We start from the raw sequence: 115,343 nt of genomic DNA, 5'->3' as shown, positions 1-115,343 counted from the left end.
TCGGGTTCGATGCGCGCAGCATGCGATAGACGTCGATCGGCGCTGCATCGGTGTCCATCTCGAACCGCTGCGACAGCACGACCTGGAAGGCCTCGCCCGCCTCGATCTCCTCGACGAGACGACGGACGTCCTTGCCGAAGCCTTCGGAGGTGCGCTGACGCCGATAGTTCGGGGTCGGGCGCGACATCGTCGAGACGGTCGACGGTGCAGGTGCGGCCAGGTCCGCGCACATCCGGTCGAGGCGTGCCACCGCGTCGTCGTACGCCGCGTCGACGCGCTCGTCCGTGCCGTCCCAGTTGACAGCGTTCGCGATCAAGGTGATCGCACCCTCGTGATGATCCACCGCCGCCAGATCCGTGGCGAGGAGCATCAGCATCTCGGGGACCCGAAGGTCGTCCTCCGCATGCTCGGGCAGGCGTTCGATGCGACGGACCGCGTCGTACCCCATGTACCCGACCATTCCGCCGGTCAGCGGGGGCAGCCCGGGGAGGCGCTCGGACCGCAGAAACTCCAGCGTGCGGCCCAGCACGTCGAGCGGATTTCCACCCGACGGCACGCCTGCCGGCACGTTTCCGCGCCAGACGGCGTCTCCGTTCTCCACGGTCAGCGCCGCCGGTGTGCCCGCACCGATGAACGACCAGCGCGACCAGGAGCGGCCGTTCTCCGCGGATTCGAACAGGAACGTCCCAGGGCGGTCGCCGCCGAGCTTGCGGTACGCCGACAACGGCGTCTCCGAATCCGCCAGCACCTTGCGAACGACGGGCACGACGCGATGTTCGGCGGCAAGTGCCCGAAACACCTCCCGCGTGGTCGTCGAGGACGAGTCGGCAGGTTGCGTCGCACCGGGCAGTGTCGTGGTCTCGCCATGCATGACTTCATCATCCCAGGTGCCGCACGCACGCCGCGTCGCGCGGTAGCCTGCGTGGCATGAAACCAGGTGACAGCGTCCCGGACTTCACGCTTCCCGACCAGACGGGCACCCCGCAGTCCCTCGACGGGCTGTTGCGGAACGGCCCGGTCGTCCTGTTCTTCTATCCCGCCGCCTTCACCCCCGGCTGCACCGCCGAGGCATGTCACTTCCGAGATCTGGCAGCCGAGTTCGCCGAAGTGGGCGCGACTCGGGTCGGAATCAGCACCGACGCCGTCGCCAAGCAGTCGGACTTCTCCGCGGACAAGGGGTTCGACTACCCGCTGCTGTCCGACTCCGACGGTGCCGTGGCCACGGCGTTCGGCGTCAAGCGCGGGTTGCTCGGGAAGTTGTCACCGGTCAAGCGGGCGACGTTCGTGATCGACACCGACCGCACCGTCCTCGAAGCCTTCAGCAGCGAATTCCGGTTCGAGGCGCACGCCGATCATGCGCTCGAGTTCCTGCGGAGTCGATCGACGCGGTAGTTCCGTACGGCGTGTGTGTGAAGCTTCAATCGAGTGGAACACTGTGACTGAGCACAACACAGTGTCTGCGTTCGATCAGGAGGGCTCACCGCGATGGACAAGTCGACGACCGAGGTCGAAGCTCGCTGGCTCAGCGACAGCCAGCAAGCCGCGTGGCGATCGTTGGTAGCCATCGTCACCCGACTACCCGCAGCGCTGGACACCCAGCTGCAGCGCGACTCCGGTCTGACTCACTTCGACTACTTCGTGCTGTCTAGCCTGTCCGAACACGCCGACCGGCGCATCCAGCTCCGTGATCTCGCCAAGATCGCGAACGCCTCGCTGTCGCGGCTGTCTCACGTCGTCACGAAACTCGAGAAGGCCGGATGGGTTCGACGCGAAAGCATCGAAGGCAGTCGGGGTTCGTATGCGGTGCTGACCGACGCAGGCATGGAGAAGGTCGTCGGCGCCGCGCCGAGCCACGTCAACACCGTGCAGGCGCTGCTTTTCGAGGGCCTCGGGCCCGATCACGTCGAACAGCTGGCCTCGCTCAGCGCCGTCATGCTCGAGCAGCTGGACAAGGGCATCGCGGAGGGGACGGGGAAGGCCTGACGGTCTGCCCCGGTTTTCCCTTCCCTTTCCCGACCGAAGGTGACATCCGGTCACTCGGAGTGACCACGGGGCGCCCTCGGTCCCAACCGCGCCGCAACCCGATCCGACCGAGGGTGACATTCGGTCACTCAGAGTGACCATGGGACGCCCTCGGTCCGCGAACGAGGGCTCAGCCCAGCAGAACGTCCGAATCGAAGCAAGTGTGCGTTCCGGTATGGCAAGCGGCGCCGACCTGGTCGACGACGAGAAGCACGGTGTCACCGTCGCAGTCGAGGCGCACCTCGTGGACGTACTGGGTGTGCCCCGAAGTCTCGCCTTTGACCCAGTACTGCTTCCGCGATCGCGAATAGTACGTTCCCCGACGCGTCTCGAGTGTGCGGGCCAGTGCCTCGTCGTCCATCCAGGCGACCATGAGTACGTTGCCGGTGCTGCGCTCCTGCGCGACGGCGCTGAAAAGCCCCGCGTCGTTACGCTTCAGCCGGGCGGCAATGGCCGGGTCCAGACTCATGCTCTCGCTCTACCTTTCGAGTTGCCGTGGACTGTCAGCGTACGACGATGCCGTCGACGCGCATCGCGTCCTTGACCTGTGGGATGGTCAGATCGCCGAAGTGGAAGACGCTCGCCGCGAGGACGGCGTCGGCTCCCGCGGTGACGGCAGGCGGAAAGTGTTCGACGGCACCCGCACCACCACTCGCGATGACGGGAACGTGGACGGCGGATCGGACTGCCGTGATCATCGGGAGGTCGAAGCCTGCCTTCGTGCCGTCGGCGTCCATCGAGTTGAGCAGAATCTCGCCGACCCCGAGCTCGGCGCCGCGCACGGCCCACTCGACCGCGTCGATTCCGGTGCCGCGCTTGCCGCCGTGGGTGGTGACCTCCCACCCCGACGGTGTGTCTTCCTGGCCGTCCGGAACCGTTCGGGCATCGACGGACAGCACGATGCACTGCGATCCGAAGCGCTCGCTCAGTTCACGCAGCAGTTCGGGTCGCGCGATGGCTGCGGTGTTCACGCTTACCTTGTCGGCGCCGGCACGCAGCAGCTTGTCGACGTCGTCGACCGTGCGCACTCCCCCGCCGACGGTCAGAGGAATGAAGACCTGTTCCGCGGTTCGACTGACGACGTCGAGCATCGTGCCTCGTGCAGCGGTCGACGCGGTGACGTCGAGGAACGTCAGCTCGTCGGCCCCCTGCGCGTCGTACGCACGGGCAAGTTCGACGGGATCGCCTGCGTCGCGCAGGTTTTCGAAGTTGACGCCCTTGACCACTCGGCCGGCATCCACGTCGAGGCACGGGATGACACGTACTGCGACGCTCATCGAACACGTCCTTCCAGGAAATCTTTCGGATCGCCGAGCGAGGCGACGACCTTCGACAGTTCTTCGTGCACCCCGGGCGATCCGGCCAACACCGAGGTGGAGTCGACGGTCCACGGGGCGCCCGCGAGGTCGGTGACGACACCGCCTGCCGCCTGCACCATCAGGGCGCCTGCGGCGTTGTCCCACGCGCGATGGCCGAACACGACACAGCCGCCGAGGACACCGCTCGCGGTGTACGCGAGGTCCACCCCGGTGGCTCCGTGCATACGCAGACGAGAGGACACCTTCGACAGTTCTTCGAGTATGCGCACGCGGTAGAGGCCGGGGATTCGTCCACGACTCGCGATGTTGAATGCGCCGAACCCGATCATCGAGTCCCCGAGCGCCCGGTGCTCGAGCCGCGGCAACGCCTCACCGTCGAGCCTCAGCGGCCCGCCTGCGATGGCCGTGAATCGCTGACGCACCAGTGGGAGCCACGTCAACGCCAGCACCGGGACGCCGCCGTCGAGCAGTGCGAGCAAGGTGCCTGCGGAGGGCAGACCGGCCGAATAGTTGAACGTCCCGTCGATCGGGTCGAGCACCCACACCGGATCGCCGTGTAGGTCGGGACCACCGAATTCTTCGCCGTGCACTTCGATTCCGGTGTGCTCGAACAGCTCCGACGTCAGCCGCTTCTCCAGTTCGAGGTCGACAGCCGTCGCGAAGTCGTCCGGGCCCTTCTGCACGGCACTCGGCGCACCGACGCCCGCGACGAATCGCTCGTGCACGCCGTCGAGCAACCCACTTGCGATGTCCAGCAGGCGCTGCGGATCCTCGGGCAGACTCATGTGCGGCTACCCGGACACCGCGGCGAGCGCGTCGGGAAGGGTGAACCGACCGGCGTAGAGGGCCTTTCCGACGATGGAACCCTCGACTCCTTGGTCGACGAGGGTGGCGATCGCACGGAGATCGTCGATCGTCGAGACACCACCGGACGCGACGACGGGCTTGTCGGTCTTGGCGCACACCTGACTCAGCAGGTCGAGGTTCGGCCCCGTCAAGGTGCCGTCCTTGGACACGTCGGTCACGACGTACCGCGAACATCCGTCGCGCTCGAGCCGTTCGAGGATCTCCCAGAGATCCCCACCGTCGCTGACCCACCCGCGTCCCTTGACGCGCGGGATGCCGTCTTCGATACGCACGTCGAGGCCGACCGCGATGCGGTCGCCGAATTCGCCGATCGCACGCGCGCACCATTCCGGGTTCTCGATCGCGGCGGTGCCCAGATTGACTCGCGCACAACCGGTTGCGAGCGCTGCGCGCAGCGATTCGTCGTCGCGGATGCCGCCGGACAGCTCGACCTTGACGTCCAGCTCACCGACGACGTCGGCCAGCAGTTCACGGTTGGAGCCACGACCGAATGCTGCGTCGAGGTCGACGAGATGCACCCACTCGGCGCCGTCGTTCTGCCACGCCAGCGCGGCATCACGCGGGGATCCGTACTTCGTTTCGCTCCCCGCCTCTCCCTGAACGAGACGGACAGCTTCGCCGCCTGCGACGTCGACAGCAGGCAATAAGACCAGGCTCACGTGCGTTCATGCTACTGCCCGCATCCGACAATCGAGCTGCTGGGTCACTCGTCGTCGCCGAGTCCACGACGCGTCATGCGTGTGGAGACGACGCCCATCGAGGTGACGGCCGCGGCGACACCGATCGCGACGATCACCAGACCCCAGCCCGGACCAGGTCGAACCACTGCAACGACGACGGTGGTGAGCAACAGCGCGAGAGCGGCACTGCCGAGAGAGGCGACCACGAGGCGCCCGAACGAGAACTCTCGCGCGCTCATCCCGTCGTACCGATCACAACGAGTCGACCCAGTTCTTCAGCAGCGCCGCGCCTGCGTCACCGGACTTCTCCGGGTGGAATTGGGTAGCGGACAACGGACCGTTCTCGACGGCGGCCAGGAAGTCGCCGCCGTGGTCTGCCCACGTCAACAGCGGAGCTGCGATGGTGTCACCGACATCCATCGTCCACTTCTGCACCGCGTAGGAGTGCACGAAGTAGAACCGTGTGTCGGCGTCGATACCGTCGAACAGAACGCTCTTCTCCGGCGCGCGGACGGTGTTCCAGCCCATGTGCGGAAGCACCGGTGCGGCCAACCGTTCGACGGTGCCGGGCCACTCGCCGCAGCCGTCGGCCTCCACGCCGAATTCGACGCCCCTCTCGAACATGATCTGCATCCCGACGCAGATGCCGAGCACGGGACGGCCGCCGGCGAGGCGCTGGCCGATGATGCGGTCTCCCTTGACCCCGAGAAGACCTTCCATGCACGCCGCGAACGCGCCGACGCCGGGAACGACGAGACCGTCCGCAGCCAGAGCGGCCTTGGGGTCGTTCGTCACCTCGACGTCCGCTCCGACGCGGTCGAGTGCGCGCTTGGCCGAGTGAAGATTGCCCGAGCCGTAGTCGAGCAGGGCCACAGATTTCATGGCCCGAGTCTATCCGCCTGCATTCGTCGCGACGTCGCCACCACCACGGCCATCAGGAACGCGACCACGGCGACCATCGCGAATCCGCCGGTGTAGCCGGTTGTTCCGACGACGAGGCCGAGCGTCATCGCGCCCGCGCCGGTGCCTGCGTCGAATCCGATGTTCCAGGCGGCGCTGGCCTGGCTGTAGCGCTCGCGGCCCGCGGCGTCGAACGCCATCACCAAGCTGTCGTTCTGCGTCGCGCCGTACCCGAGTCCGAACAGCACCGCCGCGGCCATGAACACGACCGCAGGGTTGGTCTCGAACACGGCGAACGCGAACACCGCGACACCGCCACCGACGAGCGCCAGGGCTGGTGCCAGTGCCCGACCGATTCCGATGTGGTCGGCGATCACGCCGGCACCGTAGCGTCCGACGAGCATCGCGACACTGACGACCGACAGCGCGACGCCGATCATCGACTCGCGCCCCGGTTCCGCGATCGGCAGCAGACTCGACAGCCCGCCGAACGACGCCGACGCGGCCGCGATGGCGAGACACGGGATCAGCAGCCGTCCGAATCCGCGACGCGGTGTCCGCGGCTCGCCGCGTGCGGGCACCACAGGGCGAATCGGGGGCAGAAACACGATGGCCACGAGTCCGAGCAGCGGAACCGCCGCGCCGATCAGGAACACCGAAGTCGGGGACACCGCGAACAACGCCAACCCGGCAGGAAGCGTCACGGCTTGGGACAGCGCGACGGCTATGCCCTGGGCGCCGGTCGCACGACCGAGTTGCGCAGGAGGCGCCAGTTCCGCGACGAGCGCCGACGCCGCCACCGTCAACATGCCGAACCCGATGCCTCGCACCGCCGACACACTCAGCGCAGGAATCACGTCCACCGACAGCGCGAACGACGCCGCGGGCGCACCGAGCAAGATGCACCCGGCCGCCAGGACGAGACGGTGACCGAATCGAGCCAACATGCGCGGCACGAACAGCTGTGTCGCGACCGTCGTCGCCATGAAGATCGCGGTACTCGCGCCGGCGACGGCGTCGGACCCGCCTGCGACGGACACGGCCAACGGAACGACGGGAAGGAGAAGGCCCCATCCCCCGAACGCGGCGGCACCCATCGCCATCGCGGCGGGCAGACCGCGAATGGACAGCAGCGACGTCAAGCGGACGTCACAGACTTCCCTTGGTCGACGGAATCCCGCTGACCCGAGGGTCGAATTCGACGGCCTGCCGCAGCGCACGCGCGACGGCCTTGAACTCCGCTTCGGTGATGTGGTGCGGATCGCGTCCGTAGAGAACTCGAACATGCAGTGCGATACGGGCATTCATCGCGAGCGACTCGAACACGTGCCGGTTGATGACCGTCGAGTAGGGCACGCCGGGGTAGCCGCCGATGACCGAGTGCACGAGGTAGTCCGGCTCACCGGTGTGCACGCAGTACGGCCGACCCGAGACGTCGACGGATGCGTGGACCTGCGTCTCGTCCATCGGAATGAACGCGTCGCCGAAGCGAGTGATACCCGACTTGTCGCCGAGCGCCTGGCCGAGCGCCTGACCGAGCACGATGGCGGTGTCCTCGACGGTGTGGTGTGCGTCGATCTCGACGTCGCCCTTCGCGTGCACGGTGAGATCGAACCGAGCGTGCGTACCCAGCGCCGTCAGCATGTGATCGAAGAACGCGACACCCGTCGAGATGTCGACCGTGCCCGTGCCGTCGAGGTTCAGTTCGACGGTGATGTCGGACTCCTTGGTCGCGCGCTCGATGCGGGCGATCCTGGGTGATGCTGCCGTGGTCATCGGCTGGCCTCCGGTTGCGTTGTGGTCGTGGCGAGTTCGTCTCGAACCAGTTGTGCACTGACGTCGAGGAACCGGTCGTTCTCGGTGTCGAGTCCGATGGTGGTGCGTAGATATCCGGGAATGCCGACGTCGCGGATCAGCACGCCCTCGTCGAGGTAGCGCTTCCAGGTGGCAGCAGCGTTCGAGAACCGGCCGAACAGAACGAAATTGGCGTCGCTCGGTACGACGTCGAAACCGTAGCTCGTCAATGCTGCCATCACGCGGTCACGCTCGGACGACAGCTGCGCGACGCTACCGAGCGTCTCCGACGCGTGCCGCAGCGCCGCGAGTGCGGCGGCCTGAGTGACGACCGACAGGTGATACGGCAAGCGCACCAACAACATCGCGTCGACGACGGCAGGAGCTGCCACGAGGTAGCCGAGCCTCCCGCCCGCGAACGCGAACGCCTTGCTCATCGTGCGGCTCACGACGAGTTTGGTCGGGTAGTCGTCGATCAGCCCGATCGCGCTGCGCAGCGACGAGAACTCGGCGTACGCCTCGTCCACGATGACGATTCCGCCCGCCGCATCGAGAATTCGTCGCAGGTCGGACTCGGCGATGCTGTGGCCGGTCGGGTTGTTGGGGCTCGTCACGAACACGACGTCGGGCTGACGCGCCTCGATCGCCGAGACCGCGTAGTCGACGTCGAGCGAGAAGTCGTCGCGACGCATCGCCTCGATCCACTCGGTCTGGGTGCCCGACGAGATGATCGGGTGCATCGAGTACGACGGCACGAAACCGAGCGACGAGCGTCCCGGTCCACCGAATGCCTGCAGCAGCTGCTGCAGAATCTCGTTGGAGCCGTTGGCCGCCCACACGTTGGCGACGTCGACGGCGAATCCGGTCTGTCCCGTCAGGTAGTCGGCCAGCGCAGTGCGCAATTCGACGGCGTCTCTATCCGGGTACCGGTGCAACTGAGTCGCGGCGACGCGCACCGACTCGGCGACATCGTCGACGAGTGCCTGCGTCGGCGGGTGCGGGTTCTCGTTCGTGTTGAGCTGTACCGGAACCGTCAGCTGCGGCGCACCGTATGCGGACTTACCGCGCAAGCTGTCTCGGATCGGCAGGTCGTCGAGCGAAACAGACCGGCCGGCAACGGAACTCACGAGGTCAGTCCTTCGAATCGGAGGCGGACGGCTTCGCCGTGGGCGGGCAGGTCCTCGGCGTTCGCCAGGGCGATCACGTGACCTGCAACATCTTTCAGGGCCGCTTCCGAATAGTCGACGACGTGGATGCCGCGCAGGAAGGTCTGCACGCTGAGCCCCGACGAGTGCCGTGCGCACCCGGCGGTCGGCAGCACGTGATTGGACCCTGCGCAGTAGTCACCGAGACTGACAGGCGACCAGGCGCCGACGAACACCGCTCCGGCGCTTCGTACCCGAGCAGCCACCGCCGACGCGTCCTCGGTCTGAATCTCGAGGTGTTCGGCGGCATAGGCGTCGACGACGCGCAACCCCTGGTCGATGCCGTCGACCAGCACGATGCCCGACTGCGCACCCGAGAGCGCCGTCGTCACTCGCTCGGCATGCTTGGTGAACTCCAGCTGGGCCCACAACGCCGCGTCGACCGCGTCCGCGAGTTCGGTGCTCGTGGTCACCAGCACACTTGCCGCCATGACGTCGTGCTCGGCTTGGCTGATCATGTCCGCTGCCACGTGCACCGGATCGGCCGACGCGTCGGCCAGGATCGCGATCTCCGTCGGGCCCGCCTCGGCGTCGATACCGACCACGCCGCGGCACAACCGTTTCGCGGCAGTGACGTAGATGTTGCCGGGGCCGGTGATCAGATCCACCGGGGCCAGCTCGGCGCCGTCGGTGTCGGTGCCGCCGTAGGTCAGCAGAGCGACGCCCTGGCCACCGCCGACAGCCCACACCTCGTCGACACCCAACAGCTGCGCGGCAGCAAGGATCGTCGGGTGCGGCAGACCGCCGAACTCCGCCTGCGGGGGCGACGCGACGACGAGCGAGCCGACGCCCGCGGTCTGCGCGGGCACCACGTTCATGACCACCGACGACGGGTAGACGGCGTTACCACCGGGCACGTACAGCCCGACACGGTCGACGGGAATCCAACGCTCGGTCACAGTGCCCCCGGGGACGACCTCGGTCGTCGTGTCCGTCCGGCGCTGATCTGCATGCACGACGCGGGTACGCGTGATCGCGACCTCCAGCGCCTCACGCACCGCAGGATCGAGCTCGTCGAGCGCCTTGACCAGCGCCTCGGCCGGCACCCGCACCCGATCGGGGCGGACACCGTCGAACTGCTCGCTGTACTCGAGGGCCGCGTCGACACCACGATCGCGGACCGCGTCGACGACCGGGCGAACATGATGCAGCACCGCGTCGACATCCACTCCGCCTCGTGGGAGAGCGCCGCGTAGTTCGGCGGTGGATGGAGTTCGGCCGCGTAGATCCACGCGGGCGAGCTCGATGCGGGCAGGCATAGTGACCCCTTCGGAAAGTCGTATGGTGTAACTCAAGGATAGTTCGCGTGATTTTCGGCTATCGCCGCACGTCCCACAGATGATGGACCGGGTCGTGGATGTAGTACTGCGCCAGTGTCCGGATGGTGAACCGCGCGCCGTCACTCCGCCGACCGGTTCGCGACAGATCGGCATCCGGCACCGCGTCGAACGCGTCCGCGAGGGCGCGTGCTGCGTCGGCGAGTTCGACCGCCACCGTGGCCGGGTCCTGCGCGTTGTAGTCGTCCTCGATCGCCGTCGCGTCCTGGTCCCAGTTCTCGAACAGAGGGTCGTCCTCGGTACGCACCAGATCGAGGCGCGTCAGAAACTTCCGGTGGACGTCGCGGACGTGCGCGCCGTACTCCAGTCGCGACCAGGTCTGCTCGTTCGGTCGCTGTGCGACGTGCGGGGACGACAGGACGTTCGCCCAGGCGTCGACGTCGGCTCTGATCAATGCGGGGATGTCGCGAAACGAGACGTCGCCGGCGAAGAAGCCGCAGTCGGGACACTGCCGCTCGAGGACCCAGGTCCAGTTCTTCGTGTCGGGAACGATTGCCATGCCGAAAAGTCTAGATCCCGGCGGCCCCTCAGATTCCCATCGAGCGCGCGAGCATCGGCCACGACGCGTGCAGATCGTCCTGCCAGTAACCCCACGAGTGCGTCCCGACGGGACGGAAGTCGACCTGGGCCGGGATGCCGAGGCGGTAGAGCTCCTTGGCCATGTTCGACGTGCAGAAGTTGACGACGGCTTCGATTCCGCCGCCGACGATCAGCTGGTCGGGGAACAACCGGGCCTTGCCCTCGGCGAAGCGCGGGTTCAGTGGGGTGTCGTGCGGGATGCCGGGAAGGCCGGTACCGGTGCTCATGTAGATCTCGGTGCCGCGCAGCTGCTCGGCGTGCAGAATCGGGTCGTTCTCGCGCCACACCGGTCCGTCGAGCGGACCCCACATGTTCTCGACGTTGCCGCCGCCGTACGTCTCCACCACGAGCTTGACGAACTGCTGCGAGAGCGGGTCCGACGTCTGAGCGCAGCCGCTGTACGCCGCGACGCCCCGGTACTGGCCGGGGTAGGCGATCGCCAGGTTCAGCACGGAGGTCCCCGACATCGACAGTGCGGCGATCGACTGAACACCGTTGGTGTCGAACTGCGCGTCGATCAGCGGCGGCAGCTCTTCGCCGATGAAGGTCTGCCACTTGTTGCGGCCGAGAACCGGGTCGTCGGCGATCCAGTCCGTGTAGTACGACCACTTGCCTTCCTGCGGGGTGACGACGAAGGCGTTCTTGTCCTGGAAGAACTGCACACTGTCTGTCTGCGACTGCCAGGACGCCGAGTCCTCGCCGCCGCCTGCGCCGTTGAGCAGATAAAGCACCGGCCGGGACACCGAGCCGTCGGCCGGTGTCATGACCTGGACAGGGATCGTGCGGTCCATCGCGGCGGAGTAGATCTCGAGCTTCAGTTGACGGTCGTCGATGCGCGTCGCGGAGGTGATGTACGACCCGTCGGCGGACGACGCGGCAGCGACCGGAAGGTCTTCGGCAGCAGCGGCGCTCACTCCGGCGACCGAGGGAGTCAGCACACACAGCAGTGCTGCGGTACACGTCGCGATGGCTCGCCTGGTGTTCACATGAATCCCTTCCGCCACATCCTGCAACCGGGTCCACTGATTGGTGCGGCGAACAGTACCACCGAAAAAGGGCGAAACCGACGGGAACAACATTCGAGACGAATCCGTCACCGCCGGACCACCGCACCGACTTTCAGGCGTACTGCCGCGCCAGCTTCTCCAGGGTCGAACTGATTCCCTTGGCGTTCTGCTGCGGCATCTTGAAGATCTCCAGCACCTTCGGCGCCTTCGCGGTGCCGTACTGGAACGACTCGGTCACAGTGGTGACGCCGGGCTGTTTCTCGTCGAACTCCCACCGCCACGTGTGGCCCATGGGGTGTCGCCATTCGACGACCTTCGAGGTGCTCTCGTCGACGAAATCGGTCACCGTGCTCGTGATCTTGTAGGGCACCCCGTACTGCTTCATGCCGACCGAGAACTTCGCACCACGGCTGAGCCGATCGGGGCCGCTCACCGTGTCCTTCACGGTTCCGGATCCATCGAGCTCTCCATGCCGGTGCGGGTTCGCCACCTTCGCGAACAGTTCTTCGGCCGACGCGTTGACGTCCACCTGGCGAGCCACGACGCGGTCGCCTCTGTCGATCGTGCGTATCGAAACCATGTCTCCGCGCGTACCCCACCGCGGAGAACTTCACTCTCGGGCGATTCGACCGGCACGGCACACACGTAGTTCAATAGGGCGATGACCTGGCATGTGTGGCTGGCTTTCCTCGGCGCGAGCGTCGTCATCAGTCTCTCCCCCGGGGCGGGAGCGATCGCGTCGATGTCGACCGGCCTTCGCCACGGACTCCGACGCGGATACTGGAACATCTTCGGCCTGCAGATCGGGCTGCTCCTGCAGATCGCCATAGTCGCCGTCGGTCTCGGCGCGGTTCTCGCCAACTCGGCCCTCGCGTTCACCGTCATCAAATGGTTCGGCGTCGCCTACCTCGTCTACCTCGGCATTCGCCAGTGGCGCGCGGCCCCCACCGAGATCGACGGCGCGACGCCCGTCGCCGATCGTGGTGTCACGATGCTGGTGCGCGGGTTCCTCGTCAACGCGAGCAACCCGAAAGCCGTCGTGTTCATGCTCGCGGTGCTCCCCCAGTTCCTCGACCCGTCGAGTCCCCTGCTGCCGCAGTACCTCGTCATTGCCGCGACGATGGTCGCCGTCGACATGCTGGTGATGACGGGTTACACGTCGCTGGCCTCACGCGTGCTGCGCGTGATGCGGTCGCGTCGTCAGCAGGTCGGAGTCAACCGCACGTTCGCCGGGTTGTTCTTCGTCGCGGCGTCGTTCCTGGCCACGATCCGACGCGCCGCACCCGCGGCCTGATCGGGAGGACGTCGTGAGCACCGTCTGCCCCTGCCTACGCGGCGAGCCGTTCGACGCATGCTGCGGTCCGTACCTGCGCGGGGAGTCGACGCCGCCGACCGCGGAACATCTGATGCGGTCGCGGTACAGCGCCTTCGCCGTCGGCGACGAGGAGTACCTGCGTCGCACCTGGCACCCGACGACGGCGCCGCACGACCTCGCACTCGATCCACAGCAGCGGTGGTACCGCCTGGACATACACGACACCCGGGCAGGCGGCCTGCTCGACGACGAAGGCATCGTGGAGTTCAGCGCCTATTACAAGCACCCCGACGGCAACGGTGTACTGCGCGAACGCAGCCGTTTCGTACGTGTCGACGGGGCGTGGTCGTACCTGGACGGCGTCCTGTCCTGACACCCCGCCCGGACTACCTACGGTTCTTCGCGGGCCGGTTCGTCGCGGCGCGTCGCGCCTCTTCTTTGGCCTTCACTCGCTCGGCTTCGGCACGCACCTCGGCTTGGGTGCGGCGTTCCTTGACCAACCAGTCCGGCTGATCCTCGAGCAGTTCGGCGATCTGCGACGCGGTCAGCGCGTCGGTGATCTCGGCGCGGGCCAGTCCCGCGATCGACACACCCAGCTTGCGGGCGACGACGTCCTTCGGGAACGGGCCATTCGTCTGCAACTCGGTCAGCCATGCGGGCGGATCCTTGCGGAGCGCCTCCAGATCCGACCGGGTCAGCGGTGTGTTCTGGAATTCGTCGGGGGCTGCCTGCAGGTAGATACCGAGCTTGTTCGCCGCGGTCAGGGGCTTCATGTACTGCGGGTTCTTCTCCGGGCTCACCGGTACAGCTTATCGGTAGAAAACTGCCCCGAATGCCACCGACTCCGAGCAGCACCTCGGCCCTCGCCTACTGTGACGACTGTGAACTTCGACGTCCGTGACCTCCGCTGGTACATCGCCGTCGCCGAGGAACTGCACTTCGCGCGGGCGGCGAAGTCGCTGAACATCGCTCGAACTCGGCTCAGCCGCACCGTCATCGATCTCGAGGAAAGCCTGGGTTTTTCGCTGTTCGTCCCCGGGGCGTCGCCGACACAGCTCACCGAACAGGGGGCCGAATTCCTCCTCGAGGCGCGTCGCCTCGTGGCCGAGGACGAAGAGCGCGTCGCCGCCGAGGCCGCGGCGCGAACCGATCCAACCTTCACGATCGGATACACCGAGGGCGTGACGCTGACGAAGTGGACGCGGATCTGGGCCGAGCGCATCCCCGGCGTCGAACTGCGGTTGGTCCCGACGACCGTCGAGACTCAACTCCTCCCGCTCGCCGACGAGTCCGCGGACGTCTGTTTCGTACGGTTGCCCATCGACCGCGACGGCCGGAGCGTCATCACGCTGTACGAGGAACAGCTCGTCGTCGTCGTGCCCAAAGATCACCCGGTGGCGGCGTACGACCGTGTGCCGGTGACGGATCTGGCCGACGAGCACCTCCTGCAGGACGCGGACGAAGTTCCCGAATGGGCCTCCGTCGCAACGGAAATCGCCGACGGTTCCCGCCTGGCCCCGATCGAGGTCGAGTCGAACGCGCAGCTGTTCGAATACGTGGCTGCCGGGCTGGGCATCGCGGTCGTACCGCAGTCCATCGCACGGCTGCACAGTCGACGCGACCTGGTCTACCGGCCGGTCGACGGTGTGGCGTCGTCACCGATCGCCGTTGCGTGGCCGACGGATCGGACGACCGAACTGGTGGAGGAATTCGTCGGCATCGTGCGCGGGAGGTCGGTTCGCAGTTCGCGTGGGTCGACGACACCGGCAGCGCAGACCCGCAAGAAGGCGGCGCCGAAGAAGAAGCCGCAGCCGACTGCCTCCAAGGGACGCAAGGGCTCACCGCCCAGCAAGCGCGGCAAGCGGGGCTAACTAAAACCCCCGCAGCTTGTCGATCTCGCGTCGTTCTCGCTTGGTGGGCCTTCCCGCACCTCGATCGCGTCGCGGAACGGACGCGAGGATCTCCTTGGACGGCGGAGGCGGACTACGGTCGATCAGGCATTGCGGGACGACGGACGCGCCGACGCGTTTCGCGATCGGCCGCGTCACCACGACGATCTTCTCCAGCCCGCCGACGCGGAGACGGATCTCGTCGTCGGGGCCGATACGCAGACCGGGTTTCGCGGGAGTGCCGTTCACGCGAACATGACCCGCCCGGCACGCGCTCGCCGCGTCCGAACGGGTCTTGAACAACCGCACCGCCCATACCCAGCTGTCCAGCCTTACGCTCTGATTTTCGACCATCACTCTCGAATTTAGCCGACGCTCTCGGCATCGACGGTCCGCGGCATCCGATAGCCGGCTGCCGCGGACCAACGATGCGGGAAAGGGGTGAATTTACATGTCCAACCCGAGGTCGAGGACCGTCACCGAATGCGTGAGGCCGCCGACGGCCAGGTAGTCGACGCCGGTCTTCGCGTAGTCGTGCGCGACATCGATCGTCAGGCCTCCCGACGACTCCAGCTTGGTCTGCGGTGCCACCTTGTCGCGGCGCTGCACCGCCATCTGCGTCTGCCACAGCGGAAAATTGTCCAGCAGAACCAGCGCCACATCCTCGGCGAGCACCTCATCGAGCTGTTCGAGACTGTCGACCTCGACCTCGCATTCGAGGTCCGGCGCGAGAGCCCGCACGGCGTTCAATGCTGCGACGACCGATCCCGCCGCGGCGACGTGGTTGTCCTTGATGAGCGCCGCGTCGCCGAGGCCCATGCGATGGTTGACGCCGCCTCCCGCGCGAACCGCGTACTTCTGCAGCGCGCGAAGGCCCGGCAACGTCTTGCGGCTGTCGCGGATCTTCGTGTCGGTGTCGGCCACTTCCGCCACCCACGCTGCGGTTGCAGTCGCGATTCCGGACAGGTGACAGATCAGGTTGAGCATCGTCCGCTCGGCCGTCAGCAAGCCGCGCGTCGGCGCGGTGATGGTCAGAACCGATTGTCCCGGAACGACTGTCGACCCGTCCGAGACTCGGTCCGTCACTTCGTACGCTCCGAGCACCTCGTCGAGAACCACGAGACCGACGTCGATGCCGGCGACGGTGCCCGGCTGGCGAGCGACGACCGAGGCGGTCGCGACGGCGTCGGCGCTCACGGTAGCTGTCGTCGTCACGTCCGGTCCGAATCGCAGATCCTCGTTCAGAGCTACACGTACGAGCGCACGGATCTCCTGCGGATCGAGTCCCTGCTTCGCCAGTTCGGTCACCGTCTGTTCCTTCACTGTCGACCTACTCCCGTCAATTCTTCGACACCGCGTATCTCGATGTCGCCTGCTTCGTCTCGACGAACGCGGCTGCTCCGCGCCGACGACATGTCCGGATAGTCACGCCGCGTATGGCAGCCGCGGCTTTCTTCGCGGGCCGACGCCGCCAGCGCGAGAACCGACGCGGCCGTCGTCAATGCTGCGTCCTCCCACACCTTCTCGTGTATCTCGACGGCACGTGCGCCGCCCAGAGCACGCACGACGGTCTCGAGACCCTCGGGATCCCGTACGACGCCTGCGTTCTCGGTCATGAGTGCCTGCAGAGTCGCCCGAGGCATACTCGCGGTCGACGGCAGCGAGACGTCCCCGATCTCGGCACGCCGTCCGCGGCGTTCCGCTGCGGCGATTCCCGCACGTTCACCGACGACCAACCCCTCCAGCAAGCTGTTCGACGCGAGCCGATTCGCGCCGTGCAGGCCTGTTCGCGCGACCTCGCCGGCCGCGAAAAGGCCTGGAACACTGGTTCGTCCCCACACGTCCGTCGCGACGCCTCCGCACGAGTAGTGCGCAGCGGGCGCGATCGGAATCAGGTCGTCCAGCGGATCGATGCCTGCCGCCAGGCACGACGCGGTGACCGTCGGGAACCGCGTGTGGAAGTGACGGATGGCGCGAGCGTCGAGCAGCACGTGGTCGCTGCCGGTGAGGCGCATCCGCTCGGCGATCGCCCGCGAGACGACGTCACGCGGCGCGAGATCCCCCAGCGGATGACTGTCCGCCATGAAGCGGGTGCCGGTGAGATCGACCAGATGTGCGCCCTCTCCCCGAACCGCCTCGCTCACGAGAGGTCTGCGGCCGGTCGACCCGGGGGCGAACAACACCGTCGGATGGAACTGAACGAATTCCAGGTCCGAGATCTCCGCGCCCGCGTCGAGCGCCAACGCGATACCGTCCGCGGTCGCGTCCGGCGGATTGGTGCTGCACGAGAACAGCTGGCCGAGCCCGCCCGTCGCCAACAGCACGGCAGGGGCCTGCACGACGCCGTACCCGGCTGCCGAGTGCGCCAGCACTCCGACGACGTCGCCGCGATCGACGAGCACGCGGATCACCGAGGTCCCGTGGAGAACCGACGGCATCGAATCGCTCAGTGCACGTTGCACTTCCGCGCCGGTGGCGTCGCCGCCTGCATGGACGATGCGTCGGACGCGGTGGCCGCCCTCTCTCGTGCGGGCGCGGGCGCCGTCGACACCACGATCGAAGACGGCACCGAGCGACTCGAGCATCGACAGCGCCGCGGGTCCCGCCTCGACGATCGATCGAACCGCGTCCTCGTCGCACAGACCGACGCCGGCTTCGCACGTGTCGTGCACATGCGAATCGACGGAGTCGCCCTCGGCAGCCGTGCCAGGAACAGCGATGCCGCCTTGTGCGTACTGCGTCGAGGTGCCCGACGCGTCGCCCTTGGCGAGGGTCACGACGCGCAGTCCACGCCGTGTCGCCGAGATCGCCGCGCTGAGTCCGGCCACGCCACCGCCGACGACCACCAGGTCCGCCGAAGCTTCCCAACCGATCGACGGCTCGGCTCCCCCGACGGACGGTGTCACTCGCCGCCGCCGGGTGTGCCGATCTCGATCATCCGCTGCACCGACTTGCTCGCGACGTGAGCGGTGTCGAGATCCACGTGCACCTCGTCCTTGCCTTCGACGAGGCACCGCAACAGGGCTGCGGGGGTGATCATCTTCATGTAGCTGCACGACGCACGGTCGTTCACCGGTTGGAAGTCGACGTTCGGTGCGGCACGCCGAAGCTGGTGCAGCATGCCGATCTCGGTCGCGACGAGCACTTGCCGCGCACCGGTGTCGCGGGCCGCGTCGAGCATGCCGCCGGTCGAGAGGATCTTGACCTTGTCGGGCGCCACGAAACCCTCGCCCGCGAGATACAGAGCCGACGTCGCGCAGCCGCACTCGGGGTGCACGTACAGTTCGGCGTCGGGCAGGCTGCGGCTCTTGGCGGCGAGCTCGTCACCGTTGATGCCGGCGTGCACGTGGCACTCGCCCGCCCAGATGTGCAGGTTCTCGCGGCCGGTCACGCGCTTGACGTGTGCGCCGAGGAACTGGTCCGGCAGGAACAGGATGTCGAGACTCGGGTCGATCGACTCGACGACCTCGACTGCGTTGCTCGACGTGCAGCAGATGTCGGTGAGGGCTTTGATCTCGGCCGTCGTGTTGACGTACGAGACGACGACCGCGTGTGGGAACTCGTCCTTCCACTCGCGCAGCTGATCGGCGCTGATCGAATCGGCGAGCGAGCATCCGGCGCGCTGATCCGGGATCAATACGGTCTTGGACGGGCTGAGGATCTTCGCGGTTTCGGCCATGAAGTGCACGCCGCAGAACACGATCTCGTTCTCGGGCACCTCGGCGGCGACACGCGACAGTGCGAGAGAGTCACCGACGAAGTCCGCGACGTCCTGGATCGCCGGAAGCTGGTAGTTGTGCGCCAGAAGCGTCGCGCCGCGCAACCTCGCCAACCGCTTGACCTCCGCGGCCCACTCCTCGGTCGGTTCGACTCCCCCGTATCCCGCCGGGCCGTCGACGATCTCGCCCAGGTCGACAGCAGTGTCGAGACGGAATGCAGTGCTCGTCATTTCGGTACTCCTTCACCGATCACCCGGCTGCGCAATGTCGTCGTGGTGACGTCACCTTCGTCCGGATTTCCTCCGTAGGGGTTTTCGACTTACAATCGAAAACATGACTCATCGTAGCACTGTGCACGAAGTGCTCATCGCGGTGTTCCAGGTGCGAACCTTTTCCGCAGGCCACGGCCCCGAACTCGCCGTCCTCCTCTGGCAACGAGCGCAAGAGCCCGACCTGGGATCTTGGTCACTCCCCGGCGGGGTTCTCGGCGACGACGAAGACCTCCCGACGTCGGCGCGTCGGCAGCTCGCCGAAAAGGTGGACGTGCGGACGGTCGCGCATCTCGAGCAGCTGTCGATCTTCTCCGACCCCGACCGCGTCCCCGGCGACCGCCGAATCGCGTCGAACTTTCTCGGCCTCGTCCCCATCTCGTCGGATCCCACACTGCCGCCTGACACGGCGTGGCATCCGGTTGCTCGCCTACCCGAGACGGCGTTCGATCACGGCACGGTCGTGCGGCACGCGCGCGCTCGTCTCGTCGCGAAGCTGTCGTACACCAACATCGCGTTCGCACTCGCTCCCGTCGAGTTCGCGATGTCGACGCTGCGCGAAATCTACGCGGCAGCTCTGGACTATCAGGTCGACGCGACCAATCTGCAGCGCGTGCTGGCGCGACGGAAAGTGCTCGAAGCGACGGGAAAGACTGCGCCGCCGGGCAAGGCCGGTGGCCGCCCGCCTGCGCTCTACCGATTCGCCGACGCGTCGTTGCGCGTCACCGACGAGTTCGCCGCTCTGAGACCGCCCGGTCAGGCGTGATCCTTCTCGAGTGCGACGTCGTCCGGCTCGATCGACTCGTCGACGGGTGTGTACATCAGGTTGTCGTGCGGATTCATCGCGGCGAGCAGCACGACGACGAGCGACGTCACGAGCGGCTGGATCACGAGGGCCAACAGGGATCCGATCCCCGGTGCCACCTCGACGACCGACCCGACGGCCGGATCCTGCGGCCGCGCGTGCAGTAGCCCGGCGACCCATACTCCGACACCGAGCATCGCCAGCGCGCCGAGAACGGCACCCGCCAGCATTGCCAGGAACAGGACCGGACCGCGGGCGGCCTTGCGCGTCCAGAACGCGACGGGGAGCAGCACGCCGCACACGAACGAGATGCAGCCGAACAACGCGAGGGAATCGAATCGGTGCAGGCTTTCTCCCGTCAGGGCTGCACCCTGACCGGGAACGACGACCACGAACTGTTCCGTCGGCGCGAGTATCGACCACAGGAGGCCGGCGAGGGCGCCCACCACCACGGATGCGACGACGGCGACGAGCGACGTCCTGACCGTCGTCCGTGCTCCGACTCCCTCGTTCGACACGCGTCTATCTCCGTTCGAGCGACGTCGAGTCGACGACGCCGTGCCGCGAGCACGTGGACGACCAGCCGTCGGGGACGATCTGCACGACCATGCGGCGGCCGCAGTCGCGACAGAATCGAGCAGGTTCGAGGCCGAGACGGGCCGCGGCGGGCATCGAGTCGATGACGCCGGGTACGACGGGCTGACCGGTGAAGGGGTTGTAGCGAAGCTCGCTGGTCACCGAACCCACTTTAGATGGTCGAATTCAGCGCTTTGATCGGCATCCGCAGGGAATCCAGAAGGTCCAGGTCCTGTTCTGCGGGCCGACCGAGCGTCGTCAGGTAGTTGCCGACGATGACGGCGTTGATGCCACCGAGAATTCCCTGCTGCGCGCCGAGGTCTCCGAGCGTGATCTCGCGGCCGCCTGCGAATCGCAGAATGGTGCGCGGCAGAGCAAGGCGAAACGCTGCGACCGCGCGCAACGCCTCCGATGCCGACAGAACCTCGAGTTCGCCGAACGGTGTGCCGGGGCGTGGGTTGAGGAAGTTCAGCGGCACTTCGTCCGGTTCGAGCGAGGCCAGGTCCGCCGCGAACTCGGCGCGCTGCTCGAGCGACTCCCCCATACCGAGGATTCCGCCGCAGCACACCTCCATGCCCGCGTCGCGCACCATTCGCAGCGTGCCCATCCGCTCTTCCCAGGTATGGGTCGTCACGACGTTCGGGAAATAGGACCGCGAGGTCTCCAGATTGTGGTTGTACCGGTGGACCCCCATCTCGACCAGGCGGTCGACCTGCTCCTGGGTCAGCATGCCGAGCGAGCACGCGATGTCGATCTCGACCTCGTTGCGAATCGCCTCGATGCCCGCGGCGACCTGTGCGAGCAGACGCTCGTCGGGACCGCGAACCGCGGCGACGATACAGAACTCCGTGGCGCCCGTCTTCGCCGTCTGCTTGGCCGCCTCGACGAGGCTCGGAATATCGAGCCGCGCAGCCCGAACCGGAGATTCGAACAGCCCCGACTGCGAACAGAAATGGCAGTCCTCCGGGCATCCGCCGGTCTTCAGACTGACGATGCCCTCGACCTCGATCTCGGGACCGCACCACGCCATGCGCACCTCGTGCGCCAGCGCCAGCAGCTCGTCCAGGCGTTCGTCGGGCAGGTTCAGTACCTCGAGCACCTGCGCCTCGGTCAGGCCGACCCCGTCGCGCAGCACCTGCATCCGCGCGGTTTCGAGAACGTCGGTCGATACCTGAGTCATGGGCTGCTCCTCATCTAGGCGCTCTTGAACACTGTTCAAGTTGAACGCCGTTCAAGCTATGCTGGGCGTCGGTTAATGTCAAAGGCCGACACACGGACAGGAGTCAGGGAGTGCAACTGCGCAGAGCGGACGTTCTCGACGGCGCGATCGCGATCCTCGACGAGTACGGCCTGGGCGACCTGACGATGCGCCGGCTTGCGACGTCGTTGCACGTGCAGCCCGGCGCGCTCTACTGGCACTTCAAGGACAAGCAGACGTTGCTGGGCGCCATCGCCGATCATCTGCTGGCAGGCGTCGACACCCCGGTCGAGGCCGCACAGTGGGACGAGCAACTATTGGAACTCGCCCACCGCCTACGCAACGCATTGCTGTCGCACCGTGACGGCGCCGAGCTCGTCGCCGCGACCTACGCGTCGCGGCTGACGACCAACCGAGTGCGCGAACGCATTGCGGCCGTGTGCATTCGCGCCGGAATGGCCCGCGGCCACGCCGAACTGACGGCGGACACACTGCTGTACTACATCCTCGGGCAGACGGTCGACGAACAGTCGCGCATGCAGATGGATTCGGTCGGCGCACTTGCCGACGACGCGTCGCCCCTCTTCGAAAGTCCGGATCCGACAAGCAAATTCGAGTTCGGACTCGGCTTGTTCGTCGACGGCGTGCGGCATGCACTCGGGGCGGACGAGCGGGTCTAGATATCGCTGGTTCATCGCGCACTTTTCAGCGAATGCGCACGTTGCAACGCGCGCACTCACTGCAACCTGCGCGGTCAGGCGTGACTAGCCGCCGAAGATCACACCGAGGCCGGAACGGTTCGCCGCAGTGCCCGCGAACGGGTTGTCGTGCACCATGTAGGTCCACGTCGACGTCGGACGGTGCAGACCTTCGGTATCGAGATCGATTCCCTCCGAGGTGATCTCGGCGTTCTCGAACGTCGAGACCGCTTGCTCGATCGCCTTCGACGAGACGGTCTTGAATGCGTCGACCGCGATGCGGTGATACTCGTCCAACGGATTCTCGCGACCCAACGCACGGAGGTGAATACTCTCCCGGACGTCGGCGAGGTGCGCGAGGTAATCGGACCACGCACGATCCAAGTGATACAACACGATTCGACGGGCGGCAACGACGAGAACGTCCTCGTCCAGCGTACGACGAAGCTCTGCCGCCCGGTCGGGAGCAGCCGACGCGAGCAGTTCCAGCGCCTCGTCGGTGGTCAGCAACGACGCACGCCTGCTGTCGAGAATTTCTCGGTGCTGCGCGGTCAGTTCGTTGTACTTCCATGTGCGCGAGTGCACGTCGAGCATGGCGCCCTCGGCGATGCGTTGCGCGTGATCGATCTTGTCGGCGACACGTCCCGCAGTGATCAAGCCGGTCTCGTCGTGTTGCTTGGGCTGTTCCTTCGGGCCGAGGTTCGCCGTGACGACGTCGTCCTCCCAGCTCGAGAAGAACACCGATCGGCCGGGATCACCCTGTCTGCCTGCACGTCCGCGGAGCTGATCGTCGAGACGCTCTGTCGTGTGCCGACCCGTTCCCACGACGAGCAGCCCGCCCAGTTCGACGACTGCAGCCTTCACCGATGCGTCCTCGACGCCCTCGGGACCGCCGAGCTTGATGTCCGTGCCGCGTCCGGCGATCTGCGTCGACACCGTGACTGCGCCGCGGACACCCGCCTTCGCGATGACCGTCGCTTCCTCGGCGTCGTTCTTGGCGTTGAGCACGACGGCAGACACGCCCGCGTCGTCGAGAAGCGATGCCAGAGACTCCGATTCGGCGACGTCATGGGTGCCGATCAGAACGGGCTGGCCCGTCGCGTGTGCTTCCTTCACGAATTCGACCACGGCCGCATTCTTGTTGGCGACCGTGTCGTAGACCCGATCCGGTTCGTCGACGCGAACGTTCGGTTGATTCGGCGGAATGACCGACACGCCGAGGCCGTAGAAGGTGCGAAGCTGTTCGCCCGCTGCCAATGCCGTGCCGGTCATGCCGCACACCGTCGCGTATCGGCCGATCAGTGCCTGCACGGTGATGGTGTCCAGAATTTCGCCGGTCTCGGTCTGCGTCAGTCGTTCCTTCGTCTCGACGGCAGCCTGCAAACCGTCCGGCCACCGTTGCAATTCGGCGACGCGGCCGCGGGAGGCGTTGATCAACTGGACGCGTCCGTCGCGCACGATGTAGTGCACGTCGCGCTTGACCAGAACCTGCGCGTGCAGGGCCACGTTCACTGCGACGAGCGTCGTCCCGACGTGGTCCTCGGAGTACAGGTCGATGCCGCCGAGTTCCTTCTCGACGCGCGTCGCACCGACGTCGGTGAGGAACACGTTGCGCCCATCGGCGTCGGTGTCGTAGTCGATTCCCTCGTCCAGCAACCGAATTGCGTCGAACACCTTCTCGGCAGGCACATCGGTCGACACCGAACCGGCAAGCACCAGAGGCACGAGTGCCTCGTCGACGAGAACGGAGTCGGCCTCGTCGATCAGCGCGACGTCGGGCGTCGGCGTCACCAGCTGTGCGACGTCGTCGACGAGATGGTCACGCAAGACGTCGAATCCGATCTCGTTGACCGACGCGTAGGTGACGTCGCACCCGTAGGCGTCGCGTCGATGCTCGGGCGTCGACGATTCGGCGATCCACCCGACGCTGATGCCGAGGATCTCGAACAGCGGGCCCATCCACGTTGCGTCGCGCTGCGCGAGGAAGTCGTTGATCGAGATCACATCGACGTGACGACCGGACAGCACGTACCCGACGGCGGCCACGGCTCCGGCGAGGGTCTTGCCCTCACCGGTGGCCATCTCGACGACGTCGCCCTCCAGCATGCGGACTGCCCCGAGCAACTGGACGTCGAACGGTCGCATGTCGATGGATCGGTCGGCGGCTTCGCGAACGACGGCCAAGTAGCGAGGTACGTCCAACTTGCCCGCATCGGCGACGCGCAGACTCGTGGCCGTGTCGGCGATCTCGGCGTCGGTCAGGTCCGTCGCCCAGGACGCGAGGTCGGACGCTTGATCGACCGTGCTCCGAGAACGCGACTGGTTCTTCTGTGCCGATCGTCCGAGAGCCCGCCACAGTCGATCCGAAACCAATGCCATTCGGTCAGCCTACGCAGCGCGTCGAATCCCGATGCCCCTCCGGCGTCGCGAACTGGGAATATCAGCGCCTGCGCGACGTTTACCTCGATGGGACTTCGATGCCCCACCCAGCAGGAAGGACGGCACATGTCGCGCACCTACGCGAAGGATTCGAGCGCCATCGAACGGCTGACGCCGGAGCAGTACCGCGTCACGCAGCAGAACGGCACCGAGCGAGCCTTCGACAACGAGTACTGGGACAACCACGAGCCCGGCCTGTACGTCGACGTCGTCACCGGTGAGCCACTGTTCTCGTCGGCCGACAAATACGACAGCCACTCGGGCTGGCCGAGTTTCACCCGACCACTCGACGCGCGGAGCGTCGTGGAGAAGCGAGACTACAGCCACCTGATGATGCGTACCGAGGTCCGATCCGCAACAGGCGATTCGCACCTGGGCCACGTGTTCACGGACGGGCCGAAGGACGAGGGCGGACTTCGCTACTGCATGAACTCGGCGGCCCTGCGGTTCGTGCCGGTGGATCGGTTGAAGGCCGAGGGCTACGGTGAATACCGCGCGCAGTTCGAGACAACTGACGATGCACAGCCAGACGAAGGAGCGCAGAAGTGACTGCAACGACCGAAACCGCCATCCTCGCCGGAGGATGCTTCTGGGGAGCCCAGGAATTGATCAGGCACCAGCCCGGGGTCGTGTCGACACGCGTCGGATACTCGGGCGGCGACGTTCCGAACGCCACCTACCGCAACCACGGCACGCACGCCGAAGCGGTCGAGATCGTGTTCGACCCGTCGGTCATCTCGTTCCGTGACCTGCTCGAGTTCTTCTTCCAGATCCACGATCCGTCGACGAAGAACCGTCAGGGCAACGACGTCGGCATGAGCTACCGCTCCGCGATCTTCTACACCAGCGACGAGCAGAGGCAGGTGGCTCTCGACACGATCGCCGACGTCGACGCGTCGGGCCTGTGGCCGGGCAAGGTCGTCACCGAGGTCACCGCTGCGGGCCCGTTCTGGGAGGCCGAGCCGGAACACCAGGACTACCTGCAGAACTACCCCACCGGGTACACGTGCCATTTCGTGCGCCCCGGCTGGAAGCTGCCGCGTCGTGAGGCCGCGTCCAACTGATTCACACCACCGAAGGGCCCCGAGCGCACGCTCGGGGCCCTTCGTCGTATCTGGACTTGTTCTCCTGAAAGGATCCGGGTGTGGACATTTTGATCGTGATGGTCGCAGGCCTGCTCGCGATCGCCGCGGCATCGATGCTCGGCGAGCGAATCGGCGTCGCCGCTCCCCTGCTCCTGGTACTCCTCGGCATCGGAATCAGCTTGATGCCGTTCGTGCCCGACGTGGAGATCGACCCCGAGTGGATTCTCGCGGGGGTGCTTCCGCCGCTTCTCTATTCGGCGTCGGTGTCGATGCCGACGATGGATTTCAGACGCGAGTTCGGTGCGATCGGTGGCTTGTCGGTGCTGCTCGTCGTCGTCAGCGCCATCGTGCTCGGCTCGTTCTTCAGCTGGGTCATCCCGGATCTGAACATCTGGTGGGGTATCGCGCTCGGCGCCATCGTCAGTCCGACCGACGCCGTCGCGACGTCCATAGTCCGCGGCCTACCGGTCTCCAAACGGGTCGTGTCGATACTTGAGGGCGAGGGTCTGTTGAACGACGCCACCGCACTCGTGCTGCTGCGCACCGCGATCGCCGGTGCCGCCGCGTCGGTGTCGCTGCTGGGAGTCATCGGCGACTTCGTGTTCGCCGTCGCCGTTGCAGCCGTCATCGGGCTCGTCGTCGGGCATCTCAATCTGAAGATTCGTTCGAAAGTCACCGATTCGACGGTCAACACCGTCATCTCCTTCACCGTTCCCTTCCTCGCGGCCGTTCCTGCCGAGGAACTGGGCGCGTCCGGGCTCGTCGCAGCCGTCGTCGCCGGTCTCGTCACCGGCCACGGCGCGCCTCGATCGCTGTCCCCGCGACACCGGCTGTCGGACACCCAGAACTGGCGGGCAGTCGAATTGGTGCTGGAAGGCGCCGTGTTCCTGACGATGGGACTCGAACTGTCCACGATCGTCGCCGACGTCAACGACGACCACCGCGGCATCGGAACAGCGGCACTCGTGGCCGCAGGTGCCCTGGTCGTCACCATCCTCGTGCGCGCCGCGTTCGTCGCACCACTGATTCGCCTGCTTCGCCGACGTGCAGCTCGCTTCGAACGCTTGAAGCCCAAGCTGTACGACGCCGCAGGCCGCCTCGACGGACACGGTGAGACCTACCTGTTTCGCGGACGTCGTCAGGCGTCGGAAAGTCAGATTGCTCGCTTTCGCACTCGGATACGCCGCGGACTCGCCGACATCGACTACTTCCTCGCCGCGCCTCTGGATTGGCGCGACGGCACCGTCGTCGTGTGGGCCGGGATGCGTGGTGCCGTCACGTTGGCTGCCGCGCAGACTCTTCCCGAGGACACGCCTGCGCGATCGCTGCTCGTTCTCGTCGCATTCCTCGTCGCCGTCGGTTCACTTCTCCTGCAGGGCGGCACACTGAAACGCGTCGTGGGTTGGGTGACGCCGACGGGCGCCGAGGAGACGGAGGAGGACGACGCGCAACGCGAGGGAATTCGACGCCTGCTGGCCGAAGCGGCAGCACCGTTGGACGGGCAGAGCAGGTGGGAGCAGATCTCAGCGCAGCGGACGGCGCTGTTGGACGCCCGCGACGACGGCTTGTTCGACGCGGAATCGTTGGAGAAGGCGCTCAACGTGTTGGATGCCGAGCAGATCGGATTGGAGCTCAGAAGGCATCCGGAAGGGTGACACGGGGTCGACGGGGTATGCCGCGGAAACGTCAGTTATCGAGTACGCGCCCGTGGTTCACGAACCGGTCTTCGCGCAGGATCGGCACAGAGCGGCTTCGACCCACTTCGGCCGCGATGGCGACATCCGACGGATACCCGTCGAGAACGAGTTCGCGCCCCGACGCACAGCTCTGCAGCTTTGCCTCGACCGTGCCCGTAATCGAGTTCCACGTCGCTACAGCGACTTCGGCCTCAGGTGACACCTCGAGATTCGGCCTGCGGTCGACTAACTCGGCGAGTACTGCACCTGCTCCCCACAGATCTTCGACCGAGGGTCGCAGGGATCCGTCGGGCCAGCGCTCCCCCGCTGCGATGACGGACACGACCGATCCATCGCGGTAGTTCGCAGAGATCCATTCGGCGACCGACGACGCGTTGCGTAGGGAGGCGCCGATACACACGCCGGACGAGGCGGACAACGAATGCGCAATCGACGATCCGTTCGGCGATGGGAGCACCAATCTCGCCAGCCCCTGCGCGGACCGGACCGTGCCTGGCGAAAGGCTTATATCGGATGCCCGCGCTTCGCGTCGACCGACAGCAAGGACGGCGCCACGGTCCGCGGCGAATCGCGCGGCTCCGTCGTCTCGCCAACGGTATGGGAACACCTCGACGCCCCGGTCGACGGCAACAGAGAGTGTCGTGGTGAAAGACAACACATCCACGACGACCGCCACGTCGGCATCGGCCCCGATCGCAGAAGCTCCGGTGGATCCCCAATCGAAGCGGACGGAATACGAGCGCTGTCGATGTGCGGTATGCATCGCCTCAGTGTTGCACGATCAATGCTGTTGCACCGCGGCTGAATTCGGGATGCTGAGACTGATGTCCCACTTGTCCCACGCCCATCCGGATTTCCGGCTCAGACGCGCGCAACAGGGACAACACGCCCACCCTGCCTACCGCTGCGCCAGATATGTCGAGGTCTGCCGTTCGACGAGGTCGGTGAGATCGCCGAGCGCCAGGTTGACGTCCTGAAGATGCAGTCCCCAGCCCGCGGTCGGCAAAGCCCTCAGCTCCGCGGAGTCGCCACCCTCGATACGGAGGACCCGCGCATCCCCGTCGGATTCGCACCGCGCCGTGTAGTTCTGTGCCGGAATCACGAACGGTGCGGGCGCCACGAGAGCGTTCGCGTTCACGACGACCGCGGGGGCACCGGGAACGACCGCGGCAGACCGTAACACCGTCTGTAGTGGAGCTCGTGAATTGTCCTGCAGCGACGCAGGATTGGTGCACATCACCTCGTAGTCCGGACCGTACGGCAGGTCGAGAGCGGAACCGTAGTTGTCGGCGGACGGCGAACGCCCGAACCGGGCGTCGGCCGGCGGCACGTCGTCGAACGCGGAATACGCCACGACGCAGCCGATGTGGTCCGCAGACGTGCACCCCGGCAGATTCTCGAAATCTCCGCCGACATTGCTCCCCCGCTCGACCAGCACGTTGCCGCCGATGAGCAGCGCCGAGACGATCCGGGAACGCGCGTCGTCGTCGTGGTCGATGTGCTGACGAATCAGCGCCCGAAGCATGTAGGTCCCCTGAGAATGGCCGATCAACACGACGCCCCGACCGTCGTTGTACCGCGTCGAGTATTCGTCCCAAGCACGCTCGATGTCCCCGTACGCCTCCGACAGAGCGGCAGCTCGCGCATCGCCCGCCGAGGTCGCGAGCCCCAATAGTGTGCTCTGGCGATAGACCGGTGCGAAGACCCGGCAGTGCGGAGAGAACCGCTCGACCTGCTGCTGCGCGATGAATCGCTCCTCCACACCGACGGACCGGTCCGCGTTGAGGGCGGGGTCGAGCGACACCGTCGGATAGACGTAGAAGCAATCGACGGACGGATCGGACGGGGCGGGGCCGGCCTCGACCGACTTCGACGCGGCGACGTACGTCTCCTGGCTGCCGTCACACGGATTCGGAACCGAACCGGGCTTGCAGAGCCACACCGTCGGCGACTCGTCTGCGGACGCACTGCCGGTCGTCACAGCCGCTATCGCTGCCAGGGTTGCAACCACGATTCCCAACGACCGAACGATCCCCATCGAACCCCTCCCCGAGTCAGGGCGTCACTGTAGCAACCTGGGCGCTGGGCAGCTCCGGTTCGAGCACCTACGCGGCCACCAGCTCCCGATTCCGTTGCAGCGCAGTCGCGACGACCAGAACGCCGACAGCAGCGGCGGTGATCACCGCGCCCGCCCAGATGGGTGACGTGTAACCGAGACCTGCGGTGATCGTGACTCCACCGATCCACGCACCCAGGGCATTGCCCAGGTTGAACGCCGCGATGTTCGCTCCCGACGCCATGGTCGGCGCCTCCGACGCGAACGACATCACCCGCATCTGCAGAGCGGGAACCGTCGCGAAACCGAACGCACCCATCAGGAACAGGGACACGACGGTGGCGATCTGGCTCTCCGCGGTCGACGCGAAGAACACGAGCACGACCGTCAACACGGCGAGGACGACGAGCAGCGTGCCGGTGAGACTGCGGTCGGCTGCCTTGCCGCCCACGTAGTTTCCGACGAACAAACCGACGCCGAACAGCACGAGCAGCCACGGCACCGACGTCGTCGAGAACCCTGCGACATCGGTCAGCGTGAACGCGATGTACGTGAACGCTCCGAACATGCCGCCGTACCCCAGGACCGTCAGCGCGATGGACAGCCAGACCTGGACCTCGCGGAACGCGCGCAGCTCGTGACGCAGATTCGCGTCGGCCTGCGATCCCTGCTGCGCCGGGACGAGAGCGAGAATGCCGACGAGCGCGACGACCCCGATGACCGTGATGGCCCAGAACGTCGACCGCCAGCCGTACGTCTGGCCGAGAAACGTGCCGAAGGGCACGCCCAACACGTTGGCAGCGGTGAGCCCGGCGAACATCATCGCGATGGCGCCCGCCTGCTTGCTCGGTGCAACCATGCCTGCGGCAACGACCGAGCCGATGCCGAAGAACGCACCGTGACACAGCGCCGCGACGACGCGTCCCCCCATCATCACCTCGTACGTCGGCGCGAGGGCCGACAGGAAATTACCTGCGATGAACAGGCCCATGAGTCCGACCAGCACGTTCTTGCGCGGAAACCGGCTGACGAGTGCGGTGACCACGAGCGCTCCGACGACGACGCTCAATGCGTAGCCGGTGATCAGCCAGCCCGCGACGGGCTCGGTGACGCCGAAGTCCGCGGCGACGTCGGGCAGCAGTCCCATGATGACGAACTCGGTGAGCCCGATGCCGAACCCTCCGACGGCGAGAGCAAGTAGCCCTAGTGGCATGAGAAGACCCCTCGATCGATGCGTGAGTAGATATAGAGCGTGTGCATGTAGTTGCACACGCGTCATAAATAGTTGCACGCGCGCGATAAACGCGCAAGCTGCTAAACTCGGACCAGTTCACCGGCACGAGGAGCAGACATGGGAATTGCAGACGACTCGTCGCTCGTTCGCGCACAAGGCTGGCGGACACTCGCCGCCCTTCACGCACACATCGAGAACGAGCTCGAGCGGACCCTGCAGTCCGAGCACTCGTTGTCGGTCGTCGAGTACACGGTGCTCGACGCATTGAGCCGTCAGGACGGATGGCACATGCGCATGCAGCAGCTGGCCCGGGCGTCGGCACTCAGCAGCAGCGCGACCACTCGTCTCGTGAACCGCCTCGAAGATCGCGGGATTCTCACGCGCATTCTCTGCAAGGACGACCGACGCGGCATCTACACCGAACTGACCGAGGAGGGCAGGCAGTTGTTGAACCGAGCTCGCCCCACGCACGACGACGTCCTCGAAAGCGCTCTCGCCTCGGCACACCAGGTCCCCGAACTCGCACCGCTCGTCGACGCCATACACGCACTCCCCACCGCGACGTCAGCTCCCGTTGCTTGATTGTTCACGTAGGGCTACGGACCAGTATCGTGTCCCCGAGCCACTGAACGCCGTACTGGATACACGCCGACTGCCGGAGTTTTCACCCTCATATGCATGCCCATAGCCACCCCGTCGGCGTCACCGATCCTCAGCTGCCCGCGCCTCGGGTCGAGGGGAACGCTGCGGTTCGGGAGGACCTCAACGGACTCCGCGGTGTGGCGATCGCCCTCGTGGTCGTGTTCCACGTCTGGATGGGTCGCGTATCCGGCGGTGTCGACGTCTTCCTCACGCTCACCGGCTTCTTCTTCACGGCATCGCTGATCCGCACCGCTCGGGCGGGCGGAAGCCTGAACCCGTTCACCCGTGTCTCTCGAATCCTCCGCAGGCTCGGGCCACCTCTCGTGTTGGTTCTCGTCGGAGTCGCGGTCGGGGCGGTGACCGTGTTTCCGCGCACCCGCTGGGCGGACATCGGGGACCAGCTCGTGTCGGGCGTCTTCTTCTTCGCGAACTGGGAACTGGCCTGGACGTCGCAGGATTACCTGGCAGCGGATCCGAACGTCAGCCCACTGCAGCACCTGTGGTCCGTGGCCGTGCAGTTCCAGTTCTATCTGCTCGCGATCGTCGTCGTGTTCGGTCTCGCCGCCATCCTGCGACGCTCGCGGGGCTTCCACCGCGCAAGCCCCGATCCCCGCGTCTACCTCGTTCTGTTCTCCGGATTCGCTCTTCTGTCCTTCGTGTACGCGGCGGACGGCGCAACGCGGCTGCAGTCGTGGAATTACTACGACACCGGCGCTCGTCTCTGGGAGATCCTGGCCGGAGCCGCATTGGCTGCGGTGTTCGCCGCCCGCAGCTCGACGTCAGAGGACGAGGAAGGTCTACCGAAGCGGACCGGCCGGACCGTGCTCGCACTGGCAGGTATCAGCGCGATCGTCGCGTGCGGTTTCGTACTCGACGGCGTCCGTGAGTTTCCCGGCCCCTGGGCACTGTTTCCCGTTCTCGCGACACTTGCGTTGATCGTGGCGGGACCGTCGACGCCCGTCGCCCGTGTGCTGCGCAGCCGCGTCGGCCTGTGGCTCGGATCGATCGCGTTCCCGCTCTACCTCTGGCACTGGCCCATCCTCATCTTCTGGCTCGCAGTCACCGGCGAGCCGTCCGCGAGCATTCCCGTCGGCGCCGCGATCATCGCCGTGTCGGTGCTTCTGGCCATGGCCACCGTCCGGCTCGTCGAGAAACCGATGCAGTCGAAGGCCAGGTCCATTCCCCGAATCGCCATCACCGCCACCGCCGCGGTCCTGGCTGCCGTCGTGGTCGTCGGCTCGACCGGCTGGAATTTCTACATCGATCGCACCGTCGCGAAGCTCCAGGCTGCCGACGGCGACGATCTCGCGACGCATCCCGGTGCGCTCGTTCTCACCGACGGCGCCCAGGCCGACGACGCCGACATCGCACCGTCCCTTTTCTCCGCTCCCGAAGACCTGCCGATCACGACGATCGAGGGCTGCATCGCCGACTTCGAGACGAAGGACGCCGTCAGTTGCGAGTACGGCGATACGACGGCGCCGCGCACCATTGCCCTGGCGGGCAGTTCGCACGCCGAGCATTGGATCACCGCGCTCGACGCACTCGGACGCGAACACGGATTCCGCATCGTGACGTACCTGAAGATGGGATGTCCGCTGACCCTCGGAACGATGCCGATGCTGGGCGACACCGAATATCCGGACTGTCTCGACTGGAGCCGGACCGTCGTCGACAGGCTCGGAGAGAGTTCGCCCGATTACGTGTTCACGACATCGACACGCCCCCGCGAGGACGGGCCGGGCGACTACACCCCGGACTGGTATCTGCAGGTGTGGTCCGAGCTGTCGACGCGCGGCATTCCCGTGCTCGCGATGCGCGACAACCCGTGGCTCGAACGCGGCGGCGTCCAGTATCGAGCGATCGACTGCCTCGCCGACGGCGGTTCGGCGACGTCGTGCGGCATGCCCCGCGACAATGCGCTGTCCCCGATCGATCCCGCGCTCGCCGCATCGTTCCGATTCCCGACGGTGTTCCCCCTCGACCTGTCGAACGCGCTGTGCGACGTCGACATCTGTCGTGTGATTGCGGGCAACGTGCTGATCTATCGCGACGAACATCACCTCACTGCGACATACATGCGGACTCTGACCGCGGAACTCGGGCGGAAGATGGCGTCGGCGACGGGTTGGTGGTGAGCCGGGGCGACCCGGCCACAGTAGGGTTGATCCATGCCTGAGGACACCGCCACCGAATCACCCGCGATCGAAATCTGGCCGGGGTCCGCCTATCCGCTGGGAGCCACCTACGACGGTGCCGGGACCAACTTCGCGTTGTTCTCCGAAGTGGCCGAAGCAGTCGACCTGTGCCTCATCGCCGACGACGGAACCGAGACACGCGTCCGCTTCGAGGAATCCGACGGATTCGTCTGGCACGCGTACCTCCCGTCGGTCGTGCCGGGCCAGAAGTACGGGTACCGCGTACACGGACCGTGGGATCCGGCGAACGGACACCGTTGCGACCCGAGCAAGCTTCTGCTCGACCCGTACGGCAAGGCGTTCGAGGGTGACTTCGACGGCGACCGGTCGCTGTTCTCCTACAGTCTCGACGCCCCGGCACCCGAGACTCCGGCGGAACCGGACACGGACGAGAAGCCGTTCGAGGACGGCGAGGATCTCGTCGATCCCGACGGGGAGATCGTCGACATCGACCCCGTCGCGCACGACGAGACGCCGCGCGACGACTTCCCGCAGCACGACTCGCTCGGCCACACGATGACGACCGTCGTCATCAACCCGTTCTTCGACTGGCAGAACGACCGCGCGCCGAAACGCCCGTACCACGAGACCGTCATCTACGAGGCACACGTCAAGGGCATGACGGTCGCGCACCCGGACGTACCCGAGTCGCTCCGCGGCACGTACGCCGGTCTCGCGCACCCCGCGATCATCGATCACCTGCTCGATCTGGGAATCACGGCGATCGAGCTCATGCCGGTGCACCAGTTCATGCAGGATCAGACGTTGCTGGACAAAGGTCTGCGAAACTACTGGGGCTACAACACATTCGGTTTCCTGGCGCCGCACGCGGACTACGCCTCGAACCCGAACGCAGGCGCGGCCGTCAGCGAGTTCAAGGCCATGGTGCGCGCATTTCACGATGCGGGCATCGAAGTCATCCTGGACGTGGTCTACAACCACACCGCCGAGGGCAACCACATGGGCCCGACCATCAGCTTCCGCGGCATCGACAACGCCGCCTACTACCGCCTGGTCGACGGCGACCCGTTTCACTACATGGATTACACCGGCACCGGCAACAGCCTCAATGCCCGCCATCCGCACACGTTGCAGCTGATCATGGATTCGCTGCGGTACTGGGTGACCGAGATGCACGTCGACGGCTTCCGCTTCGACCTCGCGTCGACGCTTGCTCGCGAACTCCACGACGTCGATCGCCTGAGCGCCTTCTTCGATCTGGTCCAGCAGGACCCGATCGTCAGCCAGGTCAAACTGATCGCCGAGCCGTGGGATGTCGGCGAGGGCGGCTATCAGGTCGGCAACTTCCCCGGACTCTGGACGGAATGGAACGGCAAGTACCGCGACACCGTCCGCGACTACTGGCGCGGCGAGCCGGCGACGTTGGGCGAGTTCGCTTCTCGCTTCACCGGGTCGTCCGACCTGTACGAGGCAACCGGGCGTCGTCCCGGCGCGAGCATCAATTTCGTGATCGCGCACGACGGCTTCACCCTGCACGACCTGGTCTCGTACAACGAGAAGCACAACGAGGCCAACGGAGAGGACAACAACGACGGCGAGAGCCACAACCGATCGTGGAACTGCGGCGTCGAAGGCCCGACCGACGACCCCGAGATTCTCGAACTCCGCGGACGGCAGATCCGCAACATCATGGCGACGCTGCTGCTGAGTCAGGGAACGCCGATGCTCGCGCACGGCGACGAATTCGGGCGCACCCAGCAGGGCAACAACAACGTCTACTGCCAGGACTCCGAATTGGCGTGGATGGACTGGTCTCTCGCCGAGAGCAACGCGGACCTGTTGCAGTTCACCAAGACCGCGATCGCGCTACGCAACGACCATCCGGTTTTCCGTCGTCGACGCTTCTTCGAGGGCAGGCCGATTCGTAGTGGCGAGCAAGCGCGCGACATCGCCTGGCTGACGCCGTCGGGCGAAGAGATGACGCCCGAGGACTGGGACAGCGGCTTCGGCAAGAGCCTCACCGTCTTCCTCAACGGTGAGGGTATTCCCGAGCCGGACCAGCGCGGCGAACGCGTCGTCGACGACTCGTTCCTGTTGTGCTTCAACGCACATCACGAGGCACTCGACTTCCTGACGCCGGACGGCGCCTACGCCAAGGAATGGACCGTCGCGCTCGACACGGCCGTGCCGAACGGCGTGAGTGAGAATGTCATCGAAGCGGGTACACACGTCGAGGTGGCCGCCCGGTCACTCCTCGTTCTACGAAAGACGGACTGACCCCATGACGATCCCGTCCAGTACGTATCGACTACAGCTGCGCGGGGACGGGTTCACGCTCGAAGATGCCCGAGGAATCGTCGACTATCTCGACGACCTCGGCGTCAGCCATGCCTACCTGTCCCCCGTCCTGTCCGCGACCAAGGGCTCGACACACGGATACGACGTCGTCGATCCGACGATCGTCTCCCCCGACCTCGGCGGGCGAGCGGCACTGGAAGCGCTGACGGCCGAACTGCGTTCGCGCGGGATGGGCGTCGTCGTCGACATCGTGCCCAACCACGTCGGAGTCGAGGATCCCCGGCAGAATGCGTGGTGGTGGGACGTACTGCGGAACGGTCGCGCGTCGCAGTACGCCGGCTTCTTCGACATCGACTGGGCCGACGACAACGGGGTGGACGGCAAGATCGCGCTGCCGATCCTCGGCTCGGACTCCGATGTGGACGAGCTGACGATCGACCGTACCGGTGATGCGCCACTGCTCGCCTACTACGACCACCGATTCCCCATCGCCGACGGCACCGACGACGGTGACGCGACCACGATCCACGACCGTCAGGCGTATCGACTGGTCAGTTGGCGGGCCGGACTCGTCGGGTACCGCCGTTTCTTCTCCGTCAACGGCCTCGCCGGGCTCAGGCAGGAGGACTACGACGTCTTCACCGAATCCCACAAGGAGATCGCGTCGTGGATGACGGACGATCTCGTCGACGGCCTACGCGTCGACCATCCGGATGGTCTCGCGGATCCCGGAGGCTACCTGACCGAGCTGCGTGAGCTGATGGGCGAGGATCGCTGGCTCGTCATCGAGAAGATCCTGGCGCGGGGCGAGCCGCTCGACACGTCACTGCCCGTCGACGGCACGACCGGCTACGACGCGCTTGCCGACGTCGGCGGCGTGTTCGTCGATCCGGCAGGCGCCACGGCGCTGGGCGAGCTGTCGCAGTCACGTACGGGCAGCGCGAGTGATCCGGAGTGGCTGCATGCCACGGAGCGAGAGCTCAAAGCGGCTGTCGCGCAAGGCGATCTGGCACCCGAAGTACGACGGCTTACCCGCGCGATCCTGCGCGAATCACAGGCGGACATCTCCGCCGAGGCCGTCACGGACGCCGTCGTCGCTCTGGTGGCGCACATGCCGTACTACCGATCCGATTACGCACCCCTCGCGGGAACGATCCCCCGCGTCATCGGGACGGTGTTGCAAAACAGACCCGACCTCGAAGCCGGACTCGACGCTGTCGCAACGGCTCTGGTGGCGAACGGTGAGTCGGCGGTCAGGTTCGAGCAGGTGTGCGGTGCGGTCACAGCCAAAGGCGTCGAGGACTGCCTGTTCTACCGGGCCACCCGGCTGATCTCGCTGCAGGAAGTCGGCGGTGATCCGGCGATCTTCGGTGTCGCGCCCGCGCAGTTCCATCTGGCGAACGCCGATCGCGCGGACCGCTGGCCTGCGGCGATGACCACCCTGTCGACGCACGACACCAAGCGCGGGGAGGACGTCCGAGCACGCATCGGCGTCCTGTCCCAAATTCCCGAACTGTGGGCACGCTGCGTCGCGGACTGGGAAGAGATGATTCCCAGTCCGGACGGCGCGACCGGACTCTTCCTGTGGCAGAACCTCTTCGGCGTCTGGCCGGTCGACGGCGCCATCGACGACTCACTACGCGAGCGGATTCACGCGTACGCGGAGAAGGCGATGCGCGAAGCCAACCTCCGCACGGGATGGAACGACGTCGACGAGACGTTCGAGTCGTCGGTGCACGAATGGCTCGACTCGGTGATGCAGGGATCGGTCGCCGACTCGATGACCATGCTCGTCGCGCGAGTCGACGTACACGGACGCAGCGACGCGCTGGGGCAGAAGCTTCTTCAGCTCGTCGGACCCGGCGTTCCCGACGTCTACCAGGGCACCGAACTGTGGGACGACTCCCTGGTCGATCCGGACAACCGGCGACCGGTGGACTATCGGATTCGGCGAGAGTTGTTGTCCGGCAACGATGTTCCATCGGCAACCACCGATGCGGCATCGAAGTTCCGCGTCGTACGGGCAGCGCTGCGTCTGCGTCGGGAACGTCCCGCGAGTTTCGTCGGCGGAACGTACGCGCCCGTGTACGCGACGGGATCGGCATCGGCACACGTCGTCGGATTCTCTCGCGGGCCGCAGCAGGGTGAGCCGGACGTGATGGCACTCGCAACGCGTCACTCGTCGACCCTGCAGAACGAGGATTGGGGAGACACCACCGTGGTACTCCCGCAGGGACAGTGGCGCGATCGCCTCACCGACACGGTGTACACCGCGCAGGCATCCGCCACCGAACTGTTCGCAGCGCTCCCCGTGGCGCTCCTGGTCCGCGAGAACGTAGGAGACACCGACCGATGACGCACCGCTTCGAGGTTTGGGCACCGACACCCGACACCGTCCGCCTGCACCTGGACGGGGAGCTGCACTCGATGCAGAAGCGTGAGGGCGGATGGTGGTTCGTCGACGCCGACGCATCACTGGGCAGCCGGTACGGCTTCGTGCTCGACGACGACGACGCCGTGATCCCCGACCCACGCTCGCCGCGCCAACCCGAGGGGGTGCACGAGCTGTCGCAACTGCACTGCGTCGACCCCTCGGTCTGGACGGATTCGGCATGGACCGGTCGGCAGCTGCCGGGGGGTGTGGTGTACGAACTGCACATCGGCACGTTCACACCCGAGGGCACGTTCGACGCGGCCGTCGACAAGCTCGATCACCTGGTCGATCTCGGCGTGACGTTCGTCGAGATCATGCCCGTCAACGGATTCAACGGTACCCACAACTGGGGCTACGACGGCGTCCTCTGGTACACCGTCCACGAGGCGTACGGCGGGCCCGACGGGTTGCAACGACTCGTCGACGCGTGTCATGCCCGCGGTCTGGGCGTCGTGCTCGACGTCGTCTACAACCACCTCGGGCCGTCGGGAAACTATCTCGAGCGGTTCGGTCCGTACATGTCCCAGGGCGCCAACACGTGGGGCCAGACCATCAACTACGCAGGCGCCGAGTCCGGCAATGTCCGGCGGTACGCGATCGAGAACGCGCTGCGCTGGTTCTCCGAGTTCCACATCGACGGACTGCGGCTCGATGCGGTGCACGCCATCGCGGACACCACGGCGGTGCATCTGCTCGAGGAACTGGCCATCGAGACCCGTCGCCTGTCGGCGCACCTCGGACGCCCGCTCACTCTCATCGCGGAGAGCGACCTGAACGACCCGACACTGATCACGCCTCGCTCGGGCGGCGGCTACGGTCTCGACGCACAATGGGACGACGACCTGCACCACGCGATCCATGCTGCGGTGTCGGGCGAGCGGCAGGGATACTACGGCGACTTCGGCTCGCTCAAGGGTCTCGCGAACACGTTGCGGCAGGGCTTCTTTCACGCCGGAACGTACTCGAGTTTCCGAGGGCGCAGGCACGGCAGGCCGGTCGACACGCGACGGATACCGGCGAGCTCGTTCGTCACGTACACGACGACGCACGACCAAGTCGGCAACCGGGCGACAGGCGATCGCCCCGGCTTCTACCTGACGCCCGGGCAGTTGGCGGTGAAAGCTGCACTGGTGCTTGCCTCTCCGTACACCCCGATGCTGTTCATGGGCGAGGAGTGGGGCGCGTCGACGCCGTTCCAGTTCTTCACCTCGCATCCCGAACCCGAATTGGGGAAGGCGACGGCGGAAGGTCGCAAAGCCGAATTCGCCGAGCACGGTTGGGATTCCGACGACATTCCCGACCCGCAGGACCCGCAGACATTCCTGCGGTCCAAGCTCGACTGGTCCGAACTCGGTGACGGCGACCACGCGCGCCTGCTCGAGACGTACCGCGGATTGCTGTCTCTCCGTAAGCAGTACGCGGACCTCACCGATCCCTGGCTCCAGAACCTGACGGTCGACTACGACGAGGACGAGCAATGGATCGTCCTGCATCGCGGGTCGCTCCGCGTGGTCTGCAACCTGTCCCCCGACACGGTGACCGTCCCGGTCGGCGGCACCCCACTGCTGTCGTGGGAGCCGCCGATCTCGGACGAAACCGGTGCCGCGACGCGAGTTCCCGGTCATTCGTTCACGGTCTTGGCGGCTTCGCCGCCCGTGCGCGCTTAGTCGGCCCCTGGGCCAACCACGCGCGCACGGGTGCGTAAGCGCACCGCGACGACAACCGCCGTCAGCGCCAGCAGTACGGCCGTCGCCACCGAAGCCACGTGCATACCCGTCACGAACGCGGTGTGCGCAGAATCGGCCAACAGGGCGGCGGCCTGCTCCGGCAGGCTCCGGGAGACCTCGACGGCACCACCGAGCGTCTCCTGCGCCGTCGCGGCCTGCGCCGAGTCCAGCCCCGACACGTCGAGTCCACGACGGAAGAACGACATGACGACGGTACCGAGAACCGCAACACCCAGTGCGATGCCGAGTTCGTAGGCGGTCTCGGACACCGCCGACGCGGCGCCCGCCTTCTTCGGCGGGACAGCGCCCACGACGAGGTCCGACGTCAACGTCAGCGCGACACCGGCACCGACGCCGATGAGGACGAAGCCACCGACGAACAACGCCGGACCGCTGCTCACCCCCAAGCCGTACAGCAGTGCCGGGCCCAATGCCGACAGAGCGAGGCCACCTGCCAAGACCGTTCCCGGACGCCAGATTCGGACCAGGTACGCGGCCATCAACGACATCACGATGCTCGACGCCGTACCCGGCAACATCAACAACCCTGCTTCCAATGGGCTGTACCCGAGCACCAGCTGCAGGTACTGCGCACCGAAGAAGAGCACACCCGCGAGCGCGAACACCGAAAGGAAATTCGTGAAGACAGCCGTCGAGAACGCGGGGTTCGAGAACAACCGCAGGTCGATCATCGGGTCGTCGAGCATGCGCTGACGTCGGACGAACACGACGCCCGCGGCGACGCCGACCACCGCGGCGAGCACGTTCACCACACTGACTCCGTGCGTCGCCGTTTCCTTGACGGCGTACACCAGCGGCACCAGTGCGAGCATCGACAGAGCCGCGCTCACGAGATCGAACTTGCCCGGGTTCGGATCCTTCGACTCGGGAATCACGAACGGCCCCAACAGGATCAGCAGGACCATGACGGGGATGTTGATCAGGAACACCGCTCCCCACCAGAAGTGCTCGAGGATCCAGCCGCCGACGAGCGGACCCGCCGCGGCCCCACCGCCCGCCATCGCACCCCAGACACCGATGGCCGTGGTGCGTTGCCGAGCGTCGGCGAACATCGTTCTGATCAGGCCGAGCGTCGCGGGCATCAGCGTCGCACCGGACAACCCCTGCAGGACACGGGCCGCGATCAGCATGTCGGGGCTCGTCGACAGTCCGGCAACGACGGACGCGACACCGAACCCCGCAGCGCCGAGGAGCAGGAGTTTTCGCCGGCCGATGCGGTCACCCAACGTGCCCATCGTGATCAGGAGGCCGGCGAGCACGAACGAATACACGTCGATGATCCACAACAGCTGATTACTCGTCGGCGCCAGGTCGGCGCTGATGAACGGCAATGCAAGGTCCAGCACGGTGCCGTCGACCGCGATCAGCAGCACCGCCAACGCGAGCACGATCAGCCCGATCCAGTCCTTCTTCGTCGCCATAGTCGTGACGTCGGATTGCACGTCGTGCGTGCGCAACTCACTCACTTGTTCTCCTTGGATGACTCCGGCGACTCGACCGTCCAGCCGGTACAGTCACCGAGCGTAGCAGCTGACCGTCCAGCCGGTACAGTCGTTTACACTGGCGGTATGTCACGCGACACACGAGACCGAATACTCGACGCGCTCGAGGAGCTCCTGCTGGACGAGGGATCGACGAAGGTGACGCTGGAGGCCGTCGCGGCGAAGGCCGGGGTGTCCAAGGGCGGGCTGCTCTATCACTTCAACACCAAGGACGCGATGATCGCGGCGATGGTGCGACGGCTCGGCGACCGTTCCGACGCACAGCGAGCGCAGGCCGAGCAGGGCGGAACCACCGTCGCTCAGTGGTACCTGCAACCGCCGGAGACCATCTCGGAGAAAGAGATCGCTCTGTTTCGATCGACTCTCGCGGTGCTGCGCAGCATCGACGGCGCGCCCGGCGAGATCCAGGATGCCGTGACCGAGGTCATGCGGTTGTGGGACGAAGCGATTCGCGCCGAGATCACCGACCCCGTCGCGGCCGAGATCGTCCGACTCGTCGGCGACGGGATCTACCTGAACGCGCTGATGAACCTGCCCGACGTGGAACCCGAGCTACACCAGAAGGTGGTCGAGCGCCTGCTCGCCGGCGATCAGGTCAAGTAGCTGTACGCCGGTGAACCCGGTTCGAGCTGTTCGACGCGCAGCCGCGACGACCGCATCCGCTCGAGCAACGAACTGAGTCCCGATGCATGACCCAACTCGACGCCGACGAGCGCGGCACCGGTTTCCCGGTTGTTGCGCTTGACGTACTCGAACAGTGTGATGTCGTCGTCGGGCCCGAGAACTTCGTCGAGGAATCGACGCAGCGCGCCCGGCTCCTGTGGAAAATCCACCAGGAAATAGTGCTTGAGTCCGAGGTGCACCAGCGAGCGTTCGAGAATCTCGCCGTACCGCGACACGTCGTTGTTGCCACCGGACACCAGGCACACGACCGTACTGCCCGGCGCGACCGAAATCTGGTTCAACGCAGCAACACTCAGCGCACCAGCCGGTTCGGCGATGACTCCCTCGTTCTGGTACAGGTCGAGCATCGCCGTGCAGATCGCACCCTCGTCGATCTGCGTCATCAAGAACGGTCCCGACGCGTTCTCGGTGCGCGGGAAGGTCGGCACCGTCACGAGGGGCAGCGACGCGTGCGAGACGACCTCGGCGCCGAGGAATCGCAGCGCCTCGTACGGCACGTCGCCGATACGGCGCACGGCGGCACCGTCGACGAAGGGATCGATGTTCGACAACGTCACCGGACCGCCCGCGACGAGCGCGGCCGTCATCGACGCAGCTCCCGACGGCTCGACACCGACGAGTGCCGTCGACGGGGAGCGTTCGCGCAGATACGTGGAGATGCCGGCGATGCAGCCGCCTCCTCCGACCGGCATGACGACCGTGTCGGGAGCGGTGCCGAGCTGCTCGACGATCTCGGCGGCGATCGTGCCCTGACCTGCCACGGTCCGCGGGTCGTCGAACGGCGGAACCATCGTGGCGCCGGTCCGGACGACATCCTCGGCAGCCGACGCCGCAGCCGCGTCGAACGTGTCGCCGGTGACGATCAGCTCGACGAACTCGCCCCCGTGCACACGGATCCGATCGCGCTTCTGCTTGGGCGTGTTGGCCGGCACGTAGATCCGGCCCTGCACCTGCATCGCGCGGCACGCGAAGGCGACGCCCTGCGCGTGGTTGCCTGCACTGGCAGTGACGACTCCGACGGCCAGCTCCTCGGGCGTCAGCTGGGCCATCAGGTTGTAGGCGCCGCGAATCTTGTACGAGCGCACGATCTGGAGGTCTTCACGCTTGAGATAGACGTGCGCGCCGGTGACAGCGGACAGCCGTTCGCAGTACTGCAGCGGCGTCGACGCGACGACGTCCGAAATTCGCCGGGCAGCCGCATCGATGTCGTCCGCGGTGACCGCGAACGGATGAGTGAGTGCTTCGGCTACTTCAGGCGAGTTGGACACCCGTCCATGCTGCCACCAGCGCAGTTCCGACGATAAGTCGGGACTACCGTCTCGGGTCGAACTGAGACGGCAGCGGAACGTTACGCAGGTTCGACTTGGCCATCTGCACCGCCTCGCCGACGCCACCGTTCATGACCATCCGTGACATCGCCAACGCGAATCCCTTCACCTGCTCGCCGGTGATCGTCGGCGGCAGCGACAGCGCGTTCGGGTCGGTGACGATGTCGACCAGCGCCGGCCCGTCGTGTTCGAGCGCCGCCGCGATTCCCGACTCCAGGTCGGCCGGGTCCTCGATGCGCCGCGAGAAGATCTTCAGCGCCGACGCGATTGCCGCGTAGTCCGTGGCGGGCACATCGACCCCGAAGTCGGGAATGCCGTCGACGAGCATCTCCAACTTGACCATGCCCAGCGTCGAGTTGTTGAACACGACGATCTTCACCGGCAGTCGATACATCGCGACGGTCAGCAACTCCCCCATCAGCATGGACAGGCCACCGTCGCCCGAGAGCGACACGACCTGACGCGTCGGGAACGCCACCTGCGCTCCGATCGCATGGGGAAGCGCGTTGGCCATCGAACCGTGCAGTGCCGACGACACGAAACGTCTACTGCCGTTCGGATTCAGATAGCGAGCGGTCCACACGTTGCACATGCCGGTGTCGGAGGTGAACACGGCGTCGCGTGCAGCCAGGTCGTCGAGGATCGACGCCGCGTACTCCGGGTGGATCGGCGTTCGTTGCTTGACCGGTGTCGTGTACGCGCCGACGACCTTCGTCATCAGCGTCTCGTGTCGATCGAGCGTGCGTTTCAGGAACGACCTGTCGGACTTGCGCTGCACCAGGGGCAGCAATGCCGCCAGCGTGCTCTTCGCATCGCCGTGCACGGCGAAATCGAGACTCGTTCTGCGACCGAGCTTTTCGGCCGCACTGTCGATCTGCGCCGTCCGCACGCGGTCGGGCAGGAACTGATCGTAGGGAAAGTCCGTCCCGATCAGGAGAAGCAGGTCCGCGTCGTGGATGCCGTCGTGCGCAGCGCCGTATCCCAGAAGTCCCGTCATCCCGATGTCGAACGGATTGTCGTACTGCACGTACTCCTTGCCGCGCAACGAATGCCCGATCGGTGCACCGAGCAGCTCGGCGAGTTCCAGCAATTCGGTCCTCGCGTCCTTCGCCCCGGCACCCGCGAAGATCGCCACCGTCGACGCCTCGTCTATCGCGGCGGCGAGCCGTCGAACATCGGCGTCGTCGGGAACAAGTGACGGTGTGCCCGTCTTCACGAACGACGGCGCCGGACGTCCCACGGGTTCGTCGGCGATGTCACCGGGCAGCGTCACGACGGCGACGCCCGGCGCACCGAGTGCATGCTGCACAGCCGAATGCACCACTCGCGGCGATTGTTCGGCGGTGCTGATCAACTCCGCGTACACCGAGCATTCGACGAACAACCGGTCCGGATGCGTCTCCTGGAAGAAGCTCGAACCGATCTGCACGCTCGGGATGTGCGACGCGATCGCGAGCACCGGCGCGCCCGATCGGTTGGCGTCGTAGAGGCCGTTGATCAGGTGCAGGTTGCCGGGACCGCACGACCCTGCGCAGACCGCGAGCTGTCCGGTCAGCTGCGCTTCGGCGGACGCGGCGAATGCCGCCGCCTCCTCGTGCCGAACGTGGATCCAGTCGATGCCGCCTTCCGACGATCCCCCGCTGCGGCGGACCGCGTCGACGATCGGGTTGAGGCTGTCGCCGACGACGCCGTAGATGCGCCGCACCCCCGCGTCGACGAGTTGCGCGACGAGCTGCTCGGCTACTGTGCCGGGCTTCGAATTCCTCGCCACTACTGGACCCGGGTCAGCACGAAGACCGGAATCTCGCGGTCCGTCTTCTTCTGGTAGTCCGCGTAGTCCGGGAACGCCTCGACGGCCCGCTCCCACCACACGGCCTTTTCGACGCCGGTGACTTCCCGTGCGGTGTAGTCGGCGTTGTCGGTGCCGTCACGGAGTTCGACCAGCGGCTCGGCGACGATGTTGTAGTACCAGACGGGATGCTTCGGTGCGCCGCCCAACGATGCGACCACCGCGTATTCGCCGTCGTGCTCGACGCGCATCAGCGGCGTCTTGCGCAGCTTGCCGGACTTGTTGCCCTTGGTCGTCAACAGCACGACAGGCATGCCGCGCAACGACGTTCCCTCGGTGCCGCCTGAACCCTCCAGCAGCTCGGCCTGCTCGCGCGCCCAGTCGGATGTGCTCGGTTCGTATTCACCTGTCAATGGCATGACCCCGAGTATCCCAGCATCGATGGACCGTGGCAGCCGTTGGACAACTGTCGTGGACCATCGATGCGAAAACAGGGCGCCGACAGAAGAAGTTTCGGTAGACCGAAACCTGCGATGCGTATACCCTGAAGCGAGTACGCAGCACAGCCGAACGGAGCGCGCAATGACCTACGCAATCCCCCGAATCCCTACCCGCAGGCCCGCGCAGGTACACACCGTCGACATCGCCGGGACCGCGTGGCCGGTGTACAAGGTCGAGTCGTTGATTTTCGGTGTGCTCGTGTTCATCGGCGCGCTCGCTCTCACCACGTCACTGCAGGTCGCCGTCCTCGGTGCCGCAGCAGCAACCGTCGTCGCGTGGTGGGTTCTGAAGTCGACGGAGCAACTGCGCAACTGACTGCACGACAGTGGCCGGTGTCGACCGAATCTTCGTCGACACCGGCCACTGTCGTGTACCGGCTACCGGTCCGCTAGCCGGCGAGGCAGCCGGGACCGAGTAGAGCCTTCAGGTCACCCATCAGCGCCGACGTCGGAGTGACGCGCAGACTGTCGTCGAGCTTGAGTGCGGTCACCTTGTCGCCGCTGACCAGACGCAAGTGCACGTCCGACGTCCCCGGGTGACTCATCAACACGCGCTTGAGCGCACCGACCTTGTCGGCCGTGCACAACCGCGTCGGCAACATGACCGCCAACGGCTTCGCGACACCGACGGCCGACAGATCCGGCACGGCAAGGTCGTTCGCGATGATCGAGATTCGATCGTCGCGCACCGACACGCGACCCTTCACCAGAACCACCGAGTCCTCGGTCACGTCGGCGCCGAACACCGAGTACGACTGCGGGAAGAACAACACTTCGATACCACCGACGAGATCCTCGAGCTGCGCCGACGCCCACGTCAGACCGTTCTTGTTGATGCGGCGGTTGACCGACGCCAGAATGCCGCCGATCGTGACCTGCGTTCCGTCCTTGACGTCACCTTCGAGGATGGCCGGGATGTTGGTGTCCGACTGCGCAGCGAGCATGTGCTCGACGCCCATCAGCGGGTGTCCGGAGACGTACAGGCCGAGCATCTCCCGCTCGAGCGCGAGCCGGTGCTTGGAGTCCCACTCCTCGTCCGGCACACGGACATTGAACACCGAGCTGATCGACTCGTCGGCGTCCTCGCCGCCGAACAGATCGAACTGACCGATGGCCTCGGCTTTCTTCGTGCCCATCACCGAATCGATGGCGTCGGCGTGGATGAGCATCAAGCCCTTGCGCGGATGGTCGAGCGAATCGAACGCACCGGACTTGATCAGCGACTCGGTGACCTTCTTGCTGCACGCGGTCGCGTCGATCTTGTTCAGGTAGTCGGAGAAGTCGGTGTACTTGCTCTTCTCCTCGCGCGCTCTGATGATCGACGCGACGACGTTGGTGCCGACGTTGCGCACGGCGCCGAGACCGAATCGGATGTCCTTGCCGACGGACGCGAAGTTCAGCTCCGACTCGTTGACATCCGGAGGAAGCACCGTGATGCCGAGCTTGCGGCAGTCGGCGAGGTAGACCGCAGACTTGTCCTTGTCGTCGCTGACGCTGGTGAGCAGACCGGCCATGTACTCACCCGGGTAGTTGGCCTTGAGGTAGCCGGTCCAGTACGAGACAAGTCCGTAGCCTGCGGCGTGCGACTTGTTGAACGCGTACCCGGCGAACGGGAGAATCGTGTCCCACAGCGCCTTGATCGCCGGCTCGGAGAAGTTGTTGGCGAGCATGCCGTCGCGGAATCCGGCATACGCCTCTTCCAGCACCGACAGCTTCTTCTTACCCATCGCTCGACGCAGAATGTCGGCCTGACCGAGCGAGTACCCGGCGACCTTCTGCGCGATCTGCATGATCTGCTCCTGATACACGATCAGGCCGTACGTGTCCTTCAGGATTTCCGCGAGCGGTTCTTCGAGCTCGGGGTGAATCGGCTTGACCTCTTGTCGACCGTTTTTGCGGTCGGCGTAGTCGTTGTGCGCGTTCATGCCCATCGGACCGGGGCGGTACAGCGCGAGCACGGCGACGATGTCCTCGAACCCGGTCGGCTGCATGCGTCGCAGCAGGTCTCGCATCGCGCTGCCGTCGAGCTGGAACACGCCGAGAGTGTCACCGCGAGCGAGCAATTCGTACGTCGCCGGGTCGTCGAGGCCCAGCGTGTCGAGATCGAGGTCGATGCCGCGATTGGACTTGATGTTGTCGATGGCGTCACCGATGACGGTCAGGTTCCGCAGACCCAGGAAGTCCATCTTGAGCAGGCCGATGGCCTCACACGACGGGTAGTCCCAGCCGGTGATGATGGCGCCGTCCTGCGCGCGCTTCCACACCGGAATCGCGTCCGTGAGCGGTTCCGACGACATGATGACCGCGCAGGCGTGCACACCGGCGTTGCGGATCAGACCTTCGAGCCCGCGAGCGGTCTTGTAGATGGTCGCCACATCGGGGTTGGAGTCGATGAGCGCACGGACCTCGGTCGCTTCCTTGTACCGCTCGTGCGCCGGGTCGGTGATGCCGGCGACCGAGATGTCCTTCGCCATGATGGGCGGCGGCAGCGCCTTGGTGATCTGGTCGGCGATCGCGAAACCGGGCTGGCCGAACTGGACGCGCGCGGAGTCCTTGATGGCGGCCTTGGTCTTGATGGTGCCGAACGTGATGACCTGCGCGACGCGGTCGCTACCCCACTTCTCCGTGGCGTAGCGCACCATCTCACCGCGGCGACGGTCGTCGAAGTCGATATCGATATCGGGCATCGACACGCGCTCGGGGTTGAGGAATCTCTCGAACAGCAGGCCGTGCGGCAGCGGGTCGATGTTGGTGATACCCATCGCGTACGCGACGAGCGAGCCTGCAGCCGAACCACGGCCGGGTCCGACGCGGATACCGACGTCGCGAGCATGCGCGATGAGGTCACCGACGACGAGGAAGTACGCCGGGAAGCCCATTTCCAGGATGACGCTGATCTCGTACTTCGCGCGATCGCGATATTCCTGCGGCACCCCGTTCGGGAACCGCCATTCGAGGCCCTTGTCGACCTCCTTGGCGAGCCAGGACCCCTGCGTCTCTCCCTCCGGCACGGGGAAGATCGGCATACGGTCGCGGTGAGCCCAGACGTCGTCGTACGGCTGCACACGTTCGGCGATGAGCAACGTGCTGTCGCACGCACCTGGCACCTCGGCGTCCCACAGTTGACGCATCTCGGCCGCGGACTTGAGGTAGTAGCCGTCGCCGTCGAACTTGAACCGGGTGGGGTCGCTCAGCGTCTTACCGGTCTGGATACACAGCAGCGCTTCGTGGTTCTCGGCCGCGTCCTTGGTGACGTAGTGGCAGTCGTTGGTGGCGAGCGGACGAATGTCGAGTTTCCTGCCGATCTCCAACAGACCTTCGCGGACACGTCGCTCGATCGACAGACCGTGGTCCATCAGCTCGAGGAAGAAATTGTCCTTGCCCCAGATCTCCTGCCACTTGGCGGCCGCTTCCAACGCTTCCCGGTCGTGACCGAGGCGCAGACGCGTCTGCACCTCTCCCGACGGGCAGCCCGTCGTCGCGATGATGCCCTCGGCGTGCTGGGCGATGATCTCCTCGTCCATGCGAGCCCACTTGCCGAGCTGACCCTCGATCGAGGCCAGGGACGACAACTTGAACAAATTCCGGACACCCGTCGCGTTCTCGGCGACCATCGTCATGTGGGTGTACGCGCCGCTACCGGAGACGTCGTCCGATTTCTGGTTGCGGTCACCCCACAACACGCGCTTCTTGTTGAAGCGCGACTCGGGAGCGATGTACGCCTCGATGCCGATGATCGGCTTGATGCCTGCCTTCTTGGCCTCGTTGTAGAACTCGCTGGCGCCGTACATGTTGCCGTGGTCGGTCATACCAACGGCCGTCATCTCCAGGCGGTTCGCCTCTGCGAACAGCGGCGCGATCTTCGCCGCCCCGTCGAGCATCGAGTACTCGGTGTGGTTGTGCAGATGAACGAACGAGTCAGCCACGAAGGTTCTCTCCTGAGGGTCGAGCGGTACAGCTGGATGGTCGAGCGGCCGAGGCGGGTCGGCGGAAGTGCCCCCACTCTATTACTCGGCAGCGACAGATCCGCAGTCGTCGGTGTGTCCGAAGCCCCGCGTGTCTAGGGCGCCGGGATCGGACCGTCGTCGGGCAGTGCACCCACGACGTCAATGTAGTCGGGCAGCAGTGCCCGAACCGCGAAATGACCTGCGCGCGCATCGGCAGGCAGTGCCTCGACGGCACGGACGCCCGGCTCGTTCTCGATCGCCGCCAGCGCGGACGGATCCGCGCGCACGACGAGACCGACGACACAGTCGCACCCCGCCGCGAGACGAGTGACCGACGCCGCGTCGATCTGCGCCTGCCGGTCCCATTGCCCGACTCCCGCATGCAGCTCCGTCGCCGCGACGTCGAGCGCAGAACTTACGGACGCGTCCGTACCCGGGACACCGATGGCGAGCACTCGCGTCTGTACTCGCTCGATCGGCACTCGGATCAGCACCTGGGCGATCCGTTCACCCCGCGCTGCCGAGAACGACTGTCCGGGCGAGACGTACGTGTCGAACGACACGAGCGCCCAACGAGGTTCGGAGTCACCCGGTTCGGCCAGTCCGGCGCGCGCGCGGCCGGTGTACTCGGCGACGGTCTCCCCCGAGTCGGGTCCGAGACGGTCAGTGCTCACACCCGCCACGGGCAGGGGCTTCGCGATTCCGACGACGGCGCACAGCCCGACGGCAGCCGCCGCGATCACGACGCCCTCGACGAGGCCACCTACCCGCATCATGCGTTTCGCAGTACCTCGAGGGCGTGTTCGAGGTCGGCGGGGTACTTGCTCTCGATCTCGACCCATCGACCGTCGGATGGATGCGCGAACCCCAGCGACTTGGCGTGCAGCCACTGACGCTCGAGACCGAGCCTCTCGGCCAGCCGCGGATCCGCGCCGTACGTCAGATCGCCGCAGCACGGGTGTCGCAACGCCGAGAAGTGCACGCGGATCTGATGCGTACGACCGGTTTCGAGGTGCACGTCCAACAGACTTGCCGCCTGGAACGCCTCGATGGTGTCGTAGTGCGTCACGCTCGGCTTACCGTCCGCGCGCACCGCGAACTTCCAGTCGTTGCTGCCGTGACGCCCGATCGGCGCGTCGATCGTTCCGCTGCTCGGATCCGGATGGCCTTGCACGAGAGCGTGATAGCGCTTCTCGATGGTTCGTTGCTTGAATGCCCGCTTCAGAATCGTGTACGCGCGCTCGGACGTCGCGACCACCATCACGCCGGACGTACCGACGTCGAGCCGATGCACGATGCCCTGACGCTCGTGTGCACCGGACGTCGAGATGCGGTAGCCCGCCGCGGCAAGACCGCCGATGACCGTCGGGCCGGTCCATCCGACACTCGCGTGCGCCGCGACGCCGACCGGCTTGTCGACCGCGACGATGTCGTCGTCGGCATACAGGATGTCCATCCCGGGAACGGGTTCGGCCTCGATCGTCAGCTCCCGAGCAGGCTCGGGAAGCTCCACCTCGAGCCACGTACCCGCAGAAAGCCGGTCGGACTTGCCCACCGCCGTGCCGTCGACGGCGACCGACCCTTCCTCGGCGAGCGTCGCGACGACGTTTCGGGACAACCCGAGCAGCCGTGACACGCCCGCGTCGACGCGCATTCCGTCGAGGCCGTCGGGAACCGGCATCGACCGTGATTCCCTCATTCGTCGGCCGCCGAGGTCGACGCTGCCGCGGACTTCTTCGAGTGCGCCCGAGTGCCGTTCGGCTCGAATCCGAACAGGCTCAACACGACGAGCAGGATCGCGCCACACACGATCGACGAGTCGGCGACGTTGAACACCGGCCACCAGCCCACCGACACGAAGTCGACGACGTGTCCCTGCAGTGGCCCCGGCGCGCGGAAGAACCTGTCGATCAGATTGCCCAGCGCGCCGCCGAGGACCAGTCCGAGGCCGAGAGCCCACAGCGGTGACCGCAGAGTCCGCCCGATTCTGATCACGCCGATGACGACACACACCGCGACGATCGTCAACAACCACGTCATACCGGTGGCCATCGAGAACGCTGCACCGGGGTTGCGGACGAGACGGAGAGTCACGACGTCGCCGACGATCTCGACGGGGTTGCCGGGCTCGATCCATCGAACGACCGCGATCTTGGTGACGAGGTCCAACGCGAGGATCACCGCGGCGATCAGGACGAGCATCCGGGTGCGCAACGGCTTGGTCGACGCCACCTCGGCTTCCGCGCCGGGGTTCTCGTCGGGCTGTTCTGGGGGTTTGGGGTCGGCTGGACGGTCGTCACTCACCCCTCCATCATGAAGCATCACATGTGCATGCCGAACATCCGACCTATCGGGGAAGGGCATTCGACCGACGCGTGGCCGCGCCCGGGCCCCGCACATCCGTAGCCTGGTCCCGTGATCTCGACTTCCGAAACTCCGATGCGGCGCCTGCGCGCCCTCGCGGCGCTGGTCGCCGCCGCAGCCGTGATGACCGCGTGCAGCTCGTCCGACGACAGTGCATCCGCCGACACCGAGGCCACGTCGACGCCGACGAGCGTGTCTCTTCCGGTCACCCCGGTGACGACGACGTTGGTCGACCCGGGCGCCGAGCCGCGCTCGCCGCTGACCCCCGCGTACGACGGCGAGCAATCGGTACAGCTCGTCACCAGCTCCACGGTGACGCAGCAGATCGACGACCAGGCCGTCCAGGACTTCTCGACTCCGGAGTTGACGCTTCCCCTGACCGCGTCGCCGGACGGCGATCAGGTCGCGCTGTCCATCGGAAAGGCGACGTCGGCGGACCAGCGCCTGACGGACGCTCTTGCGCCGTCGAAAGGTTCGGCTGCCGGGTTGACGGTCACCGACACCGGTGCCGTCACCGCGCTGAGCATCACACCCTCCGAACAGGCACAGGACTCGGCCAGAGCCGCGATCGAACAGGCACTCAATCAGGCGGTCTACCGCTCGGTGTCGTTCCCCGAGGGCGATGTCGGCGTCGGCGCGGTGTGGACCACCTCACAACAGGTCATCAGTGGTGTGACGCTGAACCAGGTCACCCGGGCCACGCTGCGCGCCCGCGACGGCGACCGTCTCACCGTCGATCTGCAGATCGACCAGACCCCCGCGTCGACGACTCTCGACCTCCCCGACGAAGCCGGCAGTCTGAACATCGATTCCTACGTCATGTCCGGGTCGGGAACGGTCGAACTCGACCTGACGAAGCCACTTCCGGTGAGCGGCGACGTGTCCGTCGGGGGTACGCAGCAGTACAGCGACCCCGAGGGGACGACCGTGCTGGGACAGAACATCACCGACTCGCTGCGATGGACGACGTCGTGACCGGTCGCCTGCGCCTCGCCGTGGTACTGGGGACGTGCGCGGTGGTGTCCGCGGCCTGCGGCGCGAACTCGGACGACGCCGCGCCGAGTACTACCGCGCCTGCACCGGCGGCAGTGTCCGCACCGGACCCGCTGGCCGGTCCGCCGATCACCGACTCTTCGGTGCTGCAGTCGGCGATGATCCCGCTGGAGTCGCTGCCGCCCGGCTACACCGTCATCCCCGACCCGGTACGGGACCTCGGACTCGATCCGGCGCCCGAGTACGACGCACCGGACCAGTCGGGCACCGACCCGCAGCGCTGCGCCGATGTCCTGGCGCCGATCTCGCAGCAGTTCGCCGACGCGGCCGCGTCGGCCGAGGTGCGCTACTCGGGTCCCGACTTCTCGTCGATCGACGAGGACGCCGCCAGCTACGTCGATCGGGGTGCTGCCGACGCGTTTGCCGCCGTCCAGGCGACCTTCGCCGAATGCGCCACGTTCACCGGAACGGACGCCGACGGAATCGACGTCGCGTACACCCTCTCGGGCCGCGACGGCGACGTCACGGCAGGTGACGCGTCGGTGGCGGCCCGGCTGCAGATCGAGAGCAGCGGCTTCACGCTCGTGTCGGACGTCGTCGTCGCCGTCGTGGATTCGACTGTCGTTCAGGTGGTCGCGACCGACGAGGACGGCGTCGACGACGCCACGTTGTCCGCGCTCGCGCAGGCCGCGGTGGACGAAATCCGCGGCGTCGCCCGCGGGGTGTAGAAACACCGATGCCGGTGTTCGGTTCGTGAAGAACCGAACACCGGCATCGAATGAAGCCGTGAAACTAACGCATCATGCGCAGGCAGGCGACGTCAGCTGCGCGAGCTGGACGAAGCTGCAGGCGTTCTCCTTCGACAGCTTCCAGACGCCGTCCTCTGCAACGAAGGTGAAGTTGCCGGGGTTGGCCTGTCCGCCGATGGTCAGGGTGGCACCCGCGTTGAGCGTGCCGTCTCCGAGGTCGTCGACACTCGTGATGACGATTTCCGCGCCGTTCTGGACAGCCGCGGCGGCAACCTGGTTGATCAGTTCGGGATCGGCCTCGGCGCCCTGAATGAGCTGAGCCTTCTCCTCGACCGGCACGGCCGGGTCGAGTCCACGAGCAAGCTCCTGGTTGAGCTCCTCGGCGGTGGGAACAGGTGGGTAGTCGCTCTGAGCCTCGGTCGTAGCGGTGGTCGACGCAACCGACGCGGACGTCGTGGCGTCGTTTCCTCCCTCGTCGTCACCGGAACTGCATGCGGTCATCGTCAGCGTGGCGGCGATCGCGACGCCGGCAACCAGTGCCCGTCGGGTGTTACGAAGCTTCAATTGCTCTGTCCCTTCAGTTCTTCTGCGTGTCTTTTCACGTAGCCGGCGCCACTTCGTCGGCGCCGGCGGGTCATCGGGTCGTTCGTTTCAGGCGGCTCCACTATGCCAGGACACGAGCCACCCGGCCAGAAATTGCCTACTCACCGGTAAGGTCGTTCCTGCAGGCTCCACTCCCGTCCAATAGCGTCTGAGGCCCGAGCCTCATTCGAGACTTCCGAGCGCGTCCGCTACCTCGAGCATCGTGTCTCCCTCGGCAAAGGTACGAGCACGACCGGGTCCTGAAGATCGCGTCTCGAAACGAACCGTCACCACGGAGTGGCCAGCCCCCTGGACCCACCCGTGTCCGTATTCAGGATGCCTTACGTCCATGCCCGGGTGCCACTTCGGACCGTGCTCTCTTACCGAAGCCACAATTTCCGCCGCCGTCGTTTGTTCGCGAGGTGAATCCTCGGAATCGTGCTCCAACTCCGGAAACAACGAACCCTGTTGCACAGCGGACAGTCCGGCCAGACCGACACCGACGAGGCGGATGGGACCCAGCTCGACGGGATCGAGCACCTGCCGCTGGGCGGCCGCCACGATGGTCTGCTTGTCGACGGTCGCGTAGGGCAGTGTCACCGAACGGGTGACGATACTCATATCCGACTTGCGCAGTTTCAGCACGATCGTGCGCGCCCCCCGGCCGTCCTTCAGCAACCGTCGATGCGCGGCGTCCGCGCTCTTGTCCACCGCGGCGCGTAGCTGAGCCAGCGTCACCAGGTCGTGCGCGAACGTCGTCTCGGCACTCACCTGCTTCGCCTCGGCACGTTCCGCGACGGCTCGATCGTCGATTCCTCGTGCAAGCTTGTGCAGGCTGGGACCTACGGTGCCGCCCAGAATCGAGGCCACCTCGGATTCGGGTGTGGCGACGAACTTTCCGATCGTGTCGATACCGAGCCGCCGCAGCTTCTCGTCGGCGACAGGACCTATCCCCCACAGCTTGCGTACCGGCAGCGCGGCCATCAGAGCCGTCTGCTCGCCGGGTGACACCACCGTGACGCCGTCGGGTTTCGCCAGCCCCGACGCGATCTTCGCGATCTGCTTTCCCGACCCGGCTCCCAGGCTGCAGATCAATCCAGTTTCCTCGCGGACGAGTGCTCGCAACGACTCGCAGAACTCCTCGACCTCGGCGGCCGTCGCACCGGCGAGTTCGGCCGGTTCACCGAATGCCTCGTCGAGCGACAGTTGCTCGAGCACCGGCATGCGCGTGCGAAGACTCTCGAACACACGGCGGCTCAACACCTGGTAGAGCGCACCGCGAGGCGGCAGCACGACTGCACCTGCGCCGACGAGTCGTCGCGCCTGGTGCATCGGCATCGCGGACCTCGCGCCGAACACGCGGGCCTCGTAGCTGCATCCTGCGACGACGCCACGCCCACCCGCGCCGCCGACCAGCACAGGCCGTCCACGCAGCGTCGGACGGGTCAGCTGCTCGACGGACGCGAAGAACGCATCCATGTCGAGATGCAGAACCCACCGTCTACTGCATGAGTCGGTCATGGCCGAAACGTACTCCCGGACTTCCGACAGGTGATCATTCGTCGAGCGCGAAACCCAACGCGTCGGCGGCCCGATGCGGCGACGCGTCCGCCCATCGGTCGACGTACACGTCGGTGGCGGCGATCGACCGCGTGACGGCTTTGTCCAGGTAGACGACGCCGTCGAGGTGGTCGGTCTCGTGCGCGACGATGCGCGCCGGCCAGCCGTGCAGCGTCTCGACCACCTCCCGCCCGTCGTGGTCGGTGCATTCGAGGCGAACGTCGGCTGCCCGCGACACGACCGCCTGATATCCCGGAACGCTCAGACACCCCTCGTAGAAAGAACGGCGCGCAGGCCCGATCTCGGCGTACGTCGGGTTCACCACCACGCGAAACGGCACCGGCGTCCGTTCGCGCACCGCGGCAACCTCGGGTGCGACGTCGTACTCGTCCTCGATCACGGCGATGCGTAACGGCACGCCGATCTGCGGAGCAGCCAGTCCCACGCCCGGTGCATCGCGCATCGTCTCGCGCATCACGTCGATCACACGCCCCAGGGTGCGCGCTTCCAACTGACCGGTGTACGCCGACGCCGGAACCCGGAGGACCGGATCACCGACGGCGACGATCGGCACGACACCGTCACGCGCGGAGGACAACACCCGACGGACGATGCCCTCCACCGACTCCTCGATCGTCACTGCGCTCGTGTGATACGAACACGCACACTCTCACCCAGGTCGACGCCGTCGGCACCGGGATCGCCGTCGACGATCGACAGCGCGAGGACCTCACCGGCGATCAGATCGCGGTGCGTGTCGAACCACTGCTGCCGGTCGGCCGGAACCGACGCGACGATCTCGATTCGATCCGACACGTCGAGACCGAGGCTGCGACGCGCATCCTGCAGTTCACGGATGCGGTCCTTGGCCCAGCCTTCGGCTTCGAGCTCGGCCGTCACCTGCGAGTCGAGTACCACGAGACCGGCGTTGCCCGGCAGCGCGGCCGTCGAATCCGGTTCGGCGGCAACCAGTTTGCGGGTGTACTCGGTCGGCAGCAGCTCGATTCCGGCGGCACTGACGGTGCCGCTCTCGTCCTCGGACCACTCCCCCGCCTTGACCGCCTTGATGACCTTCTGCACGTCCTTGCCGATGCGCGGGCCTGCGGCGCGCGCGTTCACGACGAGCTCGAACTTGCCGTGCACCGCGACGTCGTCGGTGAGATCGACCTTCTTGACGTTCACCTCGTCCGCGATGATGTCGGCGTAGGGACGCAGACGCTCGGCGTCCTCGGCGGCAACCGTGACCTCGGGCAGCGGCAACCGCACCCGCAGGTTCTGCGCCTTGCGCAGACCGAGCACAGTAGAGCAGACCGACCGCACCTCGTCCATCGAGCTCACCAGCTCGGGGTCCGACGGCAGATCCAGCTGCGCCGGCCAGTCCGCGAGGTGCACCGATCGACCACCCGTGAGACCGCGCCACACCACTTCGCTGATCAGCGGAAGCAGCGGCGCCGCAAGGCGTGTGAGCACCTCGAGCACCGTGTGCAACGTGTCGATCGCGTCGGAGTCCTCGCTCCAGAACCTCGAACGCGACCGTCGCACATACCAATTGGTGAGTGCGTCGCAGAACGTACGCAGTTCGTCGCAAGCACCGGCGATGTCGTCGACCTCGAGAGCATCGGTGATGGCGTCCCGTGTCGCCGACAGTTTCGCGAGCACGTACCGGTCCAGGACGTGCGGCGAATCGGTACGCCACGTGCCCGGCTTGCCCGCATACAACTGCAGGAAGCTCCACGCGTTCCAGATCGGCAGCAACGCCTGGCGCACACCCTCACGGATGCCCTGCTCGGTGACGATCAGGTTGCCGCCGCGCAGGATCGGCGACGACATCAGGAACCAGCGCATCGCATCGCTGCCGTCCCGGTCGAACACCTCCTTCACGTCGGGGTAGTTGCCCTTGGACTTGCTCATCTTCAGTCCGTCGTCGCCCAGCACGATGCCGTGTGCCGCAACGGTCTTGAACGCGGGACGATCGAACAATGCCGTCGCCAGCACGTGCAGCGTGTAGAACCAGCCGCGCGTCTGACCGTTGTACTCGACGATGAAGTCGCCGGGGTTGTGCGTGTGGAACCAGTCTTCGTTCTCGAACGGAAAGTGCACCTGCGCGTACGGCATCGACCCGGATTCGAACCAGCAGTCCAGTACCTCGGGAACACGACGCATCGTCGACTTGCCCGTCGGATCGTCCGGGTTCGGACGCGTCAGGTCGTCGATGTACGGACGGTGCAGATCGTCCGGCCGCACGCCGAAGTCTCGCTCCAGATCGTCGAGACTGCCGTAGACGTCGATGCGCGGGTACTCGGGATCGTCCGACGTCCACACCGGAATCGGGCTGCCCCAGTAGCGGTTTCGGCTGATGTTCCAGTCTCGAGCGCCTTCGAGCCACTTGCCGAACTGGCCGTCGCGGATGTGCTCGGGAACCCAGGTGATCTGCTGGTTCAGCTCGACCATGCGGTCGCGGAACTTCGTCACCGCGACGAACCACGACGGGACCGCCATGTAGATGAGCGGCTGACCCGACCGCCACGAGTGCGGGTAGGAGTGCTCGATGGTCTCGTGCCGCAGCAGCCGTCCCGACGCCTTGAGGTCCTTGATGATGACCGGGTTGGCGTCGAACACCATCAGGCCCTCGTACGGCGGTACGAGCGAGGTGAACTTGCCACCCGGGTCGAGCGGTTGCACGACCTCGATGCCGTTGGCTGTCGCGACATCCATGTCCTCTTCACCGAAAGCCGGTGCGAGGTGGACGATTCCGGTACCGGAATCGGTGGTGACGTACTCCGCGTCGAGGACCCGATGGGAATTCGGGTGCCCGAGGAAGAAGTCGAACGGCGGCGCGTACGTCAGTCCGACGAGATCGGCTCCGACGTGCTCGGACAGCACCTCCGGCTCGTCGCCGAGTTCACGCGCATAGTGTGCGACGCGTTCCGCCGCGAGCACGTAGCGTTCGCCGTCGCTTCCGCGGACCTGCACGTAGCGCACCTCGGGATGAACTGCGATCGCGAGGTTGGACGGCAACGTCCACGGCGTCGTCGTCCAGATGAGCGCGTTCGCGCCGTCCAGCACCGAGTCCGGCGCGGACAGTGGCATCGTGACGGTGACGGCCGGATCCTGACGCATCTTGTAGGCGTCGTCGAGGCGGGTTTCCTGGTTGGACAACGGCGTCTGCTCGTACCAGCTGTACGGGAGCACGCGGTAGCCCTGATAGATCAGGCCTTTGTCGTACAGGGTCTTGAACGCCCACATGACGGACTCCATGAAGTCCGTGTCCAGGGTCTTGTAGTCGTTGTCGAAGTCGACCCACCGCGCCTGCCGGGTGACGTAGTCACGCCACTCGTCGGTGTACCGCAGCACCGACTGCTTGCAGTAGTCGTTGAACTTGGCGAGACCCATCTCGTCGATCTCGGACTTGTCCTTGATGCCGAGCTGCTTCTCTGCTTCCAGCTCGGCAGGCAGTCCGTGGCAGTCCCAGCCGAATCGACGCTCGACCTTCTTGCCTCGCATCGTCTGGAAGCGCGGTACGAGGTCCTTGACGTAACCGGTCAGCAGGTGCCCGTAGTGAGGAAGGCCGTTGGCAAAGGGAGGGCCGTCGTAGAAGACGAACTCCTCGGCGTCCGCGCGGTTCTCGACGCTCGCTCGGAACGTGCCGTCGGCGGCCCACGCCTCGAGAACCTTCTGCTCGAGTTCGGGGAACGAGACGCTACCGGCCTTGCTGCCGGCGTAGTCGACGAGCGGATACGACTCGCGCGACGAGGACTCGACGTCGGTCATGGTGGTCACTCCTCCGTGCCAACCGCTCGCGTGGAGCGGAACAAAGATTCGGCACGGGGACGACGTCGGCGTGTGGACGCCGATACCGCGGTACCACCCCGTTTGCACGAAGATCGTCAGACGATTCTCCGAGCCACTTTCCGTAACGGCTGTGACGGGCCGACCCGTTCGGTTCTACTGAGCAAGACGCGTGGTCCCGCCGTTCTTCCGAAGGCTCCCCGGTGATAGCCGGATCGACGCCTGACAACGATTGTAACGACGGATGCAAACCGGATCCCCGTCGGTGTTGCACTACCGATCGGGCGGGGTCTTCCTCCCGATCAACGCACCGGCGAGAAGCAGAACCGCACCGAGGACACACACCACGATGCAACCCCACGCCCACAGGACCGAGCCGGTCATCAACGCGATGACCAGCAACGCGAATCCGACCGCGGCCGCACACAGCGTCAGTACCAGCACGACCCACCCCGCTCCCGATGCGCCTCTCGGCGTTGTTCAGACCCGGGGTCGGCCGTGACACACGACGCGTTCAGGCGAGCAACCTCAGTTGTTCCCCTTGGCGTACGACTGGCTGTACCCGGACGACTGATTGTCCTGGTTGAAGCTGTCCTGGCCGTTGTCGACAGGAAGAGCGGACGAGCGGTTCTCGAGCTCTTCGAGCTGCGACTCGAGGTAGGACTTCAGGCGAACACGGTATTCACGCTCGAACGTCTTGAGCTGCTCGATGCGGCCTTCGAGGACCGAGCGCTGCTCGTTGATCGTCGCCATGATCTCGGTGTGCTTGCGCTCTGCATCGGCCTGGAGGGCATCGGCCTTCTCCTTGGCCTGCCGGAGCTGCGTCTCGGAACGCGTCTGAGCGTCGGACAGCAACGACTCCGACTTCTGACGTGCATCGGACACCATCGCCTCGGACCGCGTGCGCGCGTCGGTGACGAGACGCTCGGCGTTGGTACGAGCGTTACCCAGCAACTGCTCGGACTCGGTCTTCGCGTCGCTCGTCAGGCGGTCAGCCATCTCCTGCGCGAGGCCGAGAATCTTCGCGGCCTGCATGTTCGAGTCTCCACCGCTCTGAGCTGCCGCAGGTGCGGGAGCAGGGGTGGGCGCCACGACGGGCGCAGGCTTCGGCGGCTCGACCGGGCGCTGAGGCTCGGGGGCCTTTTGAACCGGAGCAGGCTGCTGCGAGGAGCCACCGCTTTGGCGAGCGTTGCTCTTGGCGTCGGACAGTTCCTGATCGAGTTCACCTACCCGCTGGCGCAGGTCTGCGTTCTCTTCGATGAGTCGCGACAACTCTTGCTCGACGAGATCGAGGAAGGCGTCCACCTCGTCTTCGTTGTAGCCGCGCTTACCGATCGGCGGCTTGCTGAACGCGACGTTGTGCACATCAGCTGGAGTCAGCGGCATGGAAGGATCCCTTCACGCGTCTTGAGGCGGTAGAGCAAGCATTCAGTTATATCCCATTCCACACGGTCCGGAACAAACAAACTGTAACTGGCGTCCATTCTGTCACATCGGTTTGCGCAGGTCGCGCGCGCCCCGAAGTCTTTCACCGAAGTATCGACTGCTACGACCCCAAACTCCGTACGACCGTCATCAGGATGAATACCCCGAACAACAAAACCATGATCGACAAGTCGAGACGAACCCCACCCAGGTTCACCGGCGGTATCAGACGGCGAAGCAGCTTGACCGGCGGATCGGTCACCGTGAATATCGCCTCGAGCAATACCACCACAATTCCCGACGGGCGCCAATCACGCGCGAACGTCCTGATGAATTCGACGATAATGCGGCCGATCAGCAGAAGCCAGAATATGAACAGAACGAAGTAGAGAACCGCGAACAAGGCCACAGCTCATACTCTGCCCGAAAAAAGCGGTTCGATCAAAGCGAGCAGGTCAGAGACCTGAAACGCTCGATCGAACCGCCGGGTATTTCACCTCGAAAATACGGTCACTGCTGGCTGTAGAAGCCGGTCTCGGCGATTCGACGTCGCTCCTGCGGCGACACGTCGATGTCCGCAGGCGACAGAAGGAACACCTTCGTCGCCACCTTGTCGAACGATCCGCGGAGAGCGAACGCAAGGCCCGCCGCGAAGTCCACGAGACGCTTGGCGTCGGCGTTGCTCATCTCGACCAGGTCCATGATGACGGGAGTGCCGTCACGGAAACGCTCACCGATCGTCCTGGCCTCGCTGTAATCGCGGGGACGCAGCGTGGTGATCTTCGACAGAGCGCTCTGGTCGTCGACGACCGGGCTGCGACGCGTCTCCGCGCGTACGTCCATTCGCGTGTCCACTGCCAGGTTGCCTCTCGTCGCGGCGCCTCGACCGACCGACGTCGGTCGCGAGGACCGACCGCCGATCGGCGCCAACGTCGGTGCCTGACGCGGGGCCTCGTAGTCGTCGTACTCGTCGTCGATGTCGTCGAGCTCCGCACGCGACGGGCGACGCGAGCTGAAGCTCGGCTTCGCGAACTCGCGGTCACCACGATCGCCGTCGGCGTACGGGTCGCGGCCGCGCGAGCCCCGATGCGTATCGGGCTCGTCCAGGTAGTCGTCCTCGTAGTCCGCGAGAGGAACCATGCCGAAGTACGCCTTGAACTTGTGCAGGGTGCTCATCGATCGTGCCTTCCGCTGAGTCTGGTCATTCCGCTGGCTCCACTCCGGTCAGTGTGGTCAATCCGTGTGTCAGTTGTGACTGGAGTGATCCGTGGTCTGTACTGGCGAGGCTATCGGCCGAGAACCGAGTATTGCGGTTCCGACACGCACGCAAGTTGATCCATGTCGAACAGCGGACTCGAGATCGGACGTCATGCCGGCAGACAACTGTGTCGCACCGGGGTGGTCGGCGAGGATGTCGCGATGCAGCTGCGCGAGGTCGGCGAACGCAGCATCGGGGTCTGCGCCGAGCGGCGGGACGGCCATCAGTCCCGCGAACGACAGGTCGTGTCGCGATGCGACGTGGTCGGCGAGCGCTGCGAGGTCCGCGCGTTCGACACCACCTCGGTGCACGTCGCCGTCGAGACTCACCTGAATCAGCACGTTCAGCGGCGTCGTACGGTCGCCGTCGTCGTGCGCCCGTCGCACCGCCTTCTGCAGCGCGTCCACGAGTCGGTCGCTGTCGACCGAATGTATGGAATGCGCCCAGCGGGCTACGGCTCTGGCTTTGTTGCGTTGAAGGTGACCGATCATGTGCCACTCAGCGGGAGCGTCTGCGAATGTCTCGTGCAGCTCCGCCGCCTTCGCCGTCGCTTCCTGCTCCCGTGACTCTCCGAACTCGCGGCATCCGAGTCGGTACAGGATCTCGACGTCGCTCGCCGGGAAGAACTTCGTCACCGGCAGCAGCATGACGTCGTCGTGGCGCCCGGCGGCCTCGCATGCAGCGTGAAGACGCTCGCGGACGGCGGTCAACGCCGCCTCGATCTCCTGGACGCGGCCTGCCTCGGGAGTCACGACGCCTGCTCGCCCGCGGACGTGTCCATCCAGACCACACTGGCCAACCTGCCGGTCGGTGCTTCACGACGGTGGCTGAAGAGGGTCCGGTCCTCGATCGTGCACCGAGGATCGACCGCGACACCGGACACACCGGCGTCGAGCAGTTGCTTGCGGATCCCGGCCCGAATGTCGAGACCCGGCGTCTTGCGCACGGTGGTCGTCGCACTGCCGGGCAGGTGTTTCTCGACGTCGGCTTGCATGTGCGCGGGCACTTCGTACTGCCTGCCGCTGGCCGCGGGGCCGAGGAACGCGCCGATACGCGACAGTTCGGCGCCCTGCTCGACCATGACATCGAGAACGCGGGGAATGATGCCGATCCTGGCCCCCACTCGGCCTGCGTGCACCGCCGCGACGACACCCGCCTCCTCGTCGGACAGGAGAACCGGGACGCAGTCGGCGGTCAGCACGACCAGACCGAGGTCGGGGGTCGTCGTCACGAGAGCATCGGTGACCGGGACCGGCCCCACCGTCGACTCGTCGACGACGGCGACCGTTCGCCCGTGCACCTGCTCCATCCAGACGAGACGATCCGAGCCGAGCCCGAGCTCGCGACCGAGACGCTCACGATTGGCGGCCACGGCCGACGGCTCGTCGCCGACGTGGTCGCCGAGGTTGAAACTGTCGAACGGAGGCGCCGAGACACCTCCGGCACGTGTGGTGGACACTCGACGTACCTTGAAACTCAGTGTTCTCGTTCCTCTCGTGCGCGCGTTCGCTCGTGTCAGCGACGCATGAACGAGGGTACGTCGACGTCGTCGTCACCGTCGTCGTCGGAGACGGGAACGCGACGTCCCGAGTCACGGCTCGGCGGCTGGCTCGAACCGGGGCCGGACGTCGACAGCGGCGGAAGGTTGCTGCTCGTCGGAGCGCCGACGGGGTCACGGAACACCGCACCCGACTCGGTCGACTCCTGCCCACGCGAGGACACCTCGCCCGATCGAGCCGACCCGATGGGGCCGCGTCCCGACGCGGGAGCTGCCTCGACGGGACGACGCGTCGGCGTACCGCCGTCGAACCCGGCCGCTATGACGGTGACGCGCACCTCGTCGCCGAGCGAGTCGTCGATGACGGTGCCGAAGATGATGTTGGCGTCGATGTGGGCTGCTTCCTGAACGAGCGAGGCAGCTTCGTTGATCTCGAACAGACCGAGGTCGGATCCACCCGCGATCGACAGCAGCACCCCGCGAGCACCTTCCATCGACGCTTCGAGCAGCGGTGAATTGATCGCAGCCTCGGCAGCCTTGATGGCGCGACCTTCGCCGCGGGACGACCCGATACCCATCAACGCGCTGCCTGCACCGGACATCACGCCCTTGACGTCGGCGAAGTCGACGTTGATCAGACCCGGGGTGGTGATGAGGTCCGTGATGCCCTGCACGCCGTTGAGGAGCACCTCGTCGGCGCTGCGGAACGCGTCCATCAGGCTGACGGCCGCGTCGCCGAGCTGGAGCAGACGGTCGTTCGGAATGACGATGAGCGTGTCGCAGGACTCGCGGAGCTGCTGGATGCCCGAGTCGGCCTGGCCGCCGCGTCGCTTGCCCTCGAACGAGAACGGACGCGTCACGACGCCGACGGTCAGTGCACCGAGCTTGCGTGCGATGTTCGCGACGACGGGGGCGCCACCGGTTCCGGTTCCACCACCCTCACCGGCCGTGACGAACACCATGTCGGCACCCTTGAGTACCTCTTCGATCTCGTCCTTGTGGTCGTCGGCAGCCTTGCGACCGACCTCGGGGTCGGCACCTGCGCCGAGTCCGCGCGTGAGTTCGCGACCGACATCGAGCTTGACGTCGGCGTCGCTCATCAGCAGCGCTTGCGCGTCGGTGTTCACCGCGATGAACTCGACTCCCTTGAGTCCCTGTTCGATCATGCGGTTGACCGCGTTAACGCCGCCGCCGCCGATGCCGACGACCTTGATTACGGCGAGGTAGTTGTGCGGGGGCGTCATGGGCTCTCGCCTTCCGTATTGACTGATGAAGCTGATTGCTGTGTGGTCCGTAGTTCTGCTGGTGCCGAAGTCTCGACGGAAACCCTCAACCTCAACCACAGGCTCAGTGTTATGTCAAGTATTCGACTGGAGGGAACGCTATGCATCGGTGCCACCATCCGCCGTTAGGCGCGCCGAGCGACACCGAAGAAATTGTGATTCGTGTGTCGCGTGGGATTCGGACCGATGTAAGGACAATCTACTTGGTCGTCGGAAGGTCCGGACTCGAGACGTCCAGTATCTGTCCGGGCTGCGACATGAGAGCAAGAGCCACAGCGGATTTCCGCTCGGCATTGTCTCGGTTGCCCCACACCAGCGTTCGTCCGTCGAGCAGCAGCATCGACACGTCCGAGATCGACGACGCGCGCACCTCCCCGACCATGCCGCGCAACGATTCCGGAAGCGAATCGAGCACTGCCAGAGCGCTTTCCGTTGCCGGATCGTCGACGCCGGGAGTGTCGGTGACCAGACGCACCGTCCCCGGCGGCGGCGGTGCGACCGCGAAGTCGACGCCGTCGGAATCGAGAAGGTGTGTGCCGTCCGGTTGGTCGACGAACACCACCGCAACGCGCTCGACGACGGTGACGCGCACCGTCGATGGGTACATGCGTTGCACACGGGCCGACGCCAGCGCGGGAATTCCCGCGACGCGTTGCGCCGCGGCACCCGTGTCGACGTGAACGAGGCGTTCCCCCAGCGGAATCGCCAAATCGCCGACGATTTCCTCGGTCGAGACGGACGAGTTCCCGTCGACCTCGATCGACCGCACCGTCAACAACGGGGTGAAGTAGACGGCGATCACGCCCGCGACGATCACGGCGACGACCGCCGACGCGATCAGGAGCCCGCGTCGACGAGATCGCTTGACCCGCCGGCGTTCTTCCTCGCGCGCGGCACGTCGGCGTTCGCGGTCGAGCGCCTCGGGTGACGGATCGGCTGCGACATCTTCGGAATTGCGCGACCGTGCTCGACGCCGATCGCGTCGGTTCGCGTCGGTGCCGGGCGGTCGTTCGGACCGCCCCGAGCGAGCATTCACTCCGATGCCTGGCGTTGCCCAGTTCGAAAGTCGGTCTTCGAACGCAACGCGTCGAGTATCGGCCCGGCCAGCATGGTGACGTCACCCGCACCCATCGTGAGGACGACGTCGCCCGGCGCGGCCAGCCCGGCGACCTGCTTCGCGACGAGCGACAGATCCGGCTGATAGTTCACCGGCGTGGTGACCGCGGCGGCGACCAAGGCTCCGGTGACACCGGGCAGCGGTTCCTCGCGGGCACCGTAGACATCGAGCACGACGACCTCGTCGGCGAGACTGAGCGCGGCGCCGAACTCCGACGCGAACGTCTCGGTCCGCGAGTAGAGATGCGGCTGGAACACCACGACGACACGTCCGCGCTCGCCGTTCTCCCCTGCCGCGCTGGCCACCAGCTGCTGCGCTGCGGTGAGCACCGCTCGAACTTCGGTGGGGTGATGCGCATAGTCGTCGAACACCCGGATGCCGTGCTCGCGACCGCGAATCTGGAACCGTCGGTGCACGCCTCCGAAGCCGGCGAGGCCCGCGAGAAGGTCGTCGATGTCCGCACCGACCTGCAATCCGGCGGTGAATGCACCCAACGCGTTCGACGCCGTGTGCCGTCCGGGCACGCCCAGTCGCAGCGTGCGCGGCTTGTCCTCCCCCGCGACGAGCAACTGCGCGACGCCACCCGCGTCCTCGGGCTCCCAGCCGAGCAGCCGGACGGCCATCTCGACATCCCCCGCGTCGACGTCCTCGGATCCGTACCCGAGAACCCGAACGCCGGGAAGCGCGCGGGCGTGCACTCGCTTGGCGAGCGCAGCCGAGCCCGGATCGTCCATGCATGCCACGAGGACGCCGCCCTCGTCGAGCCTGGCGACGAAGTCGTCGAACACCTGGACGTACTTCTCGGCGGTGCCGAAGTAATCGAGGTGATCGGCCTCGATGTTGGTGACGATGACGACGTTCGGCGAATACTGCAGCAGCGACCCGTCGCTCTCGTCGGCTTCGGCGACGAACACGTCTCCGCTGCCGTGATGCGCGTTGGTTCCGGCTTCGTTGAGCTCGCCGCCGACCGCGAACGACGGATCGAAGCCGCAGTGCTGCAGCGCGACGACCAGCATCGACGTCGTCGACGTCTTGCCGTGCGTGCCGGACACCAGCAGGGTGCGGTAGCCCTCCATCAACGACGACAGCACGGCCGGGCGCAGCACGACCGGGATTCCGCGCTTGCGCGCCTCGACGAGCTCTGGATTGGTCTTGGGAATGGCGGCGTGCGTCGTGACGACGACGGTGGGTCCGCCGGGCAGGATGTCGAGCGCCGACGCGTCGTGCCCGATCCGCACTTCGGCGCCGCGGGCACGCAGCGCGAGTACGCCCCGGCTCTCCTTGGCGTCCGAGCCGGACACCTGTCCGCCGCGGGCCAGCAGAATACGGGCGATGCCGGACATACCGGCGCCGCCGATGCCGACCATGTGTACCCGCTCGAGCTCTGCGGGAAGCTCGGACATGTCCGTCCCTTCGGTCATCACGTCCCCTTCGGTCTTCACGTCGCGAGCGCGCCGTTCTCGTGTGCCGACGCGACGTCGAGCACGATCTTCGCGACGGTCGCCGCCGCGTCGCGGTGGCCTGCCCCGGCCGCGTTTCGCGCCATGGACGCGAGCCGCTCGGGATCGGTGATCAGGCCGACGATCTCCGTCGCCACGAAATTCTCGTTCATCTGCGCGTCGGTCACCAACAATCCTCCACCGGCGTCGACGACGGGCCGCGCGTTCAGCTCCTGCTCACCGTTTCCGTGTGGCAGTGGAACGTACACCGCGGGCAGTCCGGTCGCGGACACCTCGGCGACGGTCATCGCGCCCGAGCGGCAGACGGCGAGATCGGCTGCGGCGTACGCCAGATCCATCCGATCGACGTACGGCACCGCCACGTACGGCGCGCTGGGGTCGGTGGGTCCGACGTCGACGGTGTTCTTCGGGCCGTGTGCGTGCAGAACCGACACCTTCGCGTCGGCGAGTGCCGACGCGGCCCCGGACACCGCCTGATTGAGCGACCTGGCACCCTGCGATCCGCCGAACACCAGCAGCACCGGCCCCTCGGCGGGAAGACCGAAGTGCTCACGCGCCGCGGCACGGGACGCGACACGGTCCAACCCGGTGATGGTCGGCCGCACCGGGATGCCGACGATCTCGGCATCCTGGGCGCCGCGCATCGAGACACCGGATCCGGGCACGGCCGCAAGGACACGCGTCGCGAGCCGGGCTCCGACCTTGTTCGCTATACCTGCGCTCGCATTCGCCTCGTGCACGACGATCGGTACGGAACGACGCTTGCCGAGACCACCGCGTGCCGCCAGGTACGCAGGCAATGCCACGTATCCCCCGAATCCGACGAGCACGTCGGCGTCGGCATCCCTCAGCGCCTTCCGCGTTCGTCGGACCGATGCGACGACGCGCCCGGGCAGCTTCAGCAGGTCCACCGTCGGTTTACGCGGAAGCGGGACCGGCGGAATCAGTTCGAGTCGATAGCCGCGCGCCGGAACGAGCGTGGTCTCGAGGCCGCGAGATGTGCCGAGCGCGGTGATACGGACATCGGGGTCGAGCTCGCGCAGCGCATCGGCGACGGCCATCGCCGGCTCGATGTGACCCGCGGTTCCCCCTCCCGCGAGGACGACGGACTTCGGACTCGTACGTACGTTCACCGTCCGTATCCTCGCCCATCCGGATGTCGGCGTTGCATCCCGGGTTGCCGTGCAGACCGCCGACTCGGTTCGGGCTGGCGTCCGCCGGACGGCACCCGACCGCCCCTACCAGCACGAACACCTGCGTCGGCGCGCACGGGACGTCTGGCGTCCCCGGCGCGCTGCTCGAGCGAGCGGCGCGCACGACCGTCGAGGGCAGGCCGCGTCGACTTCGACCGTGCGGCTGCCGCGCGCATCGGCGAGAACGACGACGGCATCGGCAGACGCAGGACGCGGTCGAGTCGGCTGTCGTGGCCCGCGTGCAGCGCTGCGATCGCCTCGGGCTCGTGCCGCGCGGCGTTCGCGATGATGCCGAACATCAACAACGTGATCGCCGTCGACGAACCGCCGTACGACACGAGCGGCAACTGCAGACCGGTCACCGGAAGCAGACCGACGACGTATCCGATGTTGATCATCGCCTGCGCGAAGATCCAGGTGGTGGACCCGGCAGCCAGCAGTCGAAGGAATGGATCGACCGACCGCATCGCGATGCGCAGGCCCGTGAAGACGAACAGCGCGAACAATCCGAGGACGGCCATGCATCCGATGAAACCGAGTTCTTCGCCGATGATCGCGAAGATGAAGTCGTTGTGCGCGTTCGGGAGGTAGCTCCACTTGGCGCGACTCTGCCCGAGACCCACACCGAAAGGTCCGCCGTCCGCGAGCGAGAACTTGGCCTGGTTCGACTGATATCCGAGGCCCTGGGGATCGTCACCGGGATTGAGCCACGCCTTGATGCGGTTCGATCGGTAGCCTGCCGTGAACGCGAGCACGGTCGCCGCGGCCAGACCGCCGCCCAGGATGATCGCGAACAGGCGCGCATTGAGACCGGCGTACCACAACAGCGACACGAGGATGATGCCGACCGCGATCGCCGTACTGAGGTTGGGCTGGAGCACGATGAGCCCGGCCATCAGCAGCGCTGCCGGAACCAACGGGATCAACAGCGACTTCAGGCTCGCGTGCTCACTGCGCCGGGATGCCAGGATGTGCGCGCCCCAGAGCACGAGCGCGACCTTCGCGAGCTCCGACGGCTGGAACGAGACGCCCGCGACGTTGAACCACCGGCGCGCGCCGTCCGCTCCCTCGGATCCGATGCCCGGTATGAGGACCATCATCAGCAGCACGATCGACAGGCAGAACACCGGGAACGAGATCTTGCGCAGGAAGCGCACGGACATTCGCAGTGCGATGTAGAACGCGACGACGCCGAGACCCACACCGATCAGCTGCTGGGTGAACAGCGAGTACGCCGACCCGTCGGCTGCATACGCCTCCGCGGCCGACGACGACAACACCATCACCAGGCCGAGCAGCGTCAGCAGCGCCGCGACCGTGACGATCAGGTGGAACGACGCGAGAGGCCGTCCGAGCCACACTCCGACCCTGGCGCGTGCTCCGGCGCGCGGGGTGCCGGTGCTCATGACTGCTCGCCGCCGTCGACCACGTCGGAGTCGGTGAGCGCCGAGGCCGCATCGGCGAAACTGCGACCGCGATGCCCGTAGTCGACGAACATGTCGAGAGACGCCGCAGCAGGCGCGAGGAGGACGGTGTCTCCGGGTTCGGCTCGGCGAGCGGCTTCGCGCACGACGGCCTGCATCACTACATCAGCATCTTCAGCCACACGAGTCACATCAGCATCGTCTCCCGTCGAGAACGTCACGACGGGAACATCCGGCGCGTGTCGCGCCACAGCCTCTGCGATCTGCGTCCCATCACGGCCCATGACGAGCGCCGCGGCAAGCCTCGGAGCTACTTCGACAACCAATTCGTCGACCGCCGCACCCTTGAGCAACCCTCCGGCGATCCAGACGATGCGGTCGTACGCGAGCAGCGACGACCGCGCGGCATGCGGGTTGGTGGCCTTCGAGTCGTCGACGAACGTCACGCCCGCAACGGTTCGTACGACCGCGTTGCGATGCGGCCCGACCTGATACGAACGCAGCCCGTCCGCAACCGTGTCGGGCGCAATGCCGATCGCCCGCGTCACTGCAGCCGCAGCGAGCGCATCCATGACGCCCGCGGGTCCCGCAGGATGCACGTCGTCGACCGAGATCAACGACGTGTGCTCGGCGAACGCACGATCGACGAGATCGGAACCCACGACGCCCAGCTCGCCGACCGACGGCTCACCCAGGCGAAATCCGACGACCCGTTCGGCGGGTGAATCCGAGGCCAGTGACGCGGCGCGCGCGTCGTCGAGGCCCACCACGGCGACGCGCCCCGTCAACGCGCCCGCCTTCGCGCGAACGTAGCCGTCCATACCGCCGTGCCAATCCAGATGATCCTCGGCGATGTTCAGCACCACGCCCGCCTCCGGACGCACCGACGGTGCCCAGAAGAGCTGGAACGACGACAGCTCGACGGCCAGCGCGCCCGGGTGCGGATCCCGACGCAACGCGTCGAGCACCGGGAGGCCGATGTTGCCGCACGCCGCACTCTCGATCCCTGCCGACTCCAGGATCGACGCCACCATCGACGTCGTGGTCGTCTTCCCGTTCGTGCCGGTGACGACGAGCCACTGCGTCGGCGGTCCGTACAGCCCGGCCCTGTCGATGCGCCACGACAGCTCGATGTCACCCCAGATCGGAATGCCGCGACCAGCGGCCGCGGCGAGCACCGGCGAGTCGACGCGCAGTCCCGGGCTCGTGACGACGAGGGCGATGTCGTCGAACGATGCCGGGTTCGCCAACAGATCGTCCTGCAGTATTCCTCGGACACCGAGTGCTTCCGCTTTCGCGACAGCGCCGGCGTCGGAGTCGGTGACCAGGACGTGAGCACCGAGATCCTGCAGCGGCGGAACCGTCGCAAGCCCGGAGACGCGTGCGCCCGCCACGAGCACGGTGCGCCCGCGCAGTCGCGTCAGATCCTCGTCGTCGAGCGCGCGAAGTCTTGCCTGTCTCCCTGGTCTTTCCTGCGGGCTCCACTTCTGCGTCACTGGGCCCTACCCTCCGACTGCCGCGAGATATTCGCTGTAGAACAACGCGAGACCGACCGCCGAGGAGATCGCCGCCAGCAGCCAGAACCGGATGATGACCGTGGTCTCCGCCCATCCCCCGAGTTCGAAGTGATGGTGGATCGGGGCCATCCGGAACACGCGTCGCCTACTCGATCGGAAGACGGCTATCTGGATCAGAACCGATGCAGCCTCGGCGACGAACAGAGCACCGATGACGACCATGATGAGTTCGGTGCGCGTCACGATGGACAGTCCGGCGAGCAGACCGCCGAGGGCGAGCGAGCCGGTGTCACCCATGAAGATCTTGGCCGGGGCGGCGTTCCACCACAGGAACCCGATGCACGCGCCTGCCGCGGACGCGCAGATCAGCGCCAGGTCCAACGGGTCGCGCACGTCGTAGCAGCCCGGGCCGGGGCTGGTGGAGCATGCCTGACGGTACTGCCAGAACGTGATGACGGTGTACGCACCGAGTACGAGTGTCATCGATCCCGCGGCGAGGCCGTCGAGGCCGTCGGTCAGGTTCACTGCGTTCGACCACGCGCTGACCAGCAGGTAGCAGAACAGGATGAAGACGACGGAACCCATGCTGACCGTCGCGATGTCGCGGACGTACGACAACTGTGTGCTGCCAGGGGTGAGGCCGTTCGGACCGCGGAACTGCAACGCGAGAATGCCGAAGATGACCGCGGCGAACAGCTGGCCGACGAGCTTGGCCGTCTTGTTCAAGCCGAGGTTGCGACGCTTGCGAATCTTGATGAAGTCGTCGAGAAAGCCGACGAGCCCGAGGACCGTGGTCAACCCCAGCACGAGAAGTGCCGACGCCGACGGGCCGTCGGCGTCGTATGCGATGCCGATGAGGTGTGAACCCCAGTAGCCCGCCCAGAGGCCGGCCAGGATGGCCATGCCGCCCATCGTCGGGGTGCCACGCTTGGACTGATGACTCGCCGGGCCCTCGACCCGGATCTCCTGGCCGAAACCTTGCCTGGAGAACGCCTTGATCAGCACTGGCGTCAGCAGGATCGCCACAGCGAGCGCAATGCCTCCGGCGAAGAGGATCTGTCTCACTGCGTTGCCTCCGGTGTCATCGTCTGTCTCTCCCCGTCCCGCTCACTGACCGTCTTCACTGCTGCATCGTCACTGCTGGACCCCGTCCGACAGAAGCGCGTCGGCGACCGTCCACAGGCCCACGGATTGCGACGCCTTCACCAGGACGACGTCGCCCGGTGCCACCTCGGACCGCAACACCTCGATGGCCGACGCGTCGTCGGGCACGAGCATGGACTCCTCGCCCCACGAACCCTCCATCACGGCACCTTGATGCATGGCCCTCGTCGACCGTCCGGACTCCACGATGATCAACCGGCTGACGTCCAGCCGTACGGCGAGTCGCCCGATCGCATCGTGCTCGATGATCGATTCTTGCCCGAGTTCGGCCATTTCGCCGAGCACGGCCCACGTGCGCCTGCGCGGACCGTCGTCGGACCGCGACATCGACACGAGCGCCTTGAGCGCGGCACGCATCGAGTCCGGGTTGGCATTGTAGGAATCGTTGACGACGGTGACGCCGTCAGCTCGGGTGCGCACGTCCATGCGACGCACCGACGCGGCTGCCGCACCGGACAGAGCCGTCGAGATCTGCTCGAGGGTTGCACCGCATTCGAGAGCGACGGCGGCAGCGGACAACGCGTTGCCGATCTGATGCTCTCCGTGGACGGCGAGTGCGATGTCGATCTCCCCGTCCGCTGTCACGAGAGTGAAGCGCGCCCGCGCGTCGGCGTCGAGCCGGACATTCGTTGCGCGGATGTCGGCGTCCGACGAGAGGCCGACGGTCACGACGCGAGCCCGGGTGCGCGACTGCATCTCGAGCACGAGTGTGTCGTCGGCGTTCAGAACCGCGACTCCCCCATCGGCTGCGCTCGGAAGCGCCTCGACCAGTTCGCCTTTGGCCAGCGCGATGTTCTGGCGCGATCCGAACTCGCCGAGATGCGCGGTTCCGACATTGAGAACGACGCCGATGCGCGGCGGCGCGGTACGTGCCAGCGACGCGACGTGGCCTACCCCGCGCGCCGACAGTTCCAGCGCGAGGAACTTGGTCTGCTCGTCGGCGCGCAGAGCGGTCCACGGATGACCCAGTTCGTTGTTGAAGGACCCCGGCGGTGCGACGACCGACCCCAGTGGCGCCAGCACCGACGCCAACAGGTCCTTCGTCGACGTCTTCCCCGACGACCCGGTCACGCCCACGACAGTCAGCCCGGTCTTCGCGGTCAGCTCCATCACCGACGCGCGTGCGAGCGTCGCCAATGCCGCCAGCACGGCAGCGCCCGAACCGTCGTGATCGTGTTCGAGGGCCATGGCCCGGCCGTCGTGCGGCGTCGGCTCGACGACGATCGCAGGTACGCCGACGGGGCGTGCAGCCAGAACCGCGACGGCACCTGCGTCGATCGCCGCCGCGGCGTGATCGTGTCCGTCGACGCGGGCGCCGGGCAGCGCGAGGAACAAGCCCCCGGCCGTCACTTTCCGCGAGTCGAACTCGACTGTGCCGTCGACCACGAGGTTCGGGTCGGGCACGTCGTGCAGGGTTCCGCCGACCACGTCGGCGATCTGCTGCAACGTCAGGGAAATCACGATGTCACTCCGGATTCTGCGTGGATCCTGCGGTCGATGGCGTCGGCGAGGACCTGCCTGTCGTCGAACGGATGCTTGACGCCCGCGACCTCTTGTCCGGTCTCGTGGCCCTTGCCCGCGACGAGCACCACGTCGCCTGCCTGCGCCCACTGCACGGCTTCGGCGATCGCGTCGGCGCGACCACCGACGTTGCGAACCTCGCCGCGTACGTGCGCGTCGACGGCCAGCGCCCCGGACGCGACGGCCTCACGTATCGCGGCCGGGTCCTCCGAGCGTGGGTTGTCGTCGGTGACCACCAGCAGATCCGCGCCTCGAGCGCCGGCGGCACCCATGAGAGCGCGTTTGCCCGTGTCTCGATCGCCTCCTGCGCCGAGAACCACTGCGATACGTCCGCGGCTCTGCGCTCGCAGCGTCTCGATGACGGCTTCGACCGCGGCCGGCTTGTGTGCGTAGTCGACGACGGCGAGGAAGTCCTGTCCGCGTTCGATGCGCTGCACTCGTCCCGGCACGTCGACGGCGGCCATGCCCGCGATCGCGCGGTCGACGTCGACCCCGGCGGCCGCGCACACCGCGGCGGCGAGAACGGCGTTGGCGACGTTGTACCGCCCCGGCAGGCGAATCGACGCCGGGTGCCGTTCACCGGACGGATCGACGACGGTGAAGCTCTGCGATCCGTCGTCGTTCGTCGCGGCGTCGGCGACGGTCCAGTCGGACTCGGCGCCGACCGAGGCGGTGACCACAGCCGAGCCTGCAGACGTGGCGATCTCGGCCATTCGCTTGCCCCAGACGTCGTCGACACAGACCGCGGCGGACCGGGTGTGGACGGACGAATCGGCGGCGAACAACCGCGCCTTGGCCTGGAAGTAGTCCTCCAGCGAGTCGTGGAAGTCCAGGTGGTCCTGGGAGAGGTTCGTGAACGCCCCGACGGAGAACACGGTGCCGTCGACGCGTCCGAGGGACAACGCGTGACTGGACACCTCCATGACGACGGTGTCGATGCCCTGCTCGCGCATGACGGCGAACAGTGCGTGCAACCGCGGGGCCTCGGGCGTGGTCAGCGCACTGGGCACGCGAGATCCGGCGATCTTGGTCTCGATGGTGCCGATCAGTCCGGTGACCTTCCCTGCCGCGGTCAGTGCCGCCTCGAGAAGGTACGACGTGGTGGTCTTGCCCGACGTGCCGGTGATACCGATGACCGTCATGTGTTCCGACGGGTTGCCGTAGACGAGCGCGGAGACGGCGCCGAGTACCGCGCGAGGCGCGTCGTGCACGAGGACCGGTACCGGTATCTCGGTGAACGTCCGACGCACGATGTCCAGGCCTGCCGGATCGGTGAGCACCGCTGCCGCGCCGCGCTCGAGCGCGTCGGCGACGAATGTCGCGCCGTGCACGGACGATCCCGGAAGCGCGGCGAACAGGTCTCCGTCCCGAATGTCCTGGGCGCGAAGGTCGACGCCGGTGACAGCTCGGCGCGTCGACGAGGCCGACGCGACTTCCGAGGCGCCCGATGCGGCGGCGATGTCGTCGAGCGACGTCTGCGGCGGCCGAGAAGGGCGAGTGTCGGACGGAGCCGACCCTGGTGCTGGCACGGGCACTGTGCTCCTTTCTGCTCGGGCTGTGAGGTGGTCGCGGCGACCGAGAATCTCACCTGATACGGCCGAGCGAGACAGCGTCCGTATCCGGACTCGGCCGACGAGTCAGGTTACCGGCGAGTCCGTCTTCGACGTGAAACGGGACGTGCCGTCGATGCTGGATCGTGACCCGACCAGGACGTTCTTCGCGAAACGGGTCTAGTCGGCCTGCAGCACCAACCTGCGTCCCTCCGAGGACATCGGGACGCTGTCGCGCTGCAGCATCCAGCTCGCGATGTTGTGGAACAGCGGCGCAGCCGATTGACCGCCCGAGCCGTCGGCGCTGCGAGTCGGAGCGTCGAGCATGATTCCGATCACGTACCGAGGATCGTCCGCGGGAGCGATACCCGCGAACGTGATCCAGTAACTCGAGTTGGAGTAGCAGCCGCAGTCGGGATCGACCTGCTGCGCGGTACCCGTCTTGCCGCTGATCTGGTAGCCCTCGACCCCTGCTGCGACGCCGGTTCCTCGCTGATTTCCGGTGTCGTCCTGCGTCACCGAGCGGAACATGTCGCGCACGGTCGCCGCGGTCTGCGGGCTGACGACGTACGTGCCCTCGGGACGTTCGGTCTCGGTCTTCGTGCCGTCGGGACCGATCGTGGACCTGACGATGCGCGGCGGAATCCGCATCCCGTCGTTGGCGATCGCCTGGTACATCGCCGTCATCTGCAGCAGGGTCATCGACAAACCCTGTCCGATGGGAAGATTGGCGAACGTACCGCCCGACCACTGGTCGCGGCTGGGCACGCTGCCCGCACTCTCGCCGGGTAGACCGACATTGCTGCGCTGGCCCAGTCCGAATCGCGCCAGCATGTCCGCGAAACGGTCCTCGCCGACTCGTTGCGCGAGCATCAGTGTTCCGACGTTCGACGACTTACCGAACACGCCGGTCGAGGTGTAGGGAACGACGCCGTGGTCCCACGCATCCTTGACCGATACCCCGGACATGAAGATGTTGCCTGGTACCTGCAGCACTTCGTCGGGGGTGGTGAGTCCGTACTCGATCGCGGCTGCGGCCGTGATGATCTTGTTCACCGACCCCGGCTCGAACGGTGTGGAGACGGCCAGGTTGCCCATCTCCTTGTTGCGGTCGTTGTTGCCGACGCCGATTCCGGGATTGAACGTGTTGTCGTTGGACATCGCGAGCACCTCGCCGGTGTGCGCGTCCTGCACGAACGCCGATGCATTCTTCGCCCCCGACAGGTCCTTCGCGAGCTGGACCTGCTGCTGGACGTAGTACTGCAGGTCGGCGTCGATGGTCAGTTCGACGCTCGAACCGTTGACTGCCGTCTGCTTGTCTCGCCAGCTACCCGGGATGACGGCACCGTCCGAGCCGCGGTCGTACGTCTCCGAACCGTCGGTACCCGCAAGGGTCGAGTCGAGTGCATCCTCCAAGCCCAGGAGACCGTGGCCGTCCCATCCGGTTGCGCCGACGATGTTGGCCGCCAGAGATCCGCCCGGGTACTCGCGAATGTCCTGTCGTTCGAGACCGACTTCCTCGAACTCGTCGTTGATCTTGCTCGCAACGGTGGCGTCGACCCCTCGAACCAGGTAGGTGAAAGTGTCGTTGCTCTTCAGCTTCGCCAGAATGTCCTTCTCTTTCGCGACATCGCCCAGCGCGTCGTGGATTCCGGCGGCAATAGCCGCGAGCCGGTCGTCCGTCGTCGGCTTGCTCGGGTCCTTCGCGTGTGCGTCGTCCAGTTCGCCCCGAACCCGAACGGGCTGAAACGTCAGCGCCTTGGCTTCCATCGTGAACGCGATGGGCTTGCCGTTGCGATCGGTGATCGAGCCCCGCATCGCAGGGTCGACGAGTGTCGTGGTCCGCTGCGACGCCGCCTCCGCGGACAGCCGCGAACCGTTGATACCCATGATCCACACGAGCTGCAGCGCGACAACTGCGAGAACGCCGAACATCAACCAGCGGCCGAGCCCGTGTCGGAAGCCGAACGACGACGCATCGAACTTCCCCGACCCAGGCCGGCGCGGCGGACGGGGCGTACCCGCGGCGCGCGGAGCCGGACGCTGGCCGCGCGCCCCGTCACGCGGACGTGCGCCACCAGAGGCGTTGTGCGGCAACGGTCGACGACGAGGAGCCCCGGTGGTCGGCCGCGTCATCGGGTCATTCCTGCAGGCTCCACTCCCGCGCATATCCGGGTCATTCCTGCAGGCTCCACTCCCGGGCGCGTCACTGCGGACTACCCGTTGGACTGGCCGACGGGGTACTCATGGGAACCAATTGTTCACCGGAAGCCTCGGACGAGGCGTTATTGGACGTGTTCGGCGTGGCGGCCGACGCCGGAGGAGCCGAGGACGCAGCCCTCGCGGTCGGTTGCGTGCTGGTCGACTGCTGCGAACTGGTCTGCAGCCGAGGCGTGTCGGCGTCGGTAGCCGGTGGATCCAACGGTGCGACGGGCTTGCCCTCGGCCGGAGCGGGCGTACCGATGACCTGAACGCTTCCGTCCGGCGACACGACGAGTCGTGCGGCGTTCGCGGCCGGGACCATGCCCTGTTCGGCCGCCTTCCGAGCGAGTTCGGGTGCGGAATCGGCAAGTTCGACGTCACGCTGCAACGACGCCCGTTCCTGCACGAGTCGTTCGTTGTACGCTTTCGCGTCGCTGAGGTCGTACGAGTCCCCCGCCGACCGCGTGGTCAACAGCAACGTCAGTCCGAGCCCGAGCGTCAACAACCCGATGATCAACGCCACGAACGGGATTCGCGCCGCGATCGACGCGCCGGACCCCCCGACGCGCGCAGCCCCGTGGCTGCTCGGCGCAACCGCGACACCGTGGGTCGATGCGCGCTGCTGTCGACGCTCGTACGCGCGCAGCGCGGCACCGGACCGTGGTGCGCCGTCATCGGACGACCGGGTGCGACGGGTGCGCTTGGTTCCTGCAGAACCCGCGGTGATGGTCATGCCGCTCTCCTCGCAATTCGCTCGGCTGCACGCAGGCGCACGGGCGCCGAACGCGGGTTGTCTTCGATTTCTTCGTCCGAAGCGCGCTCGGCGCCGCGGGTCAGCATCCGGAATTCCGGTCCCATGCCGGGCAATTCGACCGGGAGCCCTTCGGGCGATCTCGATTTGATGCGAGGCGCGAGATGCTTCTTGACGACCCGGTCCTCGAGGGATTGGTACGACATGAACACCACGCGGCCGCCGACCGCCAGCGCGTCGAGCCCGGCAGGTACCGCTTTCTCCAACGAATCGAGCTCTCCGTTCACCTCGACACGGAGAGCCTGAAAAGTTCGCTTCGCGGGATGCCCGCCCGTTCTACGGGTGGCTGCAGGAATGGACTCGTACAGCAGTTCCACGAGCGGTCCGCTGGTCGTGAATGGTGTCGTCTCCCTGCGTCGTACGATCGCGGACGCGATTCGGCCGGCGAATCGTTCCTCGCCGTACGTGCTCAGCACCCTCGCGATCTCGCCGTGGCTGTACGTGTTGAGCACGTCGGCCGCAGTGATGCCCGTCGTCGGATTCATCCGCATGTCCAGCGGTGCGTCCACCGAGTACGCGAACCCACGATCCGCCTCGTCGAGTTGCATCGACGAGACACCGAGGTCGAACAGGATTGCGTGCACGGTGTCGTGCTCGTCCAACCCTGCTTGCTCGAGGGCCATCGCGATTCCGTCGTACGTGGTGTGCACGAATGTCGTCCGCGACGAGAACTCGGACAGGCGTGCCGACGCGAGCTCGAGAGCGTTCGGATCGCGATCGAGTCCGATCAACCGGATGTTGGGGTACGTGCGAAGAAAGTGTTCGGAGTGCCCCCCGAGTCCGAGGGTGGCGTCGATCATCACTCCGCCGCCGTGTTCGTCTGCCGCGATCAGCGCGGGACCGAGCAGCTCGTCTGCTCTACCCAGTCGAACCGGAACGTGCTTCGGTGTCGACGGCTCGGGAGCGCTATCCGGGTCGGGCGAAATGTCCTCGCCTGCCACAATGATTCCTCCCGGTCTTGCTTCTGCTCGCCGCCGGGCGGCGAGCTGGTCGATCGATGGTGTGCTGAATGCCTCGAGGTCCCTGTCCGATAGGGAACCTGGCGTTGGGGAAGAACGTCAGGGTCCTGATCTGCGAAACCTGGCGTCGGGGAAGTACGTCAGGGTTCTGATCGGGCAGAGGCCTCGCGGCACTCGGCGGTGATCGAAGGGAGCTACAAGATCCCTCCGAGCGATTCGTCGAACGCGTCGGAGAAGCTCTGTTCGCTCTCGCTGGAGTACCGAGCCCACGCCTCGTCGTTCCAGATCTCGATGAATTCGATCGATCCGTTCACGACGACGTTTCGACCGAGATTTGCGTACCGACGATGCTCGGCACTGAGCGTGATGCGGCCCTGAGCATCGACCTGCTGCTCGTCGGTGCCTGCGCCCAATTGACGAATATAGGACCGTGCCACGGGGTTCGATCGGGACGCTTCGGTGAGTCGGCGAACACGCTCGGCGAACTCTTCGCGCGTGTAGACGGCGAGGCTGTGATCCTGCCCTTTGCTCACCATCACACCTCCCGAGAGTGCTTCGCGAAACTTTGCCGGCAACGTCAATCGACCCTTCTCGTCGAGCTTGGGCGTGTAGGTACCGAGGAACACTCGACACCTCCCAGCCCGGGCTCTCCGCTGTCCACCACTTTACCCCACTTTGCCCCACCTTCAACCCCACCGAGCGAAGAATTTGTGTGACGCGGCACAAACCTGCAGGTACGACGCGTGGAGGAAGGTGGGGAAAACTCGGATCGCAATCGCAAGGATCACGCGCTGCACCCGTCACCCACTGCCTATTTCCGCAGGTCGATGAAGTCCCGAGTCGCGGCGGATCGGCGAAATCCGTACAGCGTGGGTCGAAGTGGGGAATGTCGGCGACAACGGCGGCGAAGTGGAGGAAAGTGGGGATTCGTCGATTCCGGAGGGCTTGTCCTCGTAGTGGGGCTCGCGACCGGGTTCACACGACGGGCCGGCGCGTTCGCGGCTGTCGACAGGCCGACTGGCTGACACCAGGAACACCGGAGCGGTGCCTCACGTCGTGAGGCACCGCTCCGGTGTTGCGAATTTGCATTTGTACTACTCGACCCGGCCGATCACGGTCCGGGCGTCCCCGCGTCTACTCCTGTTCGAACCGCCGTCTGAAGCGATCTTCCATGCGCGAGGTGAAGCCGCCGCCCTTCCGTCCGGACTTGGGTTTCTGTCCCGAACCACCAGCCCCTGAGGACCGACCGGAACTACCCTCGCCCGATGCACCTTCTTGCGCTGCAGGAGCACCCTTACGGGATCCGCCGAGAAGGAACAGGACGCCCGCACCGAACATGAAGACGAAGCCGACGAGACTGATCACAGGGAATCCACCGGGTTTCACCGGCAGAGCCAACCCCGCGATCAGCAGAACAAGCCCCAGCACGAACAAAGCTGCTGCTTGGAAGCGGCGCTTGCTCGATGCAGTGCGCATACGTCCACTACGGACGTGAGAAGCAAACTTGGGATCCTCGGCGTAGAGAGCGCTCTCGATCTGGTCGAGCATGCGCTGCTCGTGCTCGGAGAGTGGCACGGTACCTCCCCCTGCACAGAAATTGATAGTCATTTCGGGTGTGAAACGACGGGAAGCTGACCTTGGCGGCTACCTGAGTCCAATGATACGAGCAGAATCGACTGCTTACCACCTACTCGCTCGACGAGTTCCTGAAATTGTTGGAAGAACTGCTGTACAGGACACACGCACGCACTTCTCGAGTCCGATTTGCGGTGTTACGCATTACACGCCGAAACACGCTTCACCCGCTCACGCCGTCATCGAGCGACGTGCGCCGTCCGCGCGATCCAGCCGAGTGTCGGCACCGATGAAATCCTCCACGGCGTGCAGAAACCGACCTACCTCGGCATAGAACGCGTCGGCCTCCACGTCATCGATCGAACGCGACAACCCGGCCTGCACGTCCGCCCTGATGGACGAGTAGCCGGAGAAGTACTCGGACCACGCGTCGAACTCGGGTGCGGCCTTGCTCAGCAGAACCCAGGCACTGCGAGAGCGTGCGCGAGAGGTCGACACGGGACTGACCTCGAGGATCGCGGCAGCACCTCGCAGAGCGGCCATGTAGCAGTCGAGGAATCGCTCGGTAGCATCCGCAGCGCCGATGGACCGAGACAGGAATGCGTCGGCTCGACCGAGGAGCACCCTGGCACGCGGCGACACCGGCGGACGTACATCGGCACGGAGAACTTGTGTGGCCATACTCGAACACCTCCTGTTCGATACGCCGTTCGTGATCACATTCCGACACGCCCGGACCATGATGAAAGCTCTAGGGTCGGAACCCGGCGAGTCTCGCTTCCCTCGAGACCCGCCGGATCGCCGACATCGAACACCCGTTCGACATATTCAATATAGCTGTGCCCACCGACAAGTAGTCAAGGAAAGGTTGAGAACAGTCGACACCGACGCGGAAACGACCCCCTACCTGGTGGACCTCTCCCCCCAGGAGATTCGGCAACGCATGCCCGAGGCGCTGTCGATCTACGTCGAGGCCATGGGGTATCCGCGTGGCACGGAGTACCACCGCGCACCTATGTGGAACGAGCACGTACTTCGACCGGGATGGCGTGGGGTTGCAGCCGTGCTTCCGACGCCGGACACACCGATGGTCGCCATCGCGTACGGCTATCGCGGAGCCCGACACCAGTGGTGGCATCAGCAGGTACGCGACGGCCTGCGTAGGTCCGGGTGCAGCGCCGACTACGTCGATTCCGTCCTGTCGGACTACTTCGAACTCACCGAACTGCATGTCAAGCCGAGCGCGCAGGGACACGGGTTGGGCGCCGCCCTCACGCACCGCCTCCTGCACGGGCGCGAAGAACGAACGGTGTTGCTGTCCACACCGGAGGTCGCCCACGAGGCCAACCGCGCGTGGCGGCTGTATCGCAGGCTCGGTTTTCAGGACGTACTGCGCGACTTCACCTTCGCGGGCGATCGACGACCGTTCGCGGTGCTCGGCCGCACGCTGCCGATCGAAGTCTCGGCGGCCCCGTAGCGTGTAAGACGTGATCGACGTCGTCGTCGTCGGTTCGGGACACAACGCCCTGACCGCCGCTTGTTACCTGTCCGAGGCCGGCATGGCCGTCGAAGTGCTCGAACGCGACGTCATAGCCGGGGGTGGTGTGTCCTCCGCCGAGCGCTTCCCGGGACATCGAGTGGACCGCGGCTCGTCCGCGCACATCATGGTCCGTCATACCGGGGTCATCGAGGAGCTGGGCCTGGCGGAACACGGACTGCGCTACGTCGACTGCGATCCGTGGGCGTTCGCTCCCGGAGCCCCCGGCACCGACGAGCCCGCGCTCGTGTTCCACCGCGACCTCGACCGCACCTGCGAATCCATCGCCCGTGCGTGTGGTTCCTCCGACGCGGCCGCATACCGCCGGTTCGTCGACGTCTGGGGACCCCGTAGCGCACGCACGATGCGTGCGTTCTCGGCGCCTCCGACAGGCCCGAATCTCCTCCGCTCCTTCTGGGGACTCGGCGCCCCCGACGGCGGTAGCGCGCTGTCCCGAGAATTTCTGACCACCGGCGATGCACTGCTCGACGAGACGTTCGACAGCGAACGGCTCAAGGCCGCTCTCGCGTGGTTCGGTGCACAGTCGGGTCCGCCGATGTCGGAGCCGGGAACGGCGCCGATGGTCGGGTTCGCAGCATTGATGCACACGCTCCCGCCCGGACGCGCGATCGGCGGCAGTGGCGCCCTCACCGAGGCGCTGATCTCGAAGTTCACCTCTGCGGGAGGCTCGATCGCCCTCGGCGACGCCGTCGTCTCGGTGTCGCGACGGCACAACGAATGGGTGACGACGACGGCGTCGGGCCGCACTCTGCGAAGCCGCATGGTCGTCGCGGGTTGCCACGTCCTCGCCACACTGGATCTCCTCGCCGCAGGCGGCTACGACCGAGGCCGGATCGACGGGTGGCGTCGAGCTGTCCGCGTCGGACCGGGGATCGGCATGGCCGTCCGTCTCGCGACCGACGCACTCCCCCGCTACGCGAGTGCGGAGGACCCGTCGCACGCCACGAGCGGACTCCAACTGCTGGTGCGCGATCGTGCCCACCTGCGTCTCGCGCACGGGGCAGCCTCCGCCGGGGAACTTCCTCCGACTCCCATGGTGCTCGGCATGTCCTTCACCGCACTGGATCCGAGCGTCGCTCCCCCGGGCCAACACCAGGTCTCCCTGTGGTCGCAGTGGCATCCGCACACCCTGTCGGGGAACCGGGCGTGGCGTGGGGACGAGGGCCGCGTCGACGCCCGCGACGTGGCCGAGCGGGAAGGCGACCGAATCGTCGCCGAGATCAGCTCGTACGCACCGGGTTTCGACGAGTCGATTCTCGCGCGCCACGTGCAGTCCCCGGCCGACATCGAGCGTGAACTCGGGATGATCGGCGGCAACATCATGCACGTCGAGATGTCACTGGATCAGATGATGATGTGGCGACCGATACCGCAGTTGTCGTCCCATCGAGTTCCGGACGCACCCGGTCTGTATCTGACGGGGGCATCGACACACCCCGGCGGCGGAGTCTCGGCCGCATCCGGCCGCAGCGCCGCCAGGATCGCCGTGAAGGACGCACGCGAGGGACGACTACGTCGCTGGATAGGTGACAAGGTCCGATGAACCGGCTCGTGTGGGGTCTCGTCGCCGCAGCGATCGCATCTCAGATCACCTACCCTCTCGTCTCGGGCACAGGGCGCGACGTGGTCACCGTGGCGGTCGTGGGGTTCCTCGCGGCCGCGGTGCTGGCGCACGCCGTCGTCACACGGGGGGTCGCCTGGGCGTCGGTGCTGTTCGCGACCACAGCGGGCATCGGAATTCTGGCCGAGATCGTCGGCACCGCAACCGGGTTCCCGTTCGGAAGCTACTTCTACGCGACGGGCAGGCTCGGTCCCGACATCCTGGGTGTTCCGGCCGTCGTCCCGTTGGCCTGGACTGCCGGCTTCTACCCGATCTGGTGCGCGGTGGGCTACGTGCTCGATCGCAGCGGTCTGACCGAGGGACGTCGACGACGTCACCGAGTGGTCGCGACGGCCGTCGGAATGGTCGGCTGGGACCTCTACCTCGACACGCAGATGGTCACCGACGGCCAATGGACCTGGACGTCGGACATGGCGGGTCTGCCGGGAATTCCGTCGATCCCGGTCAGCAACTATCTCGGCTGGTTGGGTACGGCGTTGATCATGGCCGCCGTCATCGACGTCGTCGGCGATCGAATCGCAGTCCGCCGCACGGCCGATTCGCGCATGTCCGACACCGCTCCCCTCGTTCTGTTCGTGTGGACATGGCTCGGTTCGGCGCTGGCCCACTCGGTGTTCCTCGCCGGTGACGAGCTGCGGTTCTCGGCGATCTACGGGTTCTGCGCGATGGGCATCGTCGGCATTCCTTTCCTCGTCGCGTTGCGCCGAGAAGTCGGACGCGCCGCAACGGCAACTCCCTGACGCGGTGACGCGGCCGCGTCTGGCACGATGTCGCTGTGCAGTCGACAACCCGTGAAGGCAGATCCCGTACTCGCCGTCGGCTGTTGTCGGCGCTCGCGCTGGCGTTGTTCGTCGCGCCGCTGCTCACCGGATGCCTCCGCGTACAGGTGTCGATGGGGATCTCCGCCGACGATCGTGTGTCGGGTCAGATCGTCGCGGCGACGGTTCCGGCGTCGGACACCGACACCGGTCCGACGCTCACCGCACCGACGACGCTTCAGGACAAGATCAGGATCGAGGAGTACAGGCAGGACGGGTACGTGGGCACCACGGCCCGGTTCTCGGACTTGTCGTTCGGCGATGTGCAGACGCTGGGTTCGATGAACGATCAGGCCACCGGCAGTTTCCAGATCGCACTGCACCGCAGCGGCGACCAGGTGACTCTCGACGGCAAGGCCGACCTGCAAACCGTTCCCGTGCAGGGTTCGGACGTTCAGTTCACGATCGCGTTCCCCGCGCGGATCGGAACCACCAACGGAACCCGCGACGGCGACAACATCATCACGTGGAAACTGCCTGCGGGCGAGGTCACCACGATGCGGGCCGAGGTCAGCTATCCGGATCCGAACACCAGGAGTTTCGCCGGTTGGGCGGGCATCGTCGGCGGCGTCACCGTCGGAGTCGCGGCCATCGTCGCGGCGATGGCTTGGGTAACGCGTAACCCGCCGGTGGGACGCGTCGGCGCCGATGCACCCGCGGGCGCCGGACCCGACAACACGCCTACTGCGTGATCTCTGCTCGTCCCGTCGTATCGGCGGGCGCCGCTCTGGCGTGTGCGTCCGCCGTCATGTCGGTGGCAAACGCCGCCAGCATGCCTCGCTTGCGTCCCCCTCGTGACGGATCCACACCCGAGTCCGTCGTGGTCTGTGTTCCTGCGCGCGACGAGGAACGCGATCTGCCGCTTCTGATCGCCGATCTACGCGCTCAGCATTACCGGGGCCGTCTGACCGTGATGATTCTGGACGACGGGTCGTCGGACGACACGGCCGCTGCGGCGCACGCCGCGACGGAGGGAGATCCCCGCTTCCACGTCGTGTCCGAGACGGATCCGCCGCCCGACGGCTGGACGGGCAAGGCCGCCGCGTGCCGACGCCTCGCCGACCTCGCTGCCGCATTCGACCCCGACGTTCTCGTGTTTCTCGACGCCGACGTCCGACTCGGTAGTGGTGCGATCGCGGCCGCCGTCGATGCCCGACGCCTCCTCGGCGTCGCGCTGCTGTGCCCGTGGCCCGAGCAACTCGCGGCCACCGTCGCCGAACGGCTCGTGCAACCGTTGCTGAGCTTCTCGTGGATGTCGACGCTGCCGGTTCGTGTCGCCGACCGATCGCTGCGGCCCTCCACCGTGGTGGCGTGCGGTCAGATGATGGTGTTCGACGCGGCCGCCTACCGCGACGTCGGCGGACACGATTCCGTCGCGTCGAGCGCGACCGAGGATCTCGACATCGCACGCGTACTACGCCGCGGCGGCCATCGCACCGCCGTCGCGTCGGGGGCGGGCTACGTCTGCTGTCGCATGTACGACGGTTGGGACGACCTGCGCGACGGATACACACGCTGGCTGTGGTCCGCGTTCGGCGGCCGGGCGGGTACCGCGTCGATCTCGGCGGCGATGACGCTCGCCTACCTGGTGCCTCCCGTCGCCGCGGTGTACGGATCCGGATCGGTCCGCCGCGCCGGGCTGCTCGGGTACGCGGCAGCCGTCGTCGCACGAGTCGCTGCGGCGCGGTCGGAGTCCGGGCCCGGGCGCCTCACCGGGCAGGTGGCGGCCGCGTCGGCGCACCCGGTGTCCGTCGGCCTCTATTTGTGGCTGGGCGTGCAATCGCATCGACGCCGAGGTCGCGGCGCCCTCACGTGGAAGAGTCGTCCGCTCGTGACACCGCCGGGGTCAGACCCGAGCCGGTGACAGCCCCAGGTTGACGAGCACCTCGCGGGTAGCCCGCGCGAAGTTCAGCGTGATGAAGTGCAGCGCAGGCGCGCCTTCGGCGATGAGCCGCTCTCCGATCGACGTCGCGAGTTCGATGCCGACCTCGCGCACCGCCGCGCGGTCCTCCTCCGAGCCGGTGCCTGCAGCTTTGACGAACCGATCGTCGATGTGGCGAGGCAGCGCCGAACCGGACAACGACAGTGCGCGTCGTACCGACCGCAGCGACGTGATCGGCATGATCTCGGGAATGATCGGCTTGGCACCCTGTTCGGGATCGAAGGCCACCACCCGATCACGCAGGCGCAGATAGTCGTCGACGTCGAAGAACATCTGGGTGATCGAGTACTCGGCGCCCGCACGCAGCTTGTTCACGAGCACTCGCGTGTCCTGCTCGAGGTCCACCGCGCGATAGTGGCCTTCGGGGAACGACGCGACGCCGACGTGGAAATCGCCCAATTCCCGCACGAGACACACCAATTCCTCGGCGTATTCGACGCCCTCGGGGTGCTTCTCCCAGTCCCCCAACGGATCGCCGGGCGGGTCACCGCGCAGCACGAGAATGTTGGAGATGCCGCGATCGGCGTAAGCGCCGACCATCGACCGCAATTCGGCGATGCTGTGCGAGACCGCGGTCAGATGCGCCACGGGCAGCAACGTGGTCTCCTCGGCGATCTGGCCGGTCACCCGAACGGTCCGATCGCGGGTGGACCCACCTGCCCCGTACGTCATCGAGACGAACGCAGGCTGCATCTGTTCGAACTCACGAACCGCACGCCAGAGCCGAGCCTCGGCATCGTGGTCGCGAGGCGGCGAGAACTCGACCGAGAACGGGATACGGGAGTCGCTCGACGTCCGTAGGCGATCGACTATCGATGGAGTCCGAGTCACCCACCCGTCACTTGACCGCCCCCTGACGGCATCGGATGTCACCGGCTCATCATAGTTTCGCCGGGGGCGCGCCGTCACGGCAGGCTCGTCTGTCGGAATCACCCATTAGGCTTGGCTCCGGCCAGCCCGCCCACCTGCCCGTTACGGAGGATCCCCTGTCCGGAGACCTGACCTCGTCCCCCACTCGTGAATCGAGTGGACTCGACACCGCAGTGCGCGACGAATCCGTAGACACCGCTCAGCTCGTCGAGACGGCGCTGACCGAGTTCTTCGCGTCGAAACGGCAGCTGGTCGGCGCATTGGGCGGCGGGTACGCGGACGCCGTCGACGACCTCGTCGCATTCGTCCTTCGCGGCGGCAAACGCCTTCGACCCGCGTTCGCCTGGACGGCGTGGCTCGGCGCGGGCGGTGACCGCCACGGGCCGGACGCGTCCGCCGTCCTTCGCGCGTGTGCCTCGTTGGAACTGATCCAGGCGTGCGCGCTCATTCACGACGACATCATCGACGCCTCCCTCACGCGGCGCGGCTTTCCGACAGTCCATGTCGGACTGGCCGAACGGCATCGGGCGCAGCAGTGGTCCGGATCGGCGACGCGTTTCGGTGAGTCCGCCGCGATTCTGCTCGGTGATCTCGCACTGTGCTGGGCCGACGACATGCTGCGGGAGTCCGGACTCGACGCGTCCGCCATGGCCCGCATCTCTCCGGTGTGGTCGGCGATGCGCACGGAGGTCCTCGGCGGGCAGCTTCTCGACATCGAAGCCGAGGCAGGACGGGACGAATCCGTCGACGCCGCGATGCGCGTCAACCGGTTCAAGACCGCCGCGTACACGGTCGAGCGCCCGCTGCACCTGGGCGCCGCCATTGCGGGGGCGTCGGACCTCGTCGTGGCGAGTCTGCGGTCCTTCGGCACGGACATCGGCGTCGCCTTCCAGCTGCGCGACGACCTGCTCGGCGTCTTCGGAGACCCCGCGGTCACCGGAAAGCCGTCGGGCGACGACATTCGTGAGGGCAAACGGACCGTGCTGATGGCAGTCGGACTGCAGCGAGCCGACGCCGGTCACGCCGACGTCGCGACGCTGCTGCGCACGTCACTGGGTTCCGAGGACCTCACCGACGAGCAGATCCACGCCATTCGTGCCGCCCTGACGGATCTGGGTGCTGTCGACGATGTCGAGCAGCGGATCACCGAACTGACCGAACGCGCGCTCGACACGTTGGCAGCCGCCGACATCGACGCGGAGGCCGCTACCCGGCTGCACGCCATCGCCATCGCTGCCACGCAGCGGAAATACTGATCGGTTCCGGAGGTCACATGTCCACACCACGATCGATAGCCGGCCCGACGGACTCGGTGGTCGTCGTCGGCGCAGGGTTGGCCGGGCTGTCTGCAGCCCTTCATCTGACCGGGGCAGGCCGTCGTGTCACCGTGCTCGAACGCGACGATGCGGTCGGCGGACGCGTCGGCACCTACACGGTGCCGGGCGACGACGGACAGCCGCTGTACGACATCGACAACGGGGCGAGCGTTCTGACGATGCCCGAGCTGATCGCTTCCGCGTTGGGTGCTGTCGGCGAGTCGTTCGACAGCACGTCGCCGCCGTTGCGATTGAAGACCCTGTCGCCCAGCTATCACACGCGCTACGCCGACGGCAGCCATATCGACGTGTTCTCCGACCCCGAAGGTATGGCCGCGGAAGTCGAGCGGGCGTGTGGCCCGGACGAATCCCAGGGCTACCGCAGGCTTCGTCGCTGGCTCGCGGCCATCTTCGACGCGGAATTCGATCGCTACATCGATTCGAACTTCGACTCACCGCTCGACCTCGTGTCCAGCCGACCTGCGCTGCGCGACACGGCGAAACTCCTCGTCCTGGGCGGCTTCGGCAGGCTCGGACCACGCGTCGGGTCGTACCTGAAGGACGAGCGGCTGCGCCGCGTCTTCACGTTCCAGGCGCTCTACGCGGGCATGGCGCCTGCGAAAGCTCTCGCCGTGTACGGAGCGATCGCGCACATGGACACGTCGATGGGCGTGTACTTCCCCGAAGGGGGCATGTCGGCCATCGCCCGGTCGATGTCCGATGCACTGGTGCGCAACGGTGGCACCGTCGTGACTCGGGCCGACGTGTCCGGTCTCGACGTCGCACACGGACGCGTCACGGCAGTGGTGACCGCGGACGGCCGCCGCTTCCCGTGCGACGCCATCGTGTTGACGCCGGATCTGCCCGTCGTCGATCGCCTGTTGGACGGCGCAGGCATCACCGCACGTGGTCGACGCCGCGGGTATTCGTTCGTGTCCCCGTCGGCGGTCGTCTTCCACGGCACGGTCCCGACGCGTGTCACCGACACCTGGCCGGCGCGAGCTCACCACACCATCGATTTCGGCGACGAGTGGGCGCGCACGTTCACCCGTATCACCGCCCGCGCCGGCCGCGGACAGCTGATGGCAGACCCGTCGCTGCTGATCACACGCCCCGCCGTCTCGGATCCGTCGTTGCTGATCACGCGTGGCGGCGAGACGGTCGAGCCGATCTCGATCCTGGCGCCGTGTCCCAATCTGGACAGCGCGCCTCTCGACTGGGCGAGCCTCGGCGAGCCGTACATGCGGGAGATCCAGCTCGTGCTCGAGCAGCGTGGCTACGAGCACCTGGCAGCGGAAATGGTCGTCGACCACCTGGACACCCCGAAGACCTGGGCGGACAAGGGCATGCTGCACGGCAGCCCGTTCTCTTCGTCGCACGTGTTTCGGCAGACCGGGCCGTTCCGACGTGAGAACCTGGTACGAGGCGTCGACAACGTCGTTCTCGCCGGATCGGCAACCACGCCAGGAGTCGGCGTGCCCACGGTCCTCGTCTCCGGCAGACTTGCCGCCGAACGAGTACTCGGGCCGCGGGTCACTGCACGCGACGCTGCACACACCGAAACGTCGCGGTTCGTGAGACGACGACGGGAAGCACTAAACTGACTCCGGTCCGGAAGGAAAGCACGCCTTCTGCCACACCTTCCGCAGCCATCCGAGAGGAGAATGACCCGGCAATGTCGTCGATTTCGTCGAATGCCGCCACCTCGGGTGCCACGGATTCCAGCGACTCCCCGTCCAGGACACCAGCGTCGTCGTCTCGTGTGAGGCGCTTGTCGGCGTTCCTGCGTAGCCCTGAAGGCCATGCCGCGCTGCTCGGTGTCGTCGGCGGAATCATGATCACGTTCGGCGGGTTCGGCGCAGGCAGCGTTCGACGACGCGACCCGCTCCTCGAATCGATGCACCTGTCCTGGTTGCGCTTCGGGCACGGTCTGGTGTTGTCGAGCATCATCGTGTGGGTCGGCGTGCTGCTGATGATCATCGCGTGGGTTCGACTCGGCCGCGCGACGCTGGCCGGGCGCACGACGCTCGGCGAGCTGCGATGGGTCGTGCCCGCGTGGACCGCTCCGATGCTGCTCGCCGTGCCGATGTTCAGCCGCGACGCGTTCTCCTACCTCGCGCAGGGCGCTCTGCTGCGCGACGGCTTCGACCCGTACGCCGTCGGCCCCGTCGCCAACCCCGGCGTCCTTCTCGACAACGTCAGCAACGTCTGGACCACGACGACGGCACCCTACGGGCCGCTGCACCTGCTCATCGGGCAGGCGATCACCGCGGTGACGGGCGACAACGTCATCGCCGGCACGATGTTCTTCCGCCTCGCCATGCTGCCCGGACTCGCGCTGATGGTGTGGGCCGTTCCGCGTCTCGCCGACCATCTCGGTGGCACACCCGCGATCGCCCTGTGGCTGGCTGTGCTCAATCCTCTCGTCCTCATCCACCTGATCGGCGGCGTCCACAACGAACTGCTCATGGTCGGACTGATGGCTGCGGGCATCGTTCTGGTCCTCGAACGACGCCATATCGCAGGTATCGTGCTTGTCGCGATCGGTGTGGCGATCAAGGCGACGGCAGGCCTCGCCCTGCCGTTCATCGTGTGGATCTGGATGATCCACGAGAAGCAGAAAGCGATCGAGGAGAACCGCAAGCCCCTGTCACCGATCGCCGCGTTCGCGAAGACCGCGGGTGCCGGCTTCGCGGTCTTCGTGGGCGTGTTCGCTGTGATGTCGGCCCTGGCAGGCGTCGGAATCGGTTGGCTGACAGCCTTGTCGGGTTCGGCGAAGATCATCAACTGGCTGTCGCTGCCCACGATCATGGCCCATCTGGTCACCGTCAGCACCTCGTGGTTCCTCGACATTCGTCTGGCCCCGGTCCTCGAAGTGACACGCATGATCTGCGGTATCGCGCTGGTCGTCGTCGTGCTCGCAACATGGTGGAAGTTCCGTCGCACCGAGGTCGACGCCGTGAAAGGCATCGTCATCGCGATGGTCGCGGTGGTCGTCCTGTCCCCCGCCGCCTTGCCGTGGTACTACTCGTGGCCGCTTGCCATCGCGGCCGGGTTCGCGCTCTCCACCCGGACGCTGATGATTCTCGTCGGGCTGTCGACGTGGCTGATGCTCGTGTTCCGGCCCGACGGCTCCATCGGTTTGTACACGTTCGTGCACGTCGCTCTCGCGACGTTCGCTGCCGTCGTCGCCGCTCTGTCGTTGACGCGAGTCGACCCGCTACGACTGCGCTCGACGCCGTCCCCCGCACCCGCCGCCGAGAATTCAGCCGCAGACCGTGGGTGAACTCGACGGGATCGACCCAGCGCTGCACGACGCCTATGCGATCTGCAGGGACCTGAACGCCGAACACGGCAAGACGTACTTCCTCGCGACCCGGCTGCTGCCTGCGGACAAACGAGCGGCAGTGCACGCCCTCTACGGATTCGCCAGGATGGTCGACGACATCGTCGACGTGGACGTCGATTCCGCCGACGTCGAACTGCCGGAACTACCCGAGGACGCGCAGTTCACCGCGAACGACAGCGACTCGACGATCGACCGCGAGGCGAGCGCCAAGGTCGACGTCCTCGAACACCATGTTCGAGCCGCGCTGAACGGCGGCGCTCTCGGCCGTAGCAAGTCCGATCGGGTGCTCGGGGCACTGGTCGACACCACCGAGCGCTATGCGATTCCGCACGAGTACTTCTACGCCTTCTTCCATTCGATGCGCATGGACATTCCCGGCACACCGATGTTCCGGTCGCGCTACCGAACGATGGACCAGTTGACCGAGTACATGTACGGCTCCGCGGCCGTCATCGGCCTCGAGATGCTCCCGATCCTCGGCACCGCGGTGGATCGGCGCGTCGCCGAAGTACCCGCCGCCGCGCTGGGCGAGGCATTCCAGCTGACGAACTTCATCCGCGACATGGGCGAGGACCTCGACCGGGACCGGATCTACCTTCCTACCGACGAGCTCGCTGCGTTCGGTGTCGACGAGGGCCTGCTGCACCATTGCCGCGAGACAGGTCGCACCGACGCGCGTCTCGAACGAGCGCTCGCGCATCTGATCGCCCATACCCGCGCCGTGTATCGCACCGCGGAGCCGGGCATCGACATGCTGGATCCGGCGGTTCGTCCGGGAATGCGCACCGCCCTGACGCTGTACGGAGACATCCTCCGCGAGGTCGAGGACGGCGGCTATCGCGTGCTGCATCAGCGAGCACGTGTCGGGGGTCTGCGACGGTTGTCCGTCGCAGCTCCCGGGCTGGCGTCCGCCGGGTGGACGAGCGCGCGCGGAAAACTCAGAAGGCCATCGCCTGCGCGCGCCTGATCACCTCGCGCATCAGGTGCCCGTGCATCGCGTCGACGGGACGGCCGGGCAAGCTGTCGTCGGACTCGAACAGCCACCGAAGGATTTCGTCGTCCTGGTATCCGCCGTCGTGCAGCACCGCGAGCAGACCCGGCAGGCCCTTGACCACGTTGCCGCCCTCGGTGTCGAGAAACACCTCGGGAACGCCGGGAACGCGGCTCCGCTTGACCGCGATGAGATGCCGATCACGCAGCATCTGCTCGACACGCGAGATGGGAACGCCGAGAACCTTGCTGACGTCGGTCAGCTGCAGAAGGGACTCGGAGGGGTCGAGAACGTCGGCGGCGTAAGGGATTGTGCTCACTCCGGTAACGTTAACGGGTTCGCTCTCGGTTACGAAAAGCCAGGGCCGCACCGCGGTCCATCGAGACTGAGGCGATACCTGCGCTGGCTACCATCGCCGGAGTAGCGACTTTCGATGGAGGTGATCCCCAGGTGATGTCCGTAGGGTCCGCGTCAGCGGGTTCGATGCTCGACAGGCGATATCGCATCGACGCGCCTATCGCCCGCGGCGGCATGTCCACGGTGTACCGAGGGCTCGACACACGCCTGGACCGGCCTGTTGCGGTCAAGATCATGGATCCGAAGTTCGCCCACGATCCCCAGTTCGTCGCCCGGTTCGAGTTCGAGGCCAGGGCCGTTGCCCGGCTGAACAACCCAGGGCTTGTCGCCGTCTACGACCATGGTCGCGACGGAGAATACGCGTTCCTCGTCATGGAACTGGTCGAGGGCGGCACGTTGCGCGAACTCCTGCGCGAGCGCGGCCCGATGCCCCCGCACGCCGCCGCTGCGGTTCTACGTCCGGTACTCGATGCCCTCGGCACCGCCCACCGCGCCGGTCTGGTGCACCGCGACATCAAGCCGGAGAACATTCTCATCTCGGACTCGGGCGACGTGAAGATCGCCGATTTCGGACTCGTGAGGGCCGTCGCAGCGTCCAATGCGACGTCGAGCAGTGTGATTCTCGGCACGGCGGCCTACCTGTCACCGGAGCAGGTGACGACCGGTTCCGCGAACGCCGGAAGCGACGTGTACGGCGTGGGCGTCGTCCTGTACGAGCTTCTGACGGGACGGACACCGTTCACCGGTGACACGTCCTTGTCCATCGCCTACCAGCGCATCGACAACGACGTACCGCGACCGGGCGACGCCATAGCGGGCGTGCCGGAAGAGTTCGACGACCTGGTCCGACGCGCCACCGTGCGCGACCCGGCAGGCCGCTTCCAGAACGCCGACGAGATGGCCCGTGCGCTGCGTGCGGTCTGCGCGCGGCTCGAGTTGCCCCCCTATCGTGTCCCGGCGCCCCGCAGGTCCGCGGAGCATCGCAGTGCCGCCGCGTTGGGTGCGCCCACGGCCTTCGCGGGTGAGCGACCCGACCCCGCCCGTTCACCGGCAACCGAGATCGTCGCCGTCCCGCCGACCGAAGTCCGCGCCGACCCCTCCGCGGACGGCGTCCAGCACACCCGCGTGCAGACCGCACCGACGCCGCGAGACCAATGGGCCGGCAACGACACTCCCCCGCCTGCGCCGCCGGATCGGCGTCAGTATCGATTCCCCGACTTCGACGCGGACCGCCATCGGTCGCGTCGAGCGATCGTCGTCTGGCTGACCATCGTCGCATTGCTGGCGGTACTCGTCGGGATCGGCGGCTGGTGGATGGGGTCGGGTCGCTACACGTCCGTTCCCCTCGTCGAGGGATTGGACGTGGCATCGGCGACGTCGGAAATCGAGGCCGCCGGGCTGACGACGGATACGCGAGGCACGTATTCGGACACCGTGCCGGTCGACGCGTTGATCGGCACCGATCCCGCGACCGGCTCACGTATCCCCAAGGGCGACACCGTGTCTCTGCTCGTGTCTCTCGGGTCACCCGTGGTCCCGGACATCGCGCCGAACATCGCGATCGGGGACATGCAGCAACAGCTACGGGACCTGACGTTCGAACCGGTCGACGGCGGCGAGGCGTTCAGCACGACGGCACCGGTCGGCGGCGTCGCCGCGCTGGATCCGCCGCCCGGCACGACACTCTCGGTCGGCGACACCGTCAAGATCCTGCGTTCGAAGGGCGCTCCCCCGGTCGACGTTCCGAACGTCGAGAAGATGAGCGAGTCCGACGCCGTCGCCGCCCTGGCTGCCGTGGGAATCACGGTGTCGGGCACCGACGTCGAGTTCGACAAGCGCGTGGACGGCGGATCCGTCATCGGCACGAATCCGAAGATCGGCACGTCGGTGACCGCAGGCACGTCCGTACGACTGACGGTGTCGAACTCGATCACCGTGCCGTCACTGCTGGGCAGGTCGGTCGGGTCGGCACGCGAGACCGTACAGGGTCTCGAGCTGGGCTTCACGGTCCGTCAGGTGGTCGACACCGATGGATCGCTCGTCATCTCGCAGAACCCGAGCCCGGGTACCAGAGTGGCCCCGGGCTCGCCGGTGTCCGTCGTCTCGCTTCCCTGAATCGTTCGGCGAGCGTTTCGTCAGCCGCGCAACATCTCGGCGACGAGGAACGCCAGTTCCAGCGACTGCTGGGTGTTCAGGCGCGGGTCGCACGCCGTCTCGTAGCGGCCCGACAGGTCGAGGTCGGAGATGTCCTGCGCGCCACCCAGGCATTCGGTGACGTTGTCCCCGGTCAGCTCGACGTGGATGCCGCCGGGATGGGTGCCGAGGCCGCGGTGGACCTCGAAGAAGCCCTGGACCTCGTCGACGATGCGGTCGAAGTGGCGCGTCTTGTAGCCCGTCGATGCCTCGTGCGTGTTTCCGTGCATCGGGTCGCACTGCCAGATGACCTGGTGCCCGGACGCCTGCACCTTCTCGACGATGGCCGGCAGCAGGTCGCGGACCTTGCCGTTGCCCATGCGCGAAATGAGCGTCAGACGACCCGGCTTGTTGGTCGGGTCGAGACGTTCGACGTATTCGAGCGCCATCTCGGGCGTCGTCGTCGGACCGATCTTCAAGCCGATCGGGTTCTGGATCATTTCGGCGAACGCGATGTGAGCACCGTCGAGCTGCCTGGTTCGGTCACCGATCCACAGGAAGTGTGCCGACAGGTCGTACAGCTTGGGATTGTCGGCGTCGGCGTTGTCGAGGCGCAGCATGGCGCGTTCGTAGTCCAGAACCAGTGCCTCGTGGCTGGCGAAGATCTGTGCGGCCTCGAGATTCGGATCCGTCACGCCGCACGCGTCCATGAAGCGCAGTCCGCGGTCGATCTCGCCGGCGAGCGCCTCGTAGCGGGCACCCGCGGGCGAGCTCTGCACGAATTCGCGGTTCCAGTCATGCACTCGGTGCAGATCGGCCATACCCGACCCGGTGAGCGCGCGGACCAGGTTCATCGCGGCGCTGGCGTTCGCGTAGGCGCGTACGAGGCGCGACGGGTCGTGACGGCGAACCGCCTCGTCGGCGACGAGCGCATTGACCATGTCGCCCCGGTACGACTGCAGACCGAGCGCATCGGTGTTCGACGACCGCGGCTTGGCGTACTGGCCGGCGATGCGGCCGACCTTGACGACCGGCATGCTGGCGCCGTACGTGAGCACGACGGCCATCTGCAGCAACGTTCGGATGTTGCCCTTGATGTGGGGCTCGGTGTTGTCGACGAACGTCTCGGCGCAATCACCGCCCTGCAGCAGGAACGCTTCGCCGCGTGCGACGGCGGCGAGCTGATCCGACAGCGACTCGACCTCGCCGGCAACGGTGATGGGCGGCACACTCTCGAGCACCTTGCGCATGTTCTCGGCCTGCGACGCGTCCCAGTTGGGCTGCTGGGCAGCAGGCTTGGCGAGCGCGTCGTCGAGCTGCGACCGCAATGTCGGAGACAGAGGCGGGAGCTCGGGCAAACGATCGATGGGTACGTCGACAGTCCAGTTCACGTGCCCCAGGATATTCGCTGATGCGGCCACGCCGAAACCGGCCTCCAGAGCTGGGAGTGGAGCCTGCAAAAATGATGAGGGTGGCCGACAGCCGAGATCAGAGCGACGCGGCTTCGATCGCCCGGAACTTCGCGAGATTGTGACGGGCGTCGGCCAGTGCGTCGTGCGCGTCGTCCGGCGCCGACGGCAGGTAGGGGCTTCCCCGGTCTTCCCACAGCTGACGAAGCTCGCGGGTGAACCGCGGCAGTGAGCGGGGCAATTCCGTCATGTCGCCCCACAACTGGCACAGCGCAACGTGGTCGTAGGCCGCGACCCAAGCCCACAGTTCGACGTCGGCACCCGGCGTCGGGACGAGGAAGTCCAGCAGCTCGTCACGAATCCGCGCACGGCTCTTCCACAGCGGCGACGAGTACGGTGGCAGCTTCGGCAGCACGTTGCGTCGAACCCACTTGCCCGCGCGCTCGGGGTCGAACTCCGAGGACACCGCATAGAATTCGCGACCGTCCTCCGCGACGACCCCGATCGAGACGAGGTCGATTGTGCGACCATCTTCGATGAACTCTGTGTCGTAGAAGTAGCGCACGAGAAGACACAGTAGCGCCGACGCCGGTGCCGACAGAGATCGACCGCCATCAGAAGGAAGTTTCGTTGACGCCACCCGACCTCACCACGCTGTCCGACGCCGGTACGCCCGAACCGGCTGCGAACGACGTCGCCGCACCGCGCCGACGCCCCCGGGCGACGGGGCTCGTTCCCGTCGCGTGCGCTGCCGTGCTGGTGGCGGCGATAGTGGGGCTCGCCTACAACTTGGTCGGGTTCCCCGGACTTCGTGCGCTCGGCGACTACTACCGAATCGACCTCGACGTGTACCGCCTCGGTGGTGGGGTGTTCATGTCCGGGACACCGCTGTACGGCGAGATGCCGCCGACCGCGCTGGGCAACACACTTCCGTTCACCTACCCGCCCATCGCGGCGGTGATCTTCGGACCGTTGTCGCTGATCACGCTGCACTGGGCGGGGATCGTCGTCACGGTGCTGTCGTTGGCCCTGCTGTTCGGCACGATCGTACTCACGCTGGTGTCCCTCGGGTACTCGCCGCGAACTTTGATGCTGTGGGCGGCAGGCGCGGTGTTCGCGGTGTCCATGATTCTCGAGCCGGTGTTCTCGACGTTCGACTACGGGCAGATCAACATCCTGCTGATGGCGTTCGTCGCTGCGGATTGCCTTCCGAAGAAGACTCCGTGGCCCCGGGGCGCCCTCGTCGGATTCGTCGCCGCCGTCAAGCTGACGCCTGCCGTGTTCGTCCTGTTCTTCCTGTTCCGCAAGGACTTTCGAGCGGCGATAGTCACCGGCGTCAGCTTCCTCGCGTTCACGGCGCTCGGATTCGTCGCCACGTTCTCCGACTCGCTGCAGTACTGGACCAAAGTTCTCGTCGACTCCGATCGGATCGGGCGTCCCGCCTATCCCGCCAACCAGAGCATCACCGGAATGCTCGCGCGACTCGGCATGGACGATTCCGTCCGCTCGATGCTGTGGATTGTGCTGTCACTGATGCTGCTGGCGGTCACGTTCTACGCGATGCGACGCGCCTTCGCGACGCACCAGACCGCCCTCGCGCTCGGAGTGAACGCTGTGTTCGGGCTGTTGGTGTCACCGGTGTCGTGGTCCCACCACTGGGTCTGGACGGTGCCGTTCCTCGTCGCGCTCGGCACGCTCGCCTGGCGTCGACGCAATGTCGTCGCGCTGGCATTCGTCGGAATCGGTGTCGTCGTCCTGCATTTCGCACCGCACTGGCAGCTTGCCGTCGGACGCTGGTCCGGCCTGGGCTGGCCGATGTGGGACCAGATCGCAGCGTCGTCGTACGTGTGGTGGGGAATTGCGGCGATCGTCGTCGCGGCATGCGCCGCAACACCTCTCGCGCGACGCGCCTAGCTGGCCTTCGTCTCGGGGAGACGCTCGGCGCCCCCGTCCGCGGGGGCCGCGGTCTTCTTCAGCGAGGCGGCGTAGACGTCGACGTATTCCTGACCCGACAGAAGCATCAGTTCGTACATGACCTCGTCGGTCACCGCACGTTCGACGAAGCGGTTGCCCGCCATGCCCTCGAACCGAGAGAAGTCGATCGGCTTGCCGATCTTGATGGTGATCTTGGCCGGACGCCACACCTTCGACCCGATGGGGTTCATCTTGTCGGTACCGATCATCGCGACGGGAACGACCTGAACCCCGGTCTGCAGCGCGAGACGCGCCATGCCGGTCTTGCCCTTGTACAGACGTCCGTCGGGCGACCGAGTGCCCTCGGGGTAGATACCGAGAAGCTTGCCCTTGCCGATCACGCGGGCGCCCGCGTTGAGTGCGTCCTGGGCCGCGTCCGCTCCGGTCCGGTCGATCGGGACCTGACCCACCGCCGTGAAGAACCACTTCTGAAACGCGCCCTTGAGACCGGGTCCGGTGAAGTACTCGCTCTTGGCGAGGAACGTGATACGACGCGTCACCTTGAGAGGCAGGTAGAACGAGTCCAGCACCGCCTGATGATTGCTCGCCAGAATCATCGGCCCACGGGCCGGAATGTTCTCGAGGCCTTCGATCGTCGGTCTACCCAACGCAACCAGGAGTGGACCGATGAGCACGTACTTGAACAGCCAGTACCACATGGCGTCCTTCCTGATTCGATTCTTGTCCGGTCCGAAAACGCACTTTCGTCCGACGGTCCCACCTACTGATTCGCTGGTGACTCTACCTACCGTTTATGACGGCAGCCACATCACCGCGAAGGTGGGGACAGAGGTCACATGCTGTTCACCGACTGGTGACAACGAACTCCGAGCGCGCGAGGTCCGCTGCACCGATCATGCCGGCCGCTTCGCCGAGCTGCGTGCTGCGAATCGTGGCGACAGGCCGATGTCCGGCTCCGGTGACGAGCGACGCGTAGTGCTCCCTCGCCTTGTCGAGGAATTGATCCGACGACGTCGCCACGCCACCCGCGATGACGATCAGGTCGGGGTCGTAGACGTCGCTGACCAACGACAGACCGACGCCGAGCCACCGCGCGAAATCCTCCATCGTGCGTCGCGCGATGACGTCGCCCTCGTGCGCGGCCGACGCGATGCGACGACCGGTCAGGGAACCCGGGTCGAGAAACACGTCCCGCGCCAGGATGTTCGACGATCCCCGATCGTCCGCAGCGAGCAACTCGACCGCCGTGTCGACCAAAGCCGTTCCACTGCAATAGCGTTCCCAACACCCGCGCTTACCGCACGGGCACGCGCGGCCGTCGGGAACCACCTGGATGTGTCCGAGTTCCGGGGCCACACCGAAGCTTCCGCGGTAGATCTTGCCGTCGATCAGCAGCGCTGCACCGATGCCCGTTCCGATCGCCACCATGACGACGTTCTTGCCGTCCGCGGCAGCGCCGAATCGGTATTCGGCCCAGGCAGCCGAGTTCGCGTCGTGCTCGAGAACGACCGGAAGGCCGATGCGATCGCTCATCTGCTTCGCGACGGGAGTGTCGACCCACGGCAGGTGGGGCGCGAAGCGTACCGAGGTCCTGTCCGCGTCGACGAAGCCGGCGACAGCGAGGCCGACTGCCGAAACAGGGTGTCGCGCAGCCAGTTCCTGAACCGCACGGTCGAGTCCGTGCTCGAGAGCCTTCGCCGAATGCGGCGTCGGCGACTGCGTGGAATCGATGACCTGCCCGGAAGAGTCGACCACCGATGCCCGAAGGCTGGTGCCACCCACGTCGATTCCGATGGTGAAGGCGTCGCGTTGCCGCTTCATTGTCCGACCTTTCTTCGCCGCCCCCCAACGGCTCTACGACTGACCGCCCGATCGGAACCGGATGTTCAGATGTCTCGATTCTCGTCTTTACCTCGGTTGCCCGACGCCGAGCTCTTCACGTTCACCGTAATGGGTACGAAACCTGCCCGTCGAACTCCCGACTCTTCCGTGTCGGGCGCAATATCCGGCTCCTGCATGTGAGCGGTTTCACGAATGTCCGCGTCGGCCCTCGCATTCGGCGGTTCCTGGGCGCCGGCGCCGGCGTGTGCTGCACTGTTCGAATGTTCCGAGACGACCTGCCGGATCATCGCGACGACCGTCGCCCCTTCGGTCGCCATCAGCGTGAGCAGATCGTGCTGCTCGCCACGGATCAGGGCCGCGAGCGCACACACGGGACACCAACTGCATCCCTGCTCGGATGCCTGCGCCTGACCCTCGACCGCGCGCGCAAGAATGGGCTCGAGACGCGTGAGCACCGTTTCGGCGAGGGCCCACAGCTCGGCCGCGACATCGGAATGTTCGGATGTCATCCGACGCCTCCCCTCACACCGGCCAGACATTCGGGTCGGGCGCGAACCTGATCACCAGATTCTCGTCGTCGAACTCCGCGCCGACGACGACGCAACGACGAAGCACCGACGCCAGACGCACACGCGTCCGCACGCCGTCGGCGCCGATGATCACATCGTCCTCCACTCGCCCCAGCGTCAGCGAAGACGTGTCGACGACCGGAAGGTGCATCGTCATCGTGTACACCGACTCCAACCCCGACCCCGACTCCCGTGCAACTGCTGGTGTGCCTCGACGCTCGTCCGGTCGGGCGTTCGCAGTTCTGTGCTCGGCCGTGAGCGCATCGAGAGAGGCCAACCCTACCGGTTCCTGCACGGACCGTTCCACGACCACCAGTGTCGCTCCGGCCGCCAGGTGCGCGAAGTCGTGCAGCACCGCCTGCTGAGCGGATCGCCATCCCTCGAACCAGAACACGGCCGGGTGCGCGCCCACCAACCCGACGGACGGCGAATTCAATTGTGGCAGAACCTTGTTGACGACGACGGTATCGACATTCAGACCCATCAGGACCGCCGCCGACATGGTCCGTCGCGCCTCGGCTATGCCCACGCGTTCCGGAGTGGCGACGACGGTCGCCGACGTCCGTTCGCGGTCGAACAGCAGCTCATGGACGGCGTCGGCATTCGCGACGACGCGCTCGAGAAACGCGACGACGATGGTCAGCCGGGGGTCCGCCCCCGTCCCTGCGACGATGCGGTCGTGCTGCGGCCACAGCCGTTCGACGTATCCCGTCACGAGCGACGGCAGCTGCAGGGTGCGTAGGGCGTCCGCCGTCGACGGGAGGTCGACGAACACTGTGTCCCATGCGTTTTCGTCGACCAGCTCGACGATTCTGTGCAGTCCGAGCATCTCCTGAACGCCCGGCGCACCGACGACCTCCTCAGGGTCGATCGCGCCGAACCGGACCCCGTGTTCGTGGCCGGTTCGCGCGACCGACAGCAGTGCGGCGAGCGAGCGGTAACTCGATTCGACGAGCGCCAGGGTGTCGAGTTCGAGCACGTCGAGCCGGTCGGCAACCGAGACGATTCGCCCCCGTGCACCACCGCTCGACGGCAGATCCACGACGTCCGATGTGGAGTGCGCCTGGTCGAACGAGACGACCAGCGAACGACTGCCTGCACGTGCCGCGTCGAGCGCTGCCTTCGCAGCGATCGTCGTCTTGCCCGCCCCGCCCTTGCCGACGAACAGCCGAACGGTCGTCAGCCTTCGACCCGCTTCTTGAGCTCTTTCAGCGCGGTGTCCGTGATGACCTTCTCGGCCTTGCGCTTGAACAACCCGATCATCGGGATGTTCAGATCGACCGTCAGCTCGTAGGTCACGTCGGTACCGCCGGCGCCGTTGTCCTTCAACGTGTAGGAACCGGACTGCGACTTCTGCATCTCTCCCTGCACGAGCTCCCAGGAGACGGCCATACCGTCGGCCGACCACACGTACTGCAACTCGTACGTGTCCTTGACCATGCCCGCGTCGAGAACGAATCGCACTCGATCGGCACGGCCCGACGCGCCCACCTCGAGGACCTCGACGGACTTCGCCGCCGACACCCACGACGGATACGCGTCGAAGTCTGCGATCACGTCCATGACCTGCGCGGACGGAGCGTCGACCGTGATCGACCTCTGAGTTTTCTCGGCCATGCTGTTGGTCCGCTTCCTCTCTGCTCTTCGATACTTCCGTCGCGAGCCGACCCCTACGGGTCATTCCTGCAGGCTCCATCACACACGATCCCTCGTCGAACACACAACGCGGTCCGGACGCCGACATACCCCGCGGAGGCGAAACTAGTCGCGCGCGTGCTCCGGTCGTTCGCCTGCAGGCCTACCTGCCTCTAGCTCGCGCTTGAGCTCGAACGTCACGGCCTTCCCGGCAACCCTGCGGCGACGGTTCTCGGCCGCGAGATCGAGCCCTGCACCGGTGACGCTCGGCTCGGCGTGCAGAAAGTAATGGACGATCACACCGTCGACGACCGGCACGGGCTCCAGCCAGATCTCCATCGTTCCCGTCAACGCGCCCTCGACGGCCCACCGGATGCCCTGCTCCCCACGATCCTGCGTGACCGTGAGCCGAAGGTCCGGCCACCATCTTCTCCACCGCTCGCGCGGGGACACCGCGTCGTGGATGCGATCGCCCGGCACCGCGAGAAAAGTCTGGTCGGCCACTTGGATACTGCTCATCGGAAGAGCTTCACACATCGCGGTACCGCGTCGCACGTGAGGCGGACGTATGCGCTCGAACTTCCGGTCTACAGTGAGACCGATCAAGCTACTCGTTAGTACAGCTACCGATGCGCCCATGGAGGTTCCCCGTGCGTGAGTTCACTGTGCCCGCCCACTTCGACGTGGAAGACGGGGCGTCGACGGTCGCCACCGTCTACGAGCGCCGGGCGAGTGCGCCTTCGTCGGTGGCGTTCCGACGCCTCGTCGACGGCACGTGGACCGACGTCACGGCACGGGTCTTCGCGGACGAAGTCGTCGCCGTCGCCAAAGGCCTGATCGCCGCCGGTGTCGGCCAGGGAGATCGCGTCGCACTCATGTCGTCGACGCGCTACGAGTGGTCGGTCGTCGACTACGCCATCTGGTCCGCGGGCGGGGTCACCGTGCCGATCTACGAGACGTCGTCCGCCGGGCAGGTCGAGTGGATTCTGTCCGACGCCGAGCCGGTTCTGGTGATCTTGGAGACCGAGGAGCACGCCACCGAGACGGCCGACGTCGTCGCAGCCGCCGCATCCGTGACACGAACGTTCCGCATCGACGGCGACTCCCCGGACTCGGGTGCGATCGCCGAACTCACTCGGCTCGGCACCCAGATCAACGACGCTGTCGTCGAGCAGCGCGTCGGAGCGCTGAAGGCGTCCGATCCCGCCACTCTGATCTACACCTCGGGAACGACGGGCCGCCCCAAGGGCGTTCAACTCACCCACGCCAATCTCGTCGCGGAGTCTCGCGGAATCCGCGAGACCAGCCTGAAGTCGTTGCTGAACGAGCACAGCCGCACGTTGATGTTCCTGCCGATGGCGCACGTTCTCGCCCGCGCGGTCACGATCGCCGCCTTCGACGCGGGCACGACGATCGGGCACACGAACGACATTCCGAACCTCGTGAGCACGTTCGGCTCGTTCCAGCCCGATTTCATCCTGTCGGTGCCCCGCGTCTTCGAGAAGGTCTTCAACACGGCGAAGCAGAAGGCACACGCCGACGGCAAGGGCCGAATCTTCGACGCCGCAGCGGAGACGGCCGTCGCATGGAGCGAAGCGCAGGATTCCGGTGCGGGACTGGTACTTCGGCTCAAGCACGCCGTTTTCGACAAGCTCGTCTACTCGAAACTTCGTGCGGCACTGGGAGGTCGGTGCAGGCTCGCGATCTCCGGCGGCGCACCGCTCGGCGCGAGGCTCGGACACTTCTACCGCGGCGTGGGCGTACCGATCTACGAAGGTTACGGACTGACCGAGACCAGCGCTGCGTTCGCAGTCAACACCATCGGCCACCAGCATGTCGGATCGGTGGGACAACCGTTGCCCGGCAATGCAGTTCGTATCGCCGACGACGGTGAGATCCAACTGCACGGCCCCGTCGTGTTCTCCGGCTACTGGCGCAACGACGACGCGTCCGCGGACGCGTTCGACGACGGCTGGTTCCGCACAGGCGATCTCGGTTCGCTCGACGACGACGGCTACATCACCATCACGGGCCGCAAGAAGGAACTGATCGTCACCGCGGGCGGCAAGAACGTCTCCCCCGCGGGCCTCGAGGACCGGTTGCGTGCGCACCCGTTGATCAGTCAGGCCATCGTCGTCGGCGACCAGAAGCCGTTCATCGGCGCCTTGGTGACCCTCGACGACGACGCGCTCAGCGGCTGGAAGTCCGCGCACGGCAAGCCGTCCGGTGCGGGAGCGGCCGACCTGGCCGACGACGCGGATCTGCGTTCCGAGATCGATGCCGCGATCGCCGATGCCAACACATCGGTGTCTCACGCCGAGGCCATCAAGAAGTACCGCATCCTGCCCGCGGACTTCACCGAGGAGGCAGGCGAGATGACGCCGACCATGAAGCTGAAGCGGAACGTGATCACCAAGTCCTACGCGGACGAGATCGAGGCGCTCTACGTCAAGTAGTGCGGCTACGCCGCCCGTGCGCGGATAGTCGGACCATGGTCCAACTATCCGCGCACGGGCGCATCAGCGCATGAACGAACGGAGACGCTGGGCCAGAGTGTCCCAGCGCCACTCTTTCTCGACCCAGGCCCGGCCCGCGTTGCCCATCGATGCAGCGAGGGTCGGGTCGGCGAGCAGACGCACCAGCGCATCGACGATCTCCTGCGTCGATCGACCGTCGACGACGTATCCGGTCTTGTTCTGCTGCACCGTTTCCGGTGCGCCGCCGGACATTCCGGCCACGACGGGTACACCCGTCGCGGACGCTTCGAGGTAGACGATGCCGAGACCCTCGACGTCGAGTCCGGCACCACGAGTCCGGCTCGGCATCGCGAAGACGTCGGCGATGGTGTGGTGTGCGGCGAGTTCCGCGGACGGCACCGTGCCCGTGAAGATCACGTGCTTCTCGACGCCCGCCGTGCGCGCGAGTTCGCGGAGCGCGCCCTCGTACGGGCCGCCGCCGACGATCACCAGGACGGCACCGTCGACGCGCTCACGCACCGCGGCGATCGACCGAATCAACATGTCCTGCCCCTTGCGCGGAACGAGGCGTGACAGGCAGAGAACGGTGGGCCGATCCCCCAATCCGTAACGCGCACGGAGCTCTTCACGCGCACCGGGGTCCGGTGCGAAGCGTGTGGTGTCGACGCCGGGCGGGAGGTGTTCGAGAGCGGCCTGCGCGCCGAACGCCGACGCGAATCGCTTGCGCGTGTACTTGCTGACGTACGTGACCGTGTCGACGGAGTTCCCGATCAGTCGAAGCGTGCCTCGCCCGCCGGGCACCATCGACCAGCCCACCTCGTGGCCGTGGGTGCTCGCGAGAATCGTCTCGGCACCCGCACGTCGCAGCACGGGCGCCATGACGGCGAGCGGCGCTGCAGCACCGAACCAGACGCTGTCGCATTCGTGGGACTGGACCAACGACGCGGCACGACGGGCGACGAGCGGCGTCGGCAGCATCAACGTCGTGGGGTGCCGGACCACCTCGAAGGGCTGGCGTGCATCGAACTTCACGTGACTGTCGCCGCGCCACCGCGGGGCGTAGACCACCAGTTCCTCGGCAGGTAGCTGACTGGCGAACGTGTGCAGGTAGGACTGGATCCCACCGGGCCTGGGCGGAAAGTCGTTCGTCACCAACAAGGTCCGACGCATCGCTCGAGCGTAGGTCAACGTGACTGCGTCGCCACCCACGACCCCCACTGATCAACGACATCGTCGGTCCCGGTACCGAGCACCTCGGAGAACACTCGGTCGACGTCGGCCGCCGACTTCGGCCCGTCGGCCATTCGCTCGTACAGCGACCGGAGTGCGTCCTCGCCGAACCGCTCGGCGACGAACGCCGCCACCGACCACGCCGCTTCGTACGCCAATGTCGACCGCGTGCCGCCCGCGGTGAAATCGCCGTCCACCGGCAGAACCGTCGGCGGTCCCCCGACCGCGACCAGCCTGCTCAGTGTCGGCGCGAGTTGTCCGAACGACGCGCCCGTGTCGCGGTAACCCGAGTAGTCGGCGAATCCTTCGAGCATCCACATCGGAGATCCGTCGACCGTGGTGGACCTGGCGGCGACATGGGTGAGTTCGTGACGCAACACCGATCGTGTCGTGAACTCGGTGAGCCGGTCGGATGCGGCGGGCCCGAACACCACGCGTTGCCCGGCGACGGGTCGGCCCGGGTCGACCTTGTCCGACATCGAGACCGCGGCGACGTTCGCACCTGCGGCATTCTCCCCCACCACCGCGGCAAATTCCTCCGGCGAGCCGGTGACGAACACGACCGCGGCGCGACGCCACTCTTCACCCCAGAAACCGGAGACGGCGTCGATCGCGCCGGGAAGCTCGCGCGCGATTGCGCCTGCGAGCGCCGTCTGCTCCGGATGAGCGACGACGACGGACGTGCCGCCTGCCGTCGAAACCTGCGTCGTGGACACCGGTCCGAAATCCCACGGCCCACGCCACGTGTGTCGGTCGATCCCGGCGACGTCCGCATCGGAGACGATCCGCCATCGGTCGCCGCGCTCGGCGACCAGCAGTGACACCGGCCTGCGCGTCGGGACGTCGTCGGTGCCCTCGATCGAGTAACGGAGAACGACGGACGGCGCCCAGACATCTGCGGCGTTCAACGGCGACGCCACCTCGGACGGGACCGGTGTTTCCGGTTCGTCGACGAGTTCGTATCCCCAGTCCGACAGCGGAACGCCCGAAAGGTTGTCGGCGCGGGAGATCTGAGCCTGCAGGAACTCCGGCGCCGCCGCGGGGTCGACCAGATCGGCCAGCGCGGTGGCGTCGTTCGTGCGCACGGCGTCGGCCCATCGATCGAGCAGCTGTTCGACGCCTTCTCGTCGTTGTTCCTCGTACGGATTCGCAGGCGGCTCCCCGGCGGGCGACGCGGGGGCGTCGGCCACCGGTGCACTGCACGCTGTCAGCAAGGCCATCGCGACGACGACGGCCGCGACCCAGGAACGGGTCACGGCCGATCGGAGTCGTCGATCAGTAGCGACGGGCACCGTAGAACGGGAACGAGGCCATCGACTGCACCTTGACGGGCACGCCGAACGTCGACGCGTGCAGCACGTTGCCGTTGCCCGCGTAGAGCCCCACATGCGAGGCATCTGGATAGAACAGCACGACGTCGCCGGGCTGAAGATCCTTCTGGTCCACCGGCGTTCCGCCTTGGGCCTGAGCCTGGCTGGACCGTGGAAGCGTCTTGCCGACCTGCTTGTAGGCCCACACGACCAGGCCCGAGCAGTCGAACCCGTCGGGACCCGTCGCGCCCCAGACGTACGGCTTTCCGATCTGCGTCATGCCTGCTTGCAACGCCGCGATTCCCGATCCCGGGACGAGGTTCTGCAGGATCTTGTTCAGATCGAATCCGGGAGGCAGCGGGGTCCCAGCCAGCTCGGCCTGCTGGTCGCTCGACAGCGCACCGTACGCGGCCATGACGTCGGCCATCTGGCTCTGCAGTTCGCTCTGCTTCGCTTGGAGGTCGTCCGAGACCATCTTGGCCTGCTCTGCGGCCGTACGCGCGGCCTCCGCGGCCTGCTCGGCCGCCTGCTCGGCAGTACGTGCGTCCGAGGTGGCTTGTTTGAACTGCTCGACCTGGCGGGCAGTCTCGGCAGAGATGACGTCGAGAGCCGACATCTGGTCGAGTAGCTGCTGCGGGGAGTCGCTCACCATGACCGCGAAGAGGCGGTTGGTTCTTCCACCCTGGTAGTTGACGTTCGCGACCTTGTCGATCGCCGGCTTCAACTGCGCGAGTGCGTCTTCCGCCGCCTGCAGCGCCACCCGATGGGTGTCCACGGAGGCCTCCGCGTCGCGCTGGGCCGCAGTCTTGGCGTCCAGGTCGATCTGAGCGTTGTGCAGGGCCTCGGTGGTCTGCTCCGATTCGCGAGACAGGTCGGCGAGGCGGGTCTGAGCATCGGTCGCGCTGCCGATCTGCGGCTGCGCGTGCGCGATCGCCGTCGGGCTCGCGAGGAGGCACGCAGCCAGAGCAGCGGTCAGCACAGCGCGTTTGGAACGAGTGACGCGTTTGACGGTCGGTGTCGCCACGAGGAGGTGACTCTCCGTTCTTGCCGAGACCACCGGATCGAACCGCGCAAACGGCCCCTCGGTGGGGATAACAATTCGAAAACGAACCATACCCACGGACTAGGTCTTGTGGACAGGTTTGACGTCGGCAATTCGCCGGAATTCCCGCACGAACGGTACGTGAATTCCTGACGAACAGCTTTGCCAGGCTACGAAAAGACGGGATTGCTGTCCATTCGATGCCGAATCGTTGTGACAACCCACAACTTTCCGGCAGGCCGTGACACTGTCGTGTCACGAGGCCTCACACGACGAGAGCAGCACCGGACATCACGAGCCGGTGGGCTCGGTTCCGATGCTGCTCGTCGGTAGATCATGCTGGCGTCCGGTAACAGACGTCAGTAGCGGCGCGCTCCGTCGTACGGCATCGACGCGACCGGTGCGACCTTGACCGGAACACCGGACGTGGACGCGTGAACGACGTTGCCGTTGCCGACGTAGATTCCCGAGTGCGATCCGCCGTAGAAGGAGATCACGTCACCGGGCTGCAAGTCGGACTGAGAAACAGGAGTTCCTGCTGCTGCCTGGTCGTAGCTGGTGCGCGGCAGGCTGATACCGGCCTGCTTGTATGCCCACTGCACGAGACCCGAGCAATCGAAGGAGTCGGGGCCCGACGCACCGTAGACGTACGGGGCACCGATCTTGGACTCTGCGGCCTGAACGGCCTTGGCGGCGGGCGTGACCTGCGGAGCAAAACCTGCGGGAGCACCCGGCAACGCGGGCGCCCTGGGCAGGCCCGGGAGCTCGGTCGGAAGCTGAATGCCCGGGATTTCCGGAACTTCGAAGGTTCCGACGCCGGGGATGGTGATGGGGGCCGCCATTGCGGGAGCAGCGGGAAGGACCACTGCGCCGGCTGTGATCGCGCCGGCTATGAGGACTCGACGCAATGAACGGGTTGAAGTGTGTGACGCCACGAGAAGGGGTTGCTCCGTTTCTTCCACTCATCCGCCGACCGAGTTAGCTGACGGGTTCGGGCTGGGAAGATCAGCCCTACCCACCGGCACGCGGTAGCGATTCGGCGGGATTCACCCCAGTGGAAATCGGGTTCCCGGTTCGGGGCTCTCACGAGGTCCCGATTAGGCGGTGACTTGCGACGCCACTCCGGTGTGGATTGGCGAGACTCCGCAAGGTCTCAGGAAGGTTACGAAACGGCATACGTCCGTGTCGACCCCGACGCGCCGGGCAAGCCCTATTAGTTCCGTTTTCGACTACATCGCTTGCTGGTCGGCCTCATGGTCACGGGGCGGTAACGACGAGCTGTCCATCGGCTGATCGTCGTCCGTCACCAGACGCAGACGGGGTACGAGACCGACGTCCGCGAGGACACCCATCGCACCGAGTTCTTCCTGGTCGATGTCGATTTTCGAGGTACGCGAGCGCACGTCCACACGCTCCCCGGAAGGCCACCCCGGCGCCCCGAGAAGGACCGTGACAACGCAGTCCGCGCACGCGATGTCGCGGACCTTGCAATCACTGCAGTCGACAATCATGTGATCCTCGTCTCTTTCATCGTTCGAGCGTCGTCCACAGGCCCGATTCGGCCGTCGAGAGGGAACCTAGCGACGCCCTCCGACACCTTCGGCGACGACGGGTCTCGAGCCCGCATGTTGTCGGTGCTTCCGTCTAGCGTCCAGATCTTGTGAGCCTTCCGATCCAGCTGACGTTCGACGAACTGGACACCCCTCTGCACGACACGACGTTCGTCGTCGTGGACCTCGAGACGACGGGCGCCAGCGCGGACACCGAAGCGATCACCGAGATCGGCGCCGTGAAGATTCGGGGCGGCGAGGTCGTCGGCGAGTTCGCGACGCTCGTCGATCCCGGCCGATCGATCCCGCCGTACATCGTCGAACTCACCGGCATCACGACCGCGATGCTGATCGGCGCACCACGCATCGAACGCGTGCTGCCCGCGTTCCTCGAATTCGCCCAGGGCGCAGTGCTGGTGGCACACAACGCGAGATTCGACATGGGCTTCCTGCGGGCTGCCGCCAGCCGTCTCGACGTCGCCTGGCCCAAGTTCTCGGTCCTGTGCACGGTCAAGCTGGCGCGACGCGTCCTCACCCGCGACGAGGCGCCGTCGGTCAAGCTTTCGGCGTTGGCTTCCCTGTTCCAGGTCAGCACTCGGCCCACCCACCGCGCTCTCGACGACGCACGCGCGACCGTCGACGTCCTGCACGCGTTGATCGAACGCGTCGGAAACCAGGGCGTGCACAGTTACGCCGAACTGGTCGACTACCTGCCGAACGTGTCGTCGGGCCAACGGGCGAAGCGGCACCTCGCCGCCGGCCTGCCGCGGACGCCCGGCGTGTATCTGTTCAAGGGCCCGGGAAACGAGGTGCTGTACGTCGGCACGTCGACCGATCTGCAGCGCCGTGTCCGCAACTACTTCACGGGCTCCGAGACTCGTGGACGCATGAAGGAGATGGTCGACCTCGCCGTCGGCGTCGATCACGTCGAGTGCGCCCACGGGCTCGAAGCCGGAGTGCGCGAACTCCGGCTTCTGAGTGCCCACATTCCTCCGTACAACCGGCGTTCGAAGTTTCCGAAGAAGGGGTGGTGGATCACGACCACCTCGGAGGCTTTTCCTCGTCTGTCGGTCGTCCGTGTACCCACGCCCGGCAGTTTAGGTCCGTTCACGGCGCGAGCCGACGCGGCCGATGCTGCGGCCCTCGTGGCGGAGTACGCGGGAATTCGTACGTGCACCCGCAGGCTCCCCGCGTCGAAGCTGCACGGGGGTGACTGCCCGCCGACGGCGGTCGGTGGATGCGCAGCCGCGTCCTCGGGGCTGCTGTCGGCCGAGGAGTACGCGTCGTATCCCGAGAAGTTCCTGGCTCTCGCAGCAGGTCTCGACGACTCCGTCTTGCTCGCCGCTCGAGCGAAGGTCACCCGGCTGGCGGACTCCGAGCTCTTCGAGTCCGCGGCGCGCCTGCGCGACCGTCTCGCAATCCTCGCCGACATGCTCGCGCGGATGCATCGGCTCGCGGCCGTGGCGGCGATCGCGGAACTCGTGGCGGCCCGACGAACACCCGAGGGTGGGTGGGAGCTCGCGGTCGTCCGCTACGGCCGCCTCACCGGCGCAGCCGTGGCGCCTCGGCGTGTACACCCGATGCCCGTCGTCGAGGCCATCACGGCCTCCGCCGAAACGGTGGTCCCGGACGACACACCGCTGCGCGGCGCGTCACCGGAAGAAGTAGGCCTCATCGCGCGCTGGCTCGACTCCGACGGCGTCCGCATAGTCCGCACCACCGACGGCTGGATGTCGCCCGTCCACGGGGCAGGCAGCTGGCGAGAGTGGTGCCGCACCGCCCGAGAGGTCTCACGACGCGAACACCGTGCCTACGACGACGTCCGACATCGGTGACGGGCCCGCCCTCTAAGCTCGTCCACGTCACGTGCGACCGACGTGTACCCATCGTTCGTGGAGGAGCCCAATGATCAACGCCATCGTCATGATCGACGCCGAGGCGAACGCCATCCCCGAGACCGCTCAGGCGGTGGCCGACGTCGCAGGCGTCACCGAGGTGTATTCGTGCGCAGGCGACGTCGACCTGATCGCGATCGTGAAGGTGCGCGATCACCAGCAGATCGCCGAGGTCGTCACCGGAGGCATCAACAAGGTGCCGGGCGTACTGAACACCGCGACGCACATCGCGTTCCAGTCGTATTCGAGCGCCGACGTCGAAGCAGGCTTCTCCATCGGCGAGTGAGCCGGGTAGTCGTCAGTCCAACTCGTTGGACCGCGTCACCCATCGGGCCAACAAATCCGTGGCTGCACCCGAGTCGATCGCCGTCGCCGCGCGAGTGAGCCCCGACGCCACCGCGGGGACCAACCCGTCGGCGTTCAGCCCGTCGGTGATTCCGCAGTGAGCCGCCAGCGCGGCAGCAGCGTTCAGCAGAACCGCGTCGCGCACCGGCCCGGTCTCCCCCGCGAACACCGCCCGCGCGACGCCTGCGTTGTACATCGCGTCACCGCCGCGCAGCGCGTCGATGGGTACGAGGTCGAGTCCGAAGTCCCGTGGGTCCAATGTCGTGGCCGTGACCGACCCGCCGGACACAACGTGCACGGTCGACGTCGTCGACAGCGTGATCTCGTCCAGGCCGTCGTCGCCGCGCACCACCAGTGCGCTGGTGCCCCGTTCGGCGAACACCCCGGCCACCACCGACGCGAGGGACTCGAACGCGCAGCCGATCAATCCGGCCCGAGGACGGCCCGGATTCGTCAGCGGTCCGAGCACGTTGAACGCCGTCGGGATCCCGATCTCCTTGCGCGCCGGGCCCGCGAAGCGCAGTGCCGGGTGGTAGACGGGTGCGAAGCAGAAGCCGATCCCGACGTCGCGAACAGTCTGCGCGACACCGTCCGGCCCCAGCCCGAACTTCACGCCGAGCGCTTCGAGCACGTCCGTCGTACCGCTCTTCGACGACGCGGCCCTGTTTCCGTGCTTGACGACGGGCGCGCCTGCCGCTGCGACGACGACGGCGGCCATCGTCGAGATGTTGACCGTGTCGGCGCCGTCGCCGCCCGTGCCGACGACGTCGACCGAATTCGGCTCGCTCGCAACGAGATTCGCATGCGCAAGCATCGAGTCCGCGAGGCCGCGAACCTCGGCGGACGTCGGACCCTTCATCTTGAGGGCGACACCGAAGGCCGCGATCTGCGCCGCAGTCGCGTTGTCGGACATGATCTCGTCCATCGCCCAACCGGTATCGGCGGCCGACAGATCGGTCGACGACGTCAACGCGCCCAGAATCGACTTCCACGTCCGCTGCGATTCGCCGGCCTTCGGATCGGTCATGTTCTCCCCGTGTCTTCCTGCGCTGACGGCTGTTCGGGCCGACGCACTCGACCCTCTGTCGTGCGCACGAAGCTTAGCTAGGCGCGCTCGGTCGCATCGGCACCAGGTTGCAGCGCATCCCACCCGAGAACGATCCCGCCCCGCCGCTGAGCCAGACCCGCCATTCGCGACCGTTCCTGCGAGCAGTGCAGCGCATCGACGATCTGCACTCGCTGCAATGTCACCGACACTCCGTCCTCGACCGGTAGGCGTCGATCTGCATCGTCGATCGTGATCGTGGCCGCCGGTTCCACGAGCGCGTAGCCGTCCTGCGCCGCGATCGCCGCCGCGTCGGACACCGTGTCCGACGGCAGCACCAGATGGTGACGAAGCACCGCCTCCTTCGTCGCGACGAAACCGCCGTCGTC

At 66.4% G+C, this 115,343-nt stretch carries 109 protein-coding genes and 1 riboswitch (2 of these 110 cut by a window edge); of the genes, 33 read left to right on the top strand and 76 right to left on the bottom strand.

Annotated elements, in window-relative coordinates; all coding sequences use genetic code 11:
* Window positions 1-871: the 5' portion of an anthranilate synthase component I gene (locus DK926_RS12290; protein ID WP_114330616.1), read on the bottom strand. It extends 701 nt beyond the left edge of the window; only the first 871 of its 1,572 coding nucleotides appear in the window; the start codon lies at window positions 869-871; its stop codon lies beyond the left edge, outside the window.
* Between the two features lie 56 nt (window positions 872-927).
* On the opposite strand from DK926_RS12290, the gene DK926_RS12285 reads away from it, so the two are divergent.
* Window positions 928-1,392, top strand: coding sequence for a peroxiredoxin (locus DK926_RS12285; protein ID WP_114330615.1), 465 nt, complete (start codon window positions 928-930; stop codon window positions 1,390-1,392).
* A gap of 93 nt (window positions 1,393-1,485) precedes the next feature.
* Window positions 1,486-1,983 (top strand): MarR family transcriptional regulator, encoded by a 498-nt coding sequence (locus tag DK926_RS12280; protein WP_068420784.1) that lies wholly within the window; start codon window positions 1,486-1,488, stop codon window positions 1,981-1,983.
* Window positions 1,984-2,152: 169 nt separating this feature from the next.
* Here the strand turns inward: DK926_RS12280 and hisI are convergent, their stop codons facing one another.
* From hisI to DK926_RS12215, 13 genes are all read right to left on the bottom strand, one after another.
* On the bottom strand, window positions 2,153-2,491 hold the full coding sequence (hisI, locus tag DK926_RS12275; protein ID WP_068420782.1) for a phosphoribosyl-AMP cyclohydrolase: 339 nt from the start codon (window positions 2,489-2,491) through the stop codon (window positions 2,153-2,155).
* 34 nt (window positions 2,492-2,525) lie between these two features.
* On the bottom strand, window positions 2,526-3,299 hold the full coding sequence (hisF, locus tag DK926_RS12270; protein WP_068420779.1) for an imidazole glycerol phosphate synthase subunit HisF: 774 nt from the start codon (window positions 3,297-3,299) through the stop codon (window positions 2,526-2,528).
* Window positions 3,296-4,126, bottom strand: coding sequence for an inositol monophosphatase (locus tag DK926_RS12265; RefSeq protein WP_114330614.1), 831 nt, complete (start codon window positions 4,124-4,126; stop codon window positions 3,296-3,298). The genes hisF and DK926_RS12265 overlap by 4 nt, the downstream gene beginning before the upstream one ends.
* A gap of 6 nt (window positions 4,127-4,132) precedes the next feature.
* Complete coding sequence (gene priA, locus DK926_RS12260) at window positions 4,133-4,867, bottom strand: bifunctional 1-(5-phosphoribosyl)-5-((5-phosphoribosylamino)methylideneamino)imidazole-4-carboxamide isomerase/phosphoribosylanthranilate isomerase PriA (RefSeq protein WP_068420775.1); 735 nt, start codon at window positions 4,865-4,867, stop codon at window positions 4,133-4,135.
* A gap of 44 nt (window positions 4,868-4,911) precedes the next feature.
* Window positions 4,912-5,127: a hypothetical protein gene (locus tag DK926_RS12255; RefSeq protein ID WP_114330613.1), complete on the bottom strand. Its 216-nt coding sequence runs from the start codon at window positions 5,125-5,127 to the stop codon at window positions 4,912-4,914.
* Window positions 5,128-5,140: 13 nt separating this feature from the next.
* On the bottom strand, window positions 5,141-5,770 hold the full coding sequence (gene hisH / locus DK926_RS12250) for an imidazole glycerol phosphate synthase subunit HisH (protein WP_068420771.1): 630 nt from the start codon (window positions 5,768-5,770) through the stop codon (window positions 5,141-5,143).
* Window positions 5,767-6,891, bottom strand: coding sequence for an MFS transporter (locus DK926_RS12245; RefSeq protein WP_114330678.1), 1,125 nt, complete (start codon window positions 6,889-6,891; stop codon window positions 5,767-5,769). The genes hisH and DK926_RS12245 overlap by 4 nt, the downstream gene beginning before the upstream one ends.
* Before the next feature lie 46 nt (window positions 6,892-6,937).
* Window positions 6,938-7,564, bottom strand: a complete 627-nt coding sequence (gene hisB, locus DK926_RS12240; RefSeq protein WP_068420769.1) for an imidazoleglycerol-phosphate dehydratase HisB — start codon at window positions 7,562-7,564, stop codon at window positions 6,938-6,940.
* On the bottom strand, window positions 7,561-8,709 hold the full coding sequence (locus DK926_RS12235) for a histidinol-phosphate transaminase (RefSeq protein ID WP_114330612.1): 1,149 nt from the start codon (window positions 8,707-8,709) through the stop codon (window positions 7,561-7,563). The genes hisB and DK926_RS12235 overlap by 4 nt, the downstream gene beginning before the upstream one ends.
* On the bottom strand, window positions 8,706-10,046 hold the full coding sequence (gene hisD / locus DK926_RS12230) for a histidinol dehydrogenase (protein ID WP_114330611.1): 1,341 nt from the start codon (window positions 10,044-10,046) through the stop codon (window positions 8,706-8,708). Before hisD ends, DK926_RS12235 begins: the two co-directional genes overlap by 4 nt.
* Before the next feature lie 58 nt (window positions 10,047-10,104).
* Window positions 10,105-10,623: a DinB family protein gene (locus DK926_RS12225; protein WP_114330610.1), complete on the bottom strand. Its 519-nt coding sequence runs from the start codon at window positions 10,621-10,623 to the stop codon at window positions 10,105-10,107.
* 28 nt (window positions 10,624-10,651) lie between these two features.
* A complete protein-coding gene (locus DK926_RS12220) occupies window positions 10,652-11,617 on the bottom strand; it encodes an alpha/beta hydrolase family protein (RefSeq protein ID WP_243636776.1) in 966 nt (321 codons plus the stop codon).
* 205 nt (window positions 11,618-11,822) lie between these two features.
* Window positions 11,823-12,290, bottom strand: a complete 468-nt coding sequence (locus tag DK926_RS12215) for an SRPBCC family protein (protein ID WP_114330608.1) — start codon at window positions 12,288-12,290, stop codon at window positions 11,823-11,825.
* Between the two features lie 81 nt (window positions 12,291-12,371).
* On the opposite strand from DK926_RS12215, the gene rhtB reads away from it, so the two are divergent.
* Window positions 12,372-13,004 (top strand): homoserine/homoserine lactone efflux protein, encoded by a 633-nt coding sequence (gene rhtB, locus DK926_RS12210; protein WP_068420760.1) that lies wholly within the window; start codon window positions 12,372-12,374, stop codon window positions 13,002-13,004.
* Window positions 13,005-13,017: 13 nt separating this feature from the next.
* Window positions 13,018-13,398, top strand: coding sequence for a YchJ family protein (locus DK926_RS12205; protein WP_114330607.1), 381 nt, complete (start codon window positions 13,018-13,020; stop codon window positions 13,396-13,398).
* 13 nt (window positions 13,399-13,411) lie between these two features.
* Here the strand turns inward: DK926_RS12205 and DK926_RS12200 are convergent, their stop codons facing one another.
* The gene (locus DK926_RS12200; protein WP_114330606.1) at window positions 13,412-13,825 is read right to left on the bottom strand and encodes a DUF5997 family protein; all 414 of its coding nucleotides are present in this window, start codon (window positions 13,823-13,825) and stop codon (window positions 13,412-13,414) included.
* Between the two features lie 81 nt (window positions 13,826-13,906).
* On the opposite strand from DK926_RS12200, the gene DK926_RS12195 reads away from it, so the two are divergent.
* The gene (locus DK926_RS12195; protein WP_114330677.1) at window positions 13,907-14,896 is read left to right on the top strand and encodes a LysR family transcriptional regulator; all 990 of its coding nucleotides are present in this window, start codon (window positions 13,907-13,909) and stop codon (window positions 14,894-14,896) included.
* Here the strand turns inward: DK926_RS12195 and DK926_RS12190 are convergent, their stop codons facing one another.
* The 4 genes from DK926_RS12190 to nadA form a co-directional block, all read right to left on the bottom strand.
* On the bottom strand, window positions 14,897-15,268 hold the full coding sequence (locus DK926_RS12190) for an RNA-binding S4 domain-containing protein (protein ID WP_114330605.1): 372 nt from the start codon (window positions 15,266-15,268) through the stop codon (window positions 14,897-14,899).
* Window positions 15,269-15,361: 93 nt separating this feature from the next.
* Window positions 15,362-16,222, bottom strand: coding sequence for a carboxylating nicotinate-nucleotide diphosphorylase (gene nadC, locus DK926_RS12185; protein ID WP_114330676.1), 861 nt, complete (start codon window positions 16,220-16,222; stop codon window positions 15,362-15,364).
* 11 nt (window positions 16,223-16,233) lie between these two features.
* A complete protein-coding gene (locus DK926_RS12180; RefSeq protein WP_114330604.1) occupies window positions 16,234-17,820 on the bottom strand; it encodes an L-aspartate oxidase in 1,587 nt (528 codons plus the stop codon).
* Window positions 17,817-18,863: a quinolinate synthase NadA gene (nadA, locus tag DK926_RS12175; RefSeq protein WP_114330603.1), complete on the bottom strand. Its 1,047-nt coding sequence runs from the start codon at window positions 18,861-18,863 to the stop codon at window positions 17,817-17,819. Before nadA ends, DK926_RS12180 begins: the two co-directional genes overlap by 4 nt.
* A gap of 103 nt (window positions 18,864-18,966) precedes the next feature.
* Between nadA and DK926_RS12170 the strand changes: the two genes are divergently transcribed.
* The gene (locus tag DK926_RS12170) at window positions 18,967-19,668 is read left to right on the top strand and encodes an NUDIX domain-containing protein (RefSeq protein ID WP_114330602.1); all 702 of its coding nucleotides are present in this window, start codon (window positions 18,967-18,969) and stop codon (window positions 19,666-19,668) included.
* Here DK926_RS12170 and DK926_RS12165 read toward each other — a convergent pair.
* Genes DK926_RS12165 through bioB form a run of 3 tightly spaced genes read right to left on the bottom strand, consistent with a single transcriptional unit; the run spans window position 19,659 to window position 21,463 of the window.
* Complete coding sequence (locus tag DK926_RS12165; RefSeq protein WP_114330601.1) at window positions 19,659-20,225, bottom strand: DUF2567 domain-containing protein; 567 nt, start codon at window positions 20,223-20,225, stop codon at window positions 19,659-19,661. The genes DK926_RS12170 and DK926_RS12165 overlap by 10 nt on opposite strands.
* A 4-nt stretch (window positions 20,226-20,229) precedes the next feature.
* Window positions 20,230-20,445: a hypothetical protein gene (locus DK926_RS12160; RefSeq protein WP_243636768.1), complete on the bottom strand. Its 216-nt coding sequence runs from the start codon at window positions 20,443-20,445 to the stop codon at window positions 20,230-20,232.
* Window positions 20,446-20,455: 10 nt separating this feature from the next.
* On the bottom strand, window positions 20,456-21,463 hold the full coding sequence (gene bioB, locus DK926_RS12155; RefSeq protein WP_114330600.1) for a biotin synthase BioB: 1,008 nt from the start codon (window positions 21,461-21,463) through the stop codon (window positions 20,456-20,458).
* A gap of 110 nt (window positions 21,464-21,573) precedes the next feature.
* Between bioB and DK926_RS12150 the strand changes: the two genes are divergently transcribed.
* Entirely contained in the window at window positions 21,574-22,161 is a 588-nt protein-coding gene (locus DK926_RS12150; RefSeq protein ID WP_068420742.1) for a TetR/AcrR family transcriptional regulator C-terminal domain-containing protein, read from the top strand.
* An 84-nt stretch (window positions 22,162-22,245) separates the two neighbouring features.
* Here the strand turns inward: DK926_RS12150 and secA2 are convergent, their stop codons facing one another.
* Window positions 22,246-24,558: an accessory Sec system translocase SecA2 gene (secA2, locus tag DK926_RS12145; RefSeq protein ID WP_114330599.1), complete on the bottom strand. Its 2,313-nt coding sequence runs from the start codon at window positions 24,556-24,558 to the stop codon at window positions 22,246-22,248.
* Between the two features lie 126 nt (window positions 24,559-24,684).
* On the opposite strand from secA2, the gene msrB reads away from it, so the two are divergent.
* The 3 genes from msrB (at window position 24,685) to DK926_RS12130 (ending at window position 27,358) form a co-directional block, all read left to right on the top strand.
* On the top strand, window positions 24,685-25,167 hold the full coding sequence (gene msrB, locus DK926_RS12140; protein WP_114330598.1) for a peptide-methionine (R)-S-oxide reductase MsrB: 483 nt from the start codon (window positions 24,685-24,687) through the stop codon (window positions 25,165-25,167).
* Complete coding sequence (gene msrA, locus DK926_RS12135) at window positions 25,164-25,682, top strand: peptide-methionine (S)-S-oxide reductase MsrA (RefSeq protein ID WP_114330597.1); 519 nt, start codon at window positions 25,164-25,166, stop codon at window positions 25,680-25,682. The genes msrB and msrA overlap by 4 nt, the downstream gene beginning before the upstream one ends.
* Window positions 25,683-25,762: 80 nt before the next feature.
* Window positions 25,763-27,358, top strand: coding sequence for a sodium:proton antiporter (locus tag DK926_RS12130; RefSeq protein WP_114330596.1), 1,596 nt, complete (start codon window positions 25,763-25,765; stop codon window positions 27,356-27,358).
* A gap of 31 nt (window positions 27,359-27,389) precedes the next feature.
* On the opposite strand, the gene DK926_RS12125 is transcribed toward DK926_RS12130, so the two are convergent.
* The 3 genes from DK926_RS12125 to DK926_RS12115 all read right to left on the bottom strand — a co-directional run bounded on the left by DK926_RS12125 (window position 27,390) and on the right by DK926_RS12115 (window position 30,669).
* Complete coding sequence (locus tag DK926_RS12125; RefSeq protein WP_114330595.1) at window positions 27,390-28,163, bottom strand: 2-phosphosulfolactate phosphatase; 774 nt, start codon at window positions 28,161-28,163, stop codon at window positions 27,390-27,392.
* Window positions 28,164-28,298: 135 nt separating this feature from the next.
* The gene (locus tag DK926_RS12120) at window positions 28,299-29,438 is read right to left on the bottom strand and encodes a DUF3089 domain-containing protein (RefSeq protein ID WP_114330594.1); all 1,140 of its coding nucleotides are present in this window, start codon (window positions 29,436-29,438) and stop codon (window positions 28,299-28,301) included.
* Between the two features lie 67 nt (window positions 29,439-29,505).
* Window positions 29,506-30,669: an MFS transporter gene (locus DK926_RS12115; RefSeq protein WP_114330593.1), complete on the bottom strand. Its 1,164-nt coding sequence runs from the start codon at window positions 30,667-30,669 to the stop codon at window positions 29,506-29,508.
* 138 nt (window positions 30,670-30,807) lie between these two features.
* Here DK926_RS12115 and DK926_RS12110 point away from each other — a divergent pair, with 138 nt between their 5' ends.
* The 5 genes from DK926_RS12110 to treZ all read left to right on the top strand — a co-directional run bounded on the left by DK926_RS12110 (window position 30,808) and on the right by treZ (window position 39,890).
* Window positions 30,808-31,272 carry a MarR family transcriptional regulator gene (locus tag DK926_RS12110; RefSeq protein WP_114330592.1) on the top strand — a complete coding sequence of 155 codons (465 nt, stop codon included), beginning with the start codon at window positions 30,808-30,810 and terminating at the stop codon, window positions 31,270-31,272.
* Window positions 31,273-31,364: 92 nt separating this feature from the next.
* Window positions 31,365-33,470 carry an acyltransferase family protein gene (locus DK926_RS12105; RefSeq protein WP_114330591.1) on the top strand — a complete coding sequence of 702 codons (2,106 nt, stop codon included), beginning with the start codon at window positions 31,365-31,367 and terminating at the stop codon, window positions 33,468-33,470.
* 33 nt (window positions 33,471-33,503) lie between these two features.
* Window positions 33,504-35,768, top strand: coding sequence for a glycogen debranching protein GlgX (glgX, locus tag DK926_RS12100; RefSeq protein WP_114330590.1), 2,265 nt, complete (start codon window positions 33,504-33,506; stop codon window positions 35,766-35,768).
* Window positions 35,769-35,772: 4 nt separating this feature from the next.
* Window positions 35,773-38,145, top strand: coding sequence for a malto-oligosyltrehalose synthase (treY, locus tag DK926_RS12095; RefSeq protein WP_114330589.1), 2,373 nt, complete (start codon window positions 35,773-35,775; stop codon window positions 38,143-38,145).
* Entirely contained in the window at window positions 38,142-39,890 is a 1,749-nt protein-coding gene (gene treZ / locus DK926_RS12090) for a malto-oligosyltrehalose trehalohydrolase (RefSeq protein WP_114330588.1), read from the top strand. The genes treY and treZ overlap by 4 nt, the downstream gene beginning before the upstream one ends.
* Here treZ and DK926_RS12085 read toward each other — a convergent pair.
* Window positions 39,887-41,392: an MFS transporter gene (locus DK926_RS12085; protein WP_114330675.1), complete on the bottom strand. Its 1,506-nt coding sequence runs from the start codon at window positions 41,390-41,392 to the stop codon at window positions 39,887-39,889. The genes treZ and DK926_RS12085 overlap by 4 nt on opposite strands.
* A 147-nt stretch (window positions 41,393-41,539) precedes the next feature.
* Here DK926_RS12085 and DK926_RS12080 point away from each other — a divergent pair, with 147 nt between their 5' ends.
* Window positions 41,540-42,076: a TetR/AcrR family transcriptional regulator gene (locus DK926_RS12080; RefSeq protein WP_114330587.1), complete on the top strand. Its 537-nt coding sequence runs from the start codon at window positions 41,540-41,542 to the stop codon at window positions 42,074-42,076.
* Here DK926_RS12080 and ilvA read toward each other — a convergent pair.
* From ilvA to DK926_RS12065, 3 genes are read right to left on the bottom strand one after another with little or no spacing between them, the layout of a single operon-like run.
* On the bottom strand, window positions 42,064-43,425 hold the full coding sequence (ilvA, locus tag DK926_RS12075) for a threonine ammonia-lyase IlvA (protein WP_114330586.1): 1,362 nt from the start codon (window positions 43,423-43,425) through the stop codon (window positions 42,064-42,066). The two genes, DK926_RS12080 and ilvA, sit on opposite strands and share 13 nt — an antisense overlap.
* A gap of 43 nt (window positions 43,426-43,468) precedes the next feature.
* On the bottom strand, window positions 43,469-45,256 hold the full coding sequence (locus DK926_RS12070; protein WP_114330585.1) for a pyruvate dehydrogenase: 1,788 nt from the start codon (window positions 45,254-45,256) through the stop codon (window positions 43,469-43,471).
* On the bottom strand, window positions 45,256-45,693 hold the full coding sequence (locus DK926_RS12065; protein WP_114330584.1) for a nitroreductase family deazaflavin-dependent oxidoreductase: 438 nt from the start codon (window positions 45,691-45,693) through the stop codon (window positions 45,256-45,258). The genes DK926_RS12070 and DK926_RS12065 overlap by 1 nt, the downstream gene beginning before the upstream one ends.
* 163 nt (window positions 45,694-45,856) lie before the next feature.
* On the opposite strand from DK926_RS12065, the gene DK926_RS12060 reads away from it, so the two are divergent.
* Window positions 45,857-46,090, top strand: coding sequence for a hypothetical protein (locus DK926_RS12060; protein ID WP_114330583.1), 234 nt, complete (start codon window positions 45,857-45,859; stop codon window positions 46,088-46,090).
* 73 nt (window positions 46,091-46,163) lie between these two features.
* Here the strand turns inward: DK926_RS12060 and dnaE are convergent, their stop codons facing one another.
* From dnaE to lspA, 4 genes are all read right to left on the bottom strand, one after another.
* Complete coding sequence (dnaE, locus tag DK926_RS12055) at window positions 46,164-49,700, bottom strand: DNA polymerase III subunit alpha (protein WP_114330582.1); 3,537 nt, start codon at window positions 49,698-49,700, stop codon at window positions 46,164-46,166.
* Between the two features lie 134 nt (window positions 49,701-49,834).
* On the bottom strand, window positions 49,835-50,497 hold the full coding sequence (locus DK926_RS12050; RefSeq protein WP_240930843.1) for a hypothetical protein: 663 nt from the start codon (window positions 50,495-50,497) through the stop codon (window positions 49,835-49,837).
* Window positions 50,494-51,420 (bottom strand): RluA family pseudouridine synthase, encoded by a 927-nt coding sequence (locus DK926_RS12045; protein WP_068420709.1) that lies wholly within the window; start codon window positions 51,418-51,420, stop codon window positions 50,494-50,496. The genes DK926_RS12050 and DK926_RS12045 overlap by 4 nt, the downstream gene beginning before the upstream one ends.
* Window positions 51,417-51,923, bottom strand: a complete 507-nt coding sequence (lspA, locus tag DK926_RS12040) for a signal peptidase II (protein WP_243636775.1) — start codon at window positions 51,921-51,923, stop codon at window positions 51,417-51,419. Before lspA ends, DK926_RS12045 begins: the two co-directional genes overlap by 4 nt.
* Window positions 51,924-52,136: 213 nt before the next feature.
* Here lspA and DK926_RS12035 point away from each other — a divergent pair, with 213 nt between their 5' ends.
* Both DK926_RS12035 and DK926_RS12030 read left to right on the top strand, forming a co-directional pair.
* Complete coding sequence (locus DK926_RS12035) at window positions 52,137-53,060, top strand: hypothetical protein (RefSeq protein WP_243636767.1); 924 nt, start codon at window positions 52,137-52,139, stop codon at window positions 53,058-53,060.
* On the top strand, window positions 53,057-53,806 hold the full coding sequence (locus DK926_RS12030) for a hypothetical protein (protein WP_243636766.1): 750 nt from the start codon (window positions 53,057-53,059) through the stop codon (window positions 53,804-53,806). The genes DK926_RS12035 and DK926_RS12030 overlap by 4 nt, the downstream gene beginning before the upstream one ends.
* Window positions 53,807-53,878: 72 nt before the next feature.
* Here DK926_RS12030 and DK926_RS12025 read toward each other — a convergent pair whose 3' ends face one another.
* The 25 genes from DK926_RS12025 to DK926_RS11910 all read right to left on the bottom strand — a co-directional run bounded on the left by DK926_RS12025 (window position 53,879) and on the right by DK926_RS11910 (window position 82,396).
* A complete protein-coding gene (locus DK926_RS12025) occupies window positions 53,879-54,391 on the bottom strand; it encodes a hypothetical protein (protein WP_068420701.1) in 513 nt (170 codons plus the stop codon).
* A 201-nt stretch (window positions 54,392-54,592) separates the two neighbouring features.
* On the bottom strand, window positions 54,593-55,930 hold the full coding sequence (locus tag DK926_RS12020; protein ID WP_114330578.1) for a DNA polymerase IV: 1,338 nt from the start codon (window positions 55,928-55,930) through the stop codon (window positions 54,593-54,595).
* Window positions 55,931-55,964: 34 nt separating this feature from the next.
* On the bottom strand, window positions 55,965-56,609 hold the full coding sequence (locus tag DK926_RS12015) for a peptide deformylase (protein WP_114330577.1): 645 nt from the start codon (window positions 56,607-56,609) through the stop codon (window positions 55,965-55,967).
* Entirely contained in the window at window positions 56,606-59,740 is a 3,135-nt protein-coding gene (gene ileS, locus DK926_RS12010) for an isoleucine--tRNA ligase (protein WP_114330673.1), read from the bottom strand. Before ileS ends, DK926_RS12015 begins: the two co-directional genes overlap by 4 nt.
* Before the next feature lie 291 nt (window positions 59,741-60,031).
* Entirely contained in the window at window positions 60,032-60,202 is a 171-nt protein-coding gene (locus tag DK926_RS26645) for a hypothetical protein (protein ID WP_165839562.1), read from the bottom strand.
* Window positions 60,203-60,286: 84 nt separating this feature from the next.
* Window positions 60,287-61,144, bottom strand: coding sequence for a DivIVA domain-containing protein (locus DK926_RS12005; RefSeq protein WP_114330576.1), 858 nt, complete (start codon window positions 61,142-61,144; stop codon window positions 60,287-60,289).
* Between the two features lie 160 nt (window positions 61,145-61,304).
* A complete protein-coding gene (locus tag DK926_RS12000) occupies window positions 61,305-61,592 on the bottom strand; it encodes a YggT family protein (RefSeq protein WP_068420693.1) in 288 nt (95 codons plus the stop codon).
* 101 nt (window positions 61,593-61,693) lie between these two features.
* The gene (locus DK926_RS11995) at window positions 61,694-62,359 is read right to left on the bottom strand and encodes a cell division protein SepF (RefSeq protein WP_114330575.1); all 666 of its coding nucleotides are present in this window, start codon (window positions 62,357-62,359) and stop codon (window positions 61,694-61,696) included.
* Window positions 62,360-62,428: 69 nt separating this feature from the next.
* Window positions 62,429-63,193: a YggS family pyridoxal phosphate-dependent enzyme gene (locus tag DK926_RS11990; RefSeq protein ID WP_114330574.1), complete on the bottom strand. Its 765-nt coding sequence runs from the start codon at window positions 63,191-63,193 to the stop codon at window positions 62,429-62,431.
* Window positions 63,190-63,921, bottom strand: a complete 732-nt coding sequence (gene pgeF, locus DK926_RS11985) for a peptidoglycan editing factor PgeF (protein ID WP_068420687.1) — start codon at window positions 63,919-63,921, stop codon at window positions 63,190-63,192. The genes DK926_RS11990 and pgeF overlap by 4 nt, the downstream gene beginning before the upstream one ends.
* A 35-nt stretch (window positions 63,922-63,956) precedes the next feature.
* Complete coding sequence (gene ftsZ / locus DK926_RS11980; RefSeq protein WP_068420685.1) at window positions 63,957-65,183, bottom strand: cell division protein FtsZ; 1,227 nt, start codon at window positions 65,181-65,183, stop codon at window positions 63,957-63,959.
* 238 nt (window positions 65,184-65,421) lie between these two features.
* Window positions 65,422-66,258, bottom strand: a complete 837-nt coding sequence (locus tag DK926_RS11975; protein WP_243636765.1) for an FtsQ-type POTRA domain-containing protein — start codon at window positions 66,256-66,258, stop codon at window positions 65,422-65,424.
* A complete protein-coding gene (murC, locus tag DK926_RS11970) occupies window positions 66,255-67,742 on the bottom strand; it encodes a UDP-N-acetylmuramate--L-alanine ligase (protein WP_114330671.1) in 1,488 nt (495 codons plus the stop codon). The genes DK926_RS11975 and murC overlap by 4 nt, the downstream gene beginning before the upstream one ends.
* 35 nt (window positions 67,743-67,777) lie before the next feature.
* Window positions 67,778-68,932, bottom strand: coding sequence for an undecaprenyldiphospho-muramoylpentapeptide beta-N-acetylglucosaminyltransferase (gene murG / locus DK926_RS11965; protein ID WP_114330573.1), 1,155 nt, complete (start codon window positions 68,930-68,932; stop codon window positions 67,778-67,780).
* Window positions 68,929-70,398: a putative lipid II flippase FtsW gene (ftsW, locus tag DK926_RS11960; protein ID WP_243636764.1), complete on the bottom strand. Its 1,470-nt coding sequence runs from the start codon at window positions 70,396-70,398 to the stop codon at window positions 68,929-68,931. Before ftsW ends, murG begins: the two co-directional genes overlap by 4 nt.
* Window positions 70,395-71,831 carry a UDP-N-acetylmuramoyl-L-alanine--D-glutamate ligase gene (murD, locus tag DK926_RS11955; RefSeq protein WP_114330670.1) on the bottom strand — a complete coding sequence of 479 codons (1,437 nt, stop codon included), beginning with the start codon at window positions 71,829-71,831 and terminating at the stop codon, window positions 70,395-70,397. The genes ftsW and murD overlap by 4 nt, the downstream gene beginning before the upstream one ends.
* An 87-nt stretch (window positions 71,832-71,918) precedes the next feature.
* Window positions 71,919-72,998, bottom strand: a complete 1,080-nt coding sequence (gene mraY, locus DK926_RS11950; protein ID WP_068420681.1) for a phospho-N-acetylmuramoyl-pentapeptide-transferase — start codon at window positions 72,996-72,998, stop codon at window positions 71,919-71,921.
* Window positions 72,999-73,067: 69 nt separating this feature from the next.
* Window positions 73,068-74,558 carry a UDP-N-acetylmuramoyl-tripeptide--D-alanyl-D-alanine ligase gene (gene murF / locus DK926_RS11945; RefSeq protein WP_114330572.1) on the bottom strand — a complete coding sequence of 497 codons (1,491 nt, stop codon included), beginning with the start codon at window positions 74,556-74,558 and terminating at the stop codon, window positions 73,068-73,070.
* A complete protein-coding gene (locus DK926_RS11940) occupies window positions 74,555-76,153 on the bottom strand; it encodes a UDP-N-acetylmuramoyl-L-alanyl-D-glutamate--2,6-diaminopimelate ligase (RefSeq protein ID WP_114330571.1) in 1,599 nt (532 codons plus the stop codon). The genes murF and DK926_RS11940 overlap by 4 nt, the downstream gene beginning before the upstream one ends.
* A gap of 195 nt (window positions 76,154-76,348) precedes the next feature.
* On the bottom strand, window positions 76,349-78,304 hold the full coding sequence (locus DK926_RS11935) for a penicillin-binding protein 2 (protein ID WP_165839561.1): 1,956 nt from the start codon (window positions 78,302-78,304) through the stop codon (window positions 76,349-76,351).
* Window positions 78,305-78,374: 70 nt separating this feature from the next.
* Complete coding sequence (locus DK926_RS11930; protein WP_243636763.1) at window positions 78,375-79,103, bottom strand: hypothetical protein; 729 nt, start codon at window positions 79,101-79,103, stop codon at window positions 78,375-78,377.
* Entirely contained in the window at window positions 79,100-80,107 is a 1,008-nt protein-coding gene (gene rsmH / locus DK926_RS11925) for a 16S rRNA (cytosine(1402)-N(4))-methyltransferase RsmH (protein WP_174551338.1), read from the bottom strand. The genes DK926_RS11930 and rsmH overlap by 4 nt, the downstream gene beginning before the upstream one ends.
* 227 nt (window positions 80,108-80,334) lie before the next feature.
* The gene (gene mraZ / locus DK926_RS11920; protein ID WP_068420672.1) at window positions 80,335-80,766 is read right to left on the bottom strand and encodes a division/cell wall cluster transcriptional repressor MraZ; all 432 of its coding nucleotides are present in this window, start codon (window positions 80,764-80,766) and stop codon (window positions 80,335-80,337) included.
* Window positions 80,767-81,274: 508 nt separating this feature from the next.
* Window positions 81,275-81,715 (bottom strand): DUF3040 domain-containing protein, encoded by a 441-nt coding sequence (locus DK926_RS11915; protein ID WP_068420670.1) that lies wholly within the window; start codon window positions 81,713-81,715, stop codon window positions 81,275-81,277.
* A gap of 231 nt (window positions 81,716-81,946) precedes the next feature.
* Window positions 81,947-82,396, bottom strand: coding sequence for an SAV_6107 family HEPN domain-containing protein (locus DK926_RS11910; RefSeq protein ID WP_114330569.1), 450 nt, complete (start codon window positions 82,394-82,396; stop codon window positions 81,947-81,949).
* A 187-nt stretch (window positions 82,397-82,583) separates the two neighbouring features.
* On the opposite strand from DK926_RS11910, the gene DK926_RS11905 reads away from it, so the two are divergent.
* The 5 genes from DK926_RS11905 to DK926_RS11885 are packed head-to-tail and all read left to right on the top strand — an operon-like array spanning window position 82,584 to window position 87,576.
* The gene (locus DK926_RS11905; RefSeq protein WP_068420667.1) at window positions 82,584-83,192 is read left to right on the top strand and encodes a GNAT family N-acetyltransferase; all 609 of its coding nucleotides are present in this window, start codon (window positions 82,584-82,586) and stop codon (window positions 83,190-83,192) included.
* 10 nt (window positions 83,193-83,202) lie between these two features.
* Window positions 83,203-84,816 (top strand): NAD(P)/FAD-dependent oxidoreductase, encoded by a 1,614-nt coding sequence (locus tag DK926_RS11900; RefSeq protein ID WP_114330568.1) that lies wholly within the window; start codon window positions 83,203-83,205, stop codon window positions 84,814-84,816.
* Entirely contained in the window at window positions 84,813-85,634 is an 822-nt protein-coding gene (locus DK926_RS11895; protein WP_114330567.1) for a carotenoid biosynthesis protein, read from the top strand. Before DK926_RS11900 ends, DK926_RS11895 begins: the two co-directional genes overlap by 4 nt.
* Before the next feature lie 35 nt (window positions 85,635-85,669).
* The gene (locus tag DK926_RS11890; RefSeq protein WP_068420664.1) at window positions 85,670-86,404 is read left to right on the top strand and encodes a DUF3153 domain-containing protein; all 735 of its coding nucleotides are present in this window, start codon (window positions 85,670-85,672) and stop codon (window positions 86,402-86,404) included.
* On the top strand, window positions 86,401-87,576 hold the full coding sequence (locus DK926_RS11885) for a glycosyltransferase (RefSeq protein ID WP_243636762.1): 1,176 nt from the start codon (window positions 86,401-86,403) through the stop codon (window positions 87,574-87,576). The genes DK926_RS11890 and DK926_RS11885 overlap by 4 nt, the downstream gene beginning before the upstream one ends.
* Here the strand turns inward: DK926_RS11885 and DK926_RS11880 are convergent.
* On the bottom strand, window positions 87,559-88,485 hold the full coding sequence (locus DK926_RS11880) for a methylenetetrahydrofolate reductase (RefSeq protein WP_207890802.1): 927 nt from the start codon (window positions 88,483-88,485) through the stop codon (window positions 87,559-87,561). The two genes, DK926_RS11885 and DK926_RS11880, sit on opposite strands and share 18 nt — an antisense overlap.
* Window positions 88,486-88,697: 212 nt before the next feature.
* On the opposite strand from DK926_RS11880, the gene DK926_RS11875 reads away from it, so the two are divergent.
* From DK926_RS11875 to DK926_RS11860, 4 genes are all read left to right on the top strand, one after another.
* Window positions 88,698-89,780 (top strand): polyprenyl synthetase family protein, encoded by a 1,083-nt coding sequence (locus tag DK926_RS11875; RefSeq protein WP_243636761.1) that lies wholly within the window; start codon window positions 88,698-88,700, stop codon window positions 89,778-89,780.
* Window positions 89,781-89,797: 17 nt separating this feature from the next.
* The gene (gene crtI, locus DK926_RS11870) at window positions 89,798-91,444 is read left to right on the top strand and encodes a phytoene desaturase family protein (RefSeq protein WP_114330564.1); all 1,647 of its coding nucleotides are present in this window, start codon (window positions 89,798-89,800) and stop codon (window positions 91,442-91,444) included.
* A gap of 71 nt (window positions 91,445-91,515) precedes the next feature.
* Entirely contained in the window at window positions 91,516-93,126 is a 1,611-nt protein-coding gene (locus DK926_RS11865) for an alpha-(1->6)-mannopyranosyltransferase A (RefSeq protein WP_114330563.1), read from the top strand.
* A complete protein-coding gene (locus tag DK926_RS11860) occupies window positions 93,119-94,156 on the top strand; it encodes a phytoene/squalene synthase family protein (RefSeq protein WP_114330562.1) in 1,038 nt (345 codons plus the stop codon). The genes DK926_RS11865 and DK926_RS11860 overlap by 8 nt, the downstream gene beginning before the upstream one ends.
* Here the strand turns inward: DK926_RS11860 and DK926_RS11855 are convergent.
* Window positions 94,128-94,499 carry an Rv2175c family DNA-binding protein gene (locus DK926_RS11855; protein ID WP_068420655.1) on the bottom strand — a complete coding sequence of 124 codons (372 nt, stop codon included), beginning with the start codon at window positions 94,497-94,499 and terminating at the stop codon, window positions 94,128-94,130. The two genes, DK926_RS11860 and DK926_RS11855, sit on opposite strands and share 29 nt — an antisense overlap.
* Window positions 94,500-94,633: 134 nt before the next feature.
* Between DK926_RS11855 and pknB the strand changes: the two genes are divergently transcribed.
* A complete protein-coding gene (gene pknB / locus DK926_RS11850; protein WP_114330561.1) occupies window positions 94,634-96,652 on the top strand; it encodes a Stk1 family PASTA domain-containing Ser/Thr kinase in 2,019 nt (672 codons plus the stop codon).
* A 20-nt stretch (window positions 96,653-96,672) separates the two neighbouring features.
* Here pknB and DK926_RS11845 read toward each other — a convergent pair whose 3' ends face one another.
* Window positions 96,673-98,061, bottom strand: coding sequence for a 3-deoxy-7-phosphoheptulonate synthase class II (locus tag DK926_RS11845; protein WP_114330560.1), 1,389 nt, complete (start codon window positions 98,059-98,061; stop codon window positions 96,673-96,675).
* 97 nt (window positions 98,062-98,158) lie between these two features.
* Window positions 98,159-98,644: a polyadenylate-specific 3'-exoribonuclease AS gene (locus DK926_RS11840; RefSeq protein ID WP_114330559.1), complete on the bottom strand. Its 486-nt coding sequence runs from the start codon at window positions 98,642-98,644 to the stop codon at window positions 98,159-98,161.
* A gap of 188 nt (window positions 98,645-98,832) precedes the next feature.
* On the opposite strand from DK926_RS11840, the gene DK926_RS11835 reads away from it, so the two are divergent.
* Complete coding sequence (locus DK926_RS11835; protein WP_114330668.1) at window positions 98,833-99,993, top strand: glycosyltransferase 87 family protein; 1,161 nt, start codon at window positions 98,833-98,835, stop codon at window positions 99,991-99,993.
* On the opposite strand, the gene DK926_RS11830 is transcribed toward DK926_RS11835, so the two are convergent.
* From DK926_RS11830 to DK926_RS11805, 6 genes are all read right to left on the bottom strand, one after another.
* A complete protein-coding gene (locus DK926_RS11830; protein WP_068420647.1) occupies window positions 99,990-100,712 on the bottom strand; it encodes a lysophospholipid acyltransferase family protein in 723 nt (240 codons plus the stop codon). The genes DK926_RS11835 and DK926_RS11830 overlap by 4 nt on opposite strands.
* A gap of 145 nt (window positions 100,713-100,857) precedes the next feature.
* Window positions 100,858-101,835: an ROK family protein gene (locus tag DK926_RS11825; protein WP_068420645.1), complete on the bottom strand. Its 978-nt coding sequence runs from the start codon at window positions 101,833-101,835 to the stop codon at window positions 100,858-100,860.
* Between the two features lie 65 nt (window positions 101,836-101,900).
* Window positions 101,901-102,365: a hypothetical protein gene (locus DK926_RS11820; protein ID WP_114330558.1), complete on the bottom strand. Its 465-nt coding sequence runs from the start codon at window positions 102,363-102,365 to the stop codon at window positions 101,901-101,903.
* Between the two features lie 13 nt (window positions 102,366-102,378).
* Complete coding sequence (locus DK926_RS11815; protein ID WP_114330667.1) at window positions 102,379-103,593, bottom strand: ArsA-related P-loop ATPase; 1,215 nt, start codon at window positions 103,591-103,593, stop codon at window positions 102,379-102,381.
* An 11-nt stretch (window positions 103,594-103,604) separates the two neighbouring features.
* Complete coding sequence (locus DK926_RS11810; RefSeq protein WP_068420639.1) at window positions 103,605-104,042, bottom strand: SRPBCC family protein; 438 nt, start codon at window positions 104,040-104,042, stop codon at window positions 103,605-103,607.
* Window positions 104,043-104,186: 144 nt separating this feature from the next.
* Window positions 104,187-104,579 (bottom strand): polyketide cyclase / dehydrase and lipid transport, encoded by a 393-nt coding sequence (locus DK926_RS11805; RefSeq protein ID WP_174551332.1) that lies wholly within the window; start codon window positions 104,577-104,579, stop codon window positions 104,187-104,189.
* Between the two features lie 131 nt (window positions 104,580-104,710).
* Here DK926_RS11805 and DK926_RS11800 point away from each other — a divergent pair, with 131 nt between their 5' ends.
* Window positions 104,711-106,516: a long-chain fatty acid--CoA ligase gene (locus tag DK926_RS11800; RefSeq protein ID WP_068420637.1), complete on the top strand. Its 1,806-nt coding sequence runs from the start codon at window positions 104,711-104,713 to the stop codon at window positions 106,514-106,516.
* 63 nt (window positions 106,517-106,579) lie between these two features.
* Here the strand turns inward: DK926_RS11800 and DK926_RS11795 are convergent, their stop codons facing one another.
* The 5 genes from DK926_RS11795 to DK926_RS27260 form a co-directional block, all read right to left on the bottom strand.
* Window positions 106,580-107,707 carry a glycosyltransferase family 4 protein gene (locus DK926_RS11795; protein WP_114330665.1) on the bottom strand — a complete coding sequence of 376 codons (1,128 nt, stop codon included), beginning with the start codon at window positions 107,705-107,707 and terminating at the stop codon, window positions 106,580-106,582.
* 14 nt (window positions 107,708-107,721) lie between these two features.
* Window positions 107,722-109,023 (bottom strand): basic secretory family protein, encoded by a 1,302-nt coding sequence (locus DK926_RS11790; protein WP_243636760.1) that lies wholly within the window; start codon window positions 109,021-109,023, stop codon window positions 107,722-107,724.
* 19 nt (window positions 109,024-109,042) lie between these two features.
* On the bottom strand, window positions 109,043-110,101 hold the full coding sequence (locus tag DK926_RS11785) for a C40 family peptidase (RefSeq protein ID WP_114330664.1): 1,059 nt from the start codon (window positions 110,099-110,101) through the stop codon (window positions 109,043-109,045).
* A gap of 377 nt (window positions 110,102-110,478) precedes the next feature.
* On the bottom strand, window positions 110,479-111,054 hold the full coding sequence (locus DK926_RS11780) for a C40 family peptidase (protein WP_207890800.1): 576 nt from the start codon (window positions 111,052-111,054) through the stop codon (window positions 110,479-110,481).
* Between the two features lie 19 nt (window positions 111,055-111,073).
* Window positions 111,074-111,233, bottom strand: a riboswitch (cyclic di-AMP (ydaO/yuaA leader).
* A 115-nt stretch (window positions 111,234-111,348) separates the two neighbouring features.
* On the bottom strand, window positions 111,349-111,522 hold the full coding sequence (locus DK926_RS27260) for a hypothetical protein (protein WP_347812641.1): 174 nt from the start codon (window positions 111,520-111,522) through the stop codon (window positions 111,349-111,351).
* 257 nt (window positions 111,523-111,779) lie between these two features.
* On the opposite strand from DK926_RS27260, the gene DK926_RS11770 reads away from it, so the two are divergent.
* Both DK926_RS11770 and DK926_RS11765 read left to right on the top strand, forming a co-directional pair.
* Complete coding sequence (locus DK926_RS11770; protein WP_114330555.1) at window positions 111,780-113,504, top strand: DEDD exonuclease domain-containing protein; 1,725 nt, start codon at window positions 111,780-111,782, stop codon at window positions 113,502-113,504.
* Between the two features lie 70 nt (window positions 113,505-113,574).
* Window positions 113,575-113,850 (top strand): Lrp/AsnC ligand binding domain-containing protein, encoded by a 276-nt coding sequence (locus DK926_RS11765; protein WP_068420632.1) that lies wholly within the window; start codon window positions 113,575-113,577, stop codon window positions 113,848-113,850.
* Between the two features lie 12 nt (window positions 113,851-113,862).
* Here the strand turns inward: DK926_RS11765 and trpD are convergent, their stop codons facing one another.
* Together trpD and DK926_RS11755 are read right to left on the bottom strand one after the other, a co-directional pair.
* Window positions 113,863-114,936: an anthranilate phosphoribosyltransferase gene (trpD, locus tag DK926_RS11760; RefSeq protein ID WP_114330554.1), complete on the bottom strand. Its 1,074-nt coding sequence runs from the start codon at window positions 114,934-114,936 to the stop codon at window positions 113,863-113,865.
* 77 nt (window positions 114,937-115,013) lie between these two features.
* Window positions 115,014-115,343, bottom strand: the 3' portion of a protein-coding gene (locus DK926_RS11755) for a hypothetical protein (protein WP_174551330.1). Its footprint extends 150 nt past the window's final position; 330 of the gene's 480 nt are visible here — the last part of the coding sequence; its start codon lies off the right edge, out of view; its stop codon occupies window positions 115,014-115,016.

This window comes from Rhodococcus sp. Eu-32 (assembly GCF_003336925.1).
Taxonomy (GTDB): domain Bacteria; phylum Actinomycetota; class Actinomycetes; order Mycobacteriales; family Mycobacteriaceae; genus Rhodococcoides; species Rhodococcoides kyotonensis_B.
Note: the sequence above shows the minus strand (reverse complement) of the source record. Positions and strands in the feature narration are given on the sequence as shown.

Coding starts and splice junctions, on each gene's coding strand:
- nadA (WP_114330603.1), bottom strand. CDS start 18,863: ATGACGAGCACTGCATTCCGTCTCGACACTGCTGTCGACCTGGGCGAG.
- bioB (WP_114330600.1), bottom strand. CDS start 21,463: ATGACTCAGGTATCGACCGACGTTCTCGAAACCGCGCGGATGCAGGTG.
- DK926_RS12115 (WP_114330593.1), bottom strand. CDS start 30,669: ATGCCACTAGGGCTACTTGCTCTCGCCGTCGGAGGGTTCGGCATCGGG.
- DK926_RS12045 (WP_068420709.1), bottom strand. CDS start 51,420: ATGAGGGAATCACGGTCGATGCCGGTTCCCGACGGCCTCGACGGAATG.
- DK926_RS12060 (WP_114330583.1), top strand. CDS start 45,857: ATGACCTACGCAATCCCCCGAATCCCTACCCGCAGGCCCGCGCAGGTA.
- DK926_RS12110 (WP_114330592.1), top strand. CDS start 30,808: ATGGGAATTGCAGACGACTCGTCGCTCGTTCGCGCACAAGGCTGGCGG.
- DK926_RS12105 (WP_114330591.1), top strand. CDS start 31,365: ATGCATGCCCATAGCCACCCCGTCGGCGTCACCGATCCTCAGCTGCCC.
- ftsZ (WP_068420685.1), bottom strand. CDS start 65,183: ATGACGCCCCCGCACAACTACCTCGCCGTAATCAAGGTCGTCGGCATC.
- murC (WP_114330671.1), bottom strand. CDS start 67,742: ATGTCCGAGCTTCCCGCAGAGCTCGAGCGGGTACACATGGTCGGCATC.
- hisH (WP_068420771.1), bottom strand. CDS start 5,770: ATGAAATCTGTGGCCCTGCTCGACTACGGCTCGGGCAATCTTCACTCG.
- rhtB (WP_068420760.1), top strand. CDS start 12,372: ATGACCTGGCATGTGTGGCTGGCTTTCCTCGGCGCGAGCGTCGTCATC.
- DK926_RS11805 (WP_174551332.1), bottom strand. CDS start 104,579: ATGAGCAGTATCCAAGTGGCCGACCAGACTTTTCTCGCGGTGCCGGGC.
- crtI (WP_114330564.1), top strand. CDS start 89,798: ATGTCCACACCACGATCGATAGCCGGCCCGACGGACTCGGTGGTCGTC.
- DK926_RS12215 (WP_114330608.1), bottom strand. CDS start 12,290: ATGGTTTCGATACGCACGATCGACAGAGGCGACCGCGTCGTGGCTCGC.
- treZ (WP_114330588.1), top strand. CDS start 38,142: ATGACGCACCGCTTCGAGGTTTGGGCACCGACACCCGACACCGTCCGC.
- DK926_RS12085 (WP_114330675.1), bottom strand. CDS start 41,392: ATGGCGACGAAGAAGGACTGGATCGGGCTGATCGTGCTCGCGTTGGCG.
- DK926_RS12170 (WP_114330602.1), top strand. CDS start 18,967: ATGACTCATCGTAGCACTGTGCACGAAGTGCTCATCGCGGTGTTCCAG.
- DK926_RS12190 (WP_114330605.1), bottom strand. CDS start 15,268: ATGGTCGAAAATCAGAGCGTAAGGCTGGACAGCTGGGTATGGGCGGTG.
- DK926_RS12020 (WP_114330578.1), bottom strand. CDS start 55,930: ATGACCGACTCATGCAGTAGACGGTGGGTTCTGCATCTCGACATGGAT.
- hisI (WP_068420782.1), bottom strand. CDS start 2,491: ATGAGTCTGGACCCGGCCATTGCCGCCCGGCTGAAGCGTAACGACGCG.
- DK926_RS11795 (WP_114330665.1), bottom strand. CDS start 107,707: ATGCGTCGGACCTTGTTGGTGACGAACGACTTTCCGCCCAGGCCCGGT.
- DK926_RS12080 (WP_114330587.1), top strand. CDS start 41,540: ATGTCACGCGACACACGAGACCGAATACTCGACGCGCTCGAGGAGCTC.
- DK926_RS12005 (WP_114330576.1), bottom strand. CDS start 61,144: ATGCCGCTGACTCCAGCTGATGTGCACAACGTCGCGTTCAGCAAGCCG.
- DK926_RS12245 (WP_114330678.1), bottom strand. CDS start 6,891: ATGGCGATGGGTGCCGCCGCGTTCGGGGGATGGGGCCTTCTCCTTCCC.
- hisB (WP_068420769.1), bottom strand. CDS start 7,564: ATGACCACGGCAGCATCACCCAGGATCGCCCGCATCGAGCGCGCGACC.
- DK926_RS11895 (WP_114330567.1), top strand. CDS start 84,813: ATGAACCGGCTCGTGTGGGGTCTCGTCGCCGCAGCGATCGCATCTCAG.
- ileS (WP_114330673.1), bottom strand. CDS start 59,740: ATGACCGACGTCGAGTCCTCGTCGCGCGAGTCGTATCCGCTCGTCGAC.
- DK926_RS11995 (WP_114330575.1), bottom strand. CDS start 62,359: ATGAGCACCCTGCACAAGTTCAAGGCGTACTTCGGCATGGTTCCTCTC.
- DK926_RS12050 (WP_240930843.1), bottom strand. CDS start 50,497: ATGATGCGGGTAGGTGGCCTCGTCGAGGGCGTCGTGATCGCGGCGGCT.
- DK926_RS11830 (WP_068420647.1), bottom strand. CDS start 100,712: ATGTGGTACTGGCTGTTCAAGTACGTGCTCATCGGTCCACTCCTGGTT.
- DK926_RS11865 (WP_114330563.1), top strand. CDS start 91,516: ATGTCGTCGATTTCGTCGAATGCCGCCACCTCGGGTGCCACGGATTCC.
- ftsW (WP_243636764.1), bottom strand. CDS start 70,398: ATGAGCACCGGCACCCCGCGCGCCGGAGCACGCGCCAGGGTCGGAGTG.
- msrB (WP_114330598.1), top strand. CDS start 24,685: ATGTCGCGCACCTACGCGAAGGATTCGAGCGCCATCGAACGGCTGACG.
- DK926_RS12265 (WP_114330614.1), bottom strand. CDS start 4,126: ATGAGTCTGCCCGAGGATCCGCAGCGCCTGCTGGACATCGCAAGTGGG.
- hisD (WP_114330611.1), bottom strand. CDS start 10,046: ATGCCTGCCCGCATCGAGCTCGCCCGCGTGGATCTACGCGGCCGAACT.
- DK926_RS11810 (WP_068420639.1), bottom strand. CDS start 104,042: ATGGCCGAGAAAACTCAGAGGTCGATCACGGTCGACGCTCCGTCCGCG.
- DK926_RS12120 (WP_114330594.1), bottom strand. CDS start 29,438: ATGGGGATCGTTCGGTCGTTGGGAATCGTGGTTGCAACCCTGGCAGCG.
- DK926_RS12285 (WP_114330615.1), top strand. CDS start 928: ATGAAACCAGGTGACAGCGTCCCGGACTTCACGCTTCCCGACCAGACG.
- secA2 (WP_114330599.1), bottom strand. CDS start 24,558: ATGGCATTGGTTTCGGATCGACTGTGGCGGGCTCTCGGACGATCGGCA.
- DK926_RS11935 (WP_165839561.1), bottom strand. CDS start 78,304: ATGACGCGGCCGACCACCGGGGCTCCTCGTCGTCGACCGTTGCCGCAC.
- trpD (WP_114330554.1), bottom strand. CDS start 114,936: ATGACCGATCCGAAGGCCGGCGAATCGCAGCGGACGTGGAAGTCGATT.
- DK926_RS11825 (WP_068420645.1), bottom strand. CDS start 101,835: ATGAAGCGGCAACGCGACGCCTTCACCATCGGAATCGACGTGGGTGGC.
- DK926_RS12225 (WP_114330610.1), bottom strand. CDS start 10,623: ATGGCAATCGTTCCCGACACGAAGAACTGGACCTGGGTCCTCGAGCGG.
- DK926_RS11820 (WP_114330558.1), bottom strand. CDS start 102,365: ATGACATCCGAACATTCCGATGTCGCGGCCGAGCTGTGGGCCCTCGCC.
- glgX (WP_114330590.1), top strand. CDS start 33,504: ATGCCTGAGGACACCGCCACCGAATCACCCGCGATCGAAATCTGGCCG.
- DK926_RS11910 (WP_114330569.1), bottom strand. CDS start 82,396: ATGGCCACACAAGTTCTCCGTGCCGATGTACGTCCGCCGGTGTCGCCG.
- DK926_RS11930 (WP_243636763.1), bottom strand. CDS start 79,103: ATGACCATCACCGCGGGTTCTGCAGGAACCAAGCGCACCCGTCGCACC.
- DK926_RS12065 (WP_114330584.1), bottom strand. CDS start 45,693: ATGCCATTGACAGGTGAATACGAACCGAGCACATCCGACTGGGCGCGC.
- treY (WP_114330589.1), top strand. CDS start 35,773: ATGACGATCCCGTCCAGTACGTATCGACTACAGCTGCGCGGGGACGGG.
- lspA (WP_243636775.1), bottom strand. CDS start 51,923: ATGCTCGTCCTGATCGCCGCGGTGATCCTCGCGTTGGACCTCGTCACC.
- DK926_RS11765 (WP_068420632.1), top strand. CDS start 113,575: ATGATCAACGCCATCGTCATGATCGACGCCGAGGCGAACGCCATCCCC.
- DK926_RS12280 (WP_068420784.1), top strand. CDS start 1,486: ATGGACAAGTCGACGACCGAGGTCGAAGCTCGCTGGCTCAGCGACAGC.
- DK926_RS12125 (WP_114330595.1), bottom strand. CDS start 28,163: ATGCATACCGCACATCGACAGCGCTCGTATTCCGTCCGCTTCGATTGG.
- pknB (WP_114330561.1), top strand. CDS start 94,634: ATGTCCGTAGGGTCCGCGTCAGCGGGTTCGATGCTCGACAGGCGATAT.
- DK926_RS12255 (WP_114330613.1), bottom strand. CDS start 5,127: ATGAGCGCGCGAGAGTTCTCGTTCGGGCGCCTCGTGGTCGCCTCTCTC.
- hisF (WP_068420779.1), bottom strand. CDS start 3,299: ATGAGCGTCGCAGTACGTGTCATCCCGTGCCTCGACGTGGATGCCGGC.